Annotated in this window: 116 protein-coding genes, 1 tRNA gene and 2 pseudogenes (2 of these 119 cut by a window edge); 48 read left to right on the top strand and 71 right to left on the bottom strand. The window is 53.6% G+C overall.

Annotation, left to right across the window (positions count from 1 at the left end; all coding sequences use genetic code 11):
- From pabC to yceD, 9 genes are all read right to left on the bottom strand, one after another.
- Positions 1–295: the 5' end (the start) of an aminodeoxychorismate lyase gene (gene pabC / locus GBC03_19730; protein ID QFS72273.1), read on the bottom strand. 515 nt of this gene lie to the left of the window's left edge; 295 of the gene's 810 nt are visible here — the first part of the coding sequence; its start codon is at positions 293–295; its stop codon lies off the left edge, out of view.
- A 120-nt stretch (positions 296–415) separates the two neighbouring features.
- Positions 416–1,657 carry a beta-ketoacyl-ACP synthase II gene (gene fabF, locus GBC03_19735; protein ID QFS72274.1) on the bottom strand — a complete coding sequence of 414 codons (1,242 nt, stop codon included), beginning with the start codon at positions 1,655–1,657 and terminating at the stop codon, positions 416–418.
- Positions 1,658–1,743: 86 nt separating this feature from the next.
- On the bottom strand, positions 1,744–1,980 hold the full coding sequence (acpP, locus tag GBC03_19740) for an acyl carrier protein (protein ID QFS72275.1): 237 nt from the start codon (positions 1,978–1,980) through the stop codon (positions 1,744–1,746).
- A gap of 277 nt (positions 1,981–2,257) precedes the next feature.
- Positions 2,258–2,992, bottom strand: coding sequence for a 3-oxoacyl-ACP reductase FabG (fabG, locus tag GBC03_19745; GenBank protein QFS72276.1), 735 nt, complete (start codon positions 2,990–2,992; stop codon positions 2,258–2,260).
- Between the two features lie 12 nt (positions 2,993–3,004).
- Entirely contained in the window at positions 3,005–3,934 is a 930-nt protein-coding gene (fabD, locus tag GBC03_19750; GenBank protein QFS72277.1) for an ACP S-malonyltransferase, read from the bottom strand.
- 15 nt (positions 3,935–3,949) lie between these two features.
- Positions 3,950–4,903, bottom strand: coding sequence for a beta-ketoacyl-ACP synthase III (gene fabH / locus GBC03_19755; GenBank protein ID QFS72278.1), 954 nt, complete (start codon positions 4,901–4,903; stop codon positions 3,950–3,952).
- A gap of 77 nt (positions 4,904–4,980) precedes the next feature.
- Positions 4,981–6,057 (bottom strand): phosphate acyltransferase PlsX, encoded by a 1,077-nt coding sequence (gene plsX / locus GBC03_19760; GenBank protein QFS74076.1) that lies wholly within the window; start codon positions 6,055–6,057, stop codon positions 4,981–4,983.
- Between the two features lie 80 nt (positions 6,058–6,137).
- Complete coding sequence (gene rpmF, locus GBC03_19765) at positions 6,138–6,311, bottom strand: 50S ribosomal protein L32 (protein QFS72279.1); 174 nt, start codon at positions 6,309–6,311, stop codon at positions 6,138–6,140.
- A 16-nt stretch (positions 6,312–6,327) separates the two neighbouring features.
- Positions 6,328–6,849 (bottom strand): 23S rRNA accumulation protein YceD, encoded by a 522-nt coding sequence (yceD, locus tag GBC03_19770; GenBank protein QFS72280.1) that lies wholly within the window; start codon positions 6,847–6,849, stop codon positions 6,328–6,330.
- Positions 6,850–7,046: 197 nt separating this feature from the next.
- Between yceD and GBC03_19775 the strand changes: the two genes are divergently transcribed.
- Complete coding sequence (locus GBC03_19775) at positions 7,047–7,631, top strand: septum formation inhibitor Maf (GenBank protein QFS72281.1); 585 nt, start codon at positions 7,047–7,049, stop codon at positions 7,629–7,631.
- 77 nt (positions 7,632–7,708) lie between these two features.
- Here the strand turns inward: GBC03_19775 and rluC are convergent, their stop codons facing one another.
- Positions 7,709–8,662 carry a 23S rRNA pseudouridine(955/2504/2580) synthase RluC gene (gene rluC, locus GBC03_19780; protein ID QFS72282.1) on the bottom strand — a complete coding sequence of 318 codons (954 nt, stop codon included), beginning with the start codon at positions 8,660–8,662 and terminating at the stop codon, positions 7,709–7,711.
- Positions 8,663–9,234: 572 nt separating this feature from the next.
- On the opposite strand from rluC, the gene GBC03_19785 reads away from it, so the two are divergent.
- Entirely contained in the window at positions 9,235–12,549 is a 3,315-nt protein-coding gene (locus GBC03_19785; GenBank protein QFS72283.1) for a ribonuclease E, read from the top strand.
- A 39-nt stretch (positions 12,550–12,588) separates the two neighbouring features.
- Here the strand turns inward: GBC03_19785 and GBC03_19790 are convergent, their stop codons facing one another.
- Positions 12,589–13,614 carry a LysR family transcriptional regulator gene (locus tag GBC03_19790; GenBank protein QFS74077.1) on the bottom strand — a complete coding sequence of 342 codons (1,026 nt, stop codon included), beginning with the start codon at positions 13,612–13,614 and terminating at the stop codon, positions 12,589–12,591.
- Positions 13,615–13,634: 20 nt separating this feature from the next.
- Here GBC03_19790 and GBC03_19795 point away from each other — a divergent pair, with 20 nt between their 5' ends.
- On the top strand, positions 13,635–14,828 hold the full coding sequence (locus GBC03_19795) for an MFS transporter (protein ID QFS72284.1): 1,194 nt from the start codon (positions 13,635–13,637) through the stop codon (positions 14,826–14,828).
- Positions 14,829–14,911: 83 nt separating this feature from the next.
- On the opposite strand, the gene flgL is transcribed toward GBC03_19795, so the two are convergent.
- The 11 genes from flgL to flgB form a co-directional block, all read right to left on the bottom strand.
- Positions 14,912–15,865 (bottom strand): flagellar hook-filament junction protein FlgL, encoded by a 954-nt coding sequence (flgL, locus tag GBC03_19800; GenBank protein ID QFS72285.1) that lies wholly within the window; start codon positions 15,863–15,865, stop codon positions 14,912–14,914.
- Positions 15,866–15,879: 14 nt separating this feature from the next.
- On the bottom strand, positions 15,880–17,514 hold the full coding sequence (gene flgK, locus GBC03_19805) for a flagellar hook-associated protein FlgK (protein QFS72286.1): 1,635 nt from the start codon (positions 17,512–17,514) through the stop codon (positions 15,880–15,882).
- Positions 17,515–17,579: 65 nt separating this feature from the next.
- Positions 17,580–18,530 (bottom strand): flagellar assembly peptidoglycan hydrolase FlgJ, encoded by a 951-nt coding sequence (gene flgJ / locus GBC03_19810; GenBank protein ID QFS72287.1) that lies wholly within the window; start codon positions 18,528–18,530, stop codon positions 17,580–17,582.
- Positions 18,530–19,627 (bottom strand): flagellar basal body P-ring protein FlgI, encoded by a 1,098-nt coding sequence (gene flgI, locus GBC03_19815; protein QFS72288.1) that lies wholly within the window; start codon positions 19,625–19,627, stop codon positions 18,530–18,532. The genes flgJ and flgI overlap by 1 nt, the downstream gene beginning before the upstream one ends.
- 12 nt (positions 19,628–19,639) lie before the next feature.
- On the bottom strand, positions 19,640–20,338 hold the full coding sequence (gene flgH, locus GBC03_19820; protein ID QFS72289.1) for a flagellar basal body L-ring protein FlgH: 699 nt from the start codon (positions 20,336–20,338) through the stop codon (positions 19,640–19,642).
- A gap of 57 nt (positions 20,339–20,395) precedes the next feature.
- Positions 20,396–21,178 carry a flagellar basal-body rod protein FlgG gene (gene flgG / locus GBC03_19825; GenBank protein ID QFS72290.1) on the bottom strand — a complete coding sequence of 261 codons (783 nt, stop codon included), beginning with the start codon at positions 21,176–21,178 and terminating at the stop codon, positions 20,396–20,398.
- A gap of 13 nt (positions 21,179–21,191) precedes the next feature.
- The gene (locus GBC03_19830; protein QFS72291.1) at positions 21,192–21,947 is read right to left on the bottom strand and encodes a flagellar hook-basal body complex protein; all 756 of its coding nucleotides are present in this window, start codon (positions 21,945–21,947) and stop codon (positions 21,192–21,194) included.
- 20 nt (positions 21,948–21,967) lie between these two features.
- The gene (locus GBC03_19835) at positions 21,968–23,254 is read right to left on the bottom strand and encodes a flagellar hook-basal body complex protein (protein ID QFS72292.1); all 1,287 of its coding nucleotides are present in this window, start codon (positions 23,252–23,254) and stop codon (positions 21,968–21,970) included.
- A gap of 25 nt (positions 23,255–23,279) precedes the next feature.
- Positions 23,280–23,978, bottom strand: coding sequence for a flagellar hook assembly protein FlgD (gene flgD / locus GBC03_19840; protein ID QFS72293.1), 699 nt, complete (start codon positions 23,976–23,978; stop codon positions 23,280–23,282).
- An 11-nt stretch (positions 23,979–23,989) separates the two neighbouring features.
- Positions 23,990–24,394, bottom strand: coding sequence for a flagellar basal body rod protein FlgC (flgC, locus tag GBC03_19845; GenBank protein QFS72294.1), 405 nt, complete (start codon positions 24,392–24,394; stop codon positions 23,990–23,992).
- 3 nt (positions 24,395–24,397) lie between these two features.
- Positions 24,398–24,814 carry a flagellar basal body rod protein FlgB gene (flgB, locus tag GBC03_19850; protein ID QFS72295.1) on the bottom strand — a complete coding sequence of 139 codons (417 nt, stop codon included), beginning with the start codon at positions 24,812–24,814 and terminating at the stop codon, positions 24,398–24,400.
- A 156-nt stretch (positions 24,815–24,970) separates the two neighbouring features.
- Between flgB and flgA the strand changes: the two genes are divergently transcribed.
- The 3 genes from flgA (at position 24,971) to flgN (ending at position 26,445) form a co-directional block, all read left to right on the top strand.
- Positions 24,971–25,627 (top strand): flagellar basal body P-ring formation protein FlgA, encoded by a 657-nt coding sequence (flgA, locus tag GBC03_19855; GenBank protein ID QFS72296.1) that lies wholly within the window; start codon positions 24,971–24,973, stop codon positions 25,625–25,627.
- Positions 25,628–25,720: 93 nt separating this feature from the next.
- Positions 25,721–26,014: an anti-sigma-28 factor FlgM gene (flgM, locus tag GBC03_19860; protein QFS72297.1), complete on the top strand. Its 294-nt coding sequence runs from the start codon at positions 25,721–25,723 to the stop codon at positions 26,012–26,014.
- A gap of 8 nt (positions 26,015–26,022) precedes the next feature.
- Positions 26,023–26,445: a flagella biosynthesis chaperone FlgN gene (flgN, locus tag GBC03_19865; GenBank protein QFS72298.1), complete on the top strand. Its 423-nt coding sequence runs from the start codon at positions 26,023–26,025 to the stop codon at positions 26,443–26,445.
- Between the two features lie 43 nt (positions 26,446–26,488).
- Here flgN and murJ read toward each other — a convergent pair whose 3' ends face one another.
- From murJ to rimJ, 4 genes are all read right to left on the bottom strand, one after another.
- Positions 26,489–28,024: a murein biosynthesis integral membrane protein MurJ gene (gene murJ / locus GBC03_19870; GenBank protein QFS72299.1), complete on the bottom strand. Its 1,536-nt coding sequence runs from the start codon at positions 28,022–28,024 to the stop codon at positions 26,489–26,491.
- A gap of 110 nt (positions 28,025–28,134) precedes the next feature.
- A complete protein-coding gene (locus tag GBC03_19875; protein QFS72300.1) occupies positions 28,135–29,058 on the bottom strand; it encodes a gfo/Idh/MocA family oxidoreductase in 924 nt (307 codons plus the stop codon).
- Position 29,059: 1 nt separating this feature from the next.
- Positions 29,060–29,707 carry a DUF480 domain-containing protein gene (locus GBC03_19880; GenBank protein ID QFS72301.1) on the bottom strand — a complete coding sequence of 216 codons (648 nt, stop codon included), beginning with the start codon at positions 29,705–29,707 and terminating at the stop codon, positions 29,060–29,062.
- A gap of 9 nt (positions 29,708–29,716) precedes the next feature.
- Positions 29,717–30,301: a 30S ribosomal protein S5 alanine N-acetyltransferase gene (rimJ, locus tag GBC03_19885; GenBank protein ID QFS72302.1), complete on the bottom strand. Its 585-nt coding sequence runs from the start codon at positions 30,299–30,301 to the stop codon at positions 29,717–29,719.
- A gap of 296 nt (positions 30,302–30,597) precedes the next feature.
- On the opposite strand from rimJ, the gene mdtH reads away from it, so the two are divergent.
- The 10 genes from mdtH to GBC03_19935 all read left to right on the top strand — a co-directional run bounded on the left by mdtH (position 30,598) and on the right by GBC03_19935 (position 38,091).
- Complete coding sequence (gene mdtH, locus GBC03_19890) at positions 30,598–31,806, top strand: multidrug efflux MFS transporter MdtH (GenBank protein QFS72303.1); 1,209 nt, start codon at positions 30,598–30,600, stop codon at positions 31,804–31,806.
- Between the two features lie 63 nt (positions 31,807–31,869).
- Positions 31,870–32,517, top strand: coding sequence for a glutaredoxin 2 (gene grxB, locus GBC03_19895; GenBank protein QFS72304.1), 648 nt, complete (start codon positions 31,870–31,872; stop codon positions 32,515–32,517).
- Positions 32,518–32,647: 130 nt separating this feature from the next.
- Positions 32,648–33,208, top strand: a complete 561-nt coding sequence (locus GBC03_19900) for a lipoprotein (GenBank protein ID QFS72305.1) — start codon at positions 32,648–32,650, stop codon at positions 33,206–33,208.
- Positions 33,209–33,310: 102 nt separating this feature from the next.
- Positions 33,311–34,357 carry a dihydroorotase gene (gene pyrC / locus GBC03_19905; GenBank protein QFS72306.1) on the top strand — a complete coding sequence of 349 codons (1,047 nt, stop codon included), beginning with the start codon at positions 33,311–33,313 and terminating at the stop codon, positions 34,355–34,357.
- A 77-nt stretch (positions 34,358–34,434) separates the two neighbouring features.
- Positions 34,435–34,680: a DNA damage-inducible protein I gene (dinI, locus tag GBC03_19910; GenBank protein QFS72307.1), complete on the top strand. Its 246-nt coding sequence runs from the start codon at positions 34,435–34,437 to the stop codon at positions 34,678–34,680.
- Between the two features lie 353 nt (positions 34,681–35,033).
- Complete coding sequence (bssS, locus tag GBC03_19915; protein ID QFS74078.1) at positions 35,034–35,288, top strand: biofilm formation regulator BssS; 255 nt, start codon at positions 35,034–35,036, stop codon at positions 35,286–35,288.
- Positions 35,289–35,403: 115 nt separating this feature from the next.
- Positions 35,404–36,525, top strand: a complete 1,122-nt coding sequence (solA, locus tag GBC03_19920) for an N-methyl-L-tryptophan oxidase (GenBank protein ID QFS72308.1) — start codon at positions 35,404–35,406, stop codon at positions 36,523–36,525.
- Positions 36,526–36,571: 46 nt separating this feature from the next.
- Positions 36,572–36,685 carry a DUF2770 domain-containing protein gene (locus GBC03_19925; GenBank protein QFS72309.1) on the top strand — a complete coding sequence of 38 codons (114 nt, stop codon included), beginning with the start codon at positions 36,572–36,574 and terminating at the stop codon, positions 36,683–36,685.
- Between the two features lie 261 nt (positions 36,686–36,946).
- Positions 36,947–37,519, top strand: coding sequence for a cytochrome b (locus tag GBC03_19930; GenBank protein QFS72310.1), 573 nt, complete (start codon positions 36,947–36,949; stop codon positions 37,517–37,519).
- Positions 37,516–38,091 carry a YceI family protein gene (locus tag GBC03_19935; protein ID QFS72311.1) on the top strand — a complete coding sequence of 192 codons (576 nt, stop codon included), beginning with the start codon at positions 37,516–37,518 and terminating at the stop codon, positions 38,089–38,091. The genes GBC03_19930 and GBC03_19935 overlap by 4 nt, the downstream gene beginning before the upstream one ends.
- Positions 38,092–38,177: 86 nt before the next feature.
- Here the strand turns inward: GBC03_19935 and GBC03_19940 are convergent, their stop codons facing one another.
- On the bottom strand, positions 38,178–39,230 hold the full coding sequence (locus GBC03_19940) for a rhodanese-related sulfurtransferase (GenBank protein ID QFS72312.1): 1,053 nt from the start codon (positions 39,228–39,230) through the stop codon (positions 38,178–38,180).
- Positions 39,231–39,455: 225 nt separating this feature from the next.
- On the opposite strand from GBC03_19940, the gene lpxL reads away from it, so the two are divergent.
- From lpxL to GBC03_19955, 3 genes are all read left to right on the top strand, one after another.
- Positions 39,456–40,376 (top strand): LpxL/LpxP family Kdo(2)-lipid IV(A) lauroyl/palmitoleoyl acyltransferase, encoded by a 921-nt coding sequence (gene lpxL, locus GBC03_19945; protein ID QFS72313.1) that lies wholly within the window; start codon positions 39,456–39,458, stop codon positions 40,374–40,376.
- 159 nt (positions 40,377–40,535) lie between these two features.
- Positions 40,536–41,756: a multidrug efflux MFS transporter MdtG gene (mdtG, locus tag GBC03_19950; protein ID QFS72314.1), complete on the top strand. Its 1,221-nt coding sequence runs from the start codon at positions 40,536–40,538 to the stop codon at positions 41,754–41,756.
- A gap of 81 nt (positions 41,757–41,837) precedes the next feature.
- Positions 41,838–42,212, top strand: a complete 375-nt coding sequence (locus GBC03_19955; protein ID QFS72315.1) for a secY/secA suppressor protein — start codon at positions 41,838–41,840, stop codon at positions 42,210–42,212.
- On the opposite strand, the gene GBC03_19960 is transcribed toward GBC03_19955, so the two are convergent.
- From GBC03_19960 to mdoG, 3 genes are all read right to left on the bottom strand, one after another.
- Positions 42,213–42,440 carry a YceK/YidQ family lipoprotein gene (locus tag GBC03_19960; protein QFS72316.1) on the bottom strand — a complete coding sequence of 76 codons (228 nt, stop codon included), beginning with the start codon at positions 42,438–42,440 and terminating at the stop codon, positions 42,213–42,215.
- Between the two features lie 84 nt (positions 42,441–42,524).
- Entirely contained in the window at positions 42,525–45,053 is a 2,529-nt protein-coding gene (gene mdoH / locus GBC03_19965; GenBank protein ID QFS72317.1) for a glucans biosynthesis glucosyltransferase MdoH, read from the bottom strand.
- Positions 45,046–46,581 (bottom strand): glucans biosynthesis protein MdoG, encoded by a 1,536-nt coding sequence (gene mdoG / locus GBC03_19970; GenBank protein QFS72318.1) that lies wholly within the window; start codon positions 46,579–46,581, stop codon positions 45,046–45,048. Before mdoG ends, mdoH begins: the two co-directional genes overlap by 8 nt.
- Before the next feature lie 280 nt (positions 46,582–46,861).
- Here mdoG and mdoC point away from each other — a divergent pair, with 280 nt between their 5' ends.
- Positions 46,862–48,022, top strand: a complete 1,161-nt coding sequence (gene mdoC / locus GBC03_19975) for a glucans biosynthesis protein MdoC (protein ID QFS72319.1) — start codon at positions 46,862–46,864, stop codon at positions 48,020–48,022.
- Between the two features lie 14 nt (positions 48,023–48,036).
- Here the strand turns inward: mdoC and GBC03_19980 are convergent, their stop codons facing one another.
- The 6 genes from GBC03_19980 to csgB form a co-directional block, all read right to left on the bottom strand.
- Positions 48,037–49,518, bottom strand: a complete 1,482-nt coding sequence (locus GBC03_19980; protein ID QFS72320.1) for a phospholipase D family protein — start codon at positions 49,516–49,518, stop codon at positions 48,037–48,039.
- A complete protein-coding gene (locus GBC03_19985) occupies positions 49,460–49,993 on the bottom strand; it encodes an O-acetyl-ADP-ribose deacetylase (GenBank protein ID QFS72321.1) in 534 nt (177 codons plus the stop codon). Before GBC03_19985 ends, GBC03_19980 begins: the two co-directional genes overlap by 59 nt.
- An 89-nt stretch (positions 49,994–50,082) precedes the next feature.
- Positions 50,083–50,334, bottom strand: a complete 252-nt coding sequence (locus GBC03_19990; protein QFS74079.1) for a type 1 fimbrial protein — start codon at positions 50,332–50,334, stop codon at positions 50,083–50,085.
- Positions 50,335–50,552: 218 nt separating this feature from the next.
- The gene (gene csgC / locus GBC03_19995) at positions 50,553–50,885 is read right to left on the bottom strand and encodes a curli assembly protein CsgC (GenBank protein ID QFS72322.1); all 333 of its coding nucleotides are present in this window, start codon (positions 50,883–50,885) and stop codon (positions 50,553–50,555) included.
- A gap of 60 nt (positions 50,886–50,945) precedes the next feature.
- The gene (csgA, locus tag GBC03_20000) at positions 50,946–51,404 is read right to left on the bottom strand and encodes a curlin major subunit CsgA (GenBank protein QFS72323.1); all 459 of its coding nucleotides are present in this window, start codon (positions 51,402–51,404) and stop codon (positions 50,946–50,948) included.
- Positions 51,405–51,444: 40 nt separating this feature from the next.
- Entirely contained in the window at positions 51,445–51,900 is a 456-nt protein-coding gene (gene csgB / locus GBC03_20005; protein QFS72324.1) for a curlin minor subunit CsgB, read from the bottom strand.
- A gap of 763 nt (positions 51,901–52,663) precedes the next feature.
- On the opposite strand from csgB, the gene csgD reads away from it, so the two are divergent.
- From csgD to csgG, 4 genes are read left to right on the top strand one after another with little or no spacing between them, the layout of a single operon-like run.
- Positions 52,664–53,314 carry a transcriptional regulator CsgD gene (csgD, locus tag GBC03_20010; GenBank protein QFS72325.1) on the top strand — a complete coding sequence of 217 codons (651 nt, stop codon included), beginning with the start codon at positions 52,664–52,666 and terminating at the stop codon, positions 53,312–53,314.
- 4 nt (positions 53,315–53,318) lie between these two features.
- Positions 53,319–53,708 carry a curli production assembly/transport protein CsgE gene (gene csgE / locus GBC03_20015; protein ID QFS72326.1) on the top strand — a complete coding sequence of 130 codons (390 nt, stop codon included), beginning with the start codon at positions 53,319–53,321 and terminating at the stop codon, positions 53,706–53,708.
- A 26-nt stretch (positions 53,709–53,734) separates the two neighbouring features.
- The gene (gene csgF, locus GBC03_20020; GenBank protein QFS72327.1) at positions 53,735–54,151 is read left to right on the top strand and encodes a curli production assembly/transport protein CsgF; all 417 of its coding nucleotides are present in this window, start codon (positions 53,735–53,737) and stop codon (positions 54,149–54,151) included.
- A 25-nt stretch (positions 54,152–54,176) separates the two neighbouring features.
- Positions 54,177–55,010 carry a curli production assembly/transport protein CsgG gene (gene csgG, locus GBC03_20025; protein QFS72328.1) on the top strand — a complete coding sequence of 278 codons (834 nt, stop codon included), beginning with the start codon at positions 54,177–54,179 and terminating at the stop codon, positions 55,008–55,010.
- A gap of 31 nt (positions 55,011–55,041) precedes the next feature.
- Here csgG and GBC03_20030 read toward each other — a convergent pair whose 3' ends face one another.
- From GBC03_20030 to ghrA, 4 genes are all read right to left on the bottom strand, one after another.
- Positions 55,042–55,533 carry a DUF1097 domain-containing protein gene (locus tag GBC03_20030; GenBank protein QFS72329.1) on the bottom strand — a complete coding sequence of 164 codons (492 nt, stop codon included), beginning with the start codon at positions 55,531–55,533 and terminating at the stop codon, positions 55,042–55,044.
- A gap of 100 nt (positions 55,534–55,633) precedes the next feature.
- A complete protein-coding gene (locus GBC03_20035; protein ID QFS72330.1) occupies positions 55,634–56,188 on the bottom strand; it encodes a molecular chaperone in 555 nt (184 codons plus the stop codon).
- Positions 56,189–56,211: 23 nt separating this feature from the next.
- Positions 56,212–56,949 (bottom strand): PHP domain-containing protein, encoded by a 738-nt coding sequence (locus tag GBC03_20040; protein ID QFS72331.1) that lies wholly within the window; start codon positions 56,947–56,949, stop codon positions 56,212–56,214.
- An 86-nt stretch (positions 56,950–57,035) separates the two neighbouring features.
- Complete coding sequence (gene ghrA / locus GBC03_20045; GenBank protein ID QFS72332.1) at positions 57,036–57,974, bottom strand: glyoxylate/hydroxypyruvate reductase GhrA; 939 nt, start codon at positions 57,972–57,974, stop codon at positions 57,036–57,038.
- A gap of 234 nt (positions 57,975–58,208) precedes the next feature.
- Here ghrA and GBC03_20050 point away from each other — a divergent pair.
- A tRNA-Ser gene (locus GBC03_20050) sits at positions 58,209–58,296 on the top strand.
- 318 nt (positions 58,297–58,614) lie between these two features.
- Positions 58,615–58,908 (top strand): hypothetical protein, encoded by a 294-nt coding sequence (locus GBC03_20055; GenBank protein QFS72333.1) that lies wholly within the window; start codon positions 58,615–58,617, stop codon positions 58,906–58,908.
- Between the two features lie 48 nt (positions 58,909–58,956).
- Here the strand turns inward: GBC03_20055 and GBC03_20060 are convergent.
- From GBC03_20060 to putP, 7 genes and pseudogenes are all read right to left on the bottom strand, one after another.
- A pseudogene (locus GBC03_20060) lies at positions 58,957–59,966 on the bottom strand (autotransporter outer membrane beta-barrel domain-containing protein).
- 25 nt (positions 59,967–59,991) lie between these two features.
- Positions 59,992–61,245: pseudogene (locus GBC03_20065) on the bottom strand (autotransporter outer membrane beta-barrel domain-containing protein).
- A gap of 380 nt (positions 61,246–61,625) precedes the next feature.
- Positions 61,626–62,534 (bottom strand): phosphate starvation-inducible protein PhoH, encoded by a 909-nt coding sequence (gene phoH, locus GBC03_20070; GenBank protein QFS72334.1) that lies wholly within the window; start codon positions 62,532–62,534, stop codon positions 61,626–61,628.
- 399 nt (positions 62,535–62,933) lie between these two features.
- Entirely contained in the window at positions 62,934–64,217 is a 1,284-nt protein-coding gene (efeB, locus tag GBC03_20075; protein QFS72335.1) for a deferrochelatase/peroxidase EfeB, read from the bottom strand.
- Positions 64,218–64,222: 5 nt separating this feature from the next.
- Positions 64,223–65,350 carry an iron uptake system protein EfeO gene (efeO, locus tag GBC03_20080; protein ID QFS72336.1) on the bottom strand — a complete coding sequence of 376 codons (1,128 nt, stop codon included), beginning with the start codon at positions 65,348–65,350 and terminating at the stop codon, positions 64,223–64,225.
- A gap of 56 nt (positions 65,351–65,406) precedes the next feature.
- Complete coding sequence (locus GBC03_20085) at positions 65,407–66,240, bottom strand: FTR1 family protein (protein ID QFS72337.1); 834 nt, start codon at positions 66,238–66,240, stop codon at positions 65,407–65,409.
- A gap of 222 nt (positions 66,241–66,462) precedes the next feature.
- Positions 66,463–67,971 carry a sodium/proline symporter PutP gene (gene putP / locus GBC03_20090; protein ID QFS72338.1) on the bottom strand — a complete coding sequence of 503 codons (1,509 nt, stop codon included), beginning with the start codon at positions 67,969–67,971 and terminating at the stop codon, positions 66,463–66,465.
- A 397-nt stretch (positions 67,972–68,368) separates the two neighbouring features.
- Between putP and putA the strand changes: the two genes are divergently transcribed.
- The gene (putA, locus tag GBC03_20095) at positions 68,369–72,331 is read left to right on the top strand and encodes a trifunctional transcriptional regulator/proline dehydrogenase/L-glutamate gamma-semialdehyde dehydrogenase (protein QFS72339.1); all 3,963 of its coding nucleotides are present in this window, start codon (positions 68,369–68,371) and stop codon (positions 72,329–72,331) included.
- Between the two features lie 59 nt (positions 72,332–72,390).
- Positions 72,391–72,786, top strand: a complete 396-nt coding sequence (locus GBC03_20100; protein QFS74080.1) for a DUF1311 domain-containing protein — start codon at positions 72,391–72,393, stop codon at positions 72,784–72,786.
- Here GBC03_20100 and rutR read toward each other — a convergent pair.
- Both rutR and GBC03_20110 read right to left on the bottom strand, forming a co-directional pair.
- Positions 72,783–73,421, bottom strand: a complete 639-nt coding sequence (gene rutR / locus GBC03_20105) for an HTH-type transcriptional regulator RutR (protein QFS72340.1) — start codon at positions 73,419–73,421, stop codon at positions 72,783–72,785. The genes GBC03_20100 and rutR overlap by 4 nt on opposite strands.
- Before the next feature lie 170 nt (positions 73,422–73,591).
- The gene (locus GBC03_20110; GenBank protein ID QFS72341.1) at positions 73,592–73,765 is read right to left on the bottom strand and encodes a stress-induced protein; all 174 of its coding nucleotides are present in this window, start codon (positions 73,763–73,765) and stop codon (positions 73,592–73,594) included.
- Between the two features lie 404 nt (positions 73,766–74,169).
- Here GBC03_20110 and wrbA point away from each other — a divergent pair, with 404 nt between their 5' ends.
- Both wrbA and GBC03_20120 read left to right on the top strand, forming a co-directional pair.
- Positions 74,170–74,766 (top strand): NAD(P)H:quinone oxidoreductase, encoded by a 597-nt coding sequence (gene wrbA, locus GBC03_20115; protein ID QFS72342.1) that lies wholly within the window; start codon positions 74,170–74,172, stop codon positions 74,764–74,766.
- A 20-nt stretch (positions 74,767–74,786) separates the two neighbouring features.
- Positions 74,787–75,014 (top strand): hypothetical protein, encoded by a 228-nt coding sequence (locus GBC03_20120; protein ID QFS72343.1) that lies wholly within the window; start codon positions 74,787–74,789, stop codon positions 75,012–75,014.
- A gap of 36 nt (positions 75,015–75,050) precedes the next feature.
- On the opposite strand, the gene GBC03_20125 is transcribed toward GBC03_20120, so the two are convergent.
- The 16 genes from GBC03_20125 to GBC03_20200 all read right to left on the bottom strand — a co-directional run bounded on the left by GBC03_20125 (position 75,051) and on the right by GBC03_20200 (position 90,647).
- On the bottom strand, positions 75,051–76,292 hold the full coding sequence (locus tag GBC03_20125; GenBank protein QFS72344.1) for a bifunctional glucose-1-phosphatase/inositol phosphatase: 1,242 nt from the start codon (positions 76,290–76,292) through the stop codon (positions 75,051–75,053).
- 86 nt (positions 76,293–76,378) lie between these two features.
- Positions 76,379–77,086 (bottom strand): ArsR family transcriptional regulator, encoded by a 708-nt coding sequence (locus GBC03_20130; GenBank protein ID QFS72345.1) that lies wholly within the window; start codon positions 77,084–77,086, stop codon positions 76,379–76,381.
- A 54-nt stretch (positions 77,087–77,140) separates the two neighbouring features.
- On the bottom strand, positions 77,141–77,908 hold the full coding sequence (locus tag GBC03_20135; GenBank protein QFS72346.1) for a TSUP family transporter: 768 nt from the start codon (positions 77,906–77,908) through the stop codon (positions 77,141–77,143).
- Between the two features lie 87 nt (positions 77,909–77,995).
- Positions 77,996–78,484, bottom strand: a complete 489-nt coding sequence (locus GBC03_20140; protein QFS72347.1) for a hypothetical protein — start codon at positions 78,482–78,484, stop codon at positions 77,996–77,998.
- A gap of 24 nt (positions 78,485–78,508) precedes the next feature.
- On the bottom strand, positions 78,509–78,994 hold the full coding sequence (locus tag GBC03_20145) for a redoxin family protein (protein QFS72348.1): 486 nt from the start codon (positions 78,992–78,994) through the stop codon (positions 78,509–78,511).
- Positions 78,981–79,676, bottom strand: a complete 696-nt coding sequence (locus GBC03_20150) for an ATP-binding cassette domain-containing protein (GenBank protein ID QFS72349.1) — start codon at positions 79,674–79,676, stop codon at positions 78,981–78,983. The genes GBC03_20145 and GBC03_20150 overlap by 14 nt, the downstream gene beginning before the upstream one ends.
- Before the next feature lie 4 nt (positions 79,677–79,680).
- Entirely contained in the window at positions 79,681–80,811 is a 1,131-nt protein-coding gene (locus GBC03_20155) for an FtsX-like permease family protein (GenBank protein QFS72350.1), read from the bottom strand.
- Complete coding sequence (locus GBC03_20160) at positions 80,801–82,084, bottom strand: FtsX-like permease family protein (protein QFS72351.1); 1,284 nt, start codon at positions 82,082–82,084, stop codon at positions 80,801–80,803. The genes GBC03_20155 and GBC03_20160 overlap by 11 nt, the downstream gene beginning before the upstream one ends.
- A gap of 2 nt (positions 82,085–82,086) precedes the next feature.
- On the bottom strand, positions 82,087–83,466 hold the full coding sequence (locus GBC03_20165) for a DUF2318 domain-containing protein (GenBank protein ID QFS72352.1): 1,380 nt from the start codon (positions 83,464–83,466) through the stop codon (positions 82,087–82,089).
- 66 nt (positions 83,467–83,532) lie between these two features.
- Positions 83,533–84,060 (bottom strand): iron transporter, encoded by a 528-nt coding sequence (locus tag GBC03_20170; GenBank protein ID QFS72353.1) that lies wholly within the window; start codon positions 84,058–84,060, stop codon positions 83,533–83,535.
- A gap of 29 nt (positions 84,061–84,089) precedes the next feature.
- Positions 84,090–86,030, bottom strand: a complete 1,941-nt coding sequence (locus GBC03_20175; protein ID QFS72354.1) for an iron permease — start codon at positions 86,028–86,030, stop codon at positions 84,090–84,092.
- A 263-nt stretch (positions 86,031–86,293) separates the two neighbouring features.
- Complete coding sequence (gene nqrC / locus GBC03_20180) at positions 86,294–87,046, bottom strand: NADH:ubiquinone reductase (Na(+)-transporting) subunit C (GenBank protein QFS72355.1); 753 nt, start codon at positions 87,044–87,046, stop codon at positions 86,294–86,296.
- Between the two features lie 193 nt (positions 87,047–87,239).
- Positions 87,240–87,746, bottom strand: coding sequence for a redoxin family protein (locus GBC03_20185; protein QFS72356.1), 507 nt, complete (start codon positions 87,744–87,746; stop codon positions 87,240–87,242).
- The gene (locus GBC03_20190) at positions 87,736–88,359 is read right to left on the bottom strand and encodes a thioredoxin domain-containing protein (GenBank protein ID QFS72357.1); all 624 of its coding nucleotides are present in this window, start codon (positions 88,357–88,359) and stop codon (positions 87,736–87,738) included. Before GBC03_20190 ends, GBC03_20185 begins: the two co-directional genes overlap by 11 nt.
- Positions 88,356–90,236, bottom strand: coding sequence for a DUF255 domain-containing protein (locus tag GBC03_20195; protein QFS72358.1), 1,881 nt, complete (start codon positions 90,234–90,236; stop codon positions 88,356–88,358). The genes GBC03_20190 and GBC03_20195 overlap by 4 nt, the downstream gene beginning before the upstream one ends.
- A gap of 48 nt (positions 90,237–90,284) precedes the next feature.
- Complete coding sequence (locus tag GBC03_20200) at positions 90,285–90,647, bottom strand: copper resistance protein (GenBank protein ID QFS72359.1); 363 nt, start codon at positions 90,645–90,647, stop codon at positions 90,285–90,287.
- Between the two features lie 181 nt (positions 90,648–90,828).
- Between GBC03_20200 and cbpA the strand changes: the two genes are divergently transcribed.
- From cbpA to GBC03_20215, 3 genes are all read left to right on the top strand, one after another.
- Entirely contained in the window at positions 90,829–91,749 is a 921-nt protein-coding gene (gene cbpA, locus GBC03_20205) for a curved DNA-binding protein (GenBank protein ID QFS72360.1), read from the top strand.
- Entirely contained in the window at positions 91,749–92,054 is a 306-nt protein-coding gene (gene cbpM / locus GBC03_20210; protein ID QFS72361.1) for a chaperone modulator CbpM, read from the top strand. Before cbpA ends, cbpM begins: the two co-directional genes overlap by 1 nt.
- A 278-nt stretch (positions 92,055–92,332) precedes the next feature.
- On the top strand, positions 92,333–93,412 hold the full coding sequence (locus GBC03_20215; protein ID QFS72362.1) for a 4Fe-4S binding protein: 1,080 nt from the start codon (positions 92,333–92,335) through the stop codon (positions 93,410–93,412).
- Positions 93,413–93,455: 43 nt separating this feature from the next.
- Here the strand turns inward: GBC03_20215 and GBC03_20220 are convergent, their stop codons facing one another.
- A complete protein-coding gene (locus GBC03_20220) occupies positions 93,456–94,571 on the bottom strand; it encodes an AI-2E family transporter (protein QFS72363.1) in 1,116 nt (371 codons plus the stop codon).
- Between the two features lie 212 nt (positions 94,572–94,783).
- Between GBC03_20220 and GBC03_20225 the strand changes: the two genes are divergently transcribed.
- The 7 genes from GBC03_20225 to pitA all read left to right on the top strand — a co-directional run bounded on the left by GBC03_20225 (position 94,784) and on the right by pitA (position 102,735).
- Complete coding sequence (locus tag GBC03_20225) at positions 94,784–95,941, top strand: iron-containing alcohol dehydrogenase (GenBank protein ID QFS72364.1); 1,158 nt, start codon at positions 94,784–94,786, stop codon at positions 95,939–95,941.
- A 17-nt stretch (positions 95,942–95,958) separates the two neighbouring features.
- Positions 95,959–96,969, top strand: coding sequence for a hypothetical protein (locus tag GBC03_20230; protein QFS72365.1), 1,011 nt, complete (start codon positions 95,959–95,961; stop codon positions 96,967–96,969).
- Between the two features lie 12 nt (positions 96,970–96,981).
- On the top strand, positions 96,982–97,971 hold the full coding sequence (locus GBC03_20235; protein ID QFS72366.1) for a 2-dehydro-3-deoxygalactonokinase: 990 nt from the start codon (positions 96,982–96,984) through the stop codon (positions 97,969–97,971).
- A 35-nt stretch (positions 97,972–98,006) separates the two neighbouring features.
- Positions 98,007–99,314, top strand: coding sequence for an MFS transporter (locus GBC03_20240; GenBank protein QFS72367.1), 1,308 nt, complete (start codon positions 98,007–98,009; stop codon positions 99,312–99,314).
- 44 nt (positions 99,315–99,358) lie between these two features.
- Positions 99,359–100,006 (top strand): bifunctional 4-hydroxy-2-oxoglutarate aldolase/2-dehydro-3-deoxy-phosphogluconate aldolase, encoded by a 648-nt coding sequence (gene eda / locus GBC03_20245; protein ID QFS72368.1) that lies wholly within the window; start codon positions 99,359–99,361, stop codon positions 100,004–100,006.
- Between the two features lie 99 nt (positions 100,007–100,105).
- Positions 100,106–100,903: a helix-turn-helix domain-containing protein gene (locus GBC03_20250; protein ID QFS72369.1), complete on the top strand. Its 798-nt coding sequence runs from the start codon at positions 100,106–100,108 to the stop codon at positions 100,901–100,903.
- A 332-nt stretch (positions 100,904–101,235) separates the two neighbouring features.
- Positions 101,236–102,735, top strand: a complete 1,500-nt coding sequence (pitA, locus tag GBC03_20255; GenBank protein QFS72370.1) for an inorganic phosphate transporter PitA — start codon at positions 101,236–101,238, stop codon at positions 102,733–102,735.
- Positions 102,736–102,816: 81 nt separating this feature from the next.
- Here pitA and GBC03_20260 read toward each other — a convergent pair whose 3' ends face one another.
- Complete coding sequence (locus GBC03_20260) at positions 102,817–103,551, bottom strand: thymidylate kinase (protein QFS72371.1); 735 nt, start codon at positions 103,549–103,551, stop codon at positions 102,817–102,819.
- 172 nt (positions 103,552–103,723) lie between these two features.
- On the opposite strand from GBC03_20260, the gene GBC03_20265 reads away from it, so the two are divergent.
- From GBC03_20265 to lptG, 7 genes are all read left to right on the top strand, one after another.
- The gene (locus tag GBC03_20265; protein QFS72372.1) at positions 103,724–104,467 is read left to right on the top strand and encodes a hypothetical protein; all 744 of its coding nucleotides are present in this window, start codon (positions 103,724–103,726) and stop codon (positions 104,465–104,467) included.
- An 11-nt stretch (positions 104,468–104,478) separates the two neighbouring features.
- Positions 104,479–105,231, top strand: a complete 753-nt coding sequence (locus GBC03_20270) for a hypothetical protein (protein QFS72373.1) — start codon at positions 104,479–104,481, stop codon at positions 105,229–105,231.
- A gap of 146 nt (positions 105,232–105,377) precedes the next feature.
- Positions 105,378–106,715, top strand: a complete 1,338-nt coding sequence (locus GBC03_20275; GenBank protein ID QFS72374.1) for an oligosaccharide flippase family protein — start codon at positions 105,378–105,380, stop codon at positions 106,713–106,715.
- Complete coding sequence (locus tag GBC03_20280) at positions 106,712–107,536, top strand: hypothetical protein (GenBank protein QFS72375.1); 825 nt, start codon at positions 106,712–106,714, stop codon at positions 107,534–107,536. The genes GBC03_20275 and GBC03_20280 overlap by 4 nt, the downstream gene beginning before the upstream one ends.
- A gap of 52 nt (positions 107,537–107,588) precedes the next feature.
- The gene (locus GBC03_20285; GenBank protein QFS72376.1) at positions 107,589–108,149 is read left to right on the top strand and encodes a YtfJ family protein; all 561 of its coding nucleotides are present in this window, start codon (positions 107,589–107,591) and stop codon (positions 108,147–108,149) included.
- A gap of 11 nt (positions 108,150–108,160) precedes the next feature.
- Complete coding sequence (gene lptF, locus GBC03_20290) at positions 108,161–109,231, top strand: LPS export ABC transporter permease LptF (protein ID QFS72377.1); 1,071 nt, start codon at positions 108,161–108,163, stop codon at positions 109,229–109,231.
- On the top strand, positions 109,228–110,295 hold the full coding sequence (lptG, locus tag GBC03_20295; protein QFS72378.1) for an LPS export ABC transporter permease LptG: 1,068 nt from the start codon (positions 109,228–109,230) through the stop codon (positions 110,293–110,295). Before lptF ends, lptG begins: the two co-directional genes overlap by 4 nt.
- Before the next feature lie 93 nt (positions 110,296–110,388).
- Here the strand turns inward: lptG and GBC03_20300 are convergent, their stop codons facing one another.
- The 4 genes from GBC03_20300 to GBC03_20315 are packed head-to-tail and all read right to left on the bottom strand — an operon-like array spanning position 110,389 to position 114,497.
- Positions 110,389–111,561 (bottom strand): aminotransferase class I/II-fold pyridoxal phosphate-dependent enzyme, encoded by a 1,173-nt coding sequence (locus GBC03_20300; GenBank protein QFS72379.1) that lies wholly within the window; start codon positions 111,559–111,561, stop codon positions 110,389–110,391.
- On the bottom strand, positions 111,548–111,808 hold the full coding sequence (locus GBC03_20305; protein ID QFS72380.1) for an acyl carrier protein: 261 nt from the start codon (positions 111,806–111,808) through the stop codon (positions 111,548–111,550). Before GBC03_20305 ends, GBC03_20300 begins: the two co-directional genes overlap by 14 nt.
- 29 nt (positions 111,809–111,837) lie before the next feature.
- On the bottom strand, positions 111,838–112,752 hold the full coding sequence (locus GBC03_20310) for an NAD-dependent epimerase/dehydratase family protein (protein ID QFS72381.1): 915 nt from the start codon (positions 112,750–112,752) through the stop codon (positions 111,838–111,840).
- The gene (locus GBC03_20315) at positions 112,749–114,497 is read right to left on the bottom strand and encodes a fatty acyl-AMP ligase (GenBank protein ID QFS72382.1); all 1,749 of its coding nucleotides are present in this window, start codon (positions 114,495–114,497) and stop codon (positions 112,749–112,751) included. The genes GBC03_20310 and GBC03_20315 overlap by 4 nt, the downstream gene beginning before the upstream one ends.
- Positions 114,498–114,875: 378 nt before the next feature.
- Between GBC03_20315 and GBC03_20320 the strand changes: the two genes are divergently transcribed.
- A protein-coding gene (locus GBC03_20320; protein ID QFS72383.1) for an N-acetyltransferase crosses the window boundary here: on the top strand, positions 114,876–115,343 show its start. Its footprint extends 657 nt past the window's final position; the window shows 468 of its 1,125 coding nt (coding positions 1–468); it begins with the start codon at positions 114,876–114,878; its stop codon lies off the right edge, out of view.

Consider the following 115,343-nt stretch of genomic DNA (forward strand, 5'->3'; position numbering starts at 1 on the left):
CATGGCAATTCGCGCCGCTGTATCCTCGTCCCCCACTGCCACGACTGATGATCACCTTCAGAACCGCGCGCGAATGACCAGCGGCCAGCGTGGTCATTTCCCGTTCAAGCGCGTCCCAGTCATCAAAGGCGATCTGCAATGTCGAGCAGGCCACCTGCAAACGCCGCAGATGCGCCGCCAGCAGCGAAACCGCGCCGTCGAGAATACGCGCAGTAGTAAAACAACCATCGCCAAACTGGATAGCGCGATCGCTTGCGGGAAGAGATTCCTGTTCACGGCCATTGATCAAGAACATAGTGGCTCCTTATGAGTGGCACGTTAGTGTCGCAGGATGGATGGCGCAGGACAAGGGAAGTGCACGCAATAAAAAAGGCCCGACAAGCGGACCTCTTTTAGCCTGGAAGCAGAACGGCGGTCAGACCTTTTTAAAGATCAATGAACCGTTAGTTCCACCGAAACCGAAGGAGTTACACAGCGTGTACTCCATTCCGCTGACCTGACGCGCTTCGTGAGGAACGAAGTCCAGATCGCAACCTTCATCCGGGTTATCCAGGTTGATGGTCGGCGGAACAGCCTGATCGCGCAGCGCCAGGATAGAATAAATCGACTCTACCGCGCCCGCTGCACCCAGCAGGTGACCGGTCATGGACTTAGTGGAACTCACCATCACTCGGCTTGCCGCATCGCCAAAGACGGATTTAACAGCCTGCGCTTCCGCTTTATCGCCAGCCGGCGTGGATGTCCCGTGGGCGTTAACGTAACCAATCTGACCAGGTTCAATTGCCGCATCACGCAGCGCGTTGACCATCGCCAGGGCCGCACCAGCACCGTTTTCCGGCGGTGACGTCATGTGGTAAGCGTCACTGCTCATCCCGAAGCCAACGACTTCAGCATAAATTTTTGCACCGCGCGCTTTTGCATGTTCATACTCTTCCAGTACGACCATGCCCGCACCGTCACCCAGTACAAAGCCATCGCGCTCTTTGTCCCACGGGCGGCTGGCTGCTTGCGGGTTTTCATTACGGGTAGACAGCGCACGTGCTGCGCCAAAGCCGCCTACGCCCAGTGGCGTACTGGCTTTTTCAGCACCGCCCGCGACCATCGCGTCCGCATCGCCGTATGCAATGATACGCGCGGCTTGACCGATGTTATGTACGCCTGAGGTGCAGGCGGTCGCGATAGAGATGCTCGGCCCACGCAGGCCATACATGATGGTCAGGTGACCTGCCACCATGTTAACAATCGTCGACGGAACGAAGAATGGGCTGATTTTACGCGGTCCACCGTTCACCAGAGAACTATGGTTTTCTTCAATCAGTCCGAGACCGCCAATACCAGAGCCGATAGCGGCACCAATACGGGATGCGTTCTCTTCCGTTACTTCAAGGCCAGAATCCTGCATGGCCTGCCAGCCTGCAACAATTCCATATTGTATGAAGGCATCCATCTTGCGCTGTTCTTTGCGCGAGATAATGTCATCACAGTTAAAATCCTTTACTAAGCCAGCAAATTTCGTTGCATAGGCGCTAGTATCGAAATGGTCGATCAGGCTGATGCCACTCTGACCGGCAAGGAGAGCTTTCCAGGTAGACTCTACGGTATTGCCGACAGGAGACAACATGCCCAGTCCGGTCACAACTACACGACGCTTAGACACGGTTGTCCTCCAGGGAGGGATAATTGATTCAAGTGGGACAAAAAGATAAAACTCAGGCGGTCGAATGACCGCCTGGAGATGTTCACTTACGCCTGGTGGCCGTTGATGTAATCAATGGCAGCCTGAACGGTGGTGATTTTCTCAGCTTCTTCGTCCGGAATCTCAGTATCAAACTCTTCTTCCAGAGCCATTACCAGCTCAACGGTGTCAAGAGAATCTGCGCCCAGGTCTTCAACGAAAGAAGCATTGTTGGTAACTTCTTCCTGCTTAACGCCCAGCTGTTCGCCGATAATTTTCTTAACGCGTTCTTCGATAGTGCTCATACTCTTAAATTTCCTATCAAAACTCGCTTTCGCGATGGTTTTCGTAGTGTATAAAATGTTGAAAAATTTGCAACTAAATCCCGGCAGGTCTTACCACGATTTTACGTTATTTTGAGGCCAAGACCTATAATAACGCAAATATTTTTCTACGCGTCACCCTTCAAATTGTCTCTGTGTTGGCTGCGTCCTCAATGCCTGGTCACATAGTCATCTATGCTCGCAGGCTTTTCGGTCTTGCCGCCTTGATACAATTTGGATGATTTTGCGTATCTCGTGGTTAAACCATATACATCCCGCCGTTGACGTGCAAAGTCTCACCCGTGATGTAACCTGCTTCGTCAGAGGCTAAAAATGCAACCGCACTGGCGATCTCTTTCGGATCGCCAAGACGACCTGCAGGAACTGCCGCCAACGTACCCGCACGCTGCTCATCAGTCAGCGCACGCGTCATGTCCGTTTCAATAAAGCCCGGAGCAACAACGTTCACCGTAATACCGCGGGACGCAACTTCGCGCGCCAGCGATTTACTGAAGCCGATCAGACCCGCTTTCGCCGCAGCGTAGTTAGTCTGACCCGCATTTCCCATGGTACCAACCACAGAACCGACAGTGATAATCCGCCCATGACGTTTTTTCATCATAGCGCGCATTACCGCTTTTGACAGGCGGAAAACTGATGAAAGATTGGTTTCGAGAATATCGTTCCACTCATCATCTTTCATTCGCATCAGCAGGTTATCACGTGTGATACCGGCATTATTAACCAGGATATCCACTTCACCAAATTCTGCGCGAATTTTTTCCAGAACAGATTCGATAGATGCAGGATCAGTCACATTCAACATCAGACCTTTACCCTTCGCACCTAAGTAATCGCTAATGGCCTGAGCGCCACTTTCGCTGGTCGCGGTACCGATAACGGTCGCGCCACGGGCAACGAGCGTCTCTGCAATTGCGCGGCCAATACCGCGACTTGCACCGGTAACCAGCGCGATTTTTCCTTCAAAACTCATGGTGTTCCTCTTTTATTGCGCAAGTGCCGCCGACATCGCCGCCGGTTCGTTCAGAGCCGAGGCCGTCAGGGTATCAACAATACGTCTCGTCAGGCCCGTGAGGACTTTACCCGGTCCCACTTCATACAGGTGTTCGACACCTTGCGACGCCATTAATTCGACGCTCTTCGTCCACTGTACCGGACTGTACAACTGGCGCACCAGCGCATCGCGAATGGCGTTCGCGTCAGTTTCGCACTTCACATCCACGTTGTTAATAACCGGTACAGACGGCGCGTTAAAGGGTATTGTAGCTAATTCCGCCGCCAGTTTTTCCGCCGCCGGCTTCATCAGCGCACAGTGAGACGGTACGCTCACCGGTAACGGCAGCGCACGTTTCGCACCGGCAGCTTTACAGGCTGCACCAGCACGCTCAACGGCTTCTTTATGCCCGGCAATAACGACCTGACCCGGCGAGTTGTAGTTCACCGGTGAGACGACCTGGCCTTCTGCCGCGTCTTCACAGGCTTTCGCAATGGACGCATCATCAAGACCGATGATAGCAGACATGCCGCCGGTGCCTTCCGGAACCGCTTCCTGCATGAATTTACCACGCAGTTCAACCAGACGCACTGCATCAGCAAAATTAATGACACCGGCACAAACCAGCGCAGAGTATTCACCCAAGCTATGACCCGCCATCAGCAATGGTGCTTTACCGCCCTGTTGCTGCCAGACGCGATACAGCGCAACAGACGCGGCTAACAGCGCAGGCTGCGTCTGCCAGGTCTTGTTCAGTTCTTCAGCCGGCCCCTGCTGGGTCAACGCCCACAGGTCATAGCCCAGCGCCGCAGAAGCTTCAGCGAAAGTCTCTTCGACGATGGGGTAACTTGCCGCCATATCGGCTAACATTCCAACGGTCTGGGAACCCTGTCCAGGGAACACAAATGCGAATTGCGTCATGTTTAAATCCTTATACTAGAAACGAACCAGCGCGGAGCCCCAGGTGAATCCACCGCCAAAGGCTTCAAGCAACACAAGCTGACCTTCTTTGATACGGCCGTCACGCACAGCTTCATCCAACGCGCAAGGGACGGAGGCCGCAGACGTGTTGCCGTGCCTGTCCAGTGTCACCACCACATTGTCCATTGACATGCCCAGCTTTTTGGCCGTCGCGCTGATGATACGCAGGTTAGCCTGGTGCGGAACCAGCCAGTCGAGTTCGGAGCGGTCAAGGTTATTGGCCTCCAGCGTCTCGTCGACGATGTGTGCCAGTTCAGTAACCGCCACTTTGAACACTTCATTACCCGCCATCGTCAGATGAATCGAATTTTCCGGATTCACACGATCGGCATTCGGCAGCGTCAGCAGTTCGCCATAGCGACCGTCAGCATGCAGGTGGGTAGAGATGATGCCCGGCTTGTCGGAAGTGCTCAGCACCACGGCACCCGCACCATCGCCAAAAATAATGATGGTTCCACGATCGGTCGGATCGCAGGTGCGCGCCAGAACATCGGAACCGATCACCAGCGCGTGTTTAACCGCGCCGGATTTAACGTACATATCGGCGACGCTCAACGCGTAAGTAAAACCGGCACATGCTGCGGCGACGTCAAACGCCGGACAGCCTTTGATGCCCAGCATGTTCTGAATCTGGCATGCCGCGCTGGGGAAAGCATGTGTCGCTGAGGTGGTCGCCACCACAATCAAGCCAATCTGTTCTTTATCAATGCCCGCCATTTCCAGCGCACGTTGAGCCGCCTCAAACCCCATCGTTGAGACGGTTTCATTCGGCGCAGCAATATGGCGTTCACGGATACCTGTACGGGTGACAATCCACTCGTCAGACGTATCGACCATTTTTTCCAGATCGGCGTTAGTCCGCACCTGTTCAGGCAGATAGCTGCCAGTACCAATAATCTTTGTATACATGTACGCTCAGTCACTTTTTGGTTATATACCGCGCATCACAACGGCTAAGAGGCTGGGGCTCTCACGCCACACCGTAATCAGTGTGGCTGTGATGTGTCGCCATTGCCAGCGTCCAGCATTGTAAATCCAGCTGGGTATACAGATTCCAGGCGAGCGGCAATTCGCTGAGGAACTTGTCGCTGCACCGCCTGCACTGCCTGTTCAATCGCGACGGTAAACGCTCGCTGATTGGCTGCACCATGACTTTTTATCACCGTGCCGCGCAATCCTAACAGACAGGCGCCATTATACTGGTCGGGGTTGAGGTGACTGAATCGCCTCGCCAGGCTTTTTTGTAACCAACGTTTTAATATCAGCAGCCACCACGACCGTTTTTTACCCTCACCCTGAGATTTCAGCAGTGAAAGGAACATTCTGACAACACCTTCCATCGTCTTTAATGTGACATTGCCTGTAAAACCATCACATACCAGAACATCCGTTTTCCCCGTCAATAACTCATTGGCTTCAAGATAGCCGATGTAATTGATGGAAGGGATTGTTTTTAGCACCACAGAAGCATCCCGAATACTGTCGAGACCCTTGGTTTCTTCTTCACCGATGTTGAGCAGGGCCACGCGAGGGTTGTTGATACCGACCACTTCTTCCGCAAGCACCGAGCCCATAATGGCAAATTGCACCAGCATGTTGCTGTCGCAATCGACATTTGCCCCCAAATCGAGGACCACCGTCTTTCCTTTCTGCTGGTGAGGTAAAACCGTCACCAACGCAGGACGCTCAATACCGTCCAGTGGTTTGAGCAATAATTTTGCAAGTCCCATGAGCGCCCCGGTATTCCCGGCGCTGACACAGGCTTGTGCTCGCCCTTCTTTCACGAGTTCCAGCGCCACACGCATCGAACTACCGCGACTGGCGCGGATTGCCTGCGAAGGCCGGGCATCACTGGCGATAACTGACTGTGCAGGGATAATCTGCAGACGCGAACGTTGTTCAAAGTCAGCTTTAGCGAGTAATGGCGTGATTGTATCGGGATCCCCGACTAAAAGAAGTGTGAGTTGTGAATTAGAATTCAGTGCCTGCAATGCTGCAGGCACTGTCACGGAAGGGCCAAAATCGCCCCCCATGACATCTAACGCCAGGGTTAGACGTGTCAAAGTCGTTTCGCCGCCTGGTTTGGAACGTCCCCGTAGCAACGGGGAAGTTCCTCACTAAGCTTCATCACGCGGATGCGTGATTACTTAGCGATTACCTTGCGGCCACGGTAGTAACCGTCGGCAGTGATGTGGTGACGCAGGTGTTTTTCACCAGAAGTTTTGTCTACAGACAGGCTGGTGACTGCGGTCAGAGCGTCATGAGAACGACGCATGCCACGTTTGGAACGGGTTGGTTTATTCTGTTGTACGGCCATGGACCTTACTCCTCAATTACTTACGCTTTAAGCTGGCTAATACGGCAAATGGGTTTGGTTTTTGCGCTTCATCAGGCAGTTCACCAAAGACCATGTCCGCCTCGGACACTTCACAGTGTTCAGAATCATGCACCGGAACTACCGGCAAGGAGAGGATAATTTCATCTTCCACCATTGCAAGCAGATCGATTTCACCGAATTCGTTAACCTCAATCGGCTCATACGCTTCCGGGAGTGCTTCAGCCTGTTCGTCAGAACGAACCGGACTGAAACAATACGTTGTGTGAACATGATAAGGAAACGGCTTCCCGCAACGCTGACATTCGAGCGTTACCGAAACCTTTGCATCACCGGTAATAACGGCAAGACGTTGGTTATCGATAGCGAACGACATGGAGCATTCCACATCACTGTCCACACTGACTACAGAATCGGCGACGCGCTCTACCAGATCAGAAGTATAGATACCTTCATAATCGAGGCGTTTTTGAGCCGTACGAACCGGATCAAGAGTCAGGGGTAATTTTACCTTTTGCATAGGGCGCGCATATTAACTTTGTAACGTCATATAGTCAAAGAAAAAGGCAGCCTGCGGTTGCCTTTTGCCAATAATTCGCACACATTGCGGTTTACAGACTTATTTTCGCTCAGGTGACGCCAAAGTGGCATACCTGAAGGACGAAGAGCATAGTTTAAAATGGCTCTCATCAATACGCTATATCTGGTGGAAAAAATATGCCTAATCTCATTCTTGCCTCCACATCTCCCTGGCGCCGCGCCCTGCTGGAAAAACTGGCGATGCCCTTTGAATGCGCGGCCCCTGAGGTAGACGAAACGCCAATGCCCGCGGAGAGTCCTCACCACTTAGTCACTCGCCTTGCGCAGGAGAAAGCGCAGTCACTGGCTCACCGTTTCCCTGCACATCTTATTATTGGTTCCGATCAGGTGTGCGTGCTGGACGGCGAGATCACCGGTAAACCCTTAACGGAAGAGAAAGCCTGCCAGCAGCTAGCCAAAGCCAGCGGCAATATCATTACGTTCTATACTGGTCTGGCGCTGTATAACTCTGCGACGGGACATTTACAGACAGAAGTGGAGCCGTTTGACGTTCATTTCCGCCATCTCAGCGAGACGGAAATTGAAGACTACGTGCGCAAAGAGCGCCCGCTACACTGCGCAGGGAGTTTTAAAAGCGAAGGTCTGGGGATTGCGCTCTTTGAACGATTAGAAGGTCGCGACCCCAACACGCTGATTGGTTTGCCGCTGATCGCGCTGTGTCAGATGTTACGTCGGGAAGAGATGAACCCGCTCAAAGCATAACCGTGTCTTGCCTGATGGCGCTACGCTTATCAGGCCTACGCATGATTTGTAGGCCTGATAAGTTGCGTTCGCGGCAATCAGGCGGGTTTACGTAACGCCTGCAAGCAATGCTTCAACCGATCGTCCATCGGCGCTTCGATGCGCAATACCTCACCGGTACCTGGATGGGTGAACTTCAGCGCTGCCGCATGCAGGAACAGACGTGATAAGCCGGTTCCCGCCAGTTGTTTATCGAACTCGCGGTCACCGTAGCGGTCGTCAAAAGCAATTGGATGCCCCGCATACTGGGTGTGAACTCGGATCTGGTGCGTACGGCCGGTCACCGGGCTACAGCGAACAAGCGTAGCAAAGGCGTAGCGCTCTTCTACTTTAAAGCGCGTTTCCGACGGTTTGCCTTCCTGATTCACCCGCACAATGCGTTCGCCGCTTTGCAGAATGTTTTTCAATAAAGGTGCCTGAACCGTTTTGACATGCGACTGCCACTGCCCGCGTACCAGAGCGAGATAATCTTTCTGCATCCCCTTTTCACGCAGTTGCTCATGCAGCGAACGCAGTGCCGATCGTTTTTTCGCCACCAACAGCACACCGGACGTATCGCGGTCAAGGCGGTGTACCAGTTCGAGGAAACGGGCTTCCGGACGCAGGGCACGTAACCCTTCAATCACGCCAAAGCTTAACCCGCTCCCTCCATGCACAGCGGTTCCCGACGGTTTATTCAGCACCAGTATATGGTCGTCTTCATAAAGGATGACGTCAGCCAGCGCCGCCACTTTTTGCAGATGCGGTGAAACGGCCTCGTCTTCACGCTCAGCCACGCGCACTGGCGGAATACGCACTTCATCGCCCGCTTCCAGTTTATATTCGGGTTTGATGCGTTTTTTATTCACCCGCACTTCGCCTTTACGCAAAATGCGATAAATCATACTTTTCGGTACGCCTTTGAGCTGCGTGCGCAAAAAGTTATCAATGCGTTGCCCCGCTTCGTCAGCAGTAATAGCAACAATTCTTACGGATGGAGTCTCTGTTTTCATGGGGGCCGATTCTAAATAGCCATAAGGATTAGCGCCACTCATTTTTCTATGCTTATATTTATCTTTATCCTTCGTCACTCACGTGCTTCATGACTGATTTGGTGGTTATTAAACCAATCACCGCGCAGAAGTGAAAAAACTGTGAGTAAGCGGGTGATAAATGGTAAAAGTCATCTTGCTATAACAAGGTTAGCAGTGGAATAATGTCACCGCTTCCGTGCTGAATCTTGTTAAAACAAGGAATTTTACGGAAAGACCCATTTTGTCCGAACGATCATCCACGCAGCAATGGCGTAAGACGTATTGATCTTTCAGACAGTTAGCGGGCTGCGGGTTGCAGTCCTTACCGGTAGATCGGATCTTCTCTGGAGAGTAATACCCAGGCGGTTCCCCTGATAATTGCGCTGCGTTTCCGTATGAAACGCAGGCAACCGACACTCTGCGCCTCTTTGAGCTGACGATAACCGTGAGGTTGGCGACGCGAATAGACACGAGGCCATCGGTTCACACCCGGAAAGGCAATACTCTGCCCGCAGCTTAGTCGTCAATGTAAGAATAATGAGTAAGTTACGATGAAAAGAATGTTAATCAACGCAACTCAGCAGGAAGAGTTGCGTGTTGCCCTTGTAGATGGGCAGCGTCTGTACGACCTGGATATTGAAAGTCCTGGACATGAACAGAAAAAAGCGAACATCTATAAAGGCAAAATCACCCGTATCGAACCGAGTCTGGAAGCAGCTTTTGTTGATTACGGCGCTGAACGTCACGGTTTCCTCCCGTTAAAAGAAATTGCCCGCGAATATTTCCCCGCCAATTACAACGCTCATGGTCGTCCAAACATCAAAGATGTGCTGCGCGAAGGCCAGGAAGTTATCGTTCAGATTGATAAAGAAGAACGCGGCAATAAAGGCGCTGCGCTGACCACCTTTATCAGCCTGGCGGGCAGCTATCTGGTTCTGATGCCAAACAACCCGCGCGCGGGTGGCATCTCTCGCCGCATCGAAGGCGACGACCGTACGGAACTGAAAGAAGCGCTGGCAAGCCTTGAACTGCCTGATGGCATGGGTCTTATCGTGCGCACCGCGGGCGTCGGCAAATCTGCCGACGCGCTGCAGTGGGACTTAAGCTTCCGTCTGAAACACTGGGAAGCCATTCAGAAAGCGGCTGAAAGCCGCCCTGCTCCGTTCCTGATCCACCAGGAGAGCAACGTGATTGTTCGCGCCTTCCGCGACTATCTGCGTCAGGATATCGGTGAAATCCTCATCGATAACCCGAAAGTGCTCGAACTGGCGCGCCAGCATATTGCGGCGTTGGGTCGTCCCGATTTCAGCAGCAAAATTAAGCTCTACACCGGTGAAATCCCGCTGTTCAGCCACTATCAGATTGAGTCGCAGATTGAGTCCGCCTTCCAGCGTGAAGTGCGCCTGCCTTCCGGCGGCTCCATTGTTATCGACAGCACTGAAGCGTTAACCGCCATCGACATCAACTCCGCTCGCGCAACCCGCGGCGGCGATATCGAAGAAACCGCGTTTAACACTAACCTGGAAGCAGCCGATGAGATCGCTCGTCAGTTGCGTCTGCGCGACCTCGGCGGTCTGATTGTTATCGACTTCATCGACATGACCCCGGTACGCCATCAGCGTGCGGTGGAAAATCGTCTGCGTGAAGCCGTTCGTCAGGATCGTGCACGTATTCAGATAAGCCATATTTCTCGCTTCGGCCTGCTGGAGATGTCCCGTCAGCGCCTGAGCCCGTCGCTGGGCGAGTCCAGCCATCACGTTTGCCCGCGCTGTAGCGGCACCGGCACCGTGCGTGATAACGAGTCGCTGTCCCTGTCTATTCTGCGTCTGATTGAAGAAGAAGCGCTGAAAGAGAATACCCAGGAAGTCCACGCGATTGTGCCTGTACCGATTGCCTCTTATCTGCTCAATGAAAAGCGTACAGCCGTTAATGCGATTGAAACCCGTCAGGATGGCGTGCGCTGTGTGATCGTGCCAAACGATCAGATGGAAACGCCACATTACTCCGTGCTGCGCGTGCGTAAAGGCGAAGAGACGCCGACCCTGAGCTACATGCTGCCGAAGCTGCATGAAGAAGCGATGGCGTTACCGTCTGAAGAAGAGTTCGCTGAACGTAAACGTCCGGAACAACCCGCCCTCGCCACTTTTGCGATGCCGGAAGTTCCGCCTGAACCAACGCCTGCCGAACCGGTAGTGAAAGCCGCTGCGCCGAAGGCCGTCGTTGCGCCAGCAGCGCCTGCTGAACCGGGACTGTTGAGCCGTTTCTTTGGTGCGCTGAAATCGCTGTTCAGCGGTAGCGAAGAAGCGAAACCCGCCGAGCAGCCTGCACCGACCGTCGCAGAGAAGCCGGAACGTCAGCAGGATCGCCGTAAGCGTCAGAACAACCGCCGCGACCGCAACGATCGCAGTGAACGTCGTGACAGCCGTGATAACCGCGATAATCGTGGCGAACGTTCAGAGAGCGGTGAAAACCGCGACGAAAACCGCCGCAATCGCCGCAACGCGCAGCAGAATACCGAGACCCGCGATAACCGTCAGCCGTCTACCGACGCCGCGGATAAAGTGAAGTCCGGTGATGAGCAGCAGCAACCGCGTCGCGAACGCAACCGCCGTCGCAGCGAAGACAAACGTCAGGCTCAGCAAGAAGTGAAAGCGCTGAATCTTGACGAACAGCAGACCCCGGAGACAGAACAGGAAGAGCGCGTTCGTCAGCCTCAGACGCGCCGTAAACAGCGTCAACTGAGCCAGAAAGTGCGTTACACCAGCAATGCATCTGAAGCTGAAGTGGTGGAAACCGCCGCAGAAGAGAACGTTACCGCACCGGTCGTAGAACAAACTGCGCCGACGCAAAGCACTGAACTGGTGAAAGTACCATTGCCTGTTGTGACAGAAGTTGCCTCTGAGCAGGATGACAACGGTGAAGCACGTGATAACGCCGGTATGCCGCGTCGTTCCCGTCGTTCCCCACGCCATCTGCGCGTGAGCGGTCAGCGTCGTCGTCGTTACCGTGATGAGCGTTACCCGCTGCAGTCACCGATGCCGTTGACGGTTGCTTGCGCTTCTCCGGAAATGGCGTCCGGCAAAGTGTGGATCCGCTATCCGGTAGCACGTCCTCAGGACGCGCAGCCAGAAGCACAGGAAATCGAACAGGTGCAGGCACAACCCGTTGTGTCCGAACCGCAAGCGGTAGCTGCTGTCGTTGAAACCGTTGCCGCGGTCGAACCGACTGTTGAAACGGTGGTTGAAACGATAGCAACAGAAGCACCGGTTCAGGCTGAAGCGGTGGTTGAGACCTCGCATCCGGAAGTGATTGCCGCCCCGGTTGTTGAGCAACCGCAGGTGATTACCGACGCCGATGTCCCGGTCGCCGAAGAGGTTGCCGCTCAGGCAGAACCGGTCGCTGAAGCTCAGGAGACCGCTTCGGAGGTTGAAGAGACGTCTGAAATCGTCGCGGTAGAACCCGAAACGGTGGTGGAAGAAACTGACGTTGTGGCGGTTGAACCTGTCGCCGTTGAACCTGTTGCCGTTGAACCTGAAGTAGTTACAGAGCCTGAAGTGGTCGCCGAACCGATTGAAGCACCTGTGGTCGTTGAAGCGCCAACAATGCCTGCACCGGTCGCCGAAACCGTTGACGTTACACCGGTCACTGAAATCGCGACACCAATAGCAGCAGAAACTGTTGCTGAACATAGCCATGCAACCGCACCGATGACCCGCGCACCTGCGCCGGAATACGTGCCGGAAGCGTCGCGCCACAGTGACTGGCAGCGCCCTGCTTTCGCCTTTGATGGCAAAGGTGCCGCAGGCGGTCACAGCGCAACGCATCATGCGTCCGCCGGACCGACCCGTCCTCAACCTGTCGAGTAAAATCGATAGCGTAAAAAGCCGACCTCCGGGTCGGCTTTTTTATTCCACTTCCGGTCGCCGCATTCCTGCCAGTTCCGGCATCACCTTTTTCATCAATTCCAGAAACTTACGCAGACGAGTGGGATAATAACGCGCCCACGGATAGACCAGATGCACCGGCAAAGGTGCGGCCTGCCAGTCAGGCACTAATTCGACGAGTCGCCCTTGCGCGATATCTTCTGTCACCGTCCAGCTTGACACCACTACCACGCCTAACCCCGCCAGCGCGGCATTGCGCGCTACGTAGATACTGTCGGTACTCAGTCGCGGCGTAATCGGAAAGGTCACCGGTTCCCGGCGGTATTGATGGGTGAGCGAAACATTGTGCTGGTAGAACGTATTGACGGCAATCCAGGGCAGTGACGATAGCTGTTCCGGCACAGCAATGGTATCAAACTGCGCCAGCAGCGCAGGTGCTGCGACCACGCTACGCGGTACTTCCGCTAACAGCACAGAAACGGTCGCCGGATCGACCTCCGCACCGACGCGGACCGCACAGTCGATATTGTCACTGAGAAAATCGACCGTCTTGTCATTGAGCATCCACTCCACCGACAGATTGGGATAGCGCGCTAAAAAACGCAGTAACGGCGTGAGGAGCTGTTGCTGACCAAAGGCATGCGGTGCCCGTACCCGCAGCATCCCGACGGGTTCGTCTTCCGTCACGTTGAGACCGTCTTCCAGCGCCAGCCAGGCATCAATAATATGTTTGGCATGCTGATACCCGCGCTCACCGTCGTCAGTCAGTTTCATGGCGTGTGTAGTGCGTAATACCAGCTTTACCCCCAGCATCGCCTCCAGCGACTGTAACCGTCGGCTGATCGTCGCCTGGGTGGTGTTTAGCTGTCGGGCAGCCGCTGACAGCGAACCGGCCTCCACAATGCGCACAAACGTCCGCATCAGTTCCACCCTGTCTATACGTTCATTCTTTATCATTATCTGAATGCTCATACACTTTACGTATAACGGTTTTACCACTTCGCTGGCTACCAGGCCACCGCTGTTCAGAGAAAAATAGCCCCACACCTGTGATTGAGGATTTTGAAATGAACACACCGTCTCGTTGGCTCATCTTTGTTCTGGCGCTGGGCGCGGGTTTTAGCGTTGCCGCCATCTACTATGCGCAACCGTTATTGCCGTTAATGGGGGCCGATTTGGCACTCAGCATCACCGGTATGGGTCTGGTACCCACGTTAACGCAGGCTGGCTATGCGTTGGGGATCCTGTTTTTGTTGCCGCTTGGCGACCGCTACGATCGACGGACGCTTATCCTGGCGAAAAGTGCGGCACTCGCCCTGCTCTTGCTGGCCTGTAGCGTCACCGGGCAGTTGCATTCCCTGCTGACGGTAAGCCTTTTGCTGGGGATGGCCGCCACGATGGCGCAGGATATCGTCCCGGCAGCGGCCATTCTGGCCCCCGAAGGTAAGCAGGGAAAAACGGTAGGAACGGTGATGACCGGCCTGCTGCTGGGTATTTTGTTGTCACGTACCGTGAGCGGTCTGGTCGGGGAAGCCTTTGGCTGGCGAGAAATGTATCAACTCGCGGCGCTGAGTATTGCGCTGGTGGGCGTGCTGCTATGGAAAGTCCTGCCCCCGTTCGCCGCCCACTCCACGCTGCGCTACCCCGCGCTGATGGTGAGCCTGGCGCAACTATGGCGTCGCTATCCGGCACTGCGTCGTGCCGCCCTGGCTCAGGGTTTTCTGTCCGTTGCGTTCAGCGCGTTCTGGTCAACGTTGGCCGTAATGCTCGCCGAACATTATCGGATGGGCAGCGCCGCCGCAGGCGCATTTGGTATCGCCGGGGCCACCGGGGCGCTGGCTGCACCGCTGGCAGGCCATCTGGCGGATAACGTCGGGGCAGAAAAAGTAACACAACTGGGAGCATTACTAGTGACCGTCTCTTTTGCGCTGATGTTCCTGCTACCCACTTTACCCGTGCACGGTCAGTGGTTGCTCATTGCGCTCTCCGCCGTCGGGTTTGACCTGGGACTGCAATCGAGCCTAGTGGCACACCAGAACCTGGTGTATAGCCTGGAGCCACAGGCCCGGGGCCGCCTGAACGCGTTGCTGTTCAGCATTGTGTTTATCGGTATGGCGTTAGGTTCCGTGCTCGGCAGTCAGGTGTATGCGCTGGCGAACTGGCAAGGTGTCGTCACCCTGGCCACGCTCAGTGGCGCCATTGCGCTGGTCATCAGACTGGCGGGGAAGCGGTCATCTGCCCATCTGCGCGTTAGCGTATAACCGGCAAAAAAATGCCCGCTCCGGGGTGAGTTGGAGCGGGCAGACAAAACATACCCAGTTTCATGATATGTTTCAAATCGGTATTAACGGTTGAGCTGGAACAGCGACATCCCCTGCATATCGGTAAAGGCTTTATAAGATGCCTGAAGCGCCGCCTGCTGCATGACATACGACGAAATCGCCGCGTTCCAGTCCACATCCACCAGATTACTCATCTGCTGCGTTTGCCCTAATGCGCGATCGGTACCCAGCGAGTCCAGTGAACTCAACTCACTCAGTTGGGTACCCAGTTCCGCACGCACGCTCAGTACGTTGTTGAGTGAGTTCTTCAGGCCACGGTTGGTTTTATCAATCACCGCTTTCGCCTGCTCTTTCAGCGTTGCATCATCACCCACCGGCGATTTCAGTGACTCAATCGCCGAATCCAGCATTTTAAACAGGCTAGTTTCGGACGTCCCGTTGTTGGGTTCCGGAACCGCATTACTGGTGATGGTGTCGAAAATTTTATTGCCGGTGTGGCCGATGATCATCGTGCGGGAAGCATCGACCTGTTGAGTGATGCTATCTGTACCGCCGCTGTAGGTGCCGTCAGCCTGAGCAAACGGCGCCGTTTCCGTTTTATAACCGGCAAAAATATAGCGCCCGTTACCGTCGGTGCTGTTTGCCAGGTTCATCAACTGATCGCGGATCCCCTGCAAGTCAGTTGCCAGCGAGGCGCGGTCATCGTCGCTTAACGTCCCGTTACCGGCACTGACGATTTTTTCCTGCGCGCTCTGTATCGCCGTCGTCACCTGGCTCAGTACGTTCTCTTCCAGCGAAACCTTCTGCGTGGCGAAGGTTCGCGCCAGGGCGAACTGGCTGTTCTCCGCCTGCGCCTGTGACAGCACCACGGCCTGCGAGGCGGCGATAGGATCGTCAGACGGATTGATCACCCGCTTCCCCGTCGACATCTGCTCACCGTACTTCATCCATTCTGCCTGGGAATTGGTAATACCGCGCATGTTCTGCTGATACATCATTTGGGTACTGATACGCATCGTTTCCTGCTCCCTTAGCGAATATTCAGCAGTGCATCAAACAGAGAGTTAGCGGTTTGCAACACCTGAGCGTTGGCCAGGTAATACTGTTGGAAACGTTGCAGGTTGCCGTACTCTTCGTCAAGGTTGACGCCGGAAATAGACTGTTGCTGATTGCTCAACTGCGTCACCACGTTGTTCTGAGTGGTGCTGCTGGTTTTCAGCGTCGCGGTTTTGCTACCCACATTACTTACCAGCGTGGCATAGGCGTCGTTAAACGATTTTGAGCCGCCCACGGTGGTGTCGTTCTTTTGCAGATCCAGCAGCGCCTGGCCGTTGCGGTTGTCGCTCTCGCCTGCCGTTGCGTTCTGAGCCATCGCAATTTGCGACTCGTTGGTCACCTTAACACCCATGTTGATGATGGCGTCGCTGACCGGCTTGACGATGAAGCTGTCATTTTCAGCGGCCGTAGCATCAACAGTGATCTCCAGACCATCAAAGGTCAGTTTGCCCGCGTCATCGGTGGCTTCAAAACTGGTGCCATCAGCAAGACGTGTGACCTGCCATTTGGCCCCGTCGTAGACCATCTTATAATCGGTCGCCTGGACTTCTGAAGCAGTCTTCACTGTCGCGGAGATGCTGCCCGTATTCTTTTTATTTCCATACACTGCCGGGTCGCCGATACTGAAGAAATCGACATCGGTATTGCCGTTCGCATCGTAACCCTCCCGGTGCTGCTGGTTAAATGCGTCAGCGAACGCCAGCGCCAGTTGCCCCAGCGTATTGCGCGTCTGGTCCAGATCCTGAGAACGGAAGGTCAGCAATCCGCCGAGCGAACCGGTCGTCATCAATTTTTCCGGAATTTCGATATTGCCCGCGATGGAATCCACATAGGCAACGGTGGTACGCGAAGGATCAGCCTGCGACTGAACTGCCGCTAACTGGCGCGCATTGCTGCCCTGTACCAGTGAGTAACCGTTCGCCATGGTGATGTTATAGGTGCCGCCATCCTGCACGCTCACCTCGACACCGACGATTTTGTTCAGCTCGCTGACCAACTGGTCGCGCTGATCAAGCAGGTCATTCGGCGACGCCCCTGCCCCCACGCCGGTCAGACGCGAGATCTGGTCGTTCAGGCTGGCAATCTGCTTACTGTAGTTGTTGATCTGATCGACGCTGGAACCGATCGCGATATTGACCTGTTTGTCCTGATCGCGCAGATACTGGTCGGTCGTTTTAAACTGGTTAACCAGCCCGTTGGCTTTACCAATCAGCGTCTGACGCGCCGCCGGATCTTCGGCGTTACTCACCAGCGTTTGCAGGCTGGTGAAAAAATCCTGCATTGACACGGAGACAGAACTGGTTTTGCTGGCCAGCAGATTATCGACTTTGGACATCTGCTCATAACGGGTCGTCAGACCGCTGCTCTGATTCTGCGCCGCACGCAGCTGATTGGTAATGAACGAATCGTATTCGCGCTGTACACCCGAAACATAGACACCATTGCCCACCCAACCACCGGCACCCAGCGTGCTATTGGCTTGCGCCATAATGGTCGTCTGACGGGTATAACCCGCAACGTTATAGCTGGAGATGTTGTTACTGGCAGTATTCAGCGCCGCCTGAGCCGCGCTCAGCCCGCTCATGGCGTTATTAATCAAGCTGGACATGGAAGTTCCTTTTAATCCTTCAGTTACAAATTATTATCGGCAGCAGGTCGTGGGACTTGAGCCCTTTAGAAGAGATTGTCGAGATTCGTGCTGTAGGCGTTGCTCACCTTCTCGCTCATCGACTTCAGCTGTTGGATCATGCTGGTCAATTTACGCGCATAGTTCGGATCGGTGGCATAGCCCGCGCTCTGCAATGCCTGTGCGCCCTGCTCCGCCGTGACCGCCGTGGTCACGGCAGCGTAGCGCGGATTACGGGTCAGCAGACCAACGTAATCCGACAGCGCTTCGAGATACGAGCTGTACACGCGGAACTTGGCCTTCACCTTTTTCGCTTCGCCGTTTTCATATTCAGTGGTAGTGATTTCCGTCACTGGCCCTTTCCAGTTGCCGGAGGCCTTCACGCCAAACAGGTTGAAGCTCGGCTCGCCGTTTTCCCGGCGAATCTGCCGCTGGCCCCAGCCCGATTCCAGCGCCGCCTGCGCCAGAATCAGGTGATGCGGTACGCCGCTCTGTTCACTGGCCAGACGAGCCGGAAGGGACAACTGGGCGAGGAAGTCTTTGCTGTCGCCGGAGAGCGGTTCATCATTGCTCTCCAGCGTTCTCGGCATCGCTTTACGCACCAGTTGCGTCAGCGCCTGATTCTGATAACTGGTCACCGTTTCCAGCGGGAACTTCATCGGCACCTGCGGGGTATCTTCCGCTGGCTGCGTCTGCCCCTGCGTCATCTGCTTAACCATCATTTCCGCCAGCCCCAGTCCTTTCCCGGCGGTCATCTGCTGCGCAATCTGCTGGTCATACATGCTGGTATACAGGCGCGTCTGATCGCTGCTGAAGACGCCGTCTTTCGGCAGCGCTTCGCGCATGCTTTTCAGCATCATCTGGACGAACATCCCTTCCACCTGTCGGGCCACCGGACGGATGTTCGCCGCCGGATCCTGACCCGCTTTCGCCTTCAGTTCGTTCAGCGATTGTGCATCCCAGGCGGCGCTGGCCATCAGTTTGCTGTCGCTAATCATCAGATGATTTCCAGTTTCGCGCGTAAGCAACCGGCGCTCTGCATGGACTGCAGAATTGACATCAGATCCATCGGCGTTGCCCCCAGCGCATTCAGCGCACGGACCACGTTGTTCAGATTGGCACTGGAGCGGACGCTTTGCAGCGAACCGCCGCTCTGGCGCAGATCGATCTGCGTTTGCGGCGTAACCACCGTCTGACCGCCGCCAAACGGCGTATCCGGCTGGCTTACGTTAGCCTGACGGTTAACGGTGACGGAGAGATTCCCCTGCGCAACGGCACAGCTATCCAGCATCACTTCGCGGTTCATCACCACTGAACCGGTACGTGAGTTGATCACCACTTTCGCATCCTGCGGCGTCATGCTCACCTCCATGTTCTGGATATCCGCCAGGAAGCGAACCTGAGAACTGTTGCCGCTCGGCACGCGAACCTGAATCGTACGCGCATCCAGCGCGGTGGCGCTGCCAAAGCCGCGCGACCGGTTGATGGTGTCAGCAATTTGCTGCGCCATGGTGAAATCTTCATTATTCAGTTGCAGGTTCAGCGTGTTACCCGCGCCGAACTGGCTGGGCAACTCACGTTCAATCGTGGCCCCGTTGGTGATTCGACCGCCGTTAAGCTGGTTCACCTGCACGCTGCTGCCCCCCGCAGACGCCCCGGCGCCGCCGACTAAAATATTCCCCTGCGCCAGCGCATATACCTGGCTGTCGACCCCTTTCAACGGCGTCATCAGCAGCGTACCGCCGCGCAGACTTTTGGCGTTCCCCAGCGAAGACACCACCACGTCGATGGTTTGTCCCTGGCGGCCAAAAGCCGGGAAGGAGGCGGTAACCATCACCGCCGCGACGTTTTTCAACTGCATGTTCGTCCCGGTCGGCACAGTGATCCCGAGCTGCGAGAGCATGTTGTTCAGGGTTTGTGTGGTAAATGGCGTCTGGGTGGTCTGGTCACCGGTCCCGTCCAGCCCCACCACCAGCCCATAGCCAATTAACGAGTTTTCACGCACGCCCTGCACGCTGGTCAAATCGCGGATACGATCGGCGTGCGCCAGCGTGGCGACGAGGACCAGAACCAGTCCAACAACAGATTTCAACATGGGAGACCTCGCTTACATCGGCGACAGGTTAAGGAAGAAACGCTGGAGCCAGCCCATATTTTGCGCTTCGTTGATGTAGCCGTTACCGACATATTCAATACGTGCATCCGCAACCTGCGTTGACGGAACGGAGTTGCTGCCGCTGATGGTGCGCGGATTCACAACCCCGGAGAAGCGGATGAACTCAGTGCCCTGGTTAATGGCAATCTGTTTTTCACCCACGACATGTAAATTGCCGTTAACCAGCACCTGATCGACGGTCACGGTCAGCGTGCCGCTAAAGGTATTGCTGGCGTTGGCCCCGCCCTTACCGTTAAAGGTGTTACCGCCGGAAGCCTCGACGTCCGCTCGCGCGTTGCCGAATAACCCTTGCAGATAGCGCGGAACGGTATCAAAGCCAAAGTTAGTTTTGCCATCGCGACTGGCGTTGGCGGAAGAGCTCTTACTGGCACTGACGTTTTCCTGCAGTACGATGGTCAGCGTATCGCCGATGTTGCGCGGACGACGGTCTTCAAACAGTGGCTGATAGCCATAGTTGATGGGCTGCGCGGACTGAAAAATCGAACCATTTGCCACCGGCGTCGGGCCAGGAATAGGCTGCGCCGTGGTCGCGCCCTGGACGAGCGGAGTGGAAGGTATCCAGGCACATCCTGACAGTGAAACCACCAGCAGGGCCATGATCGGGTAAGCGTGCGCAGCGTTTTTTTGCATTGCCTTTATCTTCTGAATCAGGGTGCCGGTGAAGCGAAAGCCTCACCGGACAACGCCTTAAAGTTGCGTCAGTTTTTGCAGCATCTGGTCGGTCGTTGAGACCGCTTTGCTGTTGATTTCGTAAGCGCGTTGAACCTGAATCATGTTGACCAGTTCTTCCGCGACGTTGACGTTGGACGTCTCAACGTAGCCCTGGTACAACAGACCGGCCCCGTTCAGACCTGGCGTGCTCTCATTCGGCGCGCCGGAAGACTGGGTTTCGGTGTACAGGTTTTCGCCGATACTCTCCAGACCGGTATCGTTCATAAAGGTCGTCAGGTTAAGCTGACCCACCTGAACGGGTGCCGCCTGTCCCTGCTGGGTCACGCTCACCACACCGTCACGACCGATGGTGATGCTCAGAGCGTTAGCCGGAATGGTAATCGCCGGCTGAACCTGAAAGCCGCCAGCGGTCACCAGTTGACCGTTCTGATCGACCTGGAATGATCCATCGCGGGTATACGCTGAAGTGCCATCCGGCAGCAGGACCTGGAAGAACCCCTGACCTTTAATCGCAACGTCTTTACTGTTGTTGGTTTGCGACAGATTGCCCTGGCTGTGCAGACGCTCGGTCGCCACCGGACGCACGCCGGTACCGATTTGCAGACCGGACGGCAGCGTGGTTTGCTCAGAAGACTGCGCGCCAGGCTGACGAATGGTCTGGTAAAGCAGATCTTCAAACACCGCGCGCTGGCGCTTAAAACCATTGGTGCTGACGTTTGCCAGGTTGTTGGCAATCACATCCATGTTGGTTTGCTGCGCGTCCAGGCCGGTTTTGGCGATCCATAATGAACTGATCATAAAATGTCCTGTATTAAGTCATCGACAGCAGTTGGTTAGCGCGACCAGCGTTGTCATCCACGCTGCTGATAACCTTCATCTGCATTTCAAAACGGCGGGCGCTGGCGATCATGTCGCTCATGGCGGACACCGCGTTGACGTTGCTGCCCTCCAGTACGCCCGACATCACGCGAATGGTCGGATCGGCCTGCAACACCGGGCCACGGGTGGCCTGTGCGGCAGCGGTCAGACGGAACATCCCGTCATCGCCGCGCTGCACTTCGTTACCCTCGGCCTTCACCAGCTTCAGACGGCCCACCGGCGCGATAGTATTCGCCGGATCGCCTGGATTAAGCGCGGAGATGGTGCCGTCCGCCGCGATGGTGATTTCCGAACCTTCCGGAACCGCAATTGGCCCGGCTTCGCCAATCACCGGGTGCCCCTGAATGGTCAACTGTCCGGTCGGATCAACCTGAATGCTGCCGTTACGGGTATACCCTTCGCTGCCGTTCGCGGTCTGCACCGCCAGCCAACCGTCCTGCTGTAACGCCACGTCCAGCGGACGTGAGGTGTAATCCATCTGGCCCGGCGTCATATCGGCACCCGGCGTGGACGCCGTGACCAGCGTACGCGTCGGCAACGACAGCCCTTCGACGGGCACGGCGCGCAGCGCATTGAGCTGCGCACGAAATCCCGGCGTTGAGGCGTTCGCCAGGTTGCTGGCCGTCACCGCCTGTTGGTTCAGCGTCTGACTGGCCGCCCCCATCGCGGTATAGATTGCGTGATCCATTACGTTATCCCGTCAGGCGCTTAGCGCAGGTTAACCAGCGTGTTGAGGATCTGGTCCTGGGTTTTGATGGTCTGCGCGTTCGACTGATAGTTACGCTGGGCGACGATCATGTTCACCAGTTCTTTACTCAGATCCACGTTCGAAGCCTCCAGCGCACCGTTGGTCAGCTTACCGAAGTTACCGGTCCCCGCCGTCCCCAGCAGCTCCACGCCGGACGCCTGCGTGGCGGCCCAGACGTTATCCCCCTGGGAAGCCAGACCTTCGTTGTTGGCGAAGTTCGCCAGCACTATCTGCCCTAACACCTGTTTCTGTTCGTTGGAGTAGTTGCCGACCACGGTGCCATCGTCGTTAATCTGATAGCTGACCAGATCGCCCGGCTTGTAGCCGTTCTGATTAGTGGCGACGATATTGTTCGCACCGGTGTTCTGCTGCATGGAGTTCAGGAAGCTGAGGGAGAAATTCGCCGGCACTGCGCCATTGATCGTGCCTGTTGTAATCTGGATTTGCGGCTGCGCGTTAGCAGGACCTTCAACAAGCTCAGTACCGGCCGCAGGATCGGCTGGATCAATCGGCTGCTCAACGTAGTTATTGACGGAGACCAACGAACCGTTGGTGCTAAAATTCATCACCGCGTTTTTGGTGGCGGTACTTCCTGCCACGCTGGCATCCTGAGTGTAGACATCCCATTTGTTATCCCCAATTTTGACATAATAGATATTCATGTCATGGGCGTTACCCTGCGTGTCGTAAACGGTCACAGACCCTTTTTTGTTATAGGAGTCAGAGTCCGTCGGACTGAATGGCGTCTTGGTCGGCAGTTTATCGGTGGAGTTCAGGTTGATCTGCATGGACGCGGTGGTGGTCGCTTTGGCGGCCATCAGCGTATTCGGGATAGTGATCGGTGCCGGATTCGCCCCTTGCTGAATAGTCGGCGGCGTGCCGGTTGCCGGATAGCCGGTCAGTTGCATGCCCTGCATGTTGACCAGGTTACGGTTTTCATCGAGCTTAAACTGACCATTACGGCTGTAGAAAACAGAACCGTTGCTGTCGACCAGACGGAAGAAGCCGTTCTGGCTGATGGCGACATCCAGACCGCGACCGGTGTTGGTGGTCGTGCCGTCGGTAAAGTCCTGAGTGATGCCTGCGACTTTTACCCCCAGACCGACTTTCGAACCGGCAAACATATCCGCAAAGGATGCCGCACCGGATTTAAAACCATAGGTTGCGGAGTTGGCGATGTTGTTACCAATGACATCGAGGTTGGTGGCTGCGGCATTCAGGCCGCTAACCGCTTGAGAAAAGGCCATGATTACTCCTGGTTAGTGTGAAGGCTTAGATTATCTGCCGTACTTCGTCGAGGGTGGTGGTTCCGTAAGTGCCCAGATCCAGGGTGTTACCGCTGCTGCTGCGAATCACCCCTTGCACCAGCGCAAATTGCAGTGGTTGCGCCACCAACTGCGTCGTATCTTTGCTGGCGGTTATCGCCACGTTATACGAGCCGTTTGCCGCCGTCGTGCCATCGGTCAGGGTGCCATCCCAGGTAAAGGTATGGACACCGGCCTTCAGCGCGCCAATATCAATGGTGCGCACCACTTTGCCGTCTTTGTCGGTAATGGTAGCGGTGACTTTGTCAGCCGGCTGTTGCAACTCAACGCCAAACGGCGTGGTCGTGGTGGTGGCCCCCTCTTCGGTGCCTTTCCCCGCCAGAATGGTGGTGCCGGGGATCATCACACCATGACCAATCAGCGTGCTGGCCTGTAATGACTGGCTGTTGTCGATCTGCCCGGAAATCGACCCGAGGGTGGTATTGAGTTTCTCAATACCACTGACGGTGCTGATCTGCGCGAGCTGCGTGGTCAGCTCGTTATTCTGCATCGGGTTGGTCGGATCCTGGTTTTTCAGTTGTGCCACCAGCAGCGTCAGAAAGCTGCTTTGCAGATCGGCAGCATTGCTGCCTGACAGGGAACTCCCGCTGCCCGTGTTTTTCACACCGGTGTTAGTCGGATCGTTAACGTTTACCGCAATAGACATGGCTGCCTCCTTTACTGGCCCAGTGTCAGCGTTTTAAGCATCATGCTTTTAACGGTGTTGAGGACTTCGACGTTCGCCTGATAGCTGCGGGAGGCCGACATGGTATTAACCATTTCGCCCACCACATCGACGTTAGGCATCTTCACGTAGCCATTGGCATCGGCCAGCGGATTGCCTGGCTCATAGACCAGCTTGTCCGGTGCCTGGCTCTCAATGACGTCCGACACTTTCACGCCGCCCGTTGCCGCACCAGGCGCCGCATCCACCTGGAAGACCACCTGCTTTGCGCGATACGGTTGACCATCCGGTCCCGTAACGCTGTCGGCGTTGGCCAGGTTACTGGCTGCCACGTTCAGGCGCTTGGACTGCGCCGTTAATGCCGAACCGGCAATATCAAAAATATTCAGCAGCGCCACGGATTAGTTCCCCCCCTGTAGCACGTTCATCATGCCTTTAATCTGTCCGCTCAGTGCGGTCAGACTCATCTGGTACTTCAGGCTGTTATCCGCAAACTGCGTGCGCTCCCGGTCCATATCAACGGTATTGCCATCGAGCGAAGGCTGGTCGGGAATGCGATAGAGCAGATCCGTAGACGGTGCCGTGATGGCCTGGGCGGGAATATGCTGTGCGGAGGTTAATGCCAGCGACACACCGCTGGTTTCTTGCCGTCCACGCACCATGACTTTTTTTAACTCACTGGCAAAATCCATGTCGCGCGCCTGATACCCCGGCGTATCGGCGTTAGCAATGTTGGCGGCCAACACCTCTTGCCGTTGGGCGCGCAGATTCAGCGCTTCCTGTTGAAAACGTAAAGCGGCATCGAGCTTATCGAGCATATCTCCTCCGCAGATGACAAAATTCAGCCGACAGCTTAAATCCCATTACGCGCGCGTTATCGCTGGAATAAACGCAAAATGGGTCGCTATTTATTGCGTTGATGGTTGCGTCACACGGGTAGAATCCTGTCATTGCGAAAACGGTGGGAGGTGAAAATGCAAACGTTAAAACGTGGATTAGCCATGCTGGCGCTGCTGTTCAGCCCCCTGACGCTGGCACAGGATTTGAATACGCAGTTGACTGACTGGTTCGTCCAGCGCCTGGCGGGATTCAGCGACGACGTGGTCGTTACCGTCCGTACCCCGCCCAATCTGCTGCCGCATTGTGAAACGCCGGCGTTCAGCATGACCGGGGCAAAACTGTGGGGGAACGTGAATGTGCTGGCACGTTGCGCCAATGAAAAACGTTACCTGCAGGTCAACGTGCAGGCGACGGGAAACTATGTGGTCGCCGCCGCGCCCGTTACCCGTGGAGGGACGCTTGGCCCAACCAGCGTTACGCTAAAACGCGGGCGCCTTGACCAACTTCCCCCCCGCACCGTGCTGGATATCAGCCAGGTTCAGGACGCGGTAAGTCTGCGCGATCTTGCGCCAGGACAGCCTATCCAGCTCAATATGTTGCGTCAGGCGTGGCGTATTAAGGCCGGGCAGCGCGTGCAGGTGGTTGCCAACGGCGATGGGTTTAGCGTCAATGCGGAAGGTAAGGCACTGAACAATGCGGCGGTCGCGCAGAACGCACGTGTGAGAATGTTATCGGGTCAGGTCGTCAGCGGTATCGTCGATCCTGATGGGAATATTCTTATTAACCTATAATGAGTTAAAGATTCTGTCGCGGCTGCCGATAGTGATTACACATTAGATGATAGCTGGCCGCTACAGCATAACCCCTCGATGAGGATGATAAAAATGAGCATTGACCGTACCTCACCTTTAAAACCCGTTAGCACCGTCCAGGCGCGTGAAGCCACGGATGCGCCGGTCCTCAAAGCACGTCAGGAAAAAACCTCGACGGCAACCAGTACCAGCGTGACGTTAAGCGATGCTCAGGCAAAACTGATGCAGCCTGGCGCGGGTGATATCAACATGGAACGCGTTGAAGCACTGAAAACCGCTATTCGTAACGGTGAGCTGAAGATGGACACGGGAAAAATTGCCGACTCGCTGATTCGCGAGACGCAGAGCTATCTCCAGAGTGAGTAACTGACCGTATGACTCGCTTGTCAGAAATACTCGATCAGATGACGGCTGTCCTGAATGACCTGAAGACGGTAATGGACGCCGAACAGCAACAACTTTCCGTGGGCCACATTAACGGTAGCCAGCTGCAGCGTATTACAGAAGAAAAAAGTTCTCTGCTGGCGACCCTGGACTATCTGGAACAACAGCGACGTCTGGAACAAGACCCACCGCGTAGCGCGAATGATGACGTGGCCGAACGCTGGAAAGCGATTACCGATAAGACGCAGTACTTACGCGACCTGAACCAGCATAACGGCTGGCTGCTGGAAGATCAGATTCAGCGCAATCAACAAGCGCTTGAGGTTTTGAAGCCGTATCAGGAACCGTCACTGTACGGCGCGAACGGTCAACCCTCTTCTGCCTCTCGCGGCGGGAAAAAATTCTCTATTTGATGGTTTCCGGATGGCGGCATTTCGCCATCCGGAACGGTTTCGGTTACGCCGTCCGGCGCGCAAACTCTTTCACTTTAAAGCCCATCACCGCCAGCGTGGCAAAGTAGGCGGCGATACCGGCAACTACCACCGCCATCAGGCGAAGCAGACGCCACGGCATCGTCCCCTGCGACCACTCCGGCATAATGTGCAATATGCCAACCAGCACGGCTGCCATCACCAGCACGGCTATAATCAGACGGACTAAAAAACGCATCCAGCCGGGTTGCGGGGTGAAAATATTCTGCTTGCGCAGTTGCCAGTACAGCAGCCCCGCGTTCAGACAGGCGGCGAGACCAATCGACAGCGACAGCCCGGCGTGCTTCAGCGGCCCAATGAACGCGAGGTTCATCAACTGGGTCATGATAAGCGTCACAATGGCAATTTTAACCGGCGTTTTGATGTCCTGACGCGAATAGAAGCCCGGTGCCAGCACCTTCACCACAATCAGCCCCATCAGCCCCACGGAATAGGCAATCAGCGCCCGCTGCGTCATCAGTGCATCAAAGGCGGTGAATTTACCGTACTGAAACAATGAGGTAATCAATGGTCCTGACAGGATCCCAATCGCCACCGCGCTTGGCAGCGCCAACAGGAAGCACAGTCGCAGTCCCCAGTCCATCAGACGACAGTATTCATCATGGTTACCGCTGGCGAAGCTTTTCGACAGCGAAGGCAGCAGGATTGTCCCCAGCGCCACCCCCAGTACACCCGACGGGAATTCCATCAGGCGATCCGCGTAGTACATCCACGAAACGGAACCGGACGCGAGGAAGGAGGCGAAAATGGTGTTGATGATCAGTGAGATCTGACTGACGGAGACGCCGAGGATCGCCGGGCCCATTTGCTTCACGACGCGCATCGCGCCCGCATCGCGGAAGTTAACCCGCGGCAGCACCAGCATGCCGATTTTTTTCAGATGCGGAAGCTGATAAACCAGCTGTAGTACGCCACCGACGGTGACTGCCCATGCCAGCGCCAGTACCGGCGGATTGAAATACGGCGCGGCAAATAGCGCGAAACCAATCATGCTGATGTTCAAAAACGTAGGGGCAAACGCCGGAATGGAGAAGCGGTTCCAGGTATTGAGAATCGCCCCAACCAGCGATGCCAGCGAAATCAGCAGAATGTACGGAAAGGTGATTTGCAGCAGTTTGGTGGTCAGCGCGAATTTATCGGCGGTGTCGGCAAAACCCGGTGCCGTCACCATGATCACCCACGGCGCCGCCAGCATCCCGGCGACGGTGACCACGGCAAGCGCCAGCGTCAGCAGTCCCGAGACATAAGAGACAAACACGCGGGTGGCATCTTCGCCCTGCTTGCTTTTGTATTCAGCCAGAATCGGAACAAAGGCCTGAGAAAAGGCCCCTTCCGCAAAAATGCGGCGTAACAGGTTGGGTAATTTGAATGCCACAAAAAAGGCATCGGTTGCCATTCCGGCACCAAAGATTCTGGCGACAATCGCGTCACGTGCAAAACCCAGCACACGTGAAAACATCGTCATTGAGCTGACGGCGGCCAGCGATTTTAATAGGTTCATTGCTTTTTTATTCCAGACCCTACGGCAAAACGCCTGCAGTGCAGGCGTTGGAAGAGGCGCTTAGTCTACCTGGATTATGGTGAATTACTACCGCCAGATGTTACAGGGGGTTATTCGCTCATCGCCTCGCGCCAGAGCTTTTCCACCACGCGCTGTGCAAGGATCGCCTGCTCACCGGCGGTTTCCGGAACCGTCTGATTTTGTAAGCATTCCACAAAATGGCGCGCGCAACCGGCGAATCCGCGCTGTTCAAGCGTGGTTTGCCAGCCGGGTACCGGTTTGTGCACCACGCCCTGCCCACGCTCTTCACGCCACTCGCGCATATCCGTCACGTCAATCAGCCCGCCATCGGTCACCGCCTGTACGCTCTCGCGCTGACTTCCCGCCCGACGATGCATGCTGGTCGTCAATTGCAACTGACCGGCAGTGAAATGGTGCTCGGCATACAGCATCTCGCCAGCGTCGTTGGTGAGTAGCGTCCCGTTGTTGAGCTGCGCGTGCCCCCCCGCCAGCCACAGCGCGGTGTCCACGACATGCAGATAGTCATCCAGCAGCGTAAACCGCAGGTCGTGGGGCCCCACGCTGTCGGTACGATGCTTATCCATTCGCACAGAGGCAGCAGCGCCCAGTCCGGCCTTTAGCTCGCGATACAGCGGGGCAAAGCGGCGATTAAACCCGACCATCAATGTCAGCTTTTTCTTCGCCGCCAGCGCCACCAGCCGTTCGGCATCCGCTAAATTTTCCGCCAACGGCTTATCAACGCAGACATGCACGCCCGCATTGAGCAATTCACTAACGACGGCATAATGGGTCGCCGTACTGGAGTGGACAAACACCGCGTCGCAGTCAGCGGCGAGGTCGGTCAGCGACCCCGCATACGGGATGCGCCAGGCTGCACAGATTTTCTCTGCTTTTTCGCGCGACGGCGACCAGGCGGCCTGTAACGTCCAGTCGCTGGCGTTGCCGAGCACGGGTAGCCAGGCTTTCTGGGCAATGCCCCCCAGACCGACCACCCCGATACGTAATTTTGTCACGTTACTCTCCCAGATGTTCCAGCAGCGACTCGAGCCGTTGTTTCAGCGCAGCGACTTCGCTTTCCAGCGCCTCGACGCGAGCCTGTAAATCCCCGGTCGCCGCGTGTGGCTCATCGGCCTGGGCAATCGGCTCATGCACTTCGCCGCAGAACAGATGCATATAACGACTTTCACGCTTACCCGGCTCCCGGGCCAGACGCACGACGTAAGGACCATCCTCACGCGTCGCCAGGCGCTCCAGCGTCGTTTCCACTTCCGCCATGTCGCTGAATTCGTACATCCGCGACGCGCGGCTGCGCAATTCACCCGGCGTTTGCGCGCCACGCAACAGCAGCGTCGTGACCAGCGCCACTTCCGCCGGACTCAGTTTCAGTTGACCAAATTCCGAGTTACAGAAGCGCTGCTCGTACTTGGTGACTCGACTTCCAAAGCCGCTGACCGTACGCAGAAAATGGCGTTTTACCAGATTGTCGAGCAGTTCTTGTACCTCGCGATCCGCCATATTCATCACCGGTTCACGGTTGGTTTTCTGATTGCAGGCGGTGACCACGCTATTAACGGAGAGTGGATATTGCTCTGGCGTGGTGACCTGTTTTTCAAGCAAACAGCCAATTACGCGAGCTTCAGCGGCAGTTAATTCATATTTCATAAGGTGTCCTCACCGACCTGCGGTCCATTCTGATGTCGTTAACGCCGTCAGCACGTGATCGCGCCATTGTCCGTCAATCAACAGATAATTTTTCGCGTAGCCTTCTTTTTCAAAGCCGAGTCGCGCCAGTAAATCGCCGCTGCGTTTATTGTGCGGCATGTAGTTCGCCATAATGCGATGAATATGTTGCGTACGCTGCATATAACGGATAGCGGCGGTCAGCGCTTCAAACATCAGCCCCTGTCCCTGCCATTTCTGCGCAATGGAATAGCCCAGATAGCAGGCATGGAAAGACCCGCGCACCACGTTAGAAAAGTTTGCTACCCCGATTATCTCCTTTTCATCAGGATCCAGCAGCGCAAAGTAATACGCGGAACCTTGCTTGTGAAATTCGGCAATCATGCCGAGCCGCGCCTGCCAGCCGGAGGGATAGCAGTGGCTTTCATCACGAATCGGTTCCCAGGGTTTCAAGAAATGACGATTTTCTGCGTAATAATCCGCCAGACGCCAGGCATCACGCTCATGCACTAAACGCACGACCAGGCGGTCGGTGGTTAAGCGCACTTTTGGCACGTTACTGCGATAGCCAAACATAGTTATTCCAACTCCTTCCCGAATCGCCGTCGTTATACCCTGATTGATTTACTATACCTGTGCAAAACCACCCTGTGAAAAGTGCAATTTGCCATTTTTTGAATTATTCCTCCATTTTGATGAAAACTCTCTATCAAGATGGACTTTTGATAAAAAAATATTGTCCCGGCGAGGGTGGGCAAAAAGGCAGCAAAGCCGCAGAATAGGAGGTACTTCGCTTTATATACTCTCAATCATCCGAATGCCGCAAATACGGTTGCAATTCGAAGAATGACGAGTGTTTCCCGGGAGGGGAAATGTCGCGTGTCTCGCAGGCCAGGAACCTGGGTAAAACTTTCCTGCTCATCGATAATATGCTGGTCGTGTTGGGCTTCTTCGTCGTGTTCCCGCTGATCTCAATTCGTTTCGTCGATCAAATGGGCTGGGCTGCCGTGATGGTCGGTATTGCGCTTGGCCTGCGCCAGCTTATTCAACAGGGGCTGGGAATTTTTGGCGGCGCGGTTGCCGACCGCTTTGGCGCGAAACCGATGATCGTCACGGGTATGCTGATGCGCGCCGCCGGGTTTGCCACAATGGGAATCGCCCATGAACCCTGGCTTTTATGGTTCTCCTGTTTCCTCTCCGGTCTCGGCGGCACGTTGTTCGATCCGCCGCGCTCTGCGTTGGTGGTAAAACTGATTCGCCCGCATCAGCGGGGTCGCTTCTTCTCAATATTGATGATGCAGGACAGCGCAGGGGCCGTTATCGGCGCGCTATTAGGCAGTTGGCTGTTGCAGTATGACTTCCGTCTGGTCTGCGCCACCGGGGCTCTGTTGTTCGTGCTTTGCGCCGCCTTTAACGCCTGGCTGCTGCCCGCGTGGAAACTCTCTACCGTGCGTATTCCGGTACGGGAAGGGATGGGTCGGGTGCTCAGTGACAAACGCTTTGTCACCTATGTGCTGACGCTGGCGGGCTATTACATGCTGGCGGTACAGGTCATGCTGATGCTGCCGATTATGGTCAATGACATCGCCGGTTCGCCTTCAGCCGTGAAATGGATGTATGCCATTGAGGCCTGCCTCTCGCTGACGCTGCTCTACCCTATTGCGCGCTGGAGCGAAAAACGGTTTCGTCTTGAGCATCGTCTGATGGCCGGTCTGCTGTTGATGTCACTGAGTATGTTACCCGTAGGACTGGTGAGTGACTTGCAACAGTTGTTTACGCTGATTTGCACCTTCTATATTGGTTCGATCATTGCCGAACCTGCCCGTGAAACGCTCAGCGCCTCGCTGTCAGATGCGCGGGCGCGCGGCAGTTATATGGGTTTTAGCCGACTGGGGTTAGCCATAGGAGGTGCTATCGGGTATATCGGCGGCGGTTGGCTGTTTGATATGGGGAAACTGCTCCAGCAACCGGAGCTGCCGTGGATGATGCTGGGGATTATTGGCGTCATCACGTTCCTGGCGCTGGGCTGGCAGTTCAGCCACAAGCGCACGCCGCGCGGCATGCTGGAACCCGGAGCCTGATTTGATACCTGCGCGTGTCTCCTCCATACTGAAAGGGAACTGACAGTCAAATGGAGGAGAAACGTGAAGCTTTATATTTACGATCACTGCCCTTTCTGCATCAAAGCCCGCATGATTTTCGGCCTCAAGAATATCCCCGTCGAACTGAATGTCTTAGCCAATGACGATGACGAAACCCCAACCCGCATGATTGGCCAGAAAATGGTGCCCATTCTGCAAAAGGACGACAGCCGCTATCTGCCTGAAAGCATGGACATCGTCCATTACGTCGATAAACTGGATGGCAAACCGCTGCTCACCGGCAAGAAAAACCCAGCCATTGACGAGTGGTTGCGCAAAGTGAACAGCTACGCCAATCACCTGCTGCTACCCCGCTTTGCAAAATCCGCGTTTGATGAATTTTCCACTCCATCAGCACGTAGATACTTTACTGAAAAGAAAGAGGCGATGATTGGCAGTTTTGCCGACCATCTTGCCCATTCCGCTGGCCTGACAAAAAAGATCAGTGACGATTTACGCGCACTGGATAAGCTCATCGTGCAGCCAAATGGCGTGAACGGTGAACTTTCCGAAGACGATATCCAGTTATTTCCCCTACTGCGTAATCTGACGCTGGTGGCCGGTATCAACTGGCCGACACGTGTCGCAGACTATCGCGACAATATGGCGAAACAGACGCAGATCAATCTGTTATCATCAATGGCGATTTAACGCTCACCGGCGGTGGCCAGGTCACACAGGCTACCGCTATTTTCAGTTTTTTCTACTGGCGGAGTTCGCGCTGGTGACACATGCTGCGTTATGTCAGGATTATGACGACCGCATCATGTAGAGGAACCCCATGAAGAAGATTTTTTTTGCCGCCGCATTGATCGTTGGCGGCCTGTTGACCGGCTGTAATCAGCTCACACAGTACACCGTAAGCGAACAAGAAATTAATCAGGCGCTTGAAAAGCGCAACAACTTTGCCAAAGATATCGGACTTCCGGGCGTTGCCGATGCGCATATCGTACTGAACAACCTTTCCAGCCAGATCGGACGTGAAGAGCCGAACAAAGTGACGCTGACCGGCGACGCAAACCTGGATATGAATTCACTGTTTGGCAGCCAGAAAGCGACCATCAAGCTGAAACTGAAAGCGCTGCCGGTCTTTAATAAAGAAAAAGGGGCCATCTTCCTGCAGGAAATGGAGGTGGTGGATGCCACCGTGACGCCGGAAAAAATGCAGTCGGTGCTGCAAACCCTGATGCCCTATCTGAACCAGTCGCTGCGTAATTACTTTAATCAGCAACCGGCCTATGTCCTGCGTGAAGACAGCAGCAAAGGCGAAGCGCTGGCGAAAAAATATGCCAAAGGCATTGAGGTGAAACCGGGGGAAATCATCATCCCGTTCACGGATTAACCGACAAAGGCGCTGCGGCGCCTTTTTTTACGTGCAAACGAAAACGTTTCCGCATATCCTTTGTTTCCGGCAAAAATGACATCCCCCAGCCGGAGCATATTGATGACTGCACCCTCCCAGGTTTTAAAGATCCGCCGCCCAGACGACTGGCATCTTCACCTTCGCGATGGCGAAATGTTGAAGACGGTCGTGCCGTACACCAGCGACATTTATGCACGTGCGATAGTGATGCCCAACCTGGCGCCACCAATCACCACGGTGGATGCGGCTATCGCCTACCGCCAGCGCATTCTTGATGCGGTCCCTGCCGGACACACCTTCACGCCGCTGATGACCTGCTATTTAACGGACACACTGGATCCCGCTGAACTGGAGCGAGGTTTTCGCGAAGGCGTATTCACCGCAGCCAAACTCTATCCGGCCAATGCCACCACCAACTCCAGCCACGGCGTCACCTCCATTGACGCCATCATGCCGGTCCTTGAGCGTATGGAAAAACTCGGTATGCCGCTGCTGGTGCATGGCGAAGTCACCCACGCTGATATCGACATTTTTGACCGCGAAGCGCGCTTTATTGAAACGGTGATGGAACCTCTGCGCCAGCGCCTGCCCGCGCTGAAAGTCGTCTTTGAGCACATCACCACCAAAGATGCGGCGGAGTATGTCCGTGACGGTAACGAGTTACTGGCTGCGACGATCACGCCACAGCACCTGATGTTTAACCGTAATCACATGCTGGTTGGAGGGATTCGCCCACACCTCTATTGCCTGCCGATCCTCAAGCGCAATGTGCACCAACAGGCATTGCGAGAACTGGTTGCCAGCGGTTTTGAACGCGCCTTCCTCGGCACCGACTCCGCCCCGCATGCCCGTCATCGTAAGGAATCGAGCTGTGGCTGCGCCGGATGCTTTAACGCGCTAACGGCGCTGGCGAGTTACGCGAGCGTATTTGAAGAGATGAATGCCCTGGCGCACTTTGAAGCCTTCTGTTCACTGAACGGTCCGCGATTCTACGGCCTGCCGGTGAATGAGACCTTCATTGAACTGGTACGTGAGGAGCAGCAGGTGCCGGAGAGCATCGCGCTGGCCGACGATACGCTGGTACCGTTCCTCGGGGGCGAAACGGTACGCTGGACGATTAAAAAGTAAAAAAAAATCAGCGCCGCCTGTTGTAACCTGGTCAGGTTAACTGTATAAATAACCAGTATATTCAACAGGGGGCCATTATGCGTATTGAAGTCACCATTGCTAAAACTTCACCTTTGCCTGCCGGTGCGATTGACGCCCTGGCAGGTGAACTCTCCCGCCGTATTACTCACCACTTTCCCGATAATGACGGTAACGTAACCGTTCGTTACGCCGCGGCGAATAATTTGTCCGTGATTGGCGCGACGAAAGAGGATAAAGAACGGATCAGCGAAATTCTCCAGGAAACCTGGGAAAGCGCCGACGACTGGTTCATTAAAGAATAAAAATGCTATGCCGTAGTCTCTTTTGCCGGGTCGCCCCGGCTTTTTTATCCTGTCATTTTTTATCCTGTTATCCTTCAGACAACCTCTTTACTGGCATCATTTAAAAATCCCCCGCGCCCCTGATAATTGATTATATTTTCACCTGTTGCTCAAAAACATTGCACAACATACTTAAAAAGCGTGAACAAGATGGTGATTAATTACTCACAAATTCTTAATTTGCAGAAATTTATGCTCCCCCCTCTTTAAAATCTCAGTGAATACCCTTATTTATTGATATACTGAAGTTGCTTCAGATAAAAACGCATTGAACCTCGAAAACCGTTGTCTTGTAACACGAATTAGGGGGCATGATGGAAAAGAATAATGAAGTCATTCAGACTCATCCGCTTGTGGGATGGGACATCAGCACCGTAGATAGCTATGACGCGCTGATGCTGCGTTTGCACTACCAGACTCCGAATCGTCCTGAACCCGATGGTACGGAAGTCGGCCAAACGCTCTGGTTAACCACCGATGTTGCCAGACAATTTATTTCGATATTAGAAGCCGGCATTGCCAAAATCGAATCCGGCGATTACCAGGTCAATGAGTACCGTCGGCATTAACGAGACGGACATTATCACTTAAAAAGGCACCTTCGTGGTGCCTTTGCTATTTCTGGGTTGTATTACGCATTTCACTTATTTACTCTGCATCAAACGCGACAGCAAAGAGAAACCGATGAAATACGACTTAATCATTATAGGCAGCGGGTCCGTTGGGGCAGCCGCAGGTTATTATGCCACTCGCGCCGGGTTAAACGTTCTGATGACCGACGCACATATGCCGCCGCATCAGCAGGGCAGCCATCACGGCGATACGCGGCTGATACGCCACGCGTACGGTGAAGGTGAAAAATACGTTCCACTGGTGCTACGTGCGCAGGCGCTGTGGGACGAACTCTCCACCCATAATGAAGAACCAATATTTGTACGCTCCGGCGTCATCAATCTCGGCCCAACCGATTCGCCCTTCCTGGCGAACGTCGCGCACAGCGCAAAACAGTGGCAACTGAACGTTGAGCAACTGGATGCTACCGCCATTATGGCGCGCTGGCCTGAAATTCGCGTCCCCGCAGACTACACCGGTCTGTTCGAAGCGGATTCCGGTTTTTTACGCAGCGAGCTGGCGATAAAAACCTGGATCCGTCTGGCAGAAGAAGCCGGATGCGCACAACTCTTCAACTGCCCGGTGACGGCCATTCATCATGATGATGACGGCGGGGTCACCGTTGAAACGGCTGATGGCGAGTACAGTGCAAAGAAAGCGCTGGTGAGCGCCGGTACCTGGGTTCAGACCTTAATCCCCGATCTGCCAATCCAGCCGGTACGAAAAGTGTTTGCCTGGTATCAGGCCGATGGTCGCTATAGCATCAAGAATAAATTCCCGGCCTTCACCGGTGAACTACCCAATGGCGATCAGTACTACGGTTTCCCGGCGGAAAATGACGAGCTGAAAATCGGTAAGCACAACGGCGGGCAACTTATTCATTCAGAGGCGGAACGCAAACCGTTTGCCAGTATCGCCAGCGATGGGTCCGAAGCGTTCCCGTTTCTGCGCAATGTCCTTCCAGGGGTCGGCTGTTGTCTGCACGGTGCGGCCTGCACCTATGACAACTCGCCGGATGAAGACTTTATCATCGACACGCTACCTGACCACGACAACACGCTGATTGTGACCGGGTTAAGTGGTCACGGTTTTAAATTTGCCTCGGTATTGGGTGAAATTGCCGCTGACTTTGCCCAGGGAAAACCATCGGCCTTTGACCTGACGCCATTCAGGCTCTCCCGATTTAAGGCATAATCGCTAACTGGCCTCGTAGTGAGGCCTTTTTTATGGTGATTTAAATATGCGTCGTCTGTTTCTTTATCTGGTCAACAATATTCGCGAGCATTTCATGCTCTACGTTATTTTGTGGTCGCTGCTGGCCATTCTTGATGTTATTTACATCCTGTTTTACTGAGCCTGCTTTATTGACAAATATTGACAAAAGCTGAAAGTTATCTAATTTTCTTTTTGATTTTTTGAATAATATATTCACTTCAACAACCCCGCCAATTGTCACAATACTGTCGTTTATGCCGAATGAATTGAACGGAATCTAAAAGTTCATGCAAAATTATTGAAATAACTTCAAATATCACTCTCATTGTTATTTTTTAGTTGCATTTATGTCTCTGACACGCCATTTTCATTCAATCCTGAGATATGAAATGGAATTTTTATGCAGTTTTCAAATACTCCTCAACGGTATGGTTTTATTTCCGCCCTGCTTCACTGGCTGACCGCTTTAGTGGTCTACGGTATGTTTGCCCTCGGCCTCTGGATGGTGACGCTGAGCTATTACGACGGCTGGTATCACCAGGGGCCGGAACTGCATAAGAGCATTGGGATCCTGCTGATGATGGGGCTGGTCGTTCGGGTTATCTGGCGTCTGCTCTCCCCACCGCCAAAGGCGCTGAAAAGCTATTCGGCCCTGACCCGAGCGGGTGCGACGCTGGGACACCTCGCGTTGTACCTCCTGTTGTTTAGCATTGTCATCAGCGGTTACCTGATCTCGACGGCGGACGGCAAACCGATTAGCGTTTTCGGCTGGTTTGACGTCCCGGCGACCTTCGCAGATGCCGCTGTTCAGGCCGATCTCGCCGGAAGCGTACACCTGTGGCTGGCCTGGACCGTGGTTATTCTTTCCATTCTGCATGGCCTGATGGCCTTTAAACACCACTTTATCGATAAAGACGACACCCTGAATCGCATGTTGGGTAAGTCGTCATCTGACTATGGAGCTCAAAAATGAAAAAAAGCCTGCTGGGTTTAACTCTCGCCTCTCTGCTGTTTGCCACCGGCTCCGCCGTCGCGGCGGATTATAAAATCGACAAAGAGGGACAACATGCCTTTGTTAATTTCCGCATTCAGCACCTGGGGTATAGCTGGTTATACGGAACGTTCAAAGACTTCGACGGAACCTTTACCTTTGATGAAAAGGATCCCGCGGCAGATAAAGTGAACGTGACCATCAACACCAGCAGCGTCGATACCAACCACGCCGAGCGTGATAAGCACCTGCGCAGCGCTGACTTCCTGAATGCGGCGAAATTCCCGCAGGCGACCTTTACCTCTACCAGCGTGAAGAAAGACGGTGATGAACTGGATATCACCGGGAACCTGACGCTTAACGGCGTGACGAAACCGGTAACGCTGGAAGCGAAGATGATCGGTCAGGGGGACGATCCGTGGGGCGGCAAACGTGCGGGTTTTGAAGCCGAAGGGAAAATTAAGCTGAAGGATTTCAACATCACCACCGATCTCGGCCCTGCCTCGCAGGAAGTGGATTTGATCATCTCGGTGGAAGGCGTTCAGCAAAAGTAAAAGAGACATGATGCCCGATAGCGCGTTGCTATCGGGCCTGACATTGCTGGCCGGATACGTATTGTCACCGCCATCCGGCAACACGATTATTCGGCGGGATCCGGAATCCCCAGTTTCGTATTCAGCCGTCCACGCGACTTATTAAAGATCTTATTGCCGTTCTCGCGCCCCGCACGAAGGCGACGCTGTTCTTCTTCCGGCAACACGCTCTCTTCGCAGCAGATCTCGCTACAGCAGCCGTTGTACTTCTGCGCACACGCCGGACACTGAATAAACAGCAGATGGCAACCGTCATTTTTACAGTTCGTGTGGCTGTCGCACGGCGCGCCGCACTGATGACAATGGGCAATCACCTCATCCGAAATGCGCTCACCCATGCGCTCATCAAACACAAAGTTTTTGCCGATGAAACGCACCGGTAACCCCTGCTCACGGGCTTTGCGCGCATACTCAATGATACCGCCTTCAATGTGCCACACTTTGCTGAAGCCGTTGTGCTTCATCCAGGCGCTGGCTTTTTCGCAGCGAATGCCGCCGGTGCAGTACATCACTATCTTTTTATCTTTGTGTTCCTGCATCATCTCGACCGCTTTTGGCAACTGCTCACGGAAGGTGTCGGCCGGAATTTCCAGCGCATTCTCAAAATGGCCCACTTCATATTCATAGTGGTTACGCATATCGATGAACAGCGCATCCGGGTCGTCGAGCATCGCGTTCACTTCAGCGGCCTTCAGATAATCGCCGACATCACTGGCGTCAAAGCTCGGATCCTCAATGCCATCCGCCACTATCCGCTCACGCACTTTCATCCGCAGCACCCAGAAGGATTTCCCGTCGTCCTCCAGCGCAATATTCAGACGCACGCCGTCGAGTGCGGGATCAAAGGCATACAACTGCTGGCGAAACGCCGCAACCTGGCTTTGCGGTACGCTGATTTGGGCGTTAATTCCTTCATGCGCCAGATAGATGCGACCAAAAACATTCAGCGCTGTTAACTTTTGATACAACGCATCGCGTGTGGCCTGCGGGTCTGCGATGGTAAAATATTTATAGAATGAAATGGTTGTGCGCGGCTCAGTTTCAGCCAACATCTGGGCTCTGAGGGCGTCATTGGAAATGCGGTTATGTAACACTGGCATGGTGTACGAGTCCTGCAATAAGTGAAAATCAGAATCGGCGGCATCATATAGCAATCAGTGCCAATTTACATCCATACATTTTGCGCTACATTTCTTTCTTCAAACTAAAAAATTAACAACATTTGCTGCATTTATCGCCATCCTGGAGCCACAAATTTTTTCTGAAAGCGAAAAAATGCAACAATACAGATAATTGCCCGTTTTAAGGTATACAACAGGAAAGACATGACGAATTTACCTAAGTTCTCCGCAGCATTACTGCATCCACGGTATTGGTTAACCTGGCTCGGTATTGGCTCACTTTGGTTGGTCGTGCAGTTGCCCTATCCGATTCTCTATCGTCTTGGCCATACGATCGGCCACCTGGCGTTTCGTCTGATGAAGCGTCGGACGAAAATTGCATATCGTAATCTCGAACTCTGTTTTCCCGAGATGAGCGAGCGTGAACGCCATGCGATGGTGGTCAAAAATTTTGAATCCGTCGGTATGGGCCTGCTGGAAACCGGAATGGCCTGGTTCTGGTCCGATCGTCGCATCGCCCGCTGGACCGAAGTGATCGGCATGGAGCATATTCGTGACGTTCAGGCCCAGCAGCGAGGCATTTTGTTGGTGGGGCTGCACTTTTTAACTCTGGAACTGGGCGCGCGCCAGTTTGGCTTGCAGGAACCCGGCATCGGCGTCTATCGGCCGAATGATAATCCACTGCTCGACTGGCTCCAGACCTGGGGACGTATGCGCTCCAACAAATCCATGCTCGATCGCAAAGACCTGAAAGGGATGATTAGGGCGCTGAAAAAAGGCGAAGTGGTCTGGTATGCGCCAGACCACGACTATGGCCCGCGCTCCAGCGTATTCGTCCCGCTTTTTGCCGTCGAGCAGGCCGCCACCACCTCCGGCACCTGGATGCTCGCGCGAATGTCCAGCGCCTGCCTGGTGCCGTTTGTGCCGCGTCGCAAGCCCGATGGCAAAGGCTACCAGTTGATTATGTTGCCGCCAGAGTGCTCACCGCCGCTGGATGACGCAGAGACCACCGCCGCCTGGATGAACAAGGTTGTCGAGAAGTGCATCATGATGGCGCCGGAACAGTACATGTGGCTGCACCGCCGCTTCAAAACGCGTCCTGCCGGCGTACCTTCCCGCTATTAAATCCTGCAAAGCAGTCCTTTCGGGCTGCTTTTTCACCACTTTTAGCGATAAAAGCTCCCCACATTGCGACCCCCCGCCTACAGGCGCATAATGAATATGCTTAATTTATATTCGTTTTTTTGCCCGATCGCGCTAACAGCGCATCACACGCGGATCGCTATGTCACCCTCTGATACCCCCATCAACTGGAAACGTAATCTCACCGTCGCCTGGCTCGGCTGTTTCTTAACCGGCGCCGCATTTAGCCTGGTGATGCCGTTTTTACCGTTATACGTCGAACAACTCGGCGTGACGGGCCACAGTGCGCTCAATATGTGGTCCGGGCTGGTTTTCAGTATTACGTTTCTTTTCTCCGCTATCGCCTCTCCCTTCTGGGGCGGACTCGCTGACCGTAAAGGCAGAAAGATAATGCTGCTGCGCTCTGCGCTGGGGATGGCGATAGTGATGTTGCTGATGGGCGTTGCGCAGAATATCTGGCAGTTTCTGGTACTGCGCGCGCTGCTTGGACTGCTGGGCGGATTCGTCCCCAACGCCAACGCGCTGATCGCCACCCAGGTCCCGCGTAATAAAAGCGGCTGGGCGCTGGGAACGCTCTCTACTGGCGGCGTCAGCGGTGCGCTGCTCAGCCCGCTGGCGGGCGGCCTGCTCGCCGACCAGTATGGCCTGCGCCCGGTTTTCTTCATCACCGCAACGGTACTGCTGATCTGTTTTTTACTGACGCTGTTTTTTATTCGCGAGAACTATAAACCGATCAGCAAGAAAGAGATGCTGCGCGTCCGGGAAGTGGTCGCCACGCTTAAAAACCCGAAACTGGTACTGAGTCTGTTTGTCACAACACTGATTATCCAGGTGGCGACCGGGTCCATTGCGCCAATTCTGACGCTTTACGTGCGGGAACTGGCAGGTAACGTCAGTAATATTGCGTTTATCAGCGGGATGATCGCCTCCGTGCCCGGCGTCGCCGCGTTACTCAGCGCGCCACGGTTAGGCAAGCTGGGGGACCGCATCGGACCGGAGAAAATCCTCATCGTCGCGCTGATTCTTTCTGTTTTACTGCTGATCCCGATGTCCTTTGTTCAGACCCCGTGGCAACTGGCGGTACTGCGTTTTTTACTGGGAGCTGCCGACGGCGCGCTGCTACCGGCGGTGCAGACGCTGCTGGTCTACAACTCTACAAACCAAATTGCCGGGCGCATCTTCAGTTATAACCAGTCGTTTCGCGATATTGGCAACGTGACCGGCCCATTAATGGGCGCAGCGATTTCCGCTAACTATGGCTTTCGCGCGGTCTTTCTGGTCACCGCCGGGGTGGTGCTGTTTAACGCCATTTATTCCTGGAACAGCCTGCGCCGTCGCGCGCTCTCGCGAACCGTGGGATGATTTTTCAGCATTCATACTTGCATAACCGGAGAATCAGCTATTCTTTCCCTGAATACCTCGTCAAATCAAAGGGAGACTCTGATGACCATGTATGCAACGCTGGAAGAAGCCATTGACTCAGCCCGTGAAGAATTTATGGCGGACCATCCTGAGCTTGAGCAGGACGAAGCCAATGTACAGCAGCTTAACGTGCAAAAGTACGTGCTACAGGATGGCGACATCATGTGGCAGGTCGAGTTTTTTGCCGACGAAGGAGAGGAAGGCGAATGCCTGCCGATGCTCAGTGGCGAAGCTGCCCAAAGCGTCTTTGACGGCGATTATGATGAGATAGAGATCCGCCAGGAATGGCTGGAAGAGAATACGCTGCACGAATGGGATGAAGGTGAATTTCAGCTTGAGCCCCCGCTGGACACCGAAGAGGGTCAAACCGCAGCCGATGAGTGGGATGAACGGTAATTACTCGTAAGGGCCGTGATGCATATCGAGCGGCAACAGCAGCGTATCAAACACCAGCGAGAAGGGCAGATCGAGGATGGTGACATAGCGCCATGCTGAGTCCCGGACGTCCCACTGCACTCCCGGATAGTACTGGTTGCCATGCCCCTGCCCGGGGATTGTCCGACTGATAATGCTGCCGCACCCGCTTAATAGCATTACCATGATACCCACCGCTATGAGTCGCACGTGATACCTCATCATTCGTTTTCTTCAGTATAAAAAAATACCGGCGCAGGCCGGTATTTTTCAGATGATTCAGCCGGATGGCGCCTACTGATTTTTCAGCGCCTGCGGGTTCAGGGTAATGTCCTGATAGTAACTCACCCACGATGAATACTTCTCTGGCGAGTTCCAGACACGATAGTGTAAACGTGCCATCGTCACCGGATCGCTCAGCAGTACCAGACGGCGGTCGCGATTCAGTTTTTCCGGCGTTTCGTTCAGGGCTTGTTCGACGTGACGATCGCGGGCAATTTCCAGCACATGGCTTGCCCGATGACGTGCCGTCGCCATCGCCGTTGCCAGCGCATTAAACGACGGGTTGAACACCGCATGCATAAAGCCATCGTCGAGCGCGCGTTTACGGTTCATCACCAGATACTTATCGGTATCCACCAGTACCTGCGGCGGCGAATACTCTTCCGGGATCAGGAACAGCTTCCAGCGTTTGGTACGCAAACCGACCGTTGAACGGCTGGAGATCACCGAGACAAACGGCGACAGGATCAGCGAGACGACAATCGGTGCCAGCCAGAACAGGAAGCGCAGATCCAACCACGCCATTCCGACCGCCCACACCAGCCCCAGCAGCAACTGCGAACCGTGACGCATAAACGCTTCGCCCCACGGAGTCGAGTCATCGTCGCGCTGCGGCGAATTCCAGACCACTTCCCAACCGAGGAAGGCGCTCACCACGAAGACGGTGTGGAACAGCATGCGCACCGGCGCCAGCAGCACGGAGAACAGCACCTCCAGCAGCAGCGACAGGGTGACGCGAATGAATCCACCGAACTCTTTGGTGCCTTTACACCAGATGAGCAGAATACTCAGCAGTTTAGGCAGGAACAGCAGCACCATCGTTGAAGCAAACAGCGCAATCGCCAGTTCAGGACGCCACTGCGGCCAGACCGGGAACAGCTGGCGCGGTTGCAGGAAGTATTGCGGCTCGGTGAGCGCGTGTACCACCTGCAGCGCGGTCGACAGCGCGAGGAACATAAACCACAATGGCGCGGAGAGATAAGACATCACCCCGGTCAGGAACACGGCGCGGTGAACCGGGTGCATCCCTTTCACAAGGAACAGACGGAAGTTCATCAGGTTGCCGTGACACCAGCGGCGGTCACGCTTCAGTTCGTCCAGCAGGTTTGGCGGCAGCTCTTCATAGGAGCCGGGCAGATCGTAAGCAATCCACACGCCCCACCCTGCACGACGCATCAGCGCCGCTTCCACGAAGTCGTGCGACAGGATAGAACCGGCGAAAGAGCCTTCACCCGGCAGCGGCGCCAGCGCACAGTGTTCAATGAACGGCTTCACGCGGATGATGGCGTTGTGGCCCCAGTAGTGGGATTCACCCAACTGCCAGAAGTGCAAACCGGCGGTGAACAAAGGTCCATATACGCGCGTCGCAAACTGCTGACAGCGAGCATACAGGGTGTCCATGCCGGACGCCTTCGGCGATGACTGAATGATCCCGGCATTCGGGTTCGCTTCCATCAAACGCACCAGACCGCTCAGGCATTCACCGGTCATGACGGAGTCAGCGTCCAGTACCACCATGTAGCTGTACTGGCTGCCCCAGCGACGGCAGAAGTCATCAATGTTACCGCTTTTACGCTTCACACGACGGCGACGACGGCGATAGAAAATCTGCCCTTCGCCCTGCACTTCAGCAATCAGTTCCATCCACGCCTTTTGCTCTGCGACGCAGATATCGGGGTTGTAGCTGTCACTGAGAATGTAGACATCAAAATGCTCGCCGTTGCCGGTCGCTTTTACCGATTCCCATGTGGCGCGCAGGCCCGCAAAAACGCGATCAACGTCTTCGTTACAGATCGGCATAATCAGCGCGGTACGGTGCTGCGGATTCAGCGGTTCATCCCCAACCGTTGACGCCGAAATACTGTACTTATCACGCCCAATCAGCAATTGCAGGAAGCCCATCAGCGCGGTCCAGAACCCGGCAGAAACCCAGCAGAACAGCACTGCAAAGAGGATCAAAATACCGGTTTGCAGCATATACGGCAGCAACTGCATGAAGGAGACCCACAGGTCCTGCCCGACCATATCCGCCGGATTGATCAGCGCCCAGCCCTGATACGGCAGAATCGTCTTCATGTACCAGGTCGCGACGACCGTCTGCGCCAACGTCAGCAACAGCAGCGTGTAACGGCGAATGGTGCCGACGGTACGCCACTTCTGCTCACTTTCCTGCTCTTCTTTGGTCAGCCGCGCCAGATAGCGCGGCGTGACGTCACGCCCACGCAGGCGGTCCCAGAAACGCCCAACCGGGTTGGTACGCCAGGGATCGGGAAACATTGATGACCGTTTGGCTTTCGGCATCGCCTGAAGCTGGTCGCGCCCTTCGTCATCTTTGATCAGTTGCCCTTCGCCCAGCGAGTCTGGCCAGGCTTGTTGCAGACGGGCTTTGACAGAACCCTGCGGTGAATCGTCTTCTCGCGAGTAACGGCGATGCTCGGCATCCAGCGCTTCATGCACCGCGCGAATGTCAGTTTTCGGCAATGCCGCTTTCTCGATGTCCGAGAGCGGCAAGGCGTCAATGTACTCAGTTGTCTTATTCATTGGCAGGTAACTGGTAGCTCCAGGTTTCACTCAACGTCTGATCGGCATTGACCAATGCAGCACGCATTTCAGTGGTTTTCTTCGCATCTTTCACTTTCACGCGCATCGTCATACGCCAACCTTTAGTGACCGGGTTGTAACGCACCGTTGTTTCCACGATCTCGCCGTTATCACCGATGCTGGTTTGCGCGGTGACCGGAGTATCCTGCGGTAGTTTTTTCATGTCCGTGCCGGTGAAGTCCACCACGAAGGCTATCGTGCCGTCAGGCTGGCGAATGAGATTCGACTGTTTGACATCGCCGGTGGAACGACGTGTCTGCTGCACCCAGGCGTTATCTGGCGCATGAAGTTTGTCTTCATCGCGGCTAAACGTCAGGGTGTATTTGAAGTTCATCTCTTTGCCCGGTTCAGGCAGTTGATCCGGCGTCCAGTAAGCCACGATGTTATCGTTGGTTTCATCATTGGTTGGAATTTCAACCAGTTCAATCTTACCTTTGCCCCACTCGCCTTTTGGCGTGATCCAGGCGCTTGGGCGCAGATCGTAACGGTCTTCGAGATCTTCAAAGCGTGAGAACTGACGGCCACGCTGCAGCAGGCCAAACCCCTGCGGGTTTTCCATTGCAAAACTGCTCACCGCAAGATGTTTCGGGTTATTCAGCGGACGCCAGATCCATTCGCCGTTGCCGGCATGAATCGACAAGCCGTTGGAGTCATGCAGTTCCGGACGGTAGTTGGTTGCCGGAGAAGGCTGGTTCGGCCCGTACAGGAACATACTGGTTAACGGCGCCACGCCCAGTTTGCCGACCTTATCGCGCAGGTAGACTTTCGATTGCACGTCGACGACGGTGTCACGTCCAGGGATTATCACAAAACGATAGGCCCCGGCCGCTCGCGGAGAGTCCAGTAATGCATAAATCGTCAGGCGTTTGTCAGTCGGTTTTGGACGTTCGATCCAGAACTCACGGAAGCGGGGAAATTCTTCACCTGAGGGCAGCGCGGTATCAATGGCCAGACCGCGTGCAGACAGACCATAAACCTGACCGGCACCCAGAACGCGGAAATAGCTCGCGCCAAGCATACTGACGATTTCATCATTTTTCTCTTTGCTGTTGATCGGGTACAACACTTTGAAACCCGCAAAGCCGAGATCTTTTACTGTGTCTTTATCATGCTGCACATCGCCAAAGTTAAAGTAGTCCGGGCTGTATTTGATTCTTTTGACAGCGGTTGCCGTGACTTCATTGATTTTGACCGGTGTGTCGAAGTACATACCCTGGTGGTAAAATTCGAGCTTAAATGGGGTCTTGAGATTGCTCCAGTAAGCTTTATCGCGATTAAACTGGATCTGCTGATAGTCCGCATATTTCATGTCGCGGAAAACGGAGGGCAAGTTACTTTTTGGCGCCTCATAGCCTTTACCGGCTAAGGATTGAGCTTGCTTTGCAACGTCATCGATGGAGAAGGCCCAGGCCGACGACGTGTACAGCGTTAACATGACTGCCGCACCCAACCAACGCATTTTCATCATTTGTGATTTATGTTTCATAATTAGTAAGCACTTCCCCCTTTGTGTGCTTATATCGATCCGATCTATTTTAATGGATAATCAGGCATTAGGACAACTGAATCCCTGCATTGTTCAGCACGCTGGCTCATGGTTTAGGCACCTCGCCGGACCCTTTTTCACTTTGCGTGCTTATCCTGGAGACAGGTCGTTGTTCTTCGTGTAGGGTTGCCACCGACTGTAACTATTAATCGGCTTAGGGATAAGACGATTAGTCTGAGAATCTGAGAATACGAAAACCTCTATGAATCCCGTACCCGCACAGCGTGAATATTTTCTTGACTCCATCCGCGCCTGGCTGATGTTGTTGGGTATTCCCTTCCATATCTCATTGATCTATTCCGGCCATAGCTGGCATGTGAACAGCGCTGAGCCCTCATGGTGGCTGACCCTGTTTAATGATTTTATCCATTCCTTCCGGATGCAGGTCTTTTTCGTTATTTCCGGTTATTTTTCGTACATGTTATTCCTGCGTTATCCGCTGAATCGCTGGTGGAAAGTACGCGTCGAACGCGTGGGTATTCCAATGCTTACCGCTATTCCTTTGCTGACGTTGCCGCAATTTATTATGTTGCAATATGTCAAAGGTAAAGCCGATAGCTGGCATTCACTCTCGCTGTATGAAAAATATAATACGCTGGTCTGGGAGTTAATTTCTCATCTCTGGTTTTTACTGGTACTGGTGGTATTAACAACCGTCAGTTTGTGGGTATTTAGCCGGATGCGAAAAAATCTGGAAAAATCGGATAAAAAACGGCTGGCCGCCGTGTCGATGGGCAAACTGACGCTGATCTTTTTCTTCCTGGGTATGGGTTACGCGGTGGTGCGACGGACGCTGTTCATTGTTTATCCACCGATTCTCAGTGACGGCTTGTTTAATTTCGTCGCGATGCAAACGCTCTTTTATGTGCCTTTCTTTATGCTGGGCGCGCTGGCCTTTATCTCACCCGAACTGAAGGCCCTTTTCACCACGCCTTCCCGGGGATGTACGCTGGGGGCGGTTTTCGCCTTCATCGCCTATTTGCTGAATCAGCGCTACGGCAGTGGCGACGCCTGGATGTACGAAACGGAATATGTCATCACCATGGTGCTCGGATTATGGATGGTCAATGTGGTGTTTTCCCTCGGCCATCGTTTACTCAATTTCCAGTCAGCCCGCGTCACCTATTTTGTCAATGCGTCGCTGTTTATCTATCTGGTGCATCATCCGTTAACGCTGTTTTACGGTGCGTGGATCACGCCGCATATTAGGTCGAATCTGCTGGGCTTTCTCTGCGGACTGATCTTTGTCGTGGGTATCGCACTGGTATTGTACGAAATTCATTTGCGCATTCCGCTGTTCAAATTCCTGTTCTCCGGTAAGCCGGCGGTCAGGCAGGAACAAAGCAAAAAAGTGACCAGCTAACGCTTGCTGCTACGTTAAAGCAGCCACTCGACAGGCAATAGCGTTGCCAGTCGTACCAGAACCCGCTTCCAGAATCCTGTGGCGGGTTCTTTTTTTAACACCAGCTCCTGGTCCTGCTGTCGATCCACCCAGTTGATTCGCCCCCAGCGATCGAGCCGCAGTTGCCAGGCCGCATCGCGTTGGCTTTCGGTGAATCGTCGGTGGATCAGCGTCGCCAGCGTCTCGCTTTCAATCACAAAGCCCATCTCGGTGTTCAACAACGTGGAACGCGGATCAAAATTGAGCGAGCCAATGAACACTTTACGCCCGTCAATGCTGAACGTCTTGGCGTGCAGGCTGGAGCCGGAATTACCGGTCAGTCCGCGATCGTGAAGGACGATGTCGCGTTCACGCGTCGGCTTTAACTCGTACAGTTCTACGCCATAACGTAACAGTTTTTTCCGCCAGCGCGCGTAACCAGCATGCACCACCGCCACATCATTAGCGGCTAGTGAGTTGGTGAGGATCGCAATTTTGACGCCTTTACGCACCAGTTTCAGCAACTGGGCGACGCCTGCCCGGGTCGGGACAAAATAGGCAGAGATGATGTCAATCCGTTCTGCTGGTGAGCCCATCACGTCAAACAATCGTTGTGGCAGCAAAGAGTGACGCTGCGCTTTCCCCTCGCCTTTTGAAGGATCGTCACTTAACAGCCGGGTCTTCGCCCAGATGAGCGGTAGCGCCCCGCGATCGAGATGGGTCATAAAGGCGCTGGTTTCCAGTTTATGCTGGTATCGGCGGGTGATCGGGTCATTGTACCAGCTCTCGGGTAACTCGATGCGCTCGGTGATTTCTTGCTCCGACAGTGCCAGCACCGATTTCAACGTCGAGACCGACGCGCAGCGCCAGTAGCGTTCAAAATCCTCCGCGACCTCCCTGACGACGGGGCCTATCGCCATCACGTCCAGGTCGGAAAATAGCGGTTCCTCCCCCGCGCCGAAATAGGCATCGCCTATGTTTCGCCCGCCCACCAGGGTGACGACACCATCTGCGGTATAGCTTTTGTTATGCATCCGCCGATTGAGCCGGGCAAAATCGGTCAGATAGCCCAACATTCGTAGCATGCGAAAAGAGAACGGATTAAACAGGCGAACTTCAATGTTGGGATGAGCGTCAAGCAGTTGCAGGGTGTTATCCAGCCCCGGCGTGTTGTTGTCATCAAGCAACAGGCGCACATGGACGCCGCGTTTTGCCGCCGCCAGCAGAACGGCGAACAACAGCCGCCCGGACATGTCGTCTTCCCAGATGTAGTACTGAACATCCAGCGTACGCTCCGCCATTTCCGCCAGACGATAGCGGGCGGCAAAGGCGTCCAGACTGTCATCCAGCGCAAGAATGCCACACTCTCCGGGATGATTTTCACACAGAGGAGCTGTTGCGCGGGCGAGCCGGGTCAGTTCATTCATCGCCTTGCTGGGTGAGTAAACGCTGGTAGAGTCGGGCTGTTTCTTCGTCATAACAGACAAAGTATATCTGCTCAGGTAAAGCGCGACGGGTAATAAATTCCGAAACGGTCTTGAGTGCAATTTCTGCCGCCGCCGCACGCGGATATCCATAGACTCCGGTGCTGATTGCCGGGAATGCAATAGAGGTGTAGCCATTGGCCAGCGCCAGATTCAGGCTATTGAAGTACGCATCCTGTAACTGTTGCGCTTCGTTATGCTCGCCGCCGCGCCAGATTGGGCCGACGGTGTGAATGACCGCTTTGGCGGGAAGGTTACCCGCAAGCGTGATCACCGCATGACCCGTTGGGCACTCGCCCTGCTGCTGCCTGACCTTCATGCAGGCTTCCAGTAATGCGGGACCCGCGGCGCGGTGGATCGCCCCATCAACGCCTCCGCCCCCCATCAGTGATGAGTTAGCGGCATTGACGATGACATCAACCGCGACGGTGGTGATATCCCCCTGGATAACATGAATACGCGATTCCATAGAATCTCCTTGCTTCACTCTATTCTGTAAGTGTACAGCAGGGGTTCCCTTGAAATCGCTTTTTTCGTGAGTTTGTCTGACCAGCCCATTCAGCGGTAATCGATACTCATCACCGCCAGCGTTTTCTGTTCATTGAGGTAGTGCAGGTCAACCGCGGCGATTTGTTTAAAGTGCTGCGGCGCGTTAAGCAATTCCTGCGGGGAATAATAGCGGGTCTGCGTGTGCCCCTCGTGATTGCACGACATTGCCAGGCGCTGCTGCACCCGACTCACCTCACAGGGTGGCTCCACAATTTGACCGACGAAATGAATAACCCCACCCTGTCCACTCGTACCCGCCATGGCGGCGACCGAATTAAGGGCAAGAAGACCGAAAAGCAGAACGCTTGTTTTACGCGCGACAGATAACGGCATGATGGTTTCCTCAATGAACATTCATCCTTGAGGGGTGATGTTTTCCCTGACGGTGATTACGCCCAGGAGTCACGCATTCCGCGTCACTCTATTCATAGTTCAGTCACCTCACCTCTGCCACCGTAACCGCATAAATTATCAGCCAGTTATGACGATTTCGCAGAAGGCGGCCACTGTTGTGATAAATGCAGCGATTGACCGTCAGAAACCGTAACCACGATTTTGACGGTGTCTTGTGCAGAGATATTTAAACTGAGTCTGGTCAAATCAATGGCTTGATTAGCAGGTAGAGAAAGGGTCTTTTTCTGTTGTGACTGACTTTGTCCCGCCACGCCTTCGCGAAGGGCTAAAATCTGGACCTGACACACGCAGGGTTGCGTCAGGGTAACCTGCGGCGTAATCGTGTAAATGTCACCTTGCTGGGTTGTCGTAAAGGTTATCTGATTAGAGAGCGCCGCAAGGAGTAATAAGGTGTTCATGATGTCCTCCCGAAAAAAAACAGGGCTTTCGCCCTGTTTATATTCAGCACATAAACTGAATTAGTACTGGTTAGCCGTGGCGTTGTTACCAAAACCAACTTGTTTAACCAGAACGCTGGAGTCAGAAGCCGTCTGGTTAACCAGCGCGGCGTTACGTCCACCGTATTGGCTCACAGTAATATCCGAGTTTTTGCCGTTCCACTGATCGATGGTGGCGTTGTTTTTGAAGCCTTTCTGAGTCAGATCAATGGTGCTGTTATCTGAACCCTGGCCAACATCGGCGCCGTTACCATAGCCGTGCTGAGTGATTGTAGTGTCTGATTTACGAGCGTCGCTTTGCAGCGCAAGTGCGGCGTTATTGGTCCCGAACTGATAGATACTCAGGGTCGATTCCGGGCCAGAACTGCTTCCGCCACCGCCGTGATTACCGCCACCGCCGCCCCACTGTGGAACGGAACCAGCCAGAGCACTGCCAGAAACCACGATTGCTGCAAATGCTGCCACTTGTAAAAGTTTCATGGTAAACCCCCATCGGATTGATTTAAGCGTCGTCAATGTATTAGCGTTGAGTTACGCGAATTGCCATTTGCGACTGTCTCTGCACTACAACTGCTGTTTTCTGAGTACCATACTGAGTAATATTTGCTTTATTTCCAGAACCTTTCTGGATAATCATCGCAGTATTACCGTAATTACTTTGCGAAATACTGGCATCATTGGAATTACCCGACTGAGCAATATACGCAAAGTTATAAGCTCCTGATTGGTCAACTTTGGCCCGGTTGTTTCCACCTTCTTGTGAAACTACCGACAAAAGCTTAGAACCGTCCTGGCGTATCTTTGCACTATTATTAGTGCCGTCCTGACCAATAATGGCTGCCTGATTAAATGAAGACTTGCTTAATTCATTTACCGCAAAGTTATATTCCGAATTTGCTAAATCATAACTTGTTGCGGAAGCAATCCCAGGCGCACCCAGTACTGTTAACATCATAAATAACAATTTGTTTTTCATGTTGTCACCCTGGACCTGGTCGTACATCGAGAAAATAACGTTCTCATCAGTTTTGTTGTTAACGCTAAACGTAATTTGTTAACGCTGCGTTACGATGAAGAGTATGTCCGCGGAAACATTTTAAATAACTCACCCGCCAGTGGTATTTTTATATATTCGCTCACCCCAAAGTGCTAATTTTGACACAAATACCCTGTTATTTACGCTTATTTTATTTTTTACAGACTTACCGTTGATGCATTTTAGCGACATCAACCAATGGGCTGTACAGTGGGCTTTCCAGGTGATGTTGTGTCGTTTAAGAAGTGAGAGATGAGCAAGTCGTGACAAGCATCGTTTTTTTCGTCATCAAAATGCGCGACATCAACGGATGTCATGACGTAGCAATTTATCATCAGATTAAGGACTAGCATTATTTTGACTTTTTATATTAAATTCATAGTGTTAATATAATTTGTATGATTTTTTAAATCTGTGCAATAACAGCGGAATGTACAACTTTTCTATCAAATCTAAACTTAAAAAAAGCTTAAGACTAACAAATTAATATATATTTTTACATTCCGTTACATGTTTAACACTTGCTTTAAGATTTGTAATGGCTAGATTGAAATCAGTTGTAGTTCATTTGTATTAATATTTTGACCCGTTCGGGCTGACTCTATTTTACTACACACAGCAGTGCAACATCTGTCAGTACTTCTGGTGCCTGATTTCTAAAGGCAACTGTCAGGTGTGCGACTAAAAAAAGTGGGGTTTCATCATGTTTAATGAAGTCCATAGTATTCATAGTCATACATTATTGTTGATCACCAAACCATCCCTGCAAGCCACAGCATTATTGCAGCATTTAAAACAATCTCTGGCACTCACCGGAAAACTGCATAATATTCAACGTTCTCTGGATGATATTTCCACCAGTTGCATTGTTTTAGTCGATATGATGGAAGCGGATAAAAAGCTCATCCATTACTGGCAAGACAACTTAAGTCGGAAGAACAATAATTTAAAGACGTTATTGTTAAATACCCCCGATGATTATCCCTACCGGGATATTGAAAACTGGCCGCATATCAATGGCGTTTTTTATGTAGCGGATGATGAAGAACGTGTCGTAAACGGTTTGCAGGGGATCCTGCGGGGAGAATGCTACTTCTCACAGAAACTGGCCAGCTATCTGATCACTCACTCTGGTAACTACCGCTACAACAGCACAGAGTCGGCTCTCCTGACTCATCGTGAAAAAGAGATCCTGAATAAGCTACGTATCGGCGCTTCTAATATCGAAATCGCGCGCTCACTGTTTATCAGTGAGAATACGGTCAAGACGCATCTCTATAATCTTTTCAAGAAGATAGCTGTCAAAAATCGTACCCAGGCGGTTTCGTGGGCAAATGATAACCTCAGGCGATAAAGCCATGAAACGCTATTTGACCTGGCTTGTAGCGGCACAGTTTCTGCTCGCTGCCGGCGCTACGCAGGCTGTAGAAGTTGAAGTTCCTGGGCTCTTAACTGACCACACGGTTTCGTCTATTGGCCACGATTTTTATCGTGCTTTTAGCGACAAATGGGAAAGTGACTATCCAGGCAATTTGACTATCAATGAGCGACCCAGTGCACGTTGGGGAAGTTGGATCACCATAACGGTTAATCAGGACGTTATATTCCAGACTTTTTTATTTCCAACGAAAAGAGACTTCGAAAAAACTGTTGTCTTCGCGCTGGCGCAAACCGAGGACGCTTTAAACCGTCGGCAAATAGATCAAACTCTATTGAGTACCGGCGATTTAACGCATGACGAATTTTAAAGAGTGATTTTTGTCCGGAGGCTGTAATGCGTGTCAAACATGCAGTAGTAGTACTCATGCTTATTTCGCCATTAAGTTGGGCCGGAAATATGACCTTCCAGTTCCGCAATCCCAACTTTGGTGGAAACCCCAATAACGGTTCTTTTTTACTGAATAGCGCCCAGGCGCAGAACTCTTATAAAGATCCCAGTTATAACGACGATTACGGAATTGAAACTCCCTCCGCGTTGGATAACTTCACTCAGGCCATTCAGTCACAAATACTGGGCGGACTGTTGACCAATATTAACACGGGGAAACCCGGCAGGATGGTGACCAATGATTTCATTGTTGATATTTCCAACCGTGATGGTCAGTTGCAGCTAAATGTCACGGACAGGAAAACGGGAAAAACATCGACGATAGAAGTGTCGGGTTTACAGTCAGATTCCACCGGTTTCTAAGCACCGCTTCGTAAGGACAATTATCATGCAGCGCTTACTTGTATTCGTCGCCGTCATTTTACTGAGCGGATGCTTAACCGCCCCGCCAAAAGAAGCCGCTAAGCCGACATTAATGCCTCGTGCGCAAAGTTATAAGGATTTAACGCATTTACCCATGCCAACGGGCAAAATTTTTGTCTCGGTGTATAACATTCAGGATGAAACCGGACAGTTTAAACCCTACCCGGCCAGTAACTTCTCGACCGCCGTCCCGCAAAGCGCCACCGCGATGCTGGTTACGGCGCTGAAAGATTCCCGCTGGTTTGTACCGCTGGAGCGCCAGGGCCTGCAAAACCTGCTGAATGAACGTAAAATCATTCGTGCCGCCCAGGAAAACGGGACTGTCGCCATCAACAACCGGATCCCGCTACAGTCGCTGACGGCGGCAAATATCATGGTTGAAGGGTCGATTATCGGTTACGAAAGTAACGTGAAATCTGGCGGTGTGGGTGCACGTTATTTCGGTATTGGCGCGGACACACAGTACCAGCTTGACCAGATCGCGGTGAACCTGCGCGTGGTCAACGTCAGCACCGGTGAGATCCTCTCCTCGGTCAATACCAGTAAAACCATTCTGTCTTATGAAGTGCAGGCAGGAGTGTTCCGCTTTATCGATTACCAGAGGCTGCTGGAAGGTGAAATTGGCTACACCTCCAATGAACCGGTGATGTTATGCCTGATGTCCGCCATTGAAACGGGCGTCATCTTCCTTATCAACGATGGTATCGATCGCGGGCTGTGGGATTTGCAGAATAAAGCCGATCGCCAGAGCGATATTCTGGTGAAATACCGTCATATGTCGGTACCGCCGGAATCCTGATGACAGAGATAAAAAAAGCGTGAGGATTTCCTCACGCTTTTTTATTTTCCGCTATCGTGCGCGTACTTTGTCTTTCTCGCCTCGCCGCCAGCCACAGGCCGCTATTTTTCATGGCATAGCCAAAGAGTAAACCGACTGCCAGTGAAGGCAAGACCAGTTTCCAGTCCCCCTGCCCGGCAAACGTGGCACAGGCACCGATAAACGTGCCCGGCACAAATGACAGCAAGACCTGCTTTGCCTGAATACACATCAGGAAGGCCACAACGCCGGTGATCGCATAGCCCACCAGTTCCAGATGCGGCGTCAGCGCGCTACCGTAAATAATGACCAACGCCCACACCACGCCACTCAACAGCGTGGAAGCCGAAATGGCCAGCCCCTTTAACCCGCCCTGCGGACAAGCAAAATAGGCCGTACAGCCTAAAAATCCTGCCCAACTCAGTAAGCCAAGAGAGACGGCCACCCATCCCCAGATACCGGAGAGAATGCCCGTTGTGATTGCTATGGAAAGAAGTATGTTCATGCCGCGCATGATAACAGAAACAGGCAACATGAATGAGATCACGCACACAATTCATGCAATGGAAATTACACGTTGCAGCATAAGGTGATTTAAATCACACTTACGCGTCCGTCTCTTCTTCCAGTTCGTCCCACATCGCGCCAATAGCATCGCGTGTTAACGGCGCCATTGTCCGCCAGAAAGGGGTGGTGGCGTGTGCTTCAACTTTCCCGAGGAAAGAGCCACACCATGGAAGGATATAGTCCGCGAACAGGGTTTCCAGCGCCTCGCTTTCATCTTCCGCAGACTGATCTTCCAGCCAGGAAGCGGCCAGCAGCAACGTACCAATATGATCGGCTGGCGTTTCGGCAAGTGGCATTCCGCGCGCGGAAAGGAACGTCCGCACCTCAGATTCTGTCGCGCCTTCCACCCACGCGCTGCGATACGGTGGCACCGAACACTCCGCACCGACAAACAGCGCATTGTAATCCGCCGCCAGTTGGGCCATATCGCAGCTTTTCTGCAAACGCGCCAACAGTTCATCCTGTTCGAGCGGCCAGCTTGCCGAGAGTTTACCTTCGCGAATCAGGGTAAAGAGCGGAACCAGTAAAGGATCCTGCGGTTGACGGTAATACAGCGATCCCAGTACGCGGCACAGGATAGAAAACTCGTTCATCAAAATATTCCAGCTCGTGGTAGTTAAAGTTCAGCAAATTCAGGAATCGGCGGCATACCGCGCGATTCCAGGAAATTGAGTAATCGTTTCGGCGTCACGTTTAAAATACGATCTTCCGGGAAGTTCACGTCTTCGAGGATTTTCAGGCACTCGCTAAAGTCACCCATCGTAAAGGCGGTATGAGAATCTGAGCCCAACGCCACCCAGCCGCCGGCATCGCGTACCGCCGCCGCTACCGCGCGACAGTTCGCTTCACTGCCTTTGCGCGAATGAAGGAAGGAGGAGTTGTTAATCTCCAGCGCAACCTCGTATTTCGCCGCAGCCTGGGCAATCGCCGTGATATCAACAGGATATTTCGGGTTGCCGGGGTGACTAATGATATGCACTACGCCGCTCGCCATGGTGGCGATCATCGCCTGTGTGTTGGTAGCTTCATCGTGGGGAGCGAAAACCGGTTCATGGAAGCCTGCAATAATCAGATCCAGTGAGGTGAGCATCGGACCGGTACAGTCAATTTCACCTTCGATGTTTTTGATGTTTGCTTCAATGCCTCGCAGGATCCCTACCCCATCCACCACGCGCGGCCAGATACGCATATTGATAAAATGCCAGTGGTGCGGAGCATCCGCCATGTCCGGGCCGTGATCGGTAATTGCGAACAGTTTCAGTCCCTGGCGTTTAGCCTGAGCGATGTAATCGCTCAGGGTGCTATAAGCATGGGTACTGGCGACGGTATGCATATGCAGGTCAACGGGATACATGTCTCTCTCCTGTGGTCATTTTTCGACAAGGATAGCAGGAATCGCCTGCGTTTATTAGTCGAAACCCGGCATCTGCCGGGTATACCTCAGTAGCCGCGCTGGCGATCGACCTGTCCGGTCACCGCTTCACCGTTTTCCAGATGTGAAATCGTGCGGGAAATATAGGCAACGGCTTCTGCAGGACGCGTGACCGCGGCAATGTGTGGCGTCATCGCCACGCGCGGATGTTTCCACAGCGGACTGTCCTCTGGCAGCGGTTCACGACTGTAGACATCCAGCATTGCCCCTTTGAGTTTTTTGCTGTTCAGCGCGGTCAGCAGATCATCTTCGTTAACGTGGACACCGCGCGCAAGATTGAGCAGATAAGCGCCATCCTGCAACTGATCAAGCAGTTTTCCATTGATGATGCCGACCGTTTCCGCCGTATTGGGCAGCAGGTTAATCAACACGCGGGTCTGGCTGAGGAACGCGCCCAGCTCTTCGGTACCCGCAAAACTCTCGACACCTGGCCAGGTTTTGCGGCTGCGACTCCAGCAGCGCAGCGGGAAGCCCCAGGCCTGCAGGCTTTCAGCCACTTTTGCCCCCAGCACGCCAGCCCCCATGATCCCCACGGTAAACTCCTCGCGCATATATTCCGGCAGCGGTTGCCACTGGCTCTCATTTTTAAGCGCCTGGTAATCATCAAAGCGGCGAAACCAGTGCAACACCTGGCTGACCGCGTACTCCTGCATTTGCAAGCCCATGCCGGTATCTTCCAGACGAAAGAGAGGAATAGCGGGATCCAGCATGGTGGGATGGGCTTTCAGTTTGCTCAGGATCGAATCCACCCCGGCGCCAAGTGCAAACACGGCTTTAAGTTTACGCCCTTCCAGCATATCTACCGGTGGGTGCCAGACCAGCGCATAATCTGCCGGATCGTTATCGCCCGACTTCCACTCCCGGACTCTGGCACCAGGAATGGCGTTTTCCAGTGCGGCGATCCACCAGGGGGTATCAAACGTAGGGTGATAGAAAATGATATCCATACTGACTCCTGCGGGTTGCTGTGCGAAATTTTGCGCACTTATTGTCATCGTTTTCAACGGAATCATCAGCATAGCAAATTCGCTGGCGCTGGCAAAAAAAGCAGTTTCCGCTTAATTAACCTACAGGTTGCTTGAAGTTTGTGTAAACGCACGATTTTTTGGAAAAGTTGATTGACGCAGGCGGTGTATTTCCCTAAATTAGCGCCCGTTCCGGTATGTTAGGAACAACAATATGGTGAGGTGTCCGAGTGGCTGAAGGAGCACGCCTGGAAAGTGTGTATACGGCAACGTATCGGGGGTTCGAATCCCCCCCTCACCGCCATATTTCAGATGAGAGCCGGTACTTATGTATCGGCTCTTTTCTTTTATGTTCTCCATCGGGGGGGATGAGAATCCCCGACCGGGGGTCGACAACGGGCTGCCCGTCAGGGCGAGCGAAGCGAGTCAATCCCCCCCTCACCGCCATATTTAAGAAAGAGCTCGTACGCAAGTACGGGCTTTTTTTTCGCATATTGCACAGGTCCGTGGCTGCCCGTCAGGGCGAGTCAATCCCCCCCAGAATGCCCCCCTGTCTGCGCTTGATTTAATCGGCCGTTAATCATGTTAATGTGATATCCCTTTTATATTTGTGGACAACACAATGAGCGTGCTTTACGTCGTCGTCTTAACCTATGTCAAACCATTGCATGAAATTGATGCGCAACTTCCCGCCCATGTTGAATGGTTAAAAAAAGGTTACGCCGCTAATCTTTTTCTGGCTTCCGGGCGCAGGCTCCCGCGAACAGGAGGCGTGATTCTCGCGAAATGCGATAACGAGGAGCAACTCAAACACTATCTGGCACAGGATCCCTTTCAACGCTCCGGTGTCGCTAACGTTGAATTGATTCCATTCGAACCCTCGATGATGGTCACTGAATTGCAGTCTCTTTTATAATGCTTAAAAAACAAAGCCCGGTCTCCCGGGCTCTGCACGCAGCATTAATTAGAACGACCAGCTTATCCCTACAGCCGCACGCCACGGAGACTCAACATCCGCCCCGCTGCCGTAACTGGCGCTAAGATGTCCACTCAGATCCTCAGTGAATTTCGCGCGAATACCCACCTGGTATACCCCTCGGGTTCCGGACAGATCGTTAACGAAATGTCCGTCATCATTCACATTAACCTTGTTGTCATCAGCGTATTCCTGTCTCACCGCCGCTTTCACCCATGGCTGAATCTCAACGCCATTATTCAGCGTCACATGATAATCGGTTTTCAGGCCAGCTTCGGCTCGAGCGATACGCGTGTTGTCCACTTCGGCACGCATCCCGTTTGAAAGGGTGTACTTGTTGCTGTCGGTGGTAAACCCGGTAAAGGCCGCATAAGGCGTTATGCCCAGGTCGCCTGCGGACAAACGCATCCCGCTTTCAAGATGCGCACCCGCGCCGTATGCACTGTAGCTGCCATTTGCCGCGCCGCCACCGGTCATGCGGCCTTTGACATCATTTTCAAAACGGTTCACTTTCACAATGCCGTCGACATAAAGACCATTGTTATGCTGCCAGCTTGCATAGGCGCCCAGCGCGTAGCTGTCCACATTGCCTTTACCGCCACGGTCGAAGCCTACGTTCGAATGTGAGTAACTGAAAAATCCGCCTGTCGTTATTCCACTGTTCTCGTGCTGGAAATGACGATCCGCACCAATCGTCACCCCGCTCAGCGTGTGATCGAAACCCGCCCCCGCCGAAGTGGATACGTCATCACGCGTATTGTAAACCGTGCTCCAGACGGCTCCATCCCGACTGAATGAATCGCGACCATCCAAACGTTCACGCACACTATCCAGTTCTGCATCGAATACGAGCGGCTCCACTGCGGCCATATTCAGTACGGCAGCCGTTGAGGGTGTGATGCGTTTTTTAACGATCTCAGGCTGTGGCTTCACCACCGGTACAGAATCAGCGGGAGAATCTGGATTCGGTTCAGGTTTAGATTGTCCCGGTTGTTCAGGTTCTGGCTTTTGGGTCAGATCCGCAATAAGCGACCACTTGCCCTCTTCTTTTTCTTTCAGTGTGTATTGGTATGTACCCAAATCGACTACGCCATCTTTATTACCCAGCGCAAATGTTGCATCACCGCTTGCTGTTTTTACCAGCAACAGACTTTGATCTTTATCCGGGCTAGAACCCGTATCTTCGACAAAAACATTGAAAGCGCCAGAGGCATTTCCAGTCACATCAAGAAGATCACTTTTCCCCGCAGACACATTGGTTTGCATGTAAAAGTCACCTTTTCCTTCCAGCGTATCCAGAGTCAGGGTATTCCAGCCACTGCTTTTGCTAACTGGCATGTCATGCAAATAAACTTTACCGCCGTCCAGTTGCAGGGCTTTCAGTGAATATGCAACATCTTCGGCACCCGCATTCAGTCGGAGTGTGCCCTGGCCGCCAACCTTAACATTTGCGGTTTCAGTCATGGCCTCTTTATAAAGAACCATCTGACCACCATGGATGTTGAAATCACCTTTGACCTTACCTGTTTCGGCATAGAAAGAGCCGCCAAAAATATCTGCACTTTCGACGGTTCCACCCTTTAAATAAAGTGAACTTTCATCGTTAAGAGTGGTTTTCTCTGCGGTTCCGTCTTCATTTATGAAGCCCTTACTCGAATGATAGAGTCTGGTATATAAGGCCCGACCACCCGCAACGACATGCAACTCGCTCGAATCGTAAAGTTCAGAGTTTACTGCACTCCCTGCCACGTATTGATAACCTTTTCCCCTAACCGTCGTGCTATCAGCTACTCCTCCTCTTTTTACATCCTGTTTGCCGTCCGCAATTTCCGTCAGGATTGCACGGCCATCGACATTTTGTGTACCGCCATTGGTTATATAAGTATTATGCGCCAGTCCAGAGAATCTAACTTCCTGAGTCCCGCCGTCAATATTCACACCCTCTGTTCTGGCGAAAACATCTTGTGTTCCACGAACTGTCGTTTTTGTTGCTAAACCATATTCGACATATTGAGAGCCGCCAGCCTCGATAGTACTGGAATAGTCCATGCCATCGATGATAAAGAAGAACCCGCCAGATTCAACCGTAATATTATTGCTCATAGCACCGTCTTTAAGAAAGAGTGTTCCGGGGTTTATAATAGTCGCATTTTCAATAACCCCCCCGTTACCCACCACAGTTTCCTCTTTGATTTCATATCCTTTTGTGGTGGCAGCTAATGCAACAGGAATATAACACGCAATCGCGGAAAGAAATGTCAATGACTTTATTTTCATCAAAAATATCTCTTCACATGTCCTTAAACATAAAGTTCCATTTTAAATAACAAATTTTACTATCTCCGCGTAATTTATAGCTAAAATACGCGAAAATCATAATACTGGTGAAAATCATTTTTTCAACCTAAAAACATTCTTTATTATTTTTTAATAAGATCGGAATTTCCGAAGAATAAGTGAAGCATAGAAAAGAATGAATGACAATTAGCTTGCAAATTAATATTATCCATCGAAATTAGTAAAGGTGAAATATAAATCACACTTCGGCTTAAATATTTTTATATTCATTGTGGGGTATTATTAAAAAACACAGTGTTCGTTCTTTGCGTAACAATAAAAACAAAGCCCGGTCTCCCGGGCTCTGAACACAATGGTGCTTAACTGTACGCATTCAGCGTTCGTTGGCAGAGCGCCGAGCGAACGCAATCATCTTTACTGAAGCGGACAATCCCTATCATCTCATCTTCTTTAAAGCGGCCCAGCGCGTCACTGAGTCCTGACTGAACGTGAGAGGGTAAATCGCACTGGGTAATGTCCCCGTTTACGATAACCGTCACGTTCTCCCCGAGGCGCGTTAAAAACATCTTCATTTGCGCAGCAGTGACGTTCTGAGCCTCGTCGAGAATGACCACTGCATTTTCAAATGTACGTCCGCGCATATAGGCGAACGGCGCGATTTCCACCTTACCGATTTCAGGTCGCAGGCAATACTGCATAAAGGATGCCCCCAGTCGTTTTACCAGGACGTCGTAAATCGGCCGGAAATACGGGGCAAACTTCTCCGATACATCTCCAGGTAAGAAGCCGAGATCTTCATCAGCCTGCAGAACTGGACGGGTGACAATAATCCTGTCTACATCTTTATGTATCAGGGCCTCTGCTGCTTTTGCCGCACTGATCCAGGTTTTACCACACCCGGCTTCGCCCGTAGCGAAAATCAGTTGTTTACTCTCGATAGCATTCAGGTAGTGCGATTGAGCCTCATTGCGCGCCATGACAGGCGTGGTGTCGCGACTGTCGCGCGCCATGCCTATCGCTTCTACGCCACTCATCTGCACAAGCGAGGTGACCGATTCTTCTTCACGCTGTTTATGACTACGTGAGTCCCGTCTCAGCACACGTTTTGCTTCACGACGAGCTTTGATCACTGCTTTTTGTCTTCCCATGGATAGCACCTTGAGTTGTTGGTATTCATCACACGCGCCGCTGGCAGCGCGATTATGCGCACGAACATCTGAGGGTTGGCTTCCTTGTAAGCCATAGCTTGCCTTTGGAAAAGACACCACACACGGCTACGCGCACCGAATATGGCGTCAGTAACACGAGTAAGAGAGGAAAGTGAGTGAAATTTAGCGGTGACGAGGTTGCTACCGGAAGAGAGACTTCCGCGTAAGGGACGGCAATAACTGTCAGAAACGTGTCCACGAGAGGACTTTACCATTCGCGATCTCCATAGTGAATAAGTATCACAGCCGGGAACTACCGCTATTACGTATAATTACATCAGAACTTAGCAATAACGCAACAATAATTTTACCTGACGTTAACTAAATTCTCATTTTCTGCTGGCAACAGTCTCTTACGGGGATATTACAAAATTATTTCAAAAAACGGATCATATAAAAAAAGAATATTTTCATAAGCGTGAGGCACAGCATACCCCGCCCGCAGACGGGGTTTCACTGTCAGGCTTCAAGCAAAGACTGGCCCAGATAGCGATCGGCCTGCTTAACACCTGGTAGTGCGAAGAAATAACCTCCGCCAATCGGCTTAACGTACTCTTCCAGCGCTTCACCATTCAACCGCTTCTGCACGGTCAGAAACCCTTTTTCCAGATCATGTTGATAGCAGACAAACAGCAATCCCATATCAAGCTGTCCGGAGGGCGTCACGCCGAGAGAATAGCTATAGCCGCGGCGCATCATCAGGCTTGACTGCGTCTGCGCCGTACGCGGGTTCGCCAGACGAATGTGGCTGTCCAGCGCAATAATATTGCCCTCCGGGTCGCTGGCGTAATCCGGCACGTCATGCTCGTGCTGCATACCCAGCGGCGCGCCGGAGTGCTTATCGCGGCCAAAAATGGTTTGCTGCTCTTTGAGCGGCGTGCGGTCCCAGAATTCGACACGAAACTGAATCAGACGTACAGCCTGATAAGACCCGCCGATTGTCCACTCTGGTTCCCCCTGCTCCGCCGTTACCCACACCACGTCCTGCATCAGTTTTGCATCGCTGCTGTCCGGGTTCGCCGTGCCGTCTTTAAAGCCCAGTAAATTGACCGGGGTCTCTTTACCTTTACTGCGTGCTGCATGGTCGGAAATAAACCCTTCCCGCTTCCAGCGAATGCTCAGTAAATCTGGCGTGTGCTTGATGATATCGCGCAGGGCATGGATCACCGTGTCCTGAGTGTTGGCGCAAATCTGCAACAGCACATCCCCATGACAAAGCGCCGCATCCAGCGAGTCATTCGGGAAGCGGGTCATTTTTTGCAACGTCTTTGGCATCTGTGCCTGCAGCCCAAAGCGGTCATCAAACAGCGAATGCCCCACCGACAGCGTCATGGTCAGGTTGTCCGGCGCGATGAAGGCACCGAGGATCCCGGAGTCCATCGGCGGCAAACGCGGATTCGCCGTTTCCGGCGCCGGTCCGCCGGTGGTCAGGAAGGCGATGCGTTTCGTCAGCAGGCGAAACAGTCGTTCAAGATCACCTTTGTCGGTCGCCAGTACGTCAAACGCTACCAGCATCATTGAGGCCTGCTGCGGCGTCAAAATACCCGCCTGATGGGGACCATAAAAAGGCTGTGTTTCGCTACGAGCATCCGGTGACAAGGTACCCGGCGCGCTTTGCGGTTTTTGCGCGTGCGCAACCGGGCAACCACCGGCTAATGCCAGCGCGCCACCAAGCGCGCCCATTCCTTTCAACAAACGTCGGCGTGACGGTTCGCTCACGCCGTTTTTATCATCATGCTGCATGGTGCTTAATCCAGACCCAGTACACCGCGTAATTGCGCGAGATCTTCCGCCAGCGTCGTAATCGGGCCTTTCAGCGCGTTACGGTCCGCATCGGTCAGTTTATCGTAAGTCTCAAAACCGTCTTTAGTGCGATATTTGGCAAGGATGGTGTCCACTTTTTTGAAGTTCGCATCCACTTTCGCCAGCAACTCCGCGTTGGATTTCTGCAGTTGCGGACGCAGCAGGTTTACTATCTTCTGCGCACCGTCAACGTTAGCCTGAAAATCCCACAGGTCAGTGTGGCTGTAACGATCTTCTTCGCCGCTGATTTTACTGGCCGCGACTTCTTCAATCAGTCCTGCCGCGCCGCCAACCACTTTGGACGGCGGGAAGGCCAGTTCACTGATGCGTTTTTGCAGTTCCAGCACATCGGTATTCAACCGATCGGCGTATTTCTCCATCCCTTTGGTCGAGTTATCACCAAACAGCGCTTTTTCCAGACGGTGGAAGCCGGTAAATTTCGGATCGGCAGCTTTTTGTTCGTAGTCGTCTTCACGGGCATCGATACTGCCGTCAAGATCGGAGAACAGCTCAGCAATTGGCTCAATACGCTCGTAGTGCTGACGGGTTGGTGCATACAGCGACTTCGCTTTCTCCAGATCGCCCGCTTTAATGGCATCAGTGAAGGCTTTGGTTCCCGCAACCAGCTGCGCGGTCTCTTCGGTCACATAGGCTTTATAGTCAGTGATGGCACCGCCCAGACTCAGCAACGCATCACTCTGTGCGGCATCTGCCGTCGCGCTGCCTTTGACAATCAGCTTCCCTTTCGGATTGGTCAGCAGGCCGCAGGTCATGTCATATTCGCCCGGTTGCAGGTTGGCCGTCATCTTCTGGCTGAATCCCGGCGCAATGTTTTCGCGCTCTTCAACCACCATCACGCCCTTCAGGATCTCCCATTCCAGCGCTTTCTGACTGTGGTTTCGAATGATGAACTGTGTTTTGCCAGCATTAACCGTAATGCTCATCGGCTCACATTGTTTATCGGTTACCGTAACGTTAACCTGCGGAATATCCGCAGCATGGGCAGTAAAAGCAGAAGCAAACAGCGCAGCCATGCCAAGCTGCAGCGCACTACGGCGAAAGTGATTCGTCATGACCATCCCTTTAAATAAGTATGTTGTAACTAAGTAAATGTCTGCGTCGCAAAGCGTCAAGGTGCTGTGCGGGACGCGGTTGTGCCTGTGCGCGGCGGCAATGCAAATACCACCAGCGCCGGTATCAAGTAGATAAACCAGACCGCGACCTCACTGACGCTCGGGGCTTCCTGGTAGCCAAAAATGCCTTCCATCAGGGTGCCAAACAGAGAATGCGTCGAAAGGATGGCGCTCATATCAAAAGCCACGTCCTGGAAGTGGTTCCACAATCCGGCCTCATGGAAGGCTCGAATCGCGCCCGCAGCAAGACCTGCTGCCACCAACAAAATGAACAGGCTGGTCCACTTGAAGAAGGCGCCCAGATTCAGGCGAATACCGCCCCAGTAGAGTAAGAAACCGAGAACAACAGCGGTCGCCAGTCCCAGCATTGCGCCAACCGGCGGCCAGATCCCAACGTCCTGTTGGAAGGCGGCCAGCAGGAAAAAAACTGATTCCAGCCCTTCGCGCGCCACGGCGAAAAAGACCATCATGATCAGCGCCCAACCGTGGTGGTTGCCGCGCTGTAAGGCGCTGTCGACCGCCTGTTCCAGTTGAACTTTGACGTTGCGCGAAACCTTACGCATCCAGAACACCATCCAGGTGAGGATCACCACGGCAATCACTGCAACGAGACCTTCAAACAGTTCCTGCTCCTTCTGCGGAAACTCACCGGTGGTCTCGTTGATAAAGATCCCTAACCCAAGGCAAAGCGCCGCCGCCAGAAATACGCCAATCCACATCACGCCAATCCAACGACCCCGTTGGGTGCGCTTCAGATAACTGGCAATCAGGCTGACAATCAGCGCGGCTTCCAGCCCTTCACGCAACATAATTAGAAACGGAACAAACATGCCTGACACCCTTAAACGTTATTCTTAGTCAACTGATGCAAAGAAAGGTAAATTACAGTGATAGTGATTATCATTACGAAAGAAAAAAACTCAAGCGGAATGTAATGATAATGATGTCAGAATGTAAATACTTAGCAGAATAATGGTTATTGCAGGAAGTCATCGCTGACAGCGACAAAAAAGCCCGCACGAAGCGGGCCTGATATTCAGTGGACTGAAGCGTTAGCTTTCCTGCAAACGCGACGGCGGTGCGGAGTGGTAGTGCGCATCTGCCTCAGCAAAGCGTTTGAGCATCGCCGGGGATGGCGCTTTACCCAACAGACTGAAGACGACGATACCGAGGCTACCGAAGATAAAGCCCGGAATGATTTCGTACAGATCCAGCCAGTCAAAATGTTTCCAGACGATCACCGTCAGTGCGCCGATAATCATCCCGGCCAGCGCACCGTTACGGGTCATGCGCGGCCACATCACGGAGAACAGCACCACCGGACCAAACGCGGCGCCAAAACCGGCCCAGGCGTAGCTCACCAGACCCAGTACCCGGTTCTCCGGGTTCGCCGCCAGAGCGATGGCCACCAGCGCGACCACCAGCACCATAATGCGACCTACCCAGACCAGTTCCTGCTGGCTGGCATTTTTACGCAGGAACGCTTTGTACAGATCCTCAGTGATGGCGCTGGAGCACACCAGCAGCTGACAGCTCAGCGTTGACATCACCGCCGCAAGAATTGCAGACAGCAGGATACCGGCAATCCATGGGTTAAACAGGATTTGCGCCAGTTCAATGAACACGCGCTCCGCGTTCTGATTCACGGAACCTGCCAGCGCCGGGTTATTATTGAAATATGCAATACCGAAGAAACCGACCGCAACCGCGCCCGCAAGACAGAGGATCATCCAGGTCATGCTGATACGGCGCGCATGCACGATGCTGTGGTGGGAATCCGCCGCCATAAAACGCGCCAGAATGTGCGGCTGACCAAAGTAGCCAAGACCCCAGCCCATCAGGGAGATGATGGCGACAAAGTTCAGCCCCTTGAGCATATCGACGTTTTCAATACTCTTTTGCTTGATGACTTCCAGCGAATCGCCAAAGCCCCCAACGCTAATGATGACGATCACCGGCGTCAGGATCAGCGCAAAAATCATCAGGCTGGCCTGCACGGTATCCGTCCAGCTTACCGCGAGGAATCCGCCAATAAAGGTATAGATGATGGTGGCTGCCGCGCCCGCCCACAGTGCAGTTTCATAGCTCATGCCAAAGGTGCTTTCAAACAGACGCGCCCCAGCCACAATGCCGGACGCACAGTAAATAGTGAAGAACAGCAAAATCACCAGCGCGGAGATAATGCGCAGAACCCGGCTCTTATCCTCAAAGCGCCCGGTGAAATAATCCGGCAACGTCAGGGCGTTATTATTATATTCGGTATGCACGCGAAGACGTCCGGCCACCAACTTCCAGTTGATCCACGCCCCTAGAGTCAGACCGATGGCAATCCAGCTTTCTGAAATCCCCGAAATGAAAATCGCGCCCGGTAAGCCCATCAACAGCCAGCCGCTCATATCCGATGCGCCTGCGGATAACGCCGTCACGAAAGGCCCAAGGCTACGGCCTCCCAGAATATAATCATCAAAGTTCTTGGTTGAACGCCAGGCGATAAAGCCAATCAATATCATGCCAAAAATGTAGACACAGAACGTCACCAGCATCGGTGTACTAATTGCCATAAACTCTCCAGACTCTTCTGTTTTATTGCCCTGCCGGAACGTGGCAAAGCATGTTGTATTTCCCAGGCGACCGTATCCTGCCGGAAGCGTGAGTTATTCACAATCGATTTAACACATCATTTACATCAAATTTTGCTGCCAATGAACTCTAATTTTCGCCAGGTTGCACTCTCTCACACTTTTTCCGGTTGCACCTTTTAAAAGTGTTAAGTGCCGCAGAGAAAAAGATAGCGTTATTACTTTTCCCAACGTCATACATCTTTTTTTTATTAACATTTCATTCATTTTTAAGCTTGTCGTACAGGTCACATTTAACGTGGTTGCACAAAGTTGCAACATGGTGGATATTTCTCGATAACTATAAGCAGTGCATTATCGAACAACAGGAGCAGATGGCATGGGAACCACCACGATGGGGGTTAAACTGGATGACGCAACGCGCGAGCGTATTAAGTCAGCGGCAACGCGAATTGATCGCACTCCGCACTGGTTGATTAAGCAGGCAATCTTTAATTACCTGGAAAAACTGGAAAACGATGACACGCTACCAGAACTTCCTGCGCTGTTAGCCGGAGCCGCCAACGAAGGCGATGAGTCGACGGCACCGCAGGAAGAGATCCATCAGCCTTTCCTGGAATTTGCCGAACAGATCCTCCCTCAGTCGGTCTCTCGTTCCGCCATCACCGCCGCGTACCGCCGCTCTGAAACTGACGCCGTTTCGATGCTGATGGAGCAGGCGCGTCTGCCGCAGCCGGTGGCCGAACAGGCCCACAAACTGGCTTACCAACTGGCGGATAAACTGCGTAATCAGAAATCGGCCAGTGGTCGTGCCGGTATGGTCCAGGGGCTGTTGCAGGAGTTCTCCCTCTCCTCGCAGGAAGGGGTGGCGCTGATGTGCCTGGCGGAAGCGCTGCTGCGTATTCCGGATAAAGCCACGCGCGACGCCTTAATCCGCGACAAAATTAGCAACGGCAACTGGCAGTCACACATTGGTCGCAGCCCGTCGCTGTTCGTCAACGCGGCCACCTGGGGTCTGCTGTTTACCGGTCGTCTGGTTTCCACCCATAACGAAGCCAGCCTTTCGCGCTCCCTGAACCGCATTATCGGTAAAAGCGGTGAACCGCTGATCCGCAAAGGCGTCGATATGGCGATGCGCCTGATGGGGGAACAATTCGTCACCGGGGAAACCATTGCTGAGGCGCTGGCAAATGCCCGCAAGCTGGAAGAAAAAGGTTTCCGTTACTCCTACGATATGCTGGGTGAAGCCGCGCTGACCGCTGCCGACGCACAGGCCTATATGGTCTCCTATCAACAGGCGATTCATGCAATTGGTAAAGCGTCGAACGGGCGCGGGATCTATGAGGGGCCTGGGATCTCTATCAAGCTCTCTGCCCTGCATCCGCGTTACAGCCGCGCCCAGTACGATCGGGTGATGGAAGAGTTATATCCACGCCTGAAGTCGCTAACGCTGCTGGCGCGCCAGTATGATATTGGCATCAATATCGATGCCGAAGAGGCTGACCGTCTGGAGATCTCCCTCGATCTGCTGGAAAAACTGTGCTTCGAACCTGAACTGGCCGGCTGGAACGGTATTGGCTTCGTGATTCAGGCCTACCAGAAACGCTGCCCGTTCGTCATCGATTACCTGACAGACCTGGCAACCCGTAGCCGTCGTCGCCTGATGATTCGTCTGGTCAAAGGTGCCTACTGGGATAGCGAGATCAAACGCGCCCAGATGGACGGTCTGGAGGGCTATCCGGTTTACACTCGCAAGGTCTACACCGACGTCTCCTATCTTGCCTGCGCGAAGAAACTGCTCGCCGTACCGAATCTTATCTACCCGCAATTTGCGACCCATAACGCCCATACGCTGGCCGCCATTTATCAACTGGCCGGACAGAACTACTATCCGGGCCAGTATGAATTCCAGTGTCTGCACGGGATGGGGGAGCCGCTGTACGAACAGGTCACCGGTAAAGTCGCGGATGGCAAACTGAACCGTCCGTGCCGTATTTATGCGCCGGTTGGCACCCATGAAACGCTGCTGGCGTACCTGGTGCGCCGTCTGCTGGAAAACGGCGCCAATACCTCCTTTGTTAACCGCATTGCGGATACCACGCTGCCGCTGGACGAACTGGTGGCCGATCCGGTCGACGCCGTCGAGAAGCTGGCGCAACAGGAAGGTCAAACCGGTCTGCCGCATCCGAAAATCCCCCTGCCGCGCGATTTGTACGGCAAAGGTCGCGATAACTCGGCCGGTCTGGATCTTTCCAACGAACATCGTCTGGCCTCGCTCTCCTCTGCCCTGCTCAACAGCGCGCTGCAAAAATGGCGGGCGCTACCGATTCTCGACACACCGGTTGCCGAGGGGGAAATGAGTCCGGTGGTCAACCCGGCAGAGCCGAAAGACATCGTTGGCTATGTGCGTGAAGCCAGTGAAGAGGAAGTGGAACAGGCGTTGCAAAGTGCGGTGAACAACGCGCCCATCTGGTTTGCGACACCGCCACAAGAACGTGCCGCCATCCTCCATCGCGCAGCCGTGTTGATGGAAGGCCAGATGCAACAGCTGATCGGCATTCTGGTACGCGAAGCCGGTAAAAGCTTCGCCAACGCCATTGCCGAAGTACGAGAAGCGGTAGATTTCCTGCACTATTACGCCGGCCAGGTCCGTGACGATTTTGACAATGAAACTCACCGCCCGCTCGGTCCGGTTGTCTGTATCAGCCCGTGGAACTTCCCGCTGGCTATCTTCTGCGGACAGATTGCCGCGGCGCTGGCCGCAGGCAACAGCGTCCTGGCAAAACCGGCAGAACAGACGCCGCTTATCGCGGCCCAGGGGATTGCCATCTTGCTGGAAGCTGGCGTACCGCCGGGCGTGATACAACTGTTGCCTGGACGGGGTGAAACGGTAGGCGCGAAGCTGACTTCCGACAATCGTGTGCGCGGCGTGATGTTTACGGGTTCGACCGAGGTGGCGACGCTGCTGCAACGTAACATCGCAACGCGTCTGGATGCTCAGGGTCGTCCGATTCCGCTGATCGCCGAAACGGGCGGCATGAACGCGATGATCGTTGACTCGTCCGCCCTCACCGAACAGGTCGTGATCGACGTACTGTCCTCAGCGTTTGATAGCGCCGGGCAGCGTTGTTCCGCACTGCGCGTGCTCTGTTTGCAGGATGATATCGCCGACCACACGCTGAAAATGCTGCGTGGCGCGATGGCCGAATGTCGGATGGGCAACCCAGGGCGTCTGACGACCGATATCGGTCCGGTTATCGACAGTGAAGCCAAATCCAACATTGAACATCACATTCAGGCTATGCGGGCGAAAGGTCGTCCCGTGTTCCAGGCCGCACGTGAAAACAGCGAAGATATCCGTGAGTGGCAGAGTGGTACATTCGTTGCGCCAACCCTGATTGAGCTGGAAAGCGTTGACGAGTTGCAAAAAGAGGTCTTTGGTCCGGTTCTGCACGTCGTGCGTTATAACCGCAACAACCTGGACGCGCTGATTGCGCAGATCAACGCCTCTGGCTACGGCCTGACGCTGGGCGTTCACACCCGTATTGATGAAACCATCGCCCAGGTCACCGGTTCGGCGCACGTGGGTAATCTGTACGTCAACCGTAATATGGTGGGGGCGGTCGTCGGCGTACAACCGTTCGGCGGCGAAGGGCTGTCGGGTACCGGTCCGAAAGCCGGTGGGCCGCTCTATCTCTACCGTCTGCTGGCAAACCGTCCGGAGAATGCGCTGTCTATAACCCTGGCGCGTCAGGATGCGGACTACCCGGTGGACGCCCAACTCAAAGCTGTGCTGACCCAGCCGCTGGAAGCGCTCAGCGAGTGGGCAGCCGATCGCCCTGCGTTGCGCCAACGCTGCCAGCAGTTTGGCGAACTGGCGCAGGCAGGTACGCAGCGTCTGCTACCGGGTCCCACCGGTGAGCGTAACACCTGGACACTGTTACCGCGTGAGCGCGTGTTGTGTATCGCGGATGATGAACAGGATGCGCTGGTACAACTTGCCGCCGTCACCTCGGTCGGTAGTCTGATTTTGTGGCCTGACGATGCCTTCCACCGTGACCTGGCGAAACGTCTGCCGGCAGCGGTTTCCGCCCGTGTTGAGTTTGCGAAAACCGACAGCCTGACGACGCAGGCGTTCGATGCGGTGATCTTCCACGGTGATTCCGATCAGCTTCGCGCCCTGTGTGAAGCGGTTGCAGCCCGTGAAGGCGCGATTGTCTCGGTGCAAGGTTTCGCCCGTGGCGAAAGCAATATTCTGCTGGAGCGACTGTACGTCGAACGCTCGTTGAGCGTGAACACGGCAGCCGCCGGGGGGAACGCAAGCCTGATGACAATTGGCTAAGGCTGTGGTTAATTAAGGCTCCGGAAACGGGGCCTTTTTTTATGGATCCAGAGGGAATGATGAAACGAATACTACTCACCTGCGCTGCGCTGCTGCTCAGCGGTCAGGTGCTGGCCGATGATTGCGCAAATGCCAGCACGCAAGCGGAAATGAATGCCTGTGCCGTTACCCAGTACCAGACGGCAGACAAAGAATTGAATGAAACGTATCAGAATGCGCTGAAACGCGCGGCCCCGCCCCAGCAGGCGCTGCTGAAAAAGGCGCAGACCGCGTGGATAGCCATGCGCGATGCCGACTGCGCGCTCATCAGCTCCGGCACCGAGGGCGGTAGCGCTCAGGCGATGATCGCCAATCAGTGTCTGGCGGATAAGACCGCCGAACGGGAAGCGTTTCTCGCCTCACTGCTACAGTGCGAAGAAGGCGATATGAGCTGTCCGCTGCCGCCAGCCAATTAACGGACGCGAATTCCCTCAATAATCATGCGCTGAACGTTCTCAACCGTCTGATTAAAAAAGGTTTCGTCACGCAGCGTTGCGCCCGTCACCGCCTCCACCTGAGGTGCGAAATCGGCGTAATGCTGTGTTGAGGCCCAAATCATGAAGATCAGATGCTGCGGGTCGATCGGCGCCAGTTTGCCACTCTTCACCCACCCCGCAATCAGCGCGGACTTCTCATCAATCAGCGTTTTCAGATCGCCGGTCAATTCATTCATCAACAGCGGTGCACCGGCCAGCATCTCCATGCAGAAAAGGCGTGAGGCCTGCGGGTAGTCGCGAGACACTTCCAGCTTCAGCCGGATGTACTCTTCAATGGCGGCCAGCGGCGCAAAATCTTCACGAAAGGCCTTTAAGGGTGCCAGCCAGATATCCAGAATCTGTCGCAGCACTGCCACATACAACGCCTCTTTTGACGGGTAGTAATAAAGGAGATTGGTTTTGGAGACGCCGGCCTGTTCGGCAATTTGCTCAATGCGTGTGCCGTGAAAACCATATTGTGAGAACGCATTTAATGCGGCCGTCAGAATCGCCTCGCGTTTCGCGCTGACCGCCTGCGAGCGCTTACCTGTTTTTTTCCCCGCATGTTGAACCATGCCCCTCTCCTTGTTCCGTAAATCTGGCAGTGGCGCATAGTCTGCGGGGCGTTTCATTTCAGTTCAACCTGACAGGCAAAAAAAACCGCCGGAGGATCCGGCGGCGGTGGCATCATCACGCAGAGATAGCACGCTTTCGTGATGATTTTCCGGGGTAGCAGGCCAGGCCTTTACGAATTACGGTTGCCGTGGCTACTTTTGCCCCCTTTCTTACCGGCTTCTGATGCACGCTGCGGGTCATTCTTGAAATTCCCCCCACTGTGCTGACCACCTTTACGACCTGCTTCTGATGCTCTTTCACGGTCTTCGGCAAAATTGCCGGAGCCGCCGCGATGGTTTGCCATTTCTGACCTCCGTCATTGATTAGACATCGTCGTGCCCAGGTGTCGGGGAGTTTCCCCTCGCGGCGTATGACTGACGCCATAACGTTCGCCGCGTGGAACTAAGCATAGTGAACACCGGTCGTTCAGGAGGAGATTTGTAATATTCTGTAATATCTTTGTCCGCGTATGGCTTTATTGCGGCAAACAAACCGCATAATTGTTTCTTATGGCAAAAGAAAGCCCGCGCGGAAAAAATGTATCATGATAATTCATGAACGCTCCATCGGCATGAGGCCGCTAAATATCATGATTAAATTTATTATAAATCAAAGAAATGTTTCTAAAGCTTGCACTCTCGTCGACACGACTTATCTTTAAATAAGTGCAGCAATGAGCTGCTTTCGATAAACCGAGGAGTAGTGCAAATGGCAAAAGTTCTGGTGCTTTATTATTCCATGTACGGACACATCGAAACGATGGCACATGCGGTGGCAGAAGGAGCAAGCAAAGTCAATGGCGCGGAGGTCACCATCAAACGCGTACCAGAAACGATGCAGGCGGAAATCTTCGCTAAAGCAGGCGGTAAAACACAAAATGCCCCCGTCGCAACCCCGCAGGAACTGGCTGATTATGACGCCATTATTTTTGGTACGCCGACGCGCTTTGGCAATATGTCAGGTCAGATGCGTACCTTCCTGGATCAGACGGGAGGACTGTGGGCGTCCGGCGCGCTGTATGGCAAACTCGCCAGCGTTTTCAGTTCTACCGGGACAGGCGGCGGCCAGGAACAAACTATTACGTCCACATGGACTACACTTGCCCATCATGGGATGGTGATTGTCCCTATCGGCTACGCCGCACAAGAACTGTTTGATGTTTCGCAGGTTCGCGGTGGTACGCCTTATGGCGCAACGACCATTGCCGGTGGTGACGGTTCACGCCAGCCAAGTCAGGAAGAACTCTCTATTGCGCGTTATCAGGGCGAATACGTTGCCGGTCTGGCAGTGAAGCTCAACGGCTAATCTTCAACGGGAGGATAAGAATGCCAACTCAAGAAGCGAAAGCTCATCACGTCGGTGAGTGGGCAAGTCTGCGCAATACATCGCCAGAAATAGCCGAAGCCATATTTGAAGTTGCCGGATATGACGAGAAGCTGGCAGAAAAAATTTGGGAAGAAGGCAGCGATGAAGTACTCATTAAAGCCTTTGATAAGACAGATAAAGACGCGCTCTTCTGGGGTGAACAAACCATCGAACGCAAAAACGTTTAATCCGTCAATTCCCCCGCTCGCGCGGGGGAATCTCACTTACTTCGCGGCCTCATTCAGCAGCGCGTCAAACTTGTCAATCGGACAGAAACCATTCGCATCAATCGGGCATCCTTTCAGCTCCAGCGCGACGCGTTGCGCCGGTGCTTTCAGCGTCAGCACATCCGCATTACGCAACTGATCTGAACTCTGATACACATACTCGATTTTCATCAGATCGCGGTTGGCTTTCGTGTCATGCCAGCGCTGGAACACAATCTTGCCACCGATCGGCGTACGTTCGTTCTGATCGTGTAGCTGATAGGGTTTGAACTCCAGTGCGGAGAGCAGCGAGGCGATGTTTGAATCATGCCCCACCAGCACGGTGATTTTCGGCGCTTTCGCCTGTTCGGTTACCAGCGTTTTGTCGATGTATTTCACCAGCGGTTTCGCGACATTGCGCGCGACTTCCGCAGAGGTAAACAGGCTGTCCTGGTAGCCGTTTTTCAGTTTCGACAACACCTTCCATTGCTGATCGGATTTAATTTCACCCCAGGCCACCTGATCCATCGGGAATCCTTCGTAGTATTGCAGCGTGAAGGCGTCCACCAGCGAATTCCCCACTTTCAGCGGTCCGGAGACCCCCGGTTCCTGCTCATCGTTCGCGCTGAAGGTGTCTTTGGCCTCAGTCAGAGAACACTGCTGTTTCTCCTTGCACGACGGTGAATCTTTGTAGTTGATCATCTGCTCCAGCAACTTGTAGCTGTCATCAAGTTGCATCTGGCTACGTTCTTTTTCCATCGCCTGCACGGCTTTCTCACGGAAAGCCACCGAGTCATCGGTGATCACCGGGTTGAAGGTTGGGTCCATGGTGCCCATTTTTTCCTGGTGATGTACCGGAACATCACAACCGGGGAACGCGCCGGTGATAAAGAACTGGGCGGTCGCAACCGTACGTTGCAGACTGTTAGCATAGGTATAGACCGTCTCCGGTGCCGGGCACTCGCCGGATTTCACCATCCCCTGCTCTGCCAGCCATTCACGCATGTAATGACCCATATACACTTCCAACACGCCACCTTTGGTGGTGAGCTGTCCGCCCGGCACATCCCATTCAGGCCACTTATTCGGTGTGGACTGCTCCAGCACGCTGCCATTATTCGCCAGCGGTGCGCGTAAGTTGTGTCGACTCATCATCAATACTTGCTGTAGCTGATAGCCTTCCGGCGCGGCTTGCGCCTGTGCTGCAGAAGACAACATCACAACCCCTGCCACAGCGGCGGCAATTAACGATTTGTTCATCCCTACGACCTCGCGTTGTTATTCGTCATCCATAATTGTGACAGATATATTACACTTTTCCGGGAACGAGACCGCAAAACCGGGATTCAGCGCATCATCTGGATGCCAAATATCATTTGCAGCTTTCGGGTCCCGGAAGGCGTGAAGGTGACATGGCGGCTTCCCGGAGCCGTTTTGATCCACCGCTGCCCGGTAAGCCAGGTCAGCAGCGCCGCGCCGAGCACGCCGCCCAGATGATAACGTCGTTCACTCCAGTCCAGACAGCCGCAGCTGAATTTGCGTCGTGACGCACCGGTCTGTACCACAACGCCCAGTTCCGCCAGTTTTTCCTCACCCAGAGGCGTCAGCGTTTCGCCGTCCGCCGTCAGCCACTGACGGGAAACCAGCGTATCAAACAGCATCACCGCCACTTCCCCCGCCAGATGGTCATAACAGGTCCGGGCCTGTCGTAAACCCGGCGGGGTGCTGATTTTTCGCGAAGCCGTTGATGCCCAGGCCACTCCCATCAGGCGCTCCAGCAGTTCAGCAATGTCAGCACTTGCCAGGCGAAAATAGCGATGCCGCCCCTGGGAGAGCGAAACCACAAACCGCTGCTCGCACAGACGGGCCAGATGCGCACTGGCGGTGGAGGCCGAAATATCCGCCACCGCACTCAGTTCCGTCGCCGTCCATGCCCGACCGTCCATCAGCGCACACAGCATTCGGGATCGCGATTTGTCCGCCATCACCGCCGCCGTCAGCGCCATTCGCGACTCCAGTTCGCCTTCTTCTTCATTCACGACTACTGACGTCATACAAACCTCTCCGCCTCGGGGATGATTTAACGATGGCACGAATTTGTTATTAAGTCACAGCGCGGATGATGATGCACGGAACATCATTTCCACGCTCAGTCCCATCAGACAGAACAAAAAGCAGCGTTTAAAGACAACGGGCGAGATCGCTCGTCGGATACGGGTGCCGGCCCACTGGCCGATCAGCGCCGGAACGATGGCGAATGCCGATAAGCTCATCGACTGCACGGGTAGCGCACCGTGCCACCACAGTCCCAGCGCTAACGCCAGCGTGGAAAAGGTAAAAGAGATACCGAGCGCCTGGACCAGTTCATCCTTCCCGAAACCCAGCGACTGGATCCACGGCACCGCCGGCATCACAAAAACGCCCGTTCCGCCGGTCAACAACCCCGTGGCAAAGCCGACAATCAGCGAGACTGGCTTTTCACGCCGGGGTGAAACCGCGATCCGTTTTCCCGCCAGAGTCCAGAGCGCATACACCATCAGCGCCAACCCCAGTGCAAACTGAGTGCGGGAGGTCTCGCCGCCCGTGATCCAGACGCTGGCCAACAGCGTGGCAATCACTACCGTAAGCAGCATCGGCCATAACCGCTTCAGCAACGTTCGGGTATTCCCGCCACCGCCAAACTGAAACAGATTACTGACCAGTGAAGGCAACAGCAGCATGGCCGCCGCCGCAACCGGTGAGATCAGCGAACCGAGGATCCCCATCGCCACGGTGGGCAACCCCATGCCGGTGACGCCTTTCACCATCCCGGCAAGGACAAAGGTCAAGGCAATCATCACTATCTGCTCGGGGTCGAATGCAAAAAGAAGGGTCATGCTTCATATTCCTGTCAGGAGAAGATGACCCATCCTGAATGTTCGCGATAGCGCTTGCTTCGTCAGCCAGCGAAATATGGCTTCAGGCTATTCAGAAATAATGACCTCATGGCGGATGTTACGCGCGCAGTAGGTCGTCCCGTCTTTGAGATACAATTCCTGAAAACGGGTCTTGTCCACCGACTGCTGCAGCAATGTACGTTCGGTATCGACAAACTCTTTTTGCACGCGGTAATGCACCGCATCCTGCGTTTCAAACGCGATAAACTCGCGGGTGGCGTAGGGCTTATGTTTCAGTTTGACATAGACGATATACTGTACCGTGCTGAACGTAAGCCCTGTCTGCGCGGCAATCTCCTTCATGGTCAGCGGTTCATCGGACTCATACAGCGCCTGTACCTGTTGAATTCTCTTCTGGTTATACGTTGATACGCGCAGGCTGAGTTTCAGCCGGTAAGCCATATTGCGCACCACGGTCACATTGGTGCACAACATCTGCGCAATGTGTTGCGTCGAGAGGACGCCTGCGTTTTCACGCAGGAGCGTCAGGCTCTCGTCGTTCCAGATAAATGCCATCAGCGGTATCCCTCCACCGAAAACTTATCGCGCCGCGAGACGGGCGAACGTGGCGGCTAATTCAGCCGGTTTACGCATTCCCTGATGCCATTCCAGCACCCGGCCCTGTGAGTCAATCAGAACCGAGGTCGGCGTGCCGATGACCTGATACCGTTCCTGAGTGATCTTCATCTGGTCGCGAAGGACCGGATACGACACCTGATGCTTCGCCAGCAGAGCATCCAGGCTGACCGTTCCCGGATCGGTATTTACCGCCACCACCACCACGCTATCGCCCCATTTTTGGCTTAGCGTTTCCAGCGAATCCATCTCCGCCAGACAGCCGCCGCAGCCCGCAGACCAGAAGTTCAGGTAGATAGACTTTCCCTGCCAGCGATCCAGTCCGGATTCCTTGCCCTGTAAATCGAAGGCCGCCAGCGCCGGGGCCGTTTCGCCCACCGCCAGTTTTTCCTCTTTGCAGCCGCTGAGCAGCACCGCCAGTGAGAGAATGAAAACGTTAAGCCAGCGCATGTTGCATCGCCTCCTCTCCCTGATACTTACCGTGTTGCAGACGTAAAATGCGATCGGCAAACTGCCCAAGCGCCGGGTTATGCGTCACCATCACGATCGTTCGCCCCTGGCGATGTAAATCGGTAAGTAGATCTAACACCCGCTGTTCATTCTCTTCATCCAGGTTGCCCGTCGGTTCATCGGCAAAAATGACCGGCGGCTCATTCACCAGCGCCCTGGCAATACAGACACGCTGCTGCTCCCCGCCGGAAAGCTGGCTCGGCAAATGGGTCACGCGGTGCCCAAGCCCGACCTGTTCCAGCACTTTTCTGGCCGCAGCCTCGTCCACCACGCTATGGTAATGCTGCGCCAACATGATATTTTCCAGCGCGGTTAAAAAGGGAATGAGATGGAATTGCTGGAATACCAGGCCAATCTTCTCAGCGCGAAAACGGCGACGTCCCTCTTCGTCAAGCGCCGCGGCGTCCGTTCCGTCAAGAAACACCTGACCTTCCGTTGCGGTGTCCAGACAGGTGAGAATGTTCATCAGCGTCGTTTTCCCGGAACCGGAGGCCCCCATAATGGCGACGAACTCCCCTTGCGTAATCCGCAGGTTAATATCATCCAGGGCGGTAACGTCGCCGAACCGTTTATAGAGGTGACGCGTTTCGATCGCCACCTGTGGAATCTGCGTCACGGACATGGCGCTACTCTCCTTTCAACACTTTAGCGGGTTCGACGCTGACCGCGCGCCGCACCGGAACAATCGCCGCCAGAATGGCGACCAGTAAAGACAATCCGAGGGTGATGGGCAGCACCGGCAGACGCAGCGAGATTGCCGCGTTGAATACCGTCAGTCCCAGTAGTTGCGCCAGCAAATAACCCAGCAGCCAGCCGCATACCACGGCCGCGAGGGCGATAATGCAGGTTTCCAGCAAGATTTGCCGCACGATGTCGCCGTTGCTGGCACCCAGCGCTTTTTGCAGGGCGAACTCGCGGGCGCGTTCGCCCACTATCGCCATCAGGGTGGTATTCACGCACAGGGAAGAGAGCGCCAGAATGACCAGCGATACCAGTCCCATCAGCCCTTTAATTTTATCCAGCACCTGCCCTTCGGACGCGGATACCTTACGTACCGGGCGAATCTCCAGATCCGGATACTGGCTTTGCAGGCGACTGGCGTAACGATCGACCTGGCCAACATCGTTACTCACGCTCAACAGGCCATGGCTGATTTTTCCCGGCTGATGTAGCCAGGCCTGCGCCACGTCGAGACTGACGATCAGCATGTTGTCCGTGGCGTCACCCGCTTCGACAATGCCTTTAATCTGCAGATTTTTTCGCTGGTTATGATCGACCAGCGTGACGCTATCGCCGGGCTGAACGTTGAGGCGCTCCGCCAGCTTAACGCCAATCATCGCGTTGCGATCGTCAAAGCTGACGCCAATCCAGCTCCCCTGCACCTGCCAGTACGGCACCAGTTTTTGCAGCGATTCAAACCAGACGCCAACGATCACCACTTTTTCCAGTTCGGTACGCGCCATGCCGTACAGCCACGGACTGGCACCATGAACCAGCCCCTGCGGCGCCTCATCCAAAAGGGTCTGTAGCTCCTGCTGTGGCATACTCGCACCGTGCCCCGGTCCGATGTAGAAATTGGCGCCGAAGGTGCGCAGTTCTTCACTCATTTTGGTATTGATGTCGAACCATACCGCGCTCAGCGCCGTCACGATGGTCGCTCCCACCATCAGCGCGGCAAAAACCACGCTAACCCGCTGAAAGCGCAGACGCAGTGCTCGCCACACCAGCAACCAAAGCATTGTCCGTTTAGCGGCCATACAGCACCTCCACGGGATACAGTCGCGCGATGCGTCGCGCCGGGAACCAGGTGCCGATCAGGGCAATCAGTACCGCAACCACGAGTACGCACGGCACCACAATCCAGGCGAAATCGAGCGGCGCGTCGAACAACATCACGCCAATCGCTTTCGCCAGCCCCCATCCGGCAACGCATCCCAGCGCCCCGCCGGCCAGTCCACTGGAGGCGGCTTCGAGGTAAAACAGCAGCATTATCTGCCACTGGCGTGCGCCGAGCGCCTTCATCAGACCGATCTCTTTGGCGCGCTCCATAATGGTGCTGGTCATCAGCGAGGCGATCCCCATTGCCGACGCCGCCAGCGCAGCAATCGTCACCACCACCATCAGCAACTGAATTTTATCAATCACCACCCCTTCAGACGCGGCGACCTGCCAGACCGGACGCACCTCCGCCCCGGAGATCGCCTCTTCCAGTTGGTGGGCAATCGAAGACACATAAGCGGTGCAGTACCAGAGGTCGTACTCTTCTGCATTCAGTGCATCCAGATTTTCCCGCGCGCGGCGCGAAAGCTCATTTTCCGGTACGGTCAGCGCCGAAACGCGAATGGCCTGTACTTTGCCGGGCAACCCCAGCAGCGTCTGCGCGGTCGCGAGCGGCATCACCAGTTGGCTGTCTTCCTCGCCGCCGCTGGAGAGGATCCCGCTGACAGTGACATGGATTGTCGTATCCGCGTTGTTTATTACCAGCGTATCGCCCACTTTCCATCCTGTTTGTCGCGCCAGTGCGTGTCCCACCAGCGTTTGTGGTGTACTGTTCTCTCCTTCCTGCGGCCAGTCGCCGGTCACCTGCCAGAACGGACTGACCGTCTTCTGTCCGGTTTCGTATCCCTCTTCATCAGGAATATCGACCGGTTGACTAAAGAAGGTTCCCAGAATGCGCACCGCGTTACCGTTAGCGGTGACCTCACCGCCCAGCATCGGCGCAAAACCGACAATGTTATTGCGCCAGAAAATATCTTTGATATTCGGCAATTCGGTTTCATCAAGGAAATCCTGTCCCGAGAGCGGATTGCTGCTTTCGCTGAACAGTGCGGGTAATGCCGCCTGCCCGGCAGGCTCAATCAGGATATTCGCGCCGTAGGATTTGAGTTCACGGGACATTTTGTCGCCGATGTCGATAGACACCGCCAGCAGCGCCGAAATCAGGCTGGCCGCCAGAAACACGGTGACAATCGCCAGCCCTTTACGCCGTAAGTTGCGTCCCCAGGATTGTCGTAACATTCGCCACAGCATCGTTACTCCTCCCTCAGTTCAGCAGGGACAAACTGTTCAGGCGTCTTGCGAAAGCGGTCATAGTTCGCTTCGGATGAGAAGAACCAGGTCTTACCGCCGTAGCTGTATTTGAAGTCCGCCGCCGTATTGGTTAGCGTTGAGCCGTCGACCGGATCGGTTACCCGAATGGTCATCACCGTCGAGAAGTAGTTCACGCCAGCGGCCAGTTCTTTACCGGGGATCACCAGCTCTTTTTCATCGTTGTGCCAGTTTTCAATCGGCACCGGGTTGCAACCGCCGGGTTTACCAATGGAAGGGATAAAGATGTGTACCCCGCAGGCAACGCAGATCACCTGATTGCCTTCCATCACATACCCCTGGTCGCCGCACAGCAAACAGGCGTCGAACACCACGCCAAAGCGCAGTTTGTCGGGGTAACGGTTGATGATGAAAAAGCGTACGGCTTTGCCATCGTCAGCTACCCAGACAAAGCGATGCAGCTTACCGTCGCGGAGTTGTTCAACCGGCAGATGGACACTGCCGTCGCTGTCGAGCGTTACCGGGATCGCTTGCGAAAGCTGCGGCGGTTGAGAAGCGACGTTGTCCCACCACAGTTGTCCGGCAATCACCACCACGGCACAGCCGAGGGTGACCAGCCAAAGCCGTAGCGCATTACGCCGCTGCGCCAGCGCTAGGCGATGCGCTATCGGTTCATCTGTAGCCCGCGTCAGCCGGTGGGCGCTCAGCAGCGACGGCAGCCAGCACAGCGCCAGAAGCAACAGTAATCCCGCCGCCATCCAGTTATACGCCGGGGCGTTATTGGTGACTTTCGCCACAAAGCTCAGCAGCGATTTTGCCAGCGGCAGCACCTGCAGTTTCATCAACAGCAACAGCAGACTGCCGCTTAACGGCAGCCACAGCATCACCAGCAGAATAAGGGTGAACGGCCAGAACAACACGCGGATACGGCGCAGCAGCATGGCGCAAAGCACGCCAGCCAGACAGAGGATGGCGAAAGCAAGGACCACTGCCGTCAGATTCAGCAGCAGTTCAGTATTCAGGACATGCGTGCTGGTTAATCCACCGAGATTCGGGTCGAGCGCCCAGTGACGCGCCGCGCCAAAAACCAGGATGCCCTGCCAGAGATAGCGCACGCGGTTGCCCACCCACCAGAAGCTGAGCACAAACAGCAGCGTGACCATCACTTCCGTTCCCACCAGCAACAACTGTACCGGTTGTGACCCACGGAGCGTCAGTCCCGCCAGCACGCCGGTCGCCAGACCGACTACCAGCGTCCAACCCAACGGGCGCAGTGAGGGTGGATCGTTTCGACTCCAGAGGACACCGGAGAGTAGCGCGATGCAGAAAAAGACCTGTAGCGTGGTGACGAAAAAGTAACTCATGACATCGACTCAGAACAGCGGATTGACTCAGCCGGGACGAGCATTCATCCCGGCGCATCGGTTTTCTTAGTTCAGACCGACGTATTTAAATTCGTAGCTCACATCAAACGGTTTCCACCAGCGACCGACACCGGTGTCACTGTCGGTGTGACGGTGCATACCCGCTTTTGACGGCGGCTCAATGTGGTATGTCACTTTGTAGTTGCCCACACCCATCATTTTGACGTTCGCGCCGTAGTGAGGGCCATCGCTGGCGACCATCGGCATAAACGTCCCTTCCTGTTTTTCACCGGTATCGCTGTTGACCAGGGTGTAGCTGATGGTCAGATACGGGATCCACTCACCTGCGCCAAAGCCGTTTTTACTGCCTTCGACCGCGTGAATATCCGCCTCAAGGTGAATATCGGCTTTCGCTGCCGGTAAGCCCATGCCGCGCGGCTCCATGTCGATCGGCTGCAGGTAAACGGCGGCCAGCTCCATTTCATTCATCACGACAGGCTCGCCCGCCGGGTACTCTTTAAAGGCGAACGCTGCCGGTGCGGTAAAAATTCCGGCCATCACTGCGCTGGCAATCAGGGTTTTCTTCATGGTCATCAGACATATCCTCTCGTCTAAAATCACAACTACAGAGTGTTTTTTATTGTTTCCCCGGGAACGGCGCTTTTACGCCGCATCACCCACAGCGCAACCAGCGCAGCGAGCAGTAATACCGCCTGCGGTAACAGCGTTTCCACATAGGGATAAATCCCCAGCCAGCTGATTTCCGGGAAGCCGTTAATCAACGTTGGCTGGAACAGTTTGCCTTCCACCAGTTCCAGAACCCCCTTGCCCGCAAATACGAAGGCCATCAGGTACATAAAACTGCCGGTAAACATAAAGAAGGGTTTCAGCGGCAGACGCACCACCGAATAACGCATGACCAGCCACGCCGCCAGTAATACGACACAGCCAATGACAAAGCCCGCGCCGATCGCCATGTGTCCGGCGACATCGTTGGCATCGCCTATCAGGGCGTAGTAAAACAGAACCGTTTCGGCGCCTTCACGATAGACCGCGAGGAAACTGGTCAGCCACAGTCCCACCAGCGACCCTTTCGACAGCGAGTGCGACAGTTTGCCTTCAAGCCAGGCCTTCCAGTGTCGGGCTTCCACTTTGGACAGCAGCCAGTAGCTCATGAAGAAAAGCATCACGACCGCAATCAGCATTGTGATGCCTTCCAGCAACTCCCGACTGGCGCCCGAGTTGGTAAACAGCAACTGGAAAATCACGGCGGTTATCACGCTGGCAACCAGTGCGACGATCACCGACTGGCGAATCAGCGGCAGCTTATCCTGATGATTGTTTTTCACCATGTAGGCGACAATTGCCGCCACGATCAGCAGGGCTTCCAGCCCTTCACGGACGATGATCATCAGGCTATAGAGCAGCAGGCTCCACTGCGTCTCTTCCCCTTCGCCAAGCATCGTTACCGCTTTTTGCAGATCCTGCCCGAGCGCGCTGGCTTCTGACTGGAGTCTTTCCACCGGCTGACCGGCCTTCATCAGGCTGACCAGACGGGTAAAATAGGCCTCCAGCGTGGTTTTAAACGCCGAATCACGGGAGCCGATTTTGTTTTCCATGCCGCTGGCTTCGAAGCGGTCGAAATAGCTGTCCTGCACATCCAGAATGGCATTCTGCGCCTCGCCGCGCTGATACCGCGCGATAGCCTCCTGAATACTCTGATTAATGCCCTCCGCCACTTCACCCCAGTTTGTGCGCGAACTCCCCTCCTCCACCGCCAGCGCGTTATCCGCAGTTTGCGAAGGCGCAATCTGCTGATCGTCGCGGGTTGTCGGCAGGCCGGGCAGAATATCCTCGATATCCTGTAACAGCGTAGTGACCTGATAAGAGACGTCGTTGAGGCGATCCGGTTGGGCGGCAAGGGCAATCAGCGCGGAGAACTGTTGGTTGATAGCGGCGGCATCTTTGGCCGAGCGATTCTGCCTGACCGACATTTCCATCTCAGAGTTTTTGAATCCCTGATAGTGCGCCTGCTGAACGTGTTGACTGGCGGTGACGTAGTTCCCTGACTGATAGTCGTTCACCGCCTGGGCCAGCAGATCGTCGATCGTCCGGAAGCTCTCCTGCCAGTGGACGGCGATATCCGTTCGGGTGAGCGCACTGTGCTGTTCTTCCGCGACCAGTCGGTGTCCGCCGTCCAGCACCGGTTCGACTTCACGTAACGATGCCTTCAGCCAGTCAATTCTCGACTGCACGTCTGCGATCGGTTTCTTCTCGCCAATCATCCGCCGGATTTCACCGAACGCGCTCTCCATCTCGTAGCTTTTGCTGGCAGAAATGTTGATGCGAATGGGGCCTTCCAGGTTTTCGAACACTTCGAAGTAGGCCATTTGCACCGTACGACGCGCCTCATCGGTTTGTTGCTGAGAATAAAGTTCTGCTGTTTTATCAAGGCGTTGCTCAATATCCTCAATAAACGGAGCATAGTTTGTCGTGGCCCATACGCTAACGCTTATGAACAGACTGAAGAGAGTCACCTGCAGTGAGAGGCAAAACTTACGCACGTTACGCACCAAAGAACACAAATGATAATTATTATCATTATCGATTTTTGCTGGTGTTGTACATGACCTGGATCATAAAAATGTCAACGGGTGACAACTTATGTAAATTTATTTCATCGATATGTGATGGAAGGCGAAATCTGACGGCGGGTAATATACCCACTCGCCGTCTGGAATTGAATGACTACATTGCGTAAATCCGCAAGGAATTAATGATGCTGCGCCCACTCGCTTAAATGAAATTATCCGCAGGCGAAAATCACTCAGCGATTCAACATCTCTGGGTCCTGTTTTAACCGCTGTAAAAATGGGCCATAGCCCTGTTCACTGATCCAGTAGTTAATACTCTTTTCAACGCCCTTTGACGTCAGCGTCGCACCGGAAATACCATCAACGGTATATTCATCATTCTTCCCTGATTTCTCCTGAACTATTTTCAGCACCGGCGTTCCATTGTCATCTGCCACTTTTTTCCCCGGCCATTGTTGACGCCAGTTTTCATCTTTCACTCTGGCCCCCAGAAATGGCGTCTCTCGCTGCTGGTAATAATACAGATTGTTCACCGTACGACCGTCCAGTCCCAGAGAGAGAAACGCGTGCATCATCGATTTCGCGCCTTTGCCTGAAACAGGAATGATAACCTGCTGAATCTTATTATACTTATCTTTTACCAGGTAAACGTCTGCCAGCGTACAGCGCTGGCGAATCTGTGCGGGATCATGGTCCGGAGCGAGTTTTTTACATCCTTGTGCGGCCGTTTTATCCGTCACCCACTCGCCAGAATCCAGATTCACCGAGCGCTCGATAATCGAACGCTGATACAGGTTCTCTCTCGATTTTTTATCCTGAGAATCCGCTTTAAGTAAGCCCGCAGCCTGTAAAACAGCGGCATTTTTTTCTTCTGCCGTCGGTTCCGTCATTTCCCCCTGAAACAACATAAACCAGGCGACCGCAATCAGAAAAATAAGAACACAAAGCACCATCATTGATGCAACAATAATTTTACCCTTGCGCATTTCTTTATAATCCCTGTAAGCATTAACATCGTAATATCGTCACATGATATGCCATCACTCCTGGTAATTTGCAATAATAAAAACCGAGAGAATATATAATCAACACGGCTTAACTTTCGTCTTAAATATTTGAATAGCGTATTATTACGGCTATTTTATGGCATAAAAGCGCCGGGTTTCCCCGGCGCTTTATTCAACTGACTTTCGCCCACCATAGCCGCAGGACCATCCCCCAGTAGCTGGTCCAGCCACTGGTGGTTGAAACGACCTGCCCTTTCGACACCACGACCAGCGTGGGGGTAACGCTGATATCCCAACGGCGGGAAAGTGCCCCGTCGGCGTCGTTAATCACGGGAAAGGAAATCCCTTTACGCGCCAGCCAGCGCGTGAGCGTCTGTTCATCTCCCGAGCGCAGCGCGATGGTCAGCACGTTCTTCCCTTGTGCCTGCAAGCGGGCAACGTCCGGTGTGGTATAGCGGCAGACGCCACACCATGTGGCCCAGAAATAGATGAGCAACGGTTCTTCCTCGCTCAATGCCGCCAGCGTCACCCGTTCTCCATCCAACGTGTTGAGCGGCGTACTGTTGAAAGAAGTCGGCGCCTGCGGCGCGCGCCAGGCATCCATCAGCAGCATCCCGCCAGCCAGCAGCGTCAGAAAAATCAGACCTTCACGCAGCCAGCGCCGCAGCTTACTGACCATTCGCCACCGCCAGTTTTTCTTTGACGACCTCTTCAAGCACCTCCCAGGAGACGGCGCCAGGGATCAGTTCATCACCAACGATTGTCGCCGGCGTGCCCTGGATGCCAATCAATCGTGCCAGTTGCAGATTGGTACTCAGCGTTTCATTGCTTTTTTCATCCAGCGTGACCGGGGTGGCAGCCGATTTTTCCTGCGCCTGCTTAATGCTAACGTCCGTGTGATACCCCTTCTTTTGCATCAGTTTTTCATGCAGCGCGAGGAACTGCTGCGGATATTCACGCCAGGTGGTAAGCGCCGTGCGCGCAGACAATACCGAGCTTTCGCCTTTGAACGGCAACGGTTTGATGACTACCGCCACGTCAGGGTATTTCGCCACGATTTTCTCCAGCAGAGGATCAAGCTGTTTGCAGTATGGACAGTTGTAATCCGTGAAGTTAACCAGCGTCAGTTTTGCCTGTTTTGCGCCAATGCGCGGACTGGCGGGATCGTTAAACAGCGCCTCCTGAATGAGAGCTTCGATCTGTTTTTCCTGCGCTGGGGTAAACGGCGCACCTTCTTTGGCGAAGCTGAACGCGCTGAGTAGGGAAAATAACAGGATTATCAGTAACTTCACGGTGTTTCTCCTTTCGCCCCGGCCAGCATGTTTAACAGACCGTCACGAGTTAATAATGTCGGCAGCGCCTGACCTTTCGGTAAGCCGGGGCCATAAATTTGGTTATACGGTACGGCAACCTGACCGCGGGATGTCAGAAACGCGGTGATGTCATCGGATGGCAACGTCCAGTCGCCGCGCAGGGCCACAACATCCGGCTGCTGTAGCGCCGCCTGCACCGCGTCGGTGTTCAGTACGTTGTATTTATTAACCTTGCAGGTAATGCACCAGTCGGCGGTCACGTCAATGAATACGCGCTTATTCTGCGCAAGCGCATCGGTAATCGCCTGTTCACTGAGCGGTTGCCAGTGGACGCTCTCTTTCGCCGCACTCTGGGAGGTAAAACCCAGATGAGGCAGAAGCAGCGTTGCCAGCCAGAGGGCAGAACCGAGCATCATCAGGCCGAGCAAGCGTCGCAGCCCGTTCATCCAGCGTCCCGGCTTCGGCAGACGAAGCGCCAGACCAGGACGCAGCGCGACCAGCAGCCATGGCAGGCTCATCCCGACGCCGAGGGCGAAGAAAAGCCCCCACAGCACGGGCAGCGACGCCGTCAGCGCCACCGCCACCGCCGTGCCGAGAAACGGCGCGCTGCACGGTGTTGCCAGCAGCGTGGCGAACGCGCCCTGCCAGAAATGTCCTGCCAGACCGTTGCCGCCGTAAGTCGCCAGTCGGGTGGTCATTGATGACGGCAGACGGAATTCAAACAGACCGAACAGACTGGCGCTGAAAACCAACATCACCAGCGCCATCGCACCGATAAACCACGGATTCTGGAACTGGATCCCCCATCCCAGCGCCTGATTGCTCAGTCGTAGCACGGTCATCAGCAGCGCCAGCGCCATGAAGGAGAGCAGAATACCGCCCACCGAGGCGAGAAACTGGCGTCGTATTTGCTGACGGTTTTTCTCTTCGACGAGCAGAATGGAGCCCAGTTTCATCCCCAATACCGGCAACACGCAGGGCATCAGATTGAGGATCAATCCGCCCACCAGCGCCATGAGGATCACCTGCCAGAGCGGTAGCCCGGCGTGCTCGGACACCGGCTCATCGCCAACGGTAAGTTGGCTCTCTTGCGCCACGCCGTTATCTGCCAGCACCAGCGTGAGCGATTTGCCACGCAGATTCGGCGCCCCTTCTCCCCAGCTATCGTGAACCGGCACCGTCGCGCGAAGTCTGTCTCCGTCGACCCGGATAAGCGGTTTGGCGAAATCCGCATCCTCTACGCTATCAAGGAATAGCGCTGGCGAGATCCAACCACCGCTGCGCTGCGCCTCGACGATCAGCTCACCGCTACGCGCACTGGCGCTCAGCGTTTGTGTCAGACCTTGCGTCAGGGGTACGCGCCCCATCGCCTGCGCATAGTCATGCGCAAACCCGGCATCCTGCGAAGACGCCGTGAGTGAAAACGGATAGTCGGTCAGCAGACACACATTGCTACAGGTGGAGAGCGTCAGCACGCCAGCGATGCGGCTGGGCGCAGGTCCCCGGACGGCCAGCACAAGCGTGACCTGCTGGTGATAGCCCTGGGTGGTGATACCGGCGACGTCAAAACGGGCCGGTGTCGGCCAGAACCAGTCCACCGTCGGCATCTCTCCTTTCCAGGTGATGGCAGGCGCAACGCCGCCTTCCCCCGGCGAGCGCCAGTATGTCTTCCAGCCGTTTTCCAGTTTAACGTCGATCAACAGACGGGTTTCCCCCTGCGCTGACGTATCGGCGCGCAGTCGTACGCTGGCGTGGTCGTTCTCCGGGGAACGCAGCCAGCCGCTCTCTGCTGCCCATGACGCGGGCAGCCAGAGTAATAACAGGCAGATCAGTGCCTGCCTGAAGGCATAAATCATAATTTTTCTCCATGAATGATTAGCTAACGGTACGAAACAGCCGCTCTGTCATTCGCGGAAAACGCAGAATCGGAGATGCACCCGGAGTCCGGGAGGGGAAATAACGCGCAGTGGGAAGAACGGTAAGCGAACCGTCCTGAACGGGGTTAACAAGGCGAGGAGTAAACAGAGCGCGAGAATCGCCCCCTCAAAAACAACCGGTGGCGCAGTCAGCAGCGATTTCGCACTGAGCTCGCATGGGGTCGCGGGTGACGTTTCCTCTGCCCCGGACGTCGGCGATGTCGTCGCCGTGATGGTGGTTGTTTCCATCTGCAACGCGTGCAGGCCCGCCATGCGCTGCGCGGTACAAACTATCACCACGACACATGCCAGGCAGAGGAACCACCATCCCATCCGTTGACGTTTCGCCATTACACCCTCACTCATTGACGCGAGTTATCTTAACGGCTGGCGTGTTTTACGCAACCTCCGGGCTGTAAAGTTATGTTGTCTCGCGGGTTGGCATTCGCCCGCGACAGGATTACCCTACACTTACTGGTGACACCTTTTCAGGGCTTCCTTTAGCCTGTATTGATTAACCCGAGAGAACGCTATGGAATTAAAGGATTATTACGCCATCATGGGCGTGAAGCCGACGGACGATCTCAAGACTATCAAGACCGCTTACCGCCGACTGGCCCGCAAATATCATCCCGATGTCAGCAAAGAATCCGATGCCGAAGCCCGCTTTAAAGAGGTTGCCGAAGCCTGGGAAGTGCTGAGCGATGAACAGCGACGCGCCGAATACGATCGGCTCTGGCAACACCGCAATGACCCACAGTTCAATCGCCAGTTCCAGCAGGGCGAGGGCCAGAGCTACAACGCCGAAGACTTCGACGATATTTTCTCCTCTATTTTTGGTCAGCACGCGCGCCAGTCGCGCCAGCACCGTGCCAGCCGGGGACATGATATTGAAATTGAAGTTGCGGTTTTTCTTGAAGAAACGCTCGCGGAACACAGCCGAACCATCAGCTATAACCTGCCGGTCTACAATGCGTTTGGCATGATTGAACATGAAATCCCGAAAACCCTGAACGTGAAGATCCCGGCAGGCGTCGGCAATGGCCAACGCATTCGTCTGAAAGGCCAGGGTACGCCGGGTGAAAACGGCGGACCGAACGGTGATTTGTGGCTGGTTATCCACATCGCGCCGCATCCCCTGTTTGATATCGTTAATCAGGATCTGGAAATTGTGGTGCCGCTCGCCCCGTGGGAAGCCGCGCTGGGTGCGAAAATTGCCGTCCCCACACTGAAAGAGAGCATTCTGGTCACCATTCCCCCCGGCAGCCAGGCTGGACAACGGTTACGCATCAAAGGTAAGGGTCTGGTTAGCAAAAAACAGACCGGTGATTTGTATGTCGTGCTTAAGATTGTGATGCCGCCGAAACCGGATGAACGCGCAACGGCGCTGTGGCAACAACTGGCAGAAACACAGTCAGGATTTGATCCGCGCAAAGATTGGGGGAGAGCATAATGGCTAACGTCACCATCACCTTTACGGTTACCGAGTTTTGCCTGCATACCGGCGTGACGGAGGAAGACCTGAATGAGATAGTGGGTCTGGGCGTCATCGAACCTTATGCCGAAACGGCGGACAACTGGCAGTTTGACGATCATGCGGCCGCCGTGGTGCAGCGCGCCCTGCGACTACGTGAAGAACTGGCGCTCGATTGGCCGGGGATCGCCGTGGCGCTAACGCTACTGGAAGAGAACACCCGTTTACGCCAGGAAAATCGCCTGCTGCGACAACGACTCGCGCGGTTTAACCCTCATCCATAAATTCAGGGCAGCGAAAGCTGCCCTGGTAGTGATGACAAACCTCATCCCGATACCGGACAAGCAGAGATCACCTAATTAAAAACAAGGAAAATCAATTCATTGGTTTTCGGCTGATCATCACAAAGAAGGAAAAACCACGTTTTTTCCTTCTTTGTCAGCGGTCTGAGGGCAGCGAAAGCTGCCCATTTATCAGGCGATGATATAAATCAACGCTGGCTCAAAGGGATAGCCGTAGGATAGTGGTATTCAAAATGCCACTTTATGGAAGTCAGAAGGCAATGAGCGAAAAAAGCAGAAAGCGCTGGCAACGCCGCCCAGGAACAACGGGCGGCAAATTGCCGTGGAACGACTGGCGTAATGCCTCCACCTGGCGCAAAGCCACACAGTGGCTGCTGCTGGCGATCAATATTTACATTGGCGTGACGTTTTACTACTGGGTACGTTATTACGAAACCGGTGGGTCCAGTGTGTACGTTCCCCGACCTGGCGGCATTGAGGGTTGGTTACCCATTGCGGGTCTGATGAACCTGCGCTACACGCTGGAGACCGGCATTTTGCCCCCTGTTCACGCCGCCGCCATGCTCCTGCTGGTCGCGTTTATGCTGATCGGCCTGCTGCTCAAGAAATCGTTCTGCTCGTGGCTGTGCCCGGTGGGTACGCTGTCTGAACTTATCGCCGATGCAGGTAAGACATTATTTGGTCGCAACTTTTCGCTGCCTCGCTGGCTGGATATCCCCCTGCGCGGCCTGAAATATCTGCTGCTGGCCTTTTTTCTCTACATTTCGTTGTCGATGCCGGCACAGGGTATTCCGTATTTTATGATGTCGGCCTACGGCATTATTATCGATGTGAAGATGCTCGATTTCTTTCGTAACATCGGCACGATCACGCTGCTGAGCGTCGCTTTACTGGTGGTGATAAGCCTGTTCATTCGCAACGCGTGGTGTCGTTATCTGTGTCCCTATGGCGCCCTGCTCGGGCTACTTTCCCTGCTCTCACCATTCAAAATCCGCCGCAATGCGCAAAGCTGCATCGACTGCGGGAAATGTGCCAAAAACTGCCCGTCGCGCATCCCGGTGGATAAGCTGATTCAGGTGCGAACGGTTGAATGCACCGGCTGTATGACCTGCGTGGAATCCTGCCCGGTCGCCTCAACGCTGACATTTTCCCTGCACACACCAACGGGAAAGGCAGAAACGCGCCGGGGAACGCTGTCAGGTATGGCGATGACGCTGCTGGTACTCGGCATTATGTTTGCCCTCATTGCATTCGCGATGCTGATGGGCGTTTGGGACAGTCCGGTGCCGGAGCAGCTTTACTTCCGTCTGATACCTGAAGCAAGGATGATTGGACATTAACAGGAGCCGGATGGGGCATCTGCCGCCATCCGGTGGTTGACGATCACTCCGGTTTCTTGTCCTCGTGGATGCCATCCTCAATAAAATCTTTATCGAGCTCTTCGGCATTCCCCTCGTGATCGCGACCAGAGAGAATGTTCCAGCAGGCGATAAACAGCGCGGCAACGAGCGGACCAATAACAAACCCATTGATGCCGTAAATCTCCATTCCGCCCACCGTGGTGATCAGAATCAGGTAGTCCGGCATTTTGGTATCTTTGCCGACCAGAATGGGGCGCAGAATATTATCCACCAATCCCACCACCACCACGAAGAAGCCGACGATGAAAAAGCCCTGCCACAGTTGCTGCGTCGAAAAGAGATAGATAGCCGCTGGCACCCAGATAATCGCGGAACCCACGGCGGGGATCAGCGACAGGAACGCCATCAATGCTCCCCACAGAATACTGCCATCAATACCGACAATGTAAAACGCAATCCCGCCCAGCGTCCCCTGCACGATCGCCACCACAACGGTGCCTTTCACCGTCGCCCGTGAGACCGCGGCAAACTTTGCAAACAGGTGCTGCTTAACGAAATTCGACAACGGCAGCGAGTCGAGAATTTGCCGAACCAGATACGGCCCATCCTTGAGCAGGAAAAAGAGCAAGTAGAGCATGATGCCGAAACTGATCGCGAAACCGAAGGTGCCTTTGCCAATCAGGAAGGCGCTACCGGCCAGATATTGCCCGCCCTTTAATGCCACATCAGACAGTTTCTGCTGGATTTTGGCAGCGTTATCGAGACCGTGATCGGCAAGAAACGAACGCGCCCACTCCGGCATATGTGCAAACAAACTTGCTACCACCTCCGGGAACTGAGCGTCGTTGTGCTGCAACTTGTTGTAGACCACGTTCAGTTCAACGGCGAGCGAGGAGAGGATCAGCATTAACGGGATGAAAACAATCAGGCAGATGATACCCAGCGTCAACAGAGACGCGACCCCGTTACGCTCCCCCAATGCCGAACGCAGCTTATTTTTAACCGGGTAGAAGATAACCGTCAGAATTGCGGCCCATAAGATGGCGGAAAAGTACGGCGACAGCACATCGAAGAAAGCCCATGTCACCATAGCGAGAAGAAAAAGGAAAAAACCTTTATTCAGTCCGTTAAAACGCATTTGAGGATCCTGTAAACAAAGAAACTCAGTGGACTATAGGACTGATTGCGGATTTTACAAAGCCGACAGGAAGAAAACCGTCTGCCGATACTTCACATTCAAAGTGTGACAGTGCTCATTGTTTCACCAAAAGGAATTGCATTTAGCGCAGAAACAGATCAATCATAATCACATACACGAACATAGTCCGTATATACGAACAACATGGAGAAATGATGAGCGCATTCGATTACAGCAATCCGGTTAAGTTTTATTTCGGCGCGGGTAAATTCAATCAGTTAGGCGAGATAGCGTCGAAGCACGGGCGTAATGTGTTGCTGGTCGTGTCTGACAGCACCAAACACACGGGTCAACTCGAACGTGCGCAACAGGCGCTTTCTGACGCCGGTATTGCCTTTGCCATTTACGATCGCTTTATGCAGAATCCACTTTCGACACTGGTTGAGGAAGGCGCGGCACTGGCCAGAGACGAACGCTGCGATCTGGTTATCGGAATCGGTGGCGGCAGTGCAATGGACATGGCCAAAGGCATCGCCTTCTGCGCCTGTAATGAAGGCAGTATCTGGGATTATGTGTTTGGCAAAAAACAGGCACAGCGCGCGTTGCCGGTGATATTAATCCCCACCACTGCCGGTACCGGCAGTGAAGCGAACCGTACTGCCGTGTTCACCAATCCGCAAACGCATGACAAAAAGGGGCTGGTCAATCCACTCATTTACCCTGTCGCCGCCATTATCGATCCTGAGCTGATGCTCACCCTGCCCAAACGCGTTATCGCCGGACCGGGTGCAGACGTTCTCTTCCATGCCCTGGAATCCTATATCTCGCGCAACGCAAATCCATTCAGTGAGATGCTTTCCCTGCAGGCCATTCGTCTGCTGGCAAAAAACCTGCCGCGGGTTTACGAAGACGTGAGCTGTCTGGACGCCTGGGAAAAGGTAACGCTGGCCAGCACACTCGCGGGAATGGCGATCGACTGTGCGGGAACGACATTACCGCATGCACTGCAACATCCGATGGGCGGATTGCTGGATGTGGTGCATGCAGAAGGGATTGCCGCGGTCTATCCGGCCTTTCTTGAATACACCTGGTCCGCATCTCCAGAGAAGTTTGCCGCCATCGCGCAGGCAATGGGCGTTAACACGCAGGGAATGACCAGCGAGCAAGCGGCACAAAGCAGTGTCGCCGCAGTGACCGATTTCCTGAAAGGCATCAATATGCTCCCGACGCTGACCGAACTTGGCGTGAAGGAAGCGCATTTCGACTGGATCATTAATAACGTGCTAACCACGATGAATGTGGTTTTAAACAATAATCCACGCGTGCCTGATGCGACGATGCTTCGCGATCTTTTAACCCGCAGCCTTTAAACGACAAAGGAATAGTCATGTTTATTATTATTGACTCTGGCTCGTCGGCAACACGATTGTATCTTATGGATTCAGGCGACCTCCGTGTCATCGACAGGTCTGTTATCCAGGCCGGTGTAAATTCCACCATTGATAAGGGAAGTAATGAATTTCTGAAAACGGAGATGGCCTCCGGAATAAAAGCATTGCTCAGCAGGCACTCACTGTCGACTGAGGAGATTGAATTTATTATTGCCTCAGGAATGATTACCTCTAATCTGGGACTTCATGAAATACCGCACCGGGAAGCGCCGGCAGGTATTGAGCAACTGGCTAAACATGCCGTGCGTTTCGCTGGTCATACCCTTCTGCCGCTGAATATCCCGGTGATACTGATTCCCGGGATAAAAAATAAAACCACGGCACAGTGGGAGGATCTGAGGGGCATCGACCTCATGCGCGGGGAAGAAACCCAGGCCGCAGGCGTATTGTTAGCCTGGCAACCCACATTGCCCTGCACGCTGATTGAACTGGGCTCAACCACCAAACTCATCTCCATCAACGAAGAAGGAGAAATTGCCGGCAGCATTACCTCACTCAGCGGTCAAATTTATGCCGCCATTCTGAAACAGACATTCGTTGCCTCCAGCGTAGAGAATGCTGAAGACGCTGTTTTAGATGAAACGATTATTGATGCGGCGTACCGTTCCATTTCGCAAAGCGGTTTCCTGCGTACCGTATTAATGACGCGCTTCTTACAATTTTCCTTACCGACCACGGCGGCGCAGAGAAAATTATTTCTTGAAAGCGCGATGGCCTGCGACGATCTAAAACTGCTGTCAGATGCCCAACACCAGGGATTTAATCTTAACGGTGACGTCTATCTCATTGGGAATGCGTCACGCTGCACCTTATACCACTATATCTTTTCACATTATGCAGAACGTAATGCGCGCTTCCACATTATTTCCGATGCGGAAAGTATCGACATGCTGGCAATAACCGGAGCGAGCGCCATCGCCCGCGCGATACAAAATAACCCGCAATAAGGTGAAAACAACATGACAATTATTACCATTGATACCGGAACAACGAATACCCGCGTCTGCGCCTGGCAGGACGGAACATTACTCGCAGAAGCGGCGCGTGCCGCTGGCGTGCGTGACACTGCCATTACCGGCAGTACGGCCACATTGATGCAAGGTGTCAGCGACGCCGTACAGGACGTGAAACAGAAAGCTGGCATCCCTTGCGACGCAAAGGTTATTTACCTCTCAGCCGGAATGATTACCTCCAACGTGGGCTTATTTGAGATCCCCCATCTCGTCGCCCCTGCCGGATTAAAAGAACTGGCAGAAGGCATGACGCCCGCGCATCTGCCAGAGATTACCGATGAACCCATTTGGTTCGTTCCTGGCATACGAAATCACAAAGGTGCCGTCTCACTGGATAACGTCGAGCAGATGGACATGATGCGCGGCGAAGAAACGGAAGCAATTGGCGTACTCAGTAGCCTTGATATCCGTGGGCCTGCGCTGATCATTTTACCGGGATCGCATTCTAAATTTGTCAAAATTGATGCGCAAAACCGCATTGAAGGCTGCGTAACCACCCTGGGTGGCGAGCTTCTGGAAGTCATTACCCGACATACTATCCTCGCCAGCTCTTTACAGCATCAATTCGCGACCAGCATCGACAGCCCCTCGTTATTGCAAGGGGCCAGCCAGTGCCTGCAAACCGGACTTTCCCGCACCTGTTTCTCGGTTCGCGTGCTGGACATGTTTGCTTCCTTATCACTGAACCAGAAAGCGAACGTACTGCTTGGCGCCGTATTACAGGATGACCTTCAGGCAGTTAAAAATAGTCGGGCATTTGACTGTCCGCCGGATACGCACATCGTGGTATGCGGTAAAGAAGTTCTCAAACTCGCGTTCGCCACCTTAATTGATCATGACCCGTGGTTTAACGGAAAAATAACCGTCGCACCGGAAAATAAATCCTTGTCCGCAGAAGGATTACTGGCTTTGGCGAAACGAAAAAATATTATTTAACTCCTTTGTACCCTACAAAAATAAAGGTTTAATTTATGAACACGACCGTAAAAGAAAGTGCCGTAGTAAAAAAACGAGGCGGTAAAAGATGGTTTGTTGTTTTCCTCTTATTAATCGGCGGGATTATTAACTATCTGGATCGTGCGAGTTTATCCATTGCAGCGCCCGATATGATGAAAGAATTGAATCTGTCCAATACCGATATTGGACTTCTGGGGTCGGTATTCGCGCTGATTTACGCATTGTGCCAACTCCCTGCTGGTTTTCTGGTTGACCGCTTTGGTCCTAAAAAAGTCTATGGCTGGGCCGTCGCGTTGTGGAGCGGCGCCACCATGCTGACAGGGGCGTGCAGCAGTATGATGACCCTGATTTTCGCTCGCGGAATTTTAGGGATTACTGAAGCCCCCTGCTGGCCTGGTGCAGCCAAAATTACGGCCTCATGGTTCCCTAAAAAAGAGCGCGCGCTGGCGACGGGTTTCTGGGATGCCGCCTCAAAATGGGGGCCGGCCATTGCTCCGCCGATTCTGGTGGCTATCATCGTGCCGTTGGGCTGGCGTTCTTTATTTTATATTGCCGGTGCGATTGGTCTGGTCTTCGTGGTGTTCTTTATTTTTGCTTACCACCAGCCAGAAAAACATCCGAGTATCACCAAAGAGGAACTGGATTATATCAAGGAAGGCGGCGGTGGTACCGCGGAAAAACTGACCAGTGAGTCAGAGAAAATTAGCTGGGGCGGATTATTCAAATACCGTTGCATCTGGGGAATGATATTAGGCTGGTTTTGCTATGTATGGATGATGAATATTTTCACTACATTCCTGCCGCTCTATTTGATGAAAACTCAGAATATTCAGCTTAAAGAGTTAGGGATCTATGCCAGTATTCCTTATTTCGGCGGTATTGTCGGTGCCATTATGGGGGGATATATCTCCAAATGGTTAATCGATAAAAATATCTTTACCGACTCCCTCAAAGCAAAACGCGCCACGATCAGTATCTCAGCGTTACTCGCGGGTATTGCAGTCATTGCCGTACCGATGGTGGATGGTCTGTTTGCAACATTAACGCTGCTGGTGATTGCCATGGCGCTGCTTTCCGCGCTCTCAGCGACCGGTTGGGCTTTGCCTGGCGATGTTGCCCCGTCATCGATGGTGGCGTCAGTCGGCAGTATCCAGAACTTCGGCGGCTATTTTGCCGGATCGCTCTCCCCCCTTGCCACCGGCTTGATCGCCGATATCACCGGTTCTTATACCCTGGCTTTCGTCAGCGGCGGGATCATCGCGGCCTGTGCTGCACTTTGTTACTGGTTCATCGTAAAAGAGCCGGTAAAAGTAGAAGAATAATACCGTCAGGGGGAAATCTCCCTGACTTTTAACAGAGGTTATCAATGATTAAACATCGCGTTATTCACGCTATAGAACAGACCGGACTTATTGCCATCGTGCGCGGTATCGAGCCTGAATCTGTTTTGCCTTTGGCTGAAGCGTTATATGCAGGTGGCGTTGAGGTGATAGAGGTGACGTGCAATTCGACACGTTATCTGGAAAGTATCACCGCGCTAAAAACGAAAATGGGAGACAAGATGAAGGTGGGTGCGGGAACCGTTATCAATCCCGTCATGGCACAACTGGTTATCGATGCTGGTGCTGATTTCGTGTTGTCGCCTGATTTCAATCCCGACGTCGTCTCTATGGTTCATGAGAAGCAACGACTGATGATTCCGGCGGTGATGACGCCATCCGAAATCCTCCAGGCCTGTCGCCTGGGCGTGGATCTGTTGAAGCTTTTTCCGGCAAACAGCCTGGGCATCGATTATCTCAAAGAGATCCAGGGGCCGCTCGATAATCTCGCGCTGATCCCGGTTGGCGGCATCACGCTTGAAAATACGGCAAGCTTTGCGCAAGCAGGCGCGTTTGCTGTCGGCGTCGGGAGCGCGCTGACAAACAAACAGTGGGTAAAAGACGGCGAATGGGGAAAAATCACCCGCCAGGCGGAGGCATTTATCCGGGCGTTTCGTGATAACAAACACCGATAAATGACACCGGCACATCGCCCTGCACGTTTTTCCTTCATTGTGTTCATGAAGTCCGCCTGGCTATACTGCGGCTCATTAAAACTACAGTGAGGGAAGAACGTGTCTGAGAAGATTAACCGCTCTGTCGCACGGGCACTGGAAATCATGGAGCTGGTTGCGCAGAGCAAAGAAGATCTCACCATTTCAGAGATCAGCAAATTTCTGGCCATCCCGAAAAGTACCACTTTTGATATCTTGTATACCCTTCTTGAAAAAGGATATCTGGAGCAGACCAGCGAAAAGCAGAAAACGTTCAGGCTGGGCATGAAGCTGTTCCAGACCGGCGCTCACTATCTCGACAGAACGCCTTTTCGCGATGTCGCCCACGCCACGCTGGAAAATCTGGTTGAAAACGCAGGCGAAACGGCTTTCCTCGCGATTCTGAACAAAGATGAACTGGTGTATCTGGACAAGGTTGAAAGCCCCAATTCCGTCAGAACCTCGGCACGTATTGGTTCCAGTAATCCGCTTTACTGCACCGGTCTGGGTAAAGCCATTCTCGCCACCCTGCCCGATGATGAAGTGCGCGCGATAGTAAAACGAACCGGTGGCCTGCGTCCCGTCACCCCCTATACCATCACGGATGAAGCACAGTTTATGTCCATACTCGCCCAGGCAAGACAGCAGGGTTATGCGGTCGATGACAGGGAACATAACAGCGAAGTCTTTTGTCTCGCCGCGCCGGTGTACAACCTCCACGGGCATGTTAGCGCAGCGATTAGCGTGGCCAGTTTATTTTCCAAAGTGAAAGACGATCGGCAAAAAATTGAGGTACTGGGTAAAATGATCTCAGCCGCTGCCCTGGAACTTTCACACCGAATAGGGTATCGCGGTAAGTCTCTCTATATGAATGAATAACGTCACCGTCTGTTCGCCTGAAAGAAACGCTCAGGCGAACCAACTGACTATTCCTATCGCCAGAATAATAGCCGTTCTTTCTGCGCAATGAGCAACTTCGTCGCATTAATAAATAAAATCCCAGATATATATTCACAAAACAAATATTTCCAATAAATTTATCACTGTTGTTTTTGTTTTGAAGATAAATTGTACGACTACGATTCAATTCTCTCTGGTCACATAAAGCAATCTTGATATCGCATCCAAAAAAACGATATTTCACTTTGCCGAAATAATAAAGTCAATGATAATGCGCCCGTTCGTCTCCTCAAAATGGCGGGATATTCTCTATGCTACATTTATTTGCTGGTCTGGATTTATATACCAGCTTGATGCTTTTACTTGCGCTGGTCTTTGTCCTGTTTTACGAAGCGATTAACGGATTTCATGACACCGCCAATGCAGTTGCGACCGTCATCTATACCCGAGCCATGCAACCTCAACTGGCGGTGATAATGGCTGCAGCGTTCAACTTTTTTGGCGTTCTACTGGGTGGACTCAGCGTTGCGTATGCCATTGTGCATATGCTACCCACGGATTTACTGCTCAATATGGGTTCGTCGCATGGCCTCGCAATGATTTTCTCTATGTTACTGGCGGCGATTATCTGGAACCTGGGGACCTGGTATTTCGGTTTACCCGCCTCCAGTTCCCATACCCTGATCGGCGCAATTATTGGTATCGGGTTAACCAACGCGCTGATGACGGGAACCTCGGTAGTCGATGCGCTGAACATCCCGGCAGTGGTCAATATCTTTGCTTCGTTGATCGTTTCTCCCGTCGTCGGAATGGTGATTGCAGGCGCCCTTATCTTCCTGCTGCGCCGCTACTGGAGCGGTACCAAGAAACGCGATCGCATCCATCGCCTCCCTGAAGAACGGAAAAAAAAGGGCGGGAAAAAGAAGCCACCATTCTGGACGCGTATTTCGCTCATTTCCTCCGCAGCCGGCGTGGCCTTCTCTCACGGGGCGAACGATGGTCAGAAAGGGATCGGTCTGGTCATGCTGGTCCTGGTGGGGATTGCACCAGCCGGATTCGTGGTGAACATGAGCGCGACCGGATACGAAATCACCCGCACCCGCGACGCGGTCAGCAATCTTGAGGTTTACTTCCTGCAACATCCCGACGCGTTAAAACAGGTCGCCGACAAGACTCAACCGCCTGTCACACCGGCGGCAAATATCGCACCGGCGACGGAATTTCATTGCCACCCCGCAAACACGATGGATGCCATTCATCGCGTCAAAGCACTGTTGCCTGCCAACCTGGAGAGTTACGACACATTAAGCGTGCCGCAACGCAGTCAGCTACGACGCATCATGCTGTGCATCTCCGATACAACGGATAAAGTGGCGAACCTGCCGGATATCAGCCGTAGCGATGTGCATCTGCTGAAGAAACTGAAAACCGATATGCTGAGCACGATTGAGTATGCGCCGATCTGGATAATCATGTCAGTCGCGCTGGCGCTGGGCATGGGAACCATGGTTGGCTGGCGTCGCGTGGCAACCACGATTGGCGAAAAAATTGGTAAGAAAGGGATGACCTATGCCCAGGGGATGTCCGCGCAGATCACGGCGGCAATCTCAATCGGTCTTGCCAGCTATATTGGGATGCCGGTTTCTACGACGCACGTACTCTCTTCTGCCGTAGCGGGAACGATGATTGTCGACGGTGGAGGATTGCAGCGAAAAACCGTCACCAGCATCGCGATGGCCTGGGTATTTACGTTGCCTGCGGCAATTCTGTTGTCGGGATGTCTGTACTGGGCTTCCCTGCAATTTCTCTGAGCCAACTGACGGTTCAGGTGAAGCGATATGTGCGTAAAAATGCCCAGTCAGCCAGACTGGGCATACAGAAACAGAACGAATTTACTGAAGGGTGAGGCTAACGGCATCCGTATTATTGTTACGGTAATGATAGCCGCGGGCTGTCATAAACTCTGCTATCGCTTTTTCCGCATCCGCCAGTACATCATCCAGCGGTTGATTCGCATCGATGTCGACCAATTGTGCGCCGCCAAAGGTCAACTGTGGCGTTATTGCTATTTTTCTGGCCAGGGCTTCTCTGCGGTGATCGGGTTTACGCGCACAGGCAACATCGAGGTCTACATTCAGTTTTATCACTAAATCCGGCTTATGACTGGCCATCCAGCGGAACGCCGAGCGTTCTTGTTCAGCCAGCCAGGAAACGAAGCGACTTCCGTCAGCATTGGCAGGAAACACGGTGCCATCATAAGCTCCGGGAATTTGTATTTGAGGATAGCGATCGGCTAATACAATTAGCCCACGGCGTCGACACGCCAGCATATGACGAAAGCGCAATAACCGACGCACCACGAAGGACATAATCACTAATGCGGGTACAGGGCCTGGTAATTTTCTCGCAGTTTTAACTTTATTACGCTCAATAGTTTTACCTAATGATTTTCCCATTAACGGTAATTTAACCACGGCGCGCCCCACATTTCCGGCCTGTTTACCTAAATGCACTTTTTCTGCGGGACCATATTTCTGCAAACAGATCAGAAGATGTTCACAGACCGTTGTTTTCCCCGAACCATCGCTGCCAATAATGGCTATTAGCGGAGGTTTCATTGATATCATAAATATACCCTCAACATAAAATCCTTATCATGAATACTTTATTAACGCGATACCCTTTTGGATATAACTATTAATACTAAAACGACAATTAGACATTGTCACAACTTTGTTGAACAGATATTCTTGGGACACCACAGCGAATATACACCCCTTTATTTAAACTGGATCTTTCGTGAGTCAATATACTATTCCCACTATTAATCCCCCTTTCGTTCGGGTGATTGCCATAGTCGGCTGCGATGGTTCAGGTAAATCAACCCTGGCTGCCAGTCTGGCCCCTCTTCTGGCATCACAATTGCCGACAAAACAGCTTTATCTCGGGCAGTCTTCTGGTCGTATTGGTGAATGGATCGAACATTTGCCCGTCATCGGGGCGTCGGTGGGTCGTTACCTGCGAACAAAAGCGGCACGTGTGCACCAGCGCCCCTCGTCACCGCCAGGAAACATGACGGCGCTGGTAATCTTCCTGCTCTCCTGCTGGAGAGCGTATAAATTCCGCAACATGTTGATCCAGAGTCGGCAAGGCACATTATTTATCGTCGATCGTTACCCCCAGACGGAAGTCCCCGGGTTTCGTTTTGACGGGCCGCAGTTAGCCAACACAACGGACGGCAACTGGTGGGTGCGCCTTCTGAAAGCGCGCGAACTCCAGTTGTACCAGTGGATGGCCTCCTGGCGCCCCCTGCTGCTGATCAGGCTGGATATTGATGAAGAAACCGCATTCTCGCGCAAGCCTGACCATCCACTGTCCATTCTTCACGAGAAGATCATGGTCACGCCGCATCTGACGTTCAATGGGGCGACAATCCTCGAACTGAATGGTCGGGAACCGGCGGATAAAATTCTTATTGCATCATTACGTTCAATTCAAGCCTCTCTTCGCGATCACCGGATCGGATTTGCGAGTCCTTTTTAAGACGGAACGACATGGAAACAGAGAACTCAAGCCCCCTGAATGCGCCGTTGCCGGAATACATTCAAGGACTTATTGCCGTTGTCGGCTGCGATGGTACCGGCAAATCCACGCTGACGGCCGATCTGGTTAAAAACCTGCAACAAAAGTGGGTGACCGAGCGCCACTATTTAGGGCTTGTCTCCGGAGAGGATGGCAACAAAATCAAGCGTCTGCCGCTGATCGGCACATGGCTTGAGCGGCGACTGGCGGCGAAATCATCAAAAACGCAAAGCATGAGTACCCGAGCCCCCGCACTCTGGGCGACGTTAATTATGTACGGATTCTCTGTGCGCCGAATGGCTAACTTACGCAAAGCGCAGCGGCTGGCGCAAAGCGGCGTTCTGGTGATCAGCGATCGCTACCCTCAGGCCGAAATTTCCGGATTCCATTATGACGGACCGGGTATTGGCATCGAGCGCGCGACGGGCTGGGTGAAAACCCGCATGGCAAAGCGCGAATCCCGCCTGTATCAGGAAATGGCGTTATGCCGTCCTGAACTCATTATTCGTCTTGGTATCGATATTGATACCGCATTTTCCCGTAAGCCTGACCATGACTACAACGAGCTGCGCGACAAAATCGACGTCATGGTGAAGCTCACCTACAACGGCTCAAGAATTCTCGATCTGGATTCCCGAGCGCCCTACCGCGAAGTGTTGGAAAAGGCGCTGGCTGCCGCATCCGTTGCGGCACGGAATTCCCGGCGTAGAAGCGTGATGTCGTGACGCATCAGCCCTCAACGGAGTCGGGGCGCACAGAGCGAAAGACTGTCTGAACTCAGGCGCGGTGCCATTCGCCAGACTGAGATTTTATACTGGGCGGGTTTGCTCCCGCTGAGTGATGATTAACCTGGCCTGACGGGTTTTCTCCTATGAAAAAGTGGTTTGCTGATGGCGCATTTCGCACCATCATTCGTAATAGTGCCTATTTAGGCTCCAGCAACGTGGTGAGTGCCCTGCTGGGTTTACTGGCGCTCTCCTGCGCCGGTAAAGGCGTGACGCCAGCGATGTTTGGCGTGCTGGTCATCATTCAGTCGTATACCAAAGCCATTAGCGATTTTGCCAAATTCCAGACATGGCAACTGGTCGTTCAGTACGGTACACCCGCGCTGGAAAGCAATAACCTGCAGCAGTTTCGCGATGTGATCTCTTTTTCTTTTAGTCTGGACATCGCCAGCGGCGCGGTGGCTATCCTCTGCGGAATGGGGTTACTGCCGTTTCTTTCGCACTCGTTAGGCCTCGACGCCGACAGCTTCTGGCTGGCAATGCTGTACTGCACGCTAATCCCTTCCATGGCCTCATCGACCCCAACGGGGATTTTACGGGCGGTAAACCGCTTTGACTTGATTGCCATCCAGCAGGCGACCAAACCCTTCCTGCGCGCACTTGGCAGCGTTATCGCCTATTTCGGTGACTTTGGGTTTGCCGGTTTCGTGATCGCCTGGTACGCCTCCAGCCTGATTGGTGGCACGATGTACTGGTGGTTTGCCGCGCGCGAACTGCGTAGCCGGAATATTCACGGTGCGCTACGCCCACGGCTGTTCGAATCGGCGCGCCGCCTCCAGGGCGCATGGAGTTTTGTCTGGTCAACCAATATTGCCCACACTATCTGGTCTGCGCGAAATTCATGCAGCACGGTGTTGGTAGGTGTCGTTCTTGGCCCCGCCGCCGCCGGACTGTTCAAAATTGCGATGACCTTTTTCGATGCCACTGGCACGCCGGCGCAACTGCTTGCCAAGAGCTTTTATCCCGAAGTGATGCGTTTAGATCCGCGCAGCAAAAAGCCGTGGCAACTGGGAATGAAATCGGCGCTGTTAGCCGGTGGTATCGGCATCGCCGTGGCGCTTGTTGTGGTGATTGTCGGTAAGCCGCTCATTTCGCTGGTTTTTGGCGTCAAATACCTGCAGGCGTACGACCTCATCCAGATTATGCTTGGCGCGATTATTGTGTCGATGCTGGGGTTTCCCCAGGAATCACTGCTGCTGATGTCCGGCAAACAACGGGCTTTTCTGACCGCGCAGACCATCGCTTCCATCGCCTACATTGTCCTGCTGCCAGGGCTGTCGCATCTCTTTGGCGTGGTCGGCGCGGCGTTTGCCTACTTCGCCGGACAATGCCTGGATGTACTGCTTTCCCTGATCCCGACGATACACGCTTATCACCATCGCCGTAGGTTGCCCTTTACCGCAGCCAAAGAGACTCACTCATGACGCACGAAAAATTCTCGCCTGACGTTCTCCAGCGCCTGTTTGTCGCGGTGGAAGAAGATGACATCGTCGATCGCCATGCCGTACTGCCGGATCGTGTGCAGATTGACTGCACCGACGTCAACATCCGCCGCTGTTATGATCTGTGCCTGCAGTTTTGGGAGGACGGTTTTACCCGCAAGGACTTACTACGGTTGGTACTGAAGCAATTACGAGGCTGCGAGCTGTCAGAAAAGGAACGGATGCAATACAAACACATTCGCGCGCGTTATAAACATTTACGTTTTGCTCAGCGACTCTATCGCAAAAACCACCAGGCAGGCCGTTTATTCAGCAAAACCACCGTTTTTCTCGGCCATTTCCAGGACGGATTTCGTAATGGGAATAAAACGATTACTGCCACTTATGGAAGGCTGTTGCGTATTTACCTGAGTTTCCCCGTCTGGCGAGTCGTCCAGTATTCCCTGCGTCACAGTCAGTCAGAAACGACAAGCGGATTTATGGTCTATTGTCAGGCGCAAATGCGCACGCTGCGAGAATTAATTACCAGACCGCAACTGACAGGAAGTGAATTTCATGCCATGCGGAAAATCATTAGTCAGCAGGTTTCGTATTACGACACGTTACGTTCCCTCGATCCGGACAATCACGATGCCCGCGCAGTCTCCCGCTTTCTGGCCGCGATTAATGGTCTGATGGGAGACCGACATGATGAGATGGTGACCGATGCAATGGAAATGAGAAAACCGTACGACGCGCCGAGCGCACTGGATAGCGCTATTCGCGAACGTATAGAACAATTGCTCACTCATTATCCTCTGTAGGTCGAGCTGTACATGATTGCCCTTCCCGACTCAGCGAAATAAAGGATCTGCGATGCTGCTACGTCGATTACTGATTGCTTCACTCCTGCTCTCGCCATGGCTGGCGTCCGCGCATAACTTTGTCGAAGGCCAACCGGTCAAGCCGATCGTCATTACGGATCGCGGCGAATTGCAGTTGGATAATCATGATGCGTTTAGCTACCGAAACTGGAACAGCAGCGAACTGGCGGGAAAGGTGCGCATTGTTCAGTACATCGCCGGGCGAAAATCCGCAAAAAAGAAAAACTCAATGCTGATTAAGGCCGTAAAGGCAGCCAATTTTCCCCAGGACCGCTTTCAACCCACCACCATCGTGAATACCGACGATGTGATCTTTGGCTCCGGTTTCTTCGTCCTCGGAAAAATAGAAAAAAACAAACGCCGCTACCCATGGGCACAATTTATCATCGACAGCAGCGGACTGGGCCGCAGAACCTGGCAACTCAATGAGATGAGTTCAACCATTCTGGTGCTGGACAAAGAGGGCCGCGTCCTGTGGGCAAAAGATGGCGATCTGACGCCAAAAGAGGTGCATCAGGTTATCGCGATGGTACATAAGATGGTTGATGAATAGCCGGGCCCGCGATGAAATTAATTGAACGCTACATCATGACCAGTATTCAACGACTGGTAGCGACCCTCGTGGGTTTTCTGATCTTTATTTTCGCCAGCTATTGCGCGCAGCGCTACCTGACCGACGCGGCAAACGGCACATTAGCCCTGGACGTCGTGTTGAACGTTGTCTTCTACAAGGTACTGATTGCGCTGGAGATGCTGCTCCCCGTCGGCCTGTATGTTTCCGTCGGCGTCACCCTCGGGCAGATGTATACCGATTCGGAAATCACAGCGATATCCGCCTCCGGCGCTACGCCTTCGTGCCTTTATCGCGCCGTCATATTCCTCGCCATTCCATTAAGCATTCTGGTGATGCTGCTGTCACTGTACGGCAGACCCTGGGCTTACGCGCAAATTTATCAGCTAGAACAACAGTCGCAGTCTGAGCTGGATGTCCGTCATCTGCAGGCAAGAAAGTTTAATATCAACAACAATGGGCGGATGATCCTCGCCCGGCAGATTGATCCCGACGCGGCTCATCTCAGCGATACGTTGATTTATACCTCCTCTGACAACAGGACCAGTATCTTCAGGGCCAGCAGTGTTGACGTTGTCGACCCATCGCCGTCGACCCCCACGGTGATGTTGCACACCGGTACCGCCTATGTTTTGGCGCATCAGGGGCGGGATGATAACGAGCAGGTTTTTCGCAATCTCAAACTGAACCTGAAACCGTTCGACCAGAGTGACGAGGTCAAACGCAAGGCGAAATCCGTCGCTACGCTCTCCCGCTCCTCTGCACCTGCTGATGCTGCGGAACTGCAATGGCGGGAAAGTCGTGGAGTCAGCGCATTGCTAATGGCGCTACTCGCTGTTCCATTAAGCCGCGTCAGGCCACGCCAGGGACGGTTTTCCACGCTGCTCCCACTCACGCTCTTATTCGTCATCATTTTTTATGGCGGCAACATTTGCCGCACGCTGGTTGCCAACGGCGCGTTGCCCGTGACTCCGGGCCTGTGGTTGGTTCCCCTGCTCATGCTGGCTGGCCTGTTTCTGCTGCTGATCCGCGACGGCACTCTGCTGTGGAAAATTCGTCGATGAACATCTTCAGCCGCTATTTAATACGTAATCTCTTTTTGGGATTTGCGGCTGCCGCAGGGTTATTGCTTCCCCTGTTTACCACCTTCAATCTGATCAACGAACTCGATGATGTGAATCCTGGCGGATATCGCTGGACGCAGGCCGTGATGGTTGTGTTGATGACATTGCCCAGAACTTTCATCGATCTTGGCCCGTTTATCGCGCTGATCGGCGGCATCGTCGGGCTGGGACAGTTGTCGAAAAGCGGGGAGTTAACCGCAATACGCACCACGGGATATTCAATTTTCAGAATAGCCATGGTGACGCTTTGCGCGGGACTGATGCTAACCGTTGCCCTTGGTGTCATTGATGAATGGGTTGCCTCGCCAATGCAACAGCGGGCATTGCAGATAAAGACGCGCTTTACCCGTCACGATATGGCGGGAAACATTCTGTGGGCCCGGCGCGGCAATGAGTTTGTAACGGTGAAGTCGCTGAACGAACAGCGCCAGCCAGTAGGCATTGAGCTGTTTTACTATCGGGCGGACCATTCTCTACAACGGTATATTTATGCGAAAACGGCGACCATTTCAGACAACGGAACCTGGCAGCTTGAGGATGTAAATCAAAAAGAGTGGGCCAACGGTAAGGAGACAACAGAGACGAAAGAGAGCGTAGCGTGGCCATCTCTCTTTGCCGGTATGAGCCTACAGGAACTCACCCTGCCCAGCAGTAGCTTTTCAGTTAAGCAACTCGGTCATTATATTTCCTACCTGAAGAGCACGGGCCAACCCAGCCTCGAATTTACGCTGGCGTTGTGGCAAAAAGTAGGGCATCCGCTTTTGATTCTGGCGATGATTTTACTGGCAATCCCTTTCACTTTTAGCGCCCCCCGCGCCCCCGGACTGGGGAGTCGCTTAGCCGTCGGCGTGGTCGTTGGACTGCTGACTTACGTCTGCGATCAGATCATCGTCAACCTGGGGTTGCTGTATTCCCTTAATGTGCAGATGACAACGCTGGCTCCGCCGGCATTGCTTCTGGCGATGGCGTTAATCCTTGTTTTTCGATTCGATCGCCAGCCCTGATATCACAACATTTATCAAGTTGCGCGATGGACCGAAGATTCAGAAACCACAGCAGGTATTCTCAGGAAGAATATCCGCTGCGGGGAGAGAATATTATTTTTTCAGCTGTGCAAATACCTGAATAATCGTGTCAATCTGCTCGTAGGTATGTGCCGCATTAACGCTGCAGCGTAGCATCGCGATCCCGGCGGGTGCTGCCGGTGGCAAAATGAGATTCACATAAACGCCTGCGGCAATCAGTTCGCGCCAGGTACGCAGCCCCTCTTCTTTCGTACCGATAATAACCGGAACCACGGGGCTGATGTGTGAACTCAGCTCATAACCCAGTTTCTCAAGCCCTTCATACAATCGCACTGCGTTATCCCACAGCTTTTGGCGCAACTCCGGTTGCGCGGCGATCGTTTTTAACGCAGAACGAACGGTTGCAATGCTCGACGGCGAAGGCGATGCGGTGAAAATATAAGGGCGACTGGCGTAACGCAGAACGTCCATACCCCGATCGCCTACGGCAAAACCACCAATGGAAGCCAGGCTCTTACTGAAGGTTCCCACAATAATGTCGACATCCTGCTCTACCCCCGTCGCTTCCGCCAGTCCTCGCCCCGTCGCCCCCATCACGCCAAAGGAGTGCGCTTCATCGACAATCAAAAAACCACCCAGCCGTTTTTTGATGTCGACAATGTCGACCAGTGGCGCGATGTCGCCCAGCATACTGTAAATGCCTTCGACAATGATGATAGCGTCTTTGGCGCGCTCACCGAGGCGTACCATACGTCGTTCCAGATCTTTCGCATCATTGTGGCGAAAACGGATAATTTCTGCGCCGCCTAACGCACAGGCATCATAAATACTGGCGTGGCTGTCCGCATCCAGCAGTACCACCGCATTATGATTGGCAAGCGTGCTGATTATCCCTAAATTAGCGGTATAGCCCGTGGAGAAGACGATGGCCGACGACCGGCCAAAAAACGCAGCAATCTCCTGTTCTAACGCTAAATGCGGTCCATAACTGCCGTTTGCCATCCGTGAACCGGTCGTACCCGTCCCCTGGTTCGCTAATGCCGCCTGCCCCTCAGCAATCGCCTGGGCATTAAAGGTTAGTCCCAGGTAGTTATTGGTACCCGCCAGAATAATCTTTTGGTTGCCAATCCGCCCTTCGGTTGCGGAATACACTTCATCTATACAGGTGCCAAATGGGTTAATCCCCGTCATTCGAAATTGTTCCCGCTCGCTGGCAAGGCGTGCGAATTTATCATAAAGACTCATTGATACTCTCCAGATAAGGGATTAACGCTTCCATTAATTGCGCAGGCGTTCTGACATCCAGCAAGATATTAATGGGGATAGAAATATCGAATTTATCTTCCAGCAACATTAATAAATCCATGACCTTAATTGATTCCAGCCCAAGATCATTAACCAGATCGCTGTCCGGTTGGATATCCACACCGCTTTCGACCATACCCTGCAAACAGTAAAGGGTGTAATCCATTACTTCTTCATGATTTAACATAGAAAATAACATACCTGTAATCTAAATAATCAAAATAGCCCCTGGCGTAACGCATATTCCAGGCTAACCCGGGGAAACCAATTTATGTTCTCGCACAGACATTTATTATTTGCTGACCAGTCCGGGTGGGTTAATTCGCAAACTTTACTGCGGGTCAACATCGGTTCTTTTCCGGCAAACCGACTGATTAACGTACTCGTCCCGGCAATCAATATCAGCAATGGCAGCGGAATACTCACGGTCCGAACCGGCCGCTTACTTACCGCAGCCGCAATTTCCTGAAGACGTTGCCAGTTATAGCCGCCGGCAACCCCATCGCATAACTCATAAGGATAAACTGGCGTCCGTTCGGCCATGAGCCATTGACTGACGGCCTGAGCCAAATCGCTCACATGCAAAAATGACAATCGGGTATCGACAGCGCCAAATCGCGGAAGATAGCCTCGCAGCATCGTACGAAACAACGGGTTTAACTCTTTGTCACCGGGCCCGTACACCGCCGTAGGGCGAAAAATCCCCAGCGTAATCCCGGCGGCCATCGCCGTTAGCCGTTGTTCAGCAACATGCTTGGAATTAGCATACCAGGAGAGTTCAGGGTGACGAGCCGCCAGCGAGGAGATAAACAGAAAGCGCTGACAACTGCCGCTTTCTTTCGCAGCCTGCATCAGTCGCTGACTACCTTCGACATTACAGCGGGTGAAGACTGCTTCTTTGTGTCCTCGCACCTGCCCCGCACAGTGGACTACGTGATCGGCCCCTGCGACCAGTTGCACCAGCGTCTCGCGTTCTTCCAGCGCCCCCCGGATCCAGACAAGATTTTCGCGCGCGTCGTGACGGACGGTTCGGGTTAACGCCCGGACGATAAAACCCTGGGAAAGCAGCGCCTCAATAATATGTTTTCCGATAAAACCGGTCCCGCCGGTCACCGCAACGATGGTACTCATTGCGCATAACCCGACGCGGGGATTGGTGAATTCAGGGGTTCGGCGAAGAGGTTCAGATAGCGTTTTTTTGCTTCCGCACGGGCCGGTTTCCCGGAGGATGTTCGTGGAATGCTGTGCGGTGGCAAGAGCTCAATGCTAACAGAAACGCCAAACTCGCTTTGTACCCGGGCGGTCAGACTGTGGACTATCTGCGCGCGGCGTTCTTCACAACTGACCCGGCACTGGATCTGTAAAATAATCCGCTCCTGGGACGTCACAAACGCTATTGCATCGCCAGAGTGAATTTCCGGTTCCTGTTCCGCAATATACTCAATATCCTGTGGCCAGATATTCCGACCACGAATGATGATCAGATCTTTTATACGTCCCGTCACGTACAGATAGCCATCCAGCAAGTAGCCCAGATCCCCGGTATCCATCCATCCGGTTGACTGGATTTCCTTTTGCGAAACCGGATCCTGAAAATAACCGTCCATCAAGCTCGGACCGGATATACAGATATGGCCCACTTCTCGTTCAGGAAGCGGGAGTCCAATTTCGTTACGAATTTCAATGCGGTGACCCGGTAGTGCTTTGCCACAGTTCACAAAGGTGGAAATCGCCCGGGTATTTTTCGTTGGCGCAACCGCTTTGCCCTGGTACTCGAGTATATCGCGATCGACGTCGTTCACCTGAGAACCCGACGCTTCATCGGAAAAACTCACCGCCAGCGCATTTTCAGCCAGTCCGTAGCACGGCATGAAGGCTTTACTGTCAAACCCCGCGCGCTGGAAACATTCGCCAAACTGATTGAGTTGCCCGGCAGAAATGGGTTCGGCACCCACCCCTGCTACACGCCAGCAGGAGAGATCTAACCCGGCAAGTTCGTTGTCATTGATGCGACGCAAGCATAAATCGTAACCGAAGGGGGGGGCCACGGAGACGGTGCAGCGGTTCTGACTGATTAATTTCAACCACTGTAACGGGCGCATGGCGAAATCCTGCGTGCGCAGATAGTCCACGGAGAGTTGAGTCGCCACAGGCGTCAGCAGAAAACCCACCAGCCCCATATCATGATAAAAGGGCAGCCAGGAAACGCAGCGGTCGCTGTCGCGTAATTTGATCCCATCATGGCTAATCACACGCAGATTCGACATCACTTCACGGTGGGTAATAATGACACCGCGAGGAAAACGCGTACTGCCAGAGGTGTACTGGAGGTAGGCAATGTCATCCGGCAATGGCTGTGGCAGTTCGATATCCTTTTCCGGCAACGCATTAAATTGCGCATTGCTGAGAATATGGATTGCCGCCCCATGATCGTTGACGACATCTATCAGTGACAACCATTGATCGCTGCTGATAATGGCCGCTGGCTGACAGCTGGCTAACAGACCCTGCAATTTCGCAGAATAAGAATCGCGTTGCCCGACGCCCATTGGAATGGCCAGCGGTACCGCCACTAAACCCGCATACTGACAGGCAAAAAAGGCTTCGACAAAACCCACGCTGGTTTCCGCAATCAGCGCGACGCGATCGCCCTTATTGAGATTCAGCGAAAGCAACCGCCGTGCCCCGGCTTGTGCTCGCCATTTTAGCTGACGATACTCCAGTACGGCTTCAGGCTGATTGCGTCGATCATAAAAATTCATTCCTGCATTTCCCAAAGCGGCGTAGTCCAAAGCTTCCGCCAGGGTTGAAAAGTCAGCATAACGCATAGGAAGAGAATGAGTAGATATTCTATTGGACATATACACCATGAAAATGTTTGGATTTAAAATCGCTGGATATACGAAACAAATAATCGGCAGAGGGTAATATAAATTAAATAGTCATTAAACAGCACCTCTTTTTTTTGGAAAAATAACCATCACAATTATAAATGATTGCAAGTATTTTAATGGTAACAGGAATAATATCCTTCGTGCATATACTTCGTCCCTTCACTAACATTAAAAATTATCATTTATTTCCTTGAACGCCACTATCTAACGTTTTATCTTCCCGTTTTATCGACAACCGCATAAAGTAGTAAAAGAGAAAAATAGACATTTCATAATTTATTCCGTTTTCGGATGCTGACGTTACCGTATGGTAATGGATGTAATTATGTTTATTTCTGCACTTTTTATTTAGGGCAATTTATGATTCAGATACAAAAAGTCATGAATAAACATGACCTCAACACCTTTATCTCTTTCCCTTCTTCACTCTATGGCGCTGACGACTGCTGGATCGCCCCCTTGAATTTTGAACGCGCAGAGCATCTGTCTGCAAAAAATCCGGGGTCAGAACATATCAACTGGCAGGCATGGATCGCAAAAAAAGAGGGACGGGTGGTCGGGCGAATAACCGCGCAGATTGATACCTTACATCGCAGACTGTACGGCGATGACACCGGTCATTTTGGCATGATCGACGCCATCGACGATCCTGAGGTCTTTAGCGCGCTGTTTGCTGCCGCCGAAACATGGCTGAAATCCGTCGGGGCGCGAAAGATAACGGGCCCTTTTAGCCTGAACATTAACCAGGAAAGCGGCCTGCTGGTTGATGGCTTCGGGACGCCCCCCTGCGCACTGATGCCGCACGGTAAGCCCTATTATGGCTCCCGG

This window comes from Citrobacter telavivensis (assembly GCA_009363175.1).
In the GTDB taxonomy this organism is placed as follows: Bacteria; Pseudomonadota; Gammaproteobacteria; order Enterobacterales; family Enterobacteriaceae; genus Citrobacter_A; species Citrobacter_A telavivensis.

Bases quoted from the DNA above. Each gene is read 5' to 3' on its own strand.
- GBC03_20275 (QFS72374.1), top strand. From the start codon at position 105,378: ATGAAAAAGTGGTTTGCTGATGGCGCATTTCGCACCATCATTCGTAAT.
- GBC03_19940 (QFS72312.1), bottom strand. From the start codon at position 39,230: ATGCCAGTGTTACATAACCGCATTTCCAATGACGCCCTCAGAGCCCAG.
- GBC03_20170 (QFS72353.1), bottom strand. From the start codon at position 84,060: ATGACCATGAAGAAAACCCTGATTGCCAGCGCAGTGATGGCCGGAATT.
- mdoG (QFS72318.1), bottom strand. From the start codon at position 46,581: ATGATGAAAATGCGTTGGTTGGGTGCGGCAGTCATGTTAACGCTGTAC.
- GBC03_19985 (QFS72321.1), bottom strand. From the start codon at position 49,993: ATGGAATCGCGTATTCATGTTATCCAGGGGGATATCACCACCGTCGCG.
- nqrC (QFS72355.1), bottom strand. From the start codon at position 87,046: ATGCGCAAGGGTAAAATTATTGTTGCATCAATGATGGTGCTTTGTGTT.
- GBC03_20195 (QFS72358.1), bottom strand. From the start codon at position 90,236: ATGATTTATGCCTTCAGGCAGGCACTGATCTGCCTGTTATTACTCTGG.
- wrbA (QFS72342.1), top strand. From the start codon at position 74,170: ATGGCAAAAGTTCTGGTGCTTTATTATTCCATGTACGGACACATCGAA.
- flgB (QFS72295.1), bottom strand. From the start codon at position 24,814: ATGCTCGATAAGCTCGATGCCGCTTTACGTTTTCAACAGGAAGCGCTG.
- lpxL (QFS72313.1), top strand. From the start codon at position 39,456: ATGACGAATTTACCTAAGTTCTCCGCAGCATTACTGCATCCACGGTAT.
- flgJ (QFS72287.1), bottom strand. From the start codon at position 18,530: ATGATTAGCGACAGCAAACTGATGGCCAGCGCCGCCTGGGATGCACAA.
- fabD (QFS72277.1), bottom strand. From the start codon at position 3,934: ATGACGCAATTCGCATTTGTGTTCCCTGGACAGGGTTCCCAGACCGTT.
- csgE (QFS72326.1), top strand. From the start codon at position 53,319: ATGAAACGCTATTTGACCTGGCTTGTAGCGGCACAGTTTCTGCTCGCT.
- GBC03_20260 (QFS72371.1), bottom strand. From the start codon at position 103,551: ATGATATCAATGAAACCTCCGCTAATAGCCATTATTGGCAGCGATGGT.
- csgA (QFS72323.1), bottom strand. From the start codon at position 51,404: ATGAAACTTTTACAAGTGGCAGCATTTGCAGCAATCGTGGTTTCTGGC.
- flgD (QFS72293.1), bottom strand. From the start codon at position 23,978: ATGTCTATTGCGGTAAACGTTAACGATCCGACTAACACCGGTGTGAAA.
- GBC03_19980 (QFS72320.1), bottom strand. From the start codon at position 49,518: ATGACGAAGAAACAGCCCGACTCTACCAGCGTTTACTCACCCAGCAAG.
- mdtH (QFS72303.1), top strand. From the start codon at position 30,598: ATGTCGCGTGTCTCGCAGGCCAGGAACCTGGGTAAAACTTTCCTGCTC.
- GBC03_20040 (QFS72331.1), bottom strand. From the start codon at position 56,949: ATGTATCCCGTTGACCTGCATATGCATACCGTCGCCAGTACCCATGCT.
- csgF (QFS72327.1), top strand. From the start codon at position 53,735: ATGCGTGTCAAACATGCAGTAGTAGTACTCATGCTTATTTCGCCATTA.
- GBC03_19930 (QFS72310.1), top strand. From the start codon at position 36,947: ATGCAGTTTTCAAATACTCCTCAACGGTATGGTTTTATTTCCGCCCTG.
- GBC03_20310 (QFS72381.1), bottom strand. From the start codon at position 112,752: ATGAGTACCATCGTTGCGGTGACCGGCGGGACCGGTTTTATCGGAAAA.
- GBC03_20230 (QFS72365.1), top strand. From the start codon at position 95,959: ATGTTTATTATTATTGACTCTGGCTCGTCGGCAACACGATTGTATCTT.
- flgH (QFS72289.1), bottom strand. From the start codon at position 20,338: ATGCAAAAAAACGCTGCGCACGCTTACCCGATCATGGCCCTGCTGGTG.
- flgL (QFS72285.1), bottom strand. From the start codon at position 15,865: ATGCGTATCAGTACCCAAATGATGTATCAGCAGAACATGCGCGGTATT.
- GBC03_20300 (QFS72379.1), bottom strand. From the start codon at position 111,561: ATGAGTCTTTATGATAAATTCGCACGCCTTGCCAGCGAGCGGGAACAA.
- GBC03_20150 (QFS72349.1), bottom strand. From the start codon at position 79,676: ATGTCCGTGACGCAGATTCCACAGGTGGCGATCGAAACGCGTCACCTC.
- GBC03_20270 (QFS72373.1), top strand. From the start codon at position 104,479: ATGGAAACAGAGAACTCAAGCCCCCTGAATGCGCCGTTGCCGGAATAC.
- GBC03_20165 (QFS72352.1), bottom strand. From the start codon at position 83,466: ATGAGTTACTTTTTCGTCACCACGCTACAGGTCTTTTTCTGCATCGCG.
- GBC03_20280 (QFS72375.1), top strand. From the start codon at position 106,712: ATGACGCACGAAAAATTCTCGCCTGACGTTCTCCAGCGCCTGTTTGTC.
- putA (QFS72339.1), top strand. From the start codon at position 68,369: ATGGGAACCACCACGATGGGGGTTAAACTGGATGACGCAACGCGCGAG.
- murJ (QFS72299.1), bottom strand. From the start codon at position 28,024: ATGAACCTATTAAAATCGCTGGCCGCCGTCAGCTCAATGACGATGTTT.
- flgI (QFS72288.1), bottom strand. From the start codon at position 19,627: ATGTTGAAATCTGTTGTTGGACTGGTTCTGGTCCTCGTCGCCACGCTG.
- GBC03_20100 (QFS74080.1), top strand. From the start codon at position 72,391: ATGAAACGAATACTACTCACCTGCGCTGCGCTGCTGCTCAGCGGTCAG.
- GBC03_19830 (QFS72291.1), bottom strand. From the start codon at position 21,947: ATGGATCACGCAATCTATACCGCGATGGGGGCGGCCAGTCAGACGCTG.
- GBC03_20135 (QFS72346.1), bottom strand. From the start codon at position 77,908: ATGACCCTTCTTTTTGCATTCGACCCCGAGCAGATAGTGATGATTGCC.
- ghrA (QFS72332.1), bottom strand. From the start codon at position 57,974: ATGGATATCATTTTCTATCACCCTACGTTTGATACCCCCTGGTGGATC.
- solA (QFS72308.1), top strand. From the start codon at position 35,404: ATGAAATACGACTTAATCATTATAGGCAGCGGGTCCGTTGGGGCAGCC.
- GBC03_20035 (QFS72330.1), bottom strand. From the start codon at position 56,188: ATGAACGAGTTTTCTATCCTGTGCCGCGTACTGGGATCGCTGTATTAC.
- GBC03_20285 (QFS72376.1), top strand. From the start codon at position 107,589: ATGCTGCTACGTCGATTACTGATTGCTTCACTCCTGCTCTCGCCATGG.
- GBC03_20055 (QFS72333.1), top strand. From the start codon at position 58,615: ATGAGCGTGCTTTACGTCGTCGTCTTAACCTATGTCAAACCATTGCAT.
- GBC03_20140 (QFS72347.1), bottom strand. From the start codon at position 78,484: ATGGCATTTATCTGGAACGACGAGAGCCTGACGCTCCTGCGTGAAAAC.
- fabH (QFS72278.1), bottom strand. From the start codon at position 4,903: ATGTATACAAAGATTATTGGTACTGGCAGCTATCTGCCTGAACAGGTG.
- putP (QFS72338.1), bottom strand. From the start codon at position 67,971: ATGGCAATTAGTACACCGATGCTGGTGACGTTCTGTGTCTACATTTTT.
- csgD (QFS72325.1), top strand. From the start codon at position 52,664: ATGTTTAATGAAGTCCATAGTATTCATAGTCATACATTATTGTTGATC.
- rutR (QFS72340.1), bottom strand. From the start codon at position 73,421: ATGGTTCAACATGCGGGGAAAAAAACAGGTAAGCGCTCGCAGGCGGTC.
- GBC03_20160 (QFS72351.1), bottom strand. From the start codon at position 82,084: ATGCTGTGGCGAATGTTACGACAATCCTGGGGACGCAACTTACGGCGT.
- GBC03_20125 (QFS72344.1), bottom strand. From the start codon at position 76,292: ATGAACAAATCGTTAATTGCCGCCGCTGTGGCAGGGGTTGTGATGTTG.
- GBC03_19785 (QFS72283.1), top strand. From the start codon at position 9,235: ATGAAAAGAATGTTAATCAACGCAACTCAGCAGGAAGAGTTGCGTGTT.
- GBC03_20235 (QFS72366.1), top strand. From the start codon at position 96,982: ATGACAATTATTACCATTGATACCGGAACAACGAATACCCGCGTCTGC.
- pyrC (QFS72306.1), top strand. From the start codon at position 33,311: ATGACTGCACCCTCCCAGGTTTTAAAGATCCGCCGCCCAGACGACTGG.
- pitA (QFS72370.1), top strand. From the start codon at position 101,236: ATGCTACATTTATTTGCTGGTCTGGATTTATATACCAGCTTGATGCTT.
- dinI (QFS72307.1), top strand. From the start codon at position 34,435: ATGCGTATTGAAGTCACCATTGCTAAAACTTCACCTTTGCCTGCCGGT.
- flgG (QFS72290.1), bottom strand. From the start codon at position 21,178: ATGATCAGTTCATTATGGATCGCCAAAACCGGCCTGGACGCGCAGCAA.
- lptF (QFS72377.1), top strand. From the start codon at position 108,161: ATGAAATTAATTGAACGCTACATCATGACCAGTATTCAACGACTGGTA.
- rpmF (QFS72279.1), bottom strand. From the start codon at position 6,311: ATGGCCGTACAACAGAATAAACCAACCCGTTCCAAACGTGGCATGCGT.
- csgB (QFS72324.1), bottom strand. From the start codon at position 51,900: ATGAAAAACAAATTGTTATTTATGATGTTAACAGTACTGGGTGCGCCT.
- rluC (QFS72282.1), bottom strand. From the start codon at position 8,662: ATGAAAACAGAGACTCCATCCGTAAGAATTGTTGCTATTACTGCTGAC.
- GBC03_19775 (QFS72281.1), top strand. From the start codon at position 7,047: ATGCCTAATCTCATTCTTGCCTCCACATCTCCCTGGCGCCGCGCCCTG.
- rimJ (QFS72302.1), bottom strand. From the start codon at position 30,301: ATGTTTGGCTATCGCAGTAACGTGCCAAAAGTGCGCTTAACCACCGAC.
- cbpM (QFS72361.1), top strand. From the start codon at position 91,749: ATGGCTAACGTCACCATCACCTTTACGGTTACCGAGTTTTGCCTGCAT.
- GBC03_20030 (QFS72329.1), bottom strand. From the start codon at position 55,533: ATGAACATACTTCTTTCCATAGCAATCACAACGGGCATTCTCTCCGGT.
- acpP (QFS72275.1), bottom strand. From the start codon at position 1,980: ATGAGCACTATCGAAGAACGCGTTAAGAAAATTATCGGCGAACAGCTG.
- flgA (QFS72296.1), top strand. From the start codon at position 24,971: ATGCAAACGTTAAAACGTGGATTAGCCATGCTGGCGCTGCTGTTCAGC.
- GBC03_20155 (QFS72350.1), bottom strand. From the start codon at position 80,811: ATGGCCGCTAAACGGACAATGCTTTGGTTGCTGGTGTGGCGAGCACTG.
- csgG (QFS72328.1), top strand. From the start codon at position 54,177: ATGCAGCGCTTACTTGTATTCGTCGCCGTCATTTTACTGAGCGGATGC.
- yceD (QFS72280.1), bottom strand. From the start codon at position 6,849: ATGCAAAAGGTAAAATTACCCCTGACTCTTGATCCGGTTCGTACGGCT.
- cbpA (QFS72360.1), top strand. From the start codon at position 90,829: ATGGAATTAAAGGATTATTACGCCATCATGGGCGTGAAGCCGACGGAC.
- GBC03_20110 (QFS72341.1), bottom strand. From the start codon at position 73,765: ATGGCAAACCATCGCGGCGGCTCCGGCAATTTTGCCGAAGACCGTGAA.
- fabG (QFS72276.1), bottom strand. From the start codon at position 2,992: ATGAGTTTTGAAGGAAAAATCGCGCTGGTTACCGGTGCAAGTCGCGGT.
- GBC03_20225 (QFS72364.1), top strand. From the start codon at position 94,784: ATGATGAGCGCATTCGATTACAGCAATCCGGTTAAGTTTTATTTCGGC.
- GBC03_19795 (QFS72284.1), top strand. From the start codon at position 13,635: ATGAACACACCGTCTCGTTGGCTCATCTTTGTTCTGGCGCTGGGCGCG.
- GBC03_20305 (QFS72380.1), bottom strand. From the start codon at position 111,808: ATGTTAAATCATGAAGAAGTAATGGATTACACCCTTTACTGTTTGCAG.
- GBC03_19935 (QFS72311.1), top strand. From the start codon at position 37,516: ATGAAAAAAAGCCTGCTGGGTTTAACTCTCGCCTCTCTGCTGTTTGCC.
- GBC03_20085 (QFS72337.1), bottom strand. From the start codon at position 66,240: ATGTTTGTTCCGTTTCTAATTATGTTGCGTGAAGGGCTGGAAGCCGCG.
- csgC (QFS72322.1), bottom strand. From the start codon at position 50,885: ATGAACACCTTATTACTCCTTGCGGCGCTCTCTAATCAGATAACCTTT.
- bssS (QFS74078.1), top strand. From the start codon at position 35,034: ATGGAAAAGAATAATGAAGTCATTCAGACTCATCCGCTTGTGGGATGG.
- GBC03_20240 (QFS72367.1), top strand. From the start codon at position 98,007: ATGAACACGACCGTAAAAGAAAGTGCCGTAGTAAAAAAACGAGGCGGT.
- mdoH (QFS72317.1), bottom strand. From the start codon at position 45,053: ATGAATAAGACAACTGAGTACATTGACGCCTTGCCGCTCTCGGACATC.
- GBC03_19925 (QFS72309.1), top strand. From the start codon at position 36,572: ATGCGTCGTCTGTTTCTTTATCTGGTCAACAATATTCGCGAGCATTTC.
- flgK (QFS72286.1), bottom strand. From the start codon at position 17,514: ATGTCCAGCTTGATTAATAACGCCATGAGCGGGCTGAGCGCGGCTCAG.
- GBC03_20145 (QFS72348.1), bottom strand. From the start codon at position 78,994: ATGCGCTGGCTTAACGTTTTCATTCTCTCACTGGCGGTGCTGCTCAGC.
- GBC03_19835 (QFS72292.1), bottom strand. From the start codon at position 23,254: ATGGCCTTTTCTCAAGCGGTTAGCGGCCTGAATGCCGCAGCCACCAAC.
- efeO (QFS72336.1), bottom strand. From the start codon at position 65,350: ATGACGAATCACTTTCGCCGTAGTGCGCTGCAGCTTGGCATGGCTGCG.
- GBC03_20120 (QFS72343.1), top strand. From the start codon at position 74,787: ATGCCAACTCAAGAAGCGAAAGCTCATCACGTCGGTGAGTGGGCAAGT.
- flgN (QFS72298.1), top strand. From the start codon at position 26,023: ATGACTCGCTTGTCAGAAATACTCGATCAGATGACGGCTGTCCTGAAT.
- GBC03_19880 (QFS72301.1), bottom strand. From the start codon at position 29,707: ATGAAATATGAATTAACTGCCGCTGAAGCTCGCGTAATTGGCTGTTTG.
- lptG (QFS72378.1), top strand. From the start codon at position 109,228: ATGAACATCTTCAGCCGCTATTTAATACGTAATCTCTTTTTGGGATTT.
- GBC03_20220 (QFS72363.1), bottom strand. From the start codon at position 94,571: ATGCGTTTTAACGGACTGAATAAAGGTTTTTTCCTTTTTCTTCTCGCT.
- GBC03_20215 (QFS72362.1), top strand. From the start codon at position 92,333: ATGAGCGAAAAAAGCAGAAAGCGCTGGCAACGCCGCCCAGGAACAACG.
- GBC03_20130 (QFS72345.1), bottom strand. From the start codon at position 77,086: ATGACGTCAGTAGTCGTGAATGAAGAAGAAGGCGAACTGGAGTCGCGA.
- flgM (QFS72297.1), top strand. From the start codon at position 25,721: ATGAGCATTGACCGTACCTCACCTTTAAAACCCGTTAGCACCGTCCAG.
- mdoC (QFS72319.1), top strand. From the start codon at position 46,862: ATGAATCCCGTACCCGCACAGCGTGAATATTTTCTTGACTCCATCCGC.
- GBC03_19955 (QFS72315.1), top strand. From the start codon at position 41,838: ATGACCATGTATGCAACGCTGGAAGAAGCCATTGACTCAGCCCGTGAA.
- eda (QFS72368.1), top strand. From the start codon at position 99,359: ATGATTAAACATCGCGTTATTCACGCTATAGAACAGACCGGACTTATT.
- mdtG (QFS72314.1), top strand. From the start codon at position 40,536: ATGTCACCCTCTGATACCCCCATCAACTGGAAACGTAATCTCACCGTC.
- GBC03_20185 (QFS72356.1), bottom strand. From the start codon at position 87,746: ATGGTCAGTAAGCTGCGGCGCTGGCTGCGTGAAGGTCTGATTTTTCTG.
- GBC03_20200 (QFS72359.1), bottom strand. From the start codon at position 90,647: ATGGCGAAACGTCAACGGATGGGATGGTGGTTCCTCTGCCTGGCATGT.
- GBC03_19990 (QFS74079.1), bottom strand. From the start codon at position 50,334: ATGGCGGGTACGAGTGGACAGGGTGGGGTTATTCATTTCGTCGGTCAA.
- efeB (QFS72335.1), bottom strand. From the start codon at position 64,217: ATGCAGCATGATGATAAAAACGGCGTGAGCGAACCGTCACGCCGACGT.
- GBC03_19900 (QFS72305.1), top strand. From the start codon at position 32,648: ATGAAGAAGATTTTTTTTGCCGCCGCATTGATCGTTGGCGGCCTGTTG.